The organism is Litorivita sp. NS0012-18 (assembly GCF_040371945.1).
Lineage (GTDB): Bacteria > Pseudomonadota > Alphaproteobacteria > Rhodobacterales > Rhodobacteraceae > Litorivita.
This window is the reverse complement of the sequence record NZ_BAABWS010000002.1, coordinates 1-110,980: the sequence shown is the minus strand read 5'-3', so window position 1 is coordinate 110,980 and position 110,980 is coordinate 1. Positions and strand designations below refer to the sequence as shown.

The following is a 110,980-nucleotide window of genomic DNA, read 5'->3' as shown; positions in this document are numbered from 1 at the left end:
CCGTTCAAAGCCGCCCTTGCGCGCGGCGAGGTGCAGATCGGCGCTTGGGCCGGTTTGGCCAACCCCTATTGCACCGAAATCATGGCGACGGCGGGGTTTGACTGGCTGGTGCTCGACAATGAGCATGCGCCGAACGATTTGCGCTCGACCCTTGCGCAGTTGCAGGTTTTGGAGGGCACGGCGAGCCATCCGGTGGTGCGCATCCCGATTGGCGAGACGTGGATGGTCAAGCAGATGCTCGATGCGGGGGCGCAAACGGTGCTTGTCCCGATGATCGAAAGCGGCGCGCAGGCGGCGCAAATGGCGCGGGCGATGCTTTATCCGCCGCAAGGCGTGCGCGGGGTCGGCGCTGGCATGGCGCGCGCATCGAAATTCGCGGCGATCCCTGATTACCTCGCCACAGCAAATGACCAAACCTGCCTGTTGGTGCAGGTCGAGAGCCGCGCCGGATTGGCGGCTTTGGAGGATATCTTGGCGGTGGAGGGCGTGGACGGGGTGTTTATCGGCCCTGCGGATTTATCGGCGGATATGGGCCATTTGGGCAACCCCGCCGCGCCCGAGGTGGCCGATGCCATCCGTGATGCGATCACGCGCATCCGCGCGACAGGCAAAGCGGCCGGTATCTTGGGCACCGACAATCAATCGCCGCAGCACTATCTTGATTGGGGCGCAAATTTCGTGGCCGTCGGCACGGATGTCAACCTTTTCGCCGCAGCCGCCCGCGCCAAAGCGGCGCAATGGAAACGCTAACGCATTGCGGCGGGCCTTTGCGCGGTGCAATCGGCCACCTGCCCGATCATCACGGCCTAATTGATGTAGCGCGCGACGACTTTCACAAAGGCTTCGGGCACATCATTGACCGAATAGCCCCCCGGTTTTTGCGTGACCGCCCATGCGGCCAAAGCGCCGCCCGCAATCAAGGCAAAAGCCGCGACGCGCGGCGGGCGCCCGTCCGAAAAGGCAGAAATCACTGATGGTATTGAGAAAACTGCCACCACAATGCCAATGACCAAGGCTAAATCTGTGTCCATCTACTCATCCTCGCGTTAATCTTCGCTAACTGGAGGGCAGCCTACTCTGGATCAGAGGCGTAAATCAATCTTTCCGCGCATGGCGCAACCCTGAGGATATTTGTGGTGCCGGGCACATTGAAGGGCACGCCTGCCGTCACCACGATCTGGTCGTCTTCGGTGGCAAACCCTTGGCTGCGCGCGGCGCGGGCGGAATTGATCACGGCCTGTTTGAAACGGTCAAGCTCCGAGGTCATCACACAGTTCACCCCCCACGAAAGAGCCAAGCGCCGCGCCGTGCCGCGCAGGCTGGTCATGGCGATGATCGGCACGCGGGGACGCTCGCGCGCGGTGAGCAAGGCGGTCGTGCCGCTTTGGGTGAAACAACAAATGACTTTGATGTGCGAGGCTTCGGCAATTTCGCGCGCGGCGGCGACGATGCCATCGGCCACAGTGCGGCGTGTCGGCGCGCGCGAGGCCTCGATCACATCGCGGTAGGTCGGATCGCTTTCGACCTCTTTGGCGACATTGTCCATCGTGGTGACTGCTTCGACGGGAAAGGAGCCCGCCGCAGATTCCGCCGAGAGCATGATCGCATCCGTGCCCTCATAGATCGCCGTGGCGACATCGGAGACCTCGGCGCGGGTGGGCATCGGGCTGTCGATCATCGATTCGAGCATCTGCGTGGCCACGATCACCGGCTTGGCCGCCGCGCGGCATTTGCGGATGATGCGTTTTTGGATCGGCGGGACGTTTTGCACTGGAAGCTCCACGCCCAGATCGCCGCGCGCCACCATGATGCCGTCAGACACCGCAAGAATGTCGTCGATGCAGGCCACCGCCGAGGGTTTTTCGATCTTTGACAGGATCGCCGCGCGTCCACCCGCGAGAAGGCGCGCCTCCTCCACGTCTTCGGGGCGCTGCACAAAGCTCAGCGCGAGCCAGTCCACGCCCAATTGGCAAACGAATTCCAAATCCGCGCGATCCTTTTCCGACAGCGCCGCCAGCGGCAGAACCACATCGGGGACATTGACGCCTTTGCGGTTGGAAATCGTACCGCCATTGATCACTTCGCAATCGGCGAAATCGGCGCCGCAGGCGGTGACTTTGAGGCGGATTTTCCCGTCATTGACCAACAGATGCGCGCCCACTTCGAGGGCGGCGAAAATTTCCGGATGGGGCAGGCGCACGCGGGTGGCGGTGCCCTCGGCCTCATCAAGGTCAAGCCGGAACGCCGCGCCGATCTCCAGCTCTTCTTCGCCATTGGCAAAGGTCCCGACGCGCAGTTTTGGCCCCTGCAAATCGGCCAGAATGCCGATGGGGCTATCGAGCTCTTTTTCGATCTGGCGGATAATGCGGTGTTTTTCGCGGATCTCGTCGTGCTGCCCGTGGCTCATGTTGAGCCGGAACACATCCGCCCCCGCCTCGTGCAGCGCGCGGATCATCTCGTAGCTTTCCGAGGCGGGCCCCAATGTGGCGACGATTTTGGTATTGCGGTGGCGTCTCATATCGGGGTCCTTCTGACTTCGTCCGGTCCAGTGGCTTTTGCCATTCCTGCCCACCCTAACAGCGGCACAAGGGGGCGCAAGCGGCCAGCGCAGCGGATCAGGCAAATACCGCCGTTAACGCTAACAGGATCGCGTCCCTTATTGCCCAATTCCAATTTGCGGGCAACTCCCCTATGTGTGGCCCAATATGGAAGACACGGACAGAACATGACATACGCGCCTTACGAAATTATTGGCGAGCACCGCGATAGCCGCTGGCTTGTCACCTGTGATCACGCCGCCAATACGGTGCCCGATTTCGTGGCGGGCGGGGATTTGGGGCTGCCGCCCGAGGATATGGCGCGCCATATTGCCTATGACCCTGGGGCGGCGGGGCTGAGCCGGTATCTGGCCGAGATTTTGGGCGCGCCTGCGATCATGTCGAATTTCTCGCGGCTGGTCATCGACCCCAACCGCGGCGAGGATGATCCCACGCTATTGATGAAGCTTTATGACGGTACGATCATTCCGGCCAACCGTCACGCGGATGCCGATGAGCGCGAGATGCGGCTCAACCGCTGCTATCGCCCCTATCACACCGCCCTGTCCGAATTGGCGGCGCGGCGACCGGATCGGGCGATTATTTCGGTGCATAGCTATACGCGGCAATTGCGCGGGCGCGCGCCGCGCCCTTGGCATATCGGGCTGCTCTATGCGGCGGACGAGCGGCTGTTTCGCCCGCTGATGGCGATGCTGGAGGCCGAGCCGGACATCTGCGTCGGCGCGAACGAACCTTACGCTGGCCACCTTCCGGGGGACAGTATCGCGCGCCATGCCATCGCCTATGAGCGGCCCAATATCTTGCTCGAGCTGCGCAACGACCTGATCGAGACGCAGGCGCAGCAACGCGCATGGGCCGAGCGGCTGGCGCCCATGCTCGGCGCGGCTCTGGACAAGGCGGGATGTTAGGCGATGCCCCATGTCACCATAGAGCTCTCGCCCGCCTGTGCCGCCGATCCGCAAGCGCTGTGTGATCGGATTTTTGAGGCGCTCGCCGCACATCCCGCTACGGGGGACGCGCGCAACCTGAAAATCCGCGCCTATGTGCCCGTGGCCGAGCGCATCGGCAACGGCGCGCCTTTTGCCCATGCGATGCTGGGATTGATCGCGGGGCGCAGCGAGGCGCACTCTGCCGATATGGTGCGCTGCGTTTTGGAGGCGCTTACCGCCGCCCTGCCCGATCGGGCGGCGATCACCGTGGACAGTTACGACTTTTCGCCCGCTCTGGCCCGCCGCGCGCCGCGCCTATAGTATCGGGCAAAAGTATCGGGCAAACCGCCCGTTTTTGGAGACATGCAGATGGATATCGACGACCAGACCCGTATTGAAATCGAAGCCGCCGCGTTTCGCACCCTGCGCGCGCATTTGATGGAAAAGCGCCCCGATGTGCAAAACATCGACCTGATGAACATGGCCGGATTTTGCCGCAATTGCCTGAGCCGCTGGTATCAAGAAGCCGCCAATGCGCGCGGCATCGAGATGGGCAAAGACGAGGCGCGCGAGATTTATTACGGCATGCCCTATGACGATTGGAAGGCCCAAAGCCAGACCGAGGCCAGCCCCGAAAAACAGGCCGCCTTCAAAGAGGCCTTTGCCAAGAATGTCGGCGACGCGGGCTAGGCCTCATCGCTGTTCTGGCGCGCCTTGAATGCCGCCCGATAAAAAACCCGCGTCCTTCTCAGGGAAGGCGCGGGTTTTGTCGTCTTTGGTCTCGGGCTTGCCCCGAACCGGTCAAATCGCCTTTCTCAGGCTCTCTTCGATGTAGATCTCGCGCAGGCGGCTGGCGACCGATCCGACCTTGCCATCGCCGACCGCTTTGCCGTCAATCTCGACCACGGGAAACACGAATGTCGTGGCCGAGGTGACAAAAGCCTCGTCGGCCTCTTGCGCCTCTTCGATGCTAAAGCTGCGCTCTTCCACCACCATCTGCGCTTCTTTGGCGAGGCGCAGAACGGCGGCGCGGGTGATACCGGCAAGGATATCATTGCTCAGCTTGCGCGTAATGATCTTGCCGCCTTTGACGATATAGGCGTTGTTGGACGTGCCTTCGGTGACCAGTCCGTCCTGCACCATCCACGCATCATCGGCGCCCGCTTTGGCCGCCATCATCTTGCCCATCGACGGATACAAAAGCTGCACGGTCTTGATATCGCGGCGCTCCCAACGCAGATCGTCAATCGAGATCACCTTGATGCCCTTGCTCGCCGCAGGCGCGTTCACAAGGTTCTTGACCTGCGTGAACAATACAATGCTCGACGGGGTGGTGTCGGGATCGGGAAAGGCAAAATCGCGATCCGCAGGGGCGCCGCGGGTGATCTGCAAATAGATGCCGCCCTCAACAAGATCGTTTTTGGCGATCAAGGCGCGGTGAATCTCCAGCAACTCATCCATCGTCACGGGGTTTGCCATATCAAGCTCGGCCAGCGAACGCTCCAACCGTTTCGAATGCCCTTCGAAATCCACCAGCTTGCCGCCGATCACCGATGTGACCTCATAGACCCCGTCCGCCATCAAAAATCCGCGATCAAAGATCGAGATTTTCGCCTCATTCTCGGGCAGATACTCTCCGTTGACGTAAACAGTGCGGGTCATGGCGGTCTCCTCAGTAACCGAAGGTTAGCCCCAAAGGCCGCGCGATGGCGGGTGCACTCCGAGGGCGTCGTATTGCAAAGCGTTGTCGCGGTCTTCGGCCAATAACAGCGGCCCGTCAAGGTCCGTGACCCGCGCGCCTTGGGCCAAAAGCGTCGCAGGCGCCATCGCCAAAGACGATCCGACCATGCAACCGACCATGATTTCATAGCCCTGCGCCAGCGCCGCCGCGCGCAAAGCCAGCGCCTCGGTCAACCCGCCGGTCTTGTCCAGCTTGATGTTCACAACGTCATATTTGCCCCGCAACGCCGCCAGACTGGCCCGATCATGGCAACTCTCGTCGGCGCACAAAGGCACAGGGCGCGCCATGCCAATCAAAGCCTCATCCTCGCCCGCAGGCAAGGGCTGTTCCACCAAAGTCACCCCAAGGCGCAGCAAATGCGGCGCCAGATCGGCATAGACCTCGGCGCTCCACCCTTCGTTTGCATCAATGATAATGTCGGATTTCGGCGCGCCCGCGCGCACCGCTTCCAATCGCGGCATATCATCGGGCGTGCCGAGCTTGATTTTGAGCAAAGGCCGGTGACTGTGCTTTTGGGCCTGCGTCCGCATCATATCGGGTTCGGCCAAGGACAGGGTGAATGCCGTGATCTGCGGCGCCGGCGCCGGCACTCCGGCCAATTCCCAAACCCGCTTTCCGGACCGCTTGGCCTCCAGATCCCACAAGGCGCAATCCACCGCATTGCGCGCCGCCCCTGCGGGCAACATCTGCTGCAAGGCAGCCCGATCAAAGGTGGCGGGCAATCCGGCGATTTGCGCCTCGACACTGCCAAGCGTCTCGTCATAGCGCGCATAGGGCACGCATTCGCCGCGCCCCATATGGCCGCCGCCCGTCACCGTCACGGTCAAAACCTGCGCCTCGGTCCGGCTGCCGCGGCTGATGGTGAAGACCTGCGCCAACTGGAACACATCGCGCGTCACGTCTATTTGCATTGCCCACCCTGCCTTTGCTGGTTCTTCAAATATCCCCGCCGGAGGCTCCCTCACCGCGATCAAATGCGCAAGGGGCCTTTCGGCGCGATCCGCTTACTCCAGCGCATCCACCAAACGCGCCGCCCCTTGGCGGAAGGGATCAACCGTGGGCAATCCCATCTCGGCCTCGACCTTGGCCAAATAGGCCTGCGCTTCGGCCTCGCCCATATGCTGGGTGTTCACCGAAATCCCGATGACCCTGCAATCGGCATTGCCGACCTTGGCCAAGGCCAGTGCCGTATCGCGCAGGGCCTCTAGGCTGGGCAATTGGTAATCCGGCAGGCCGCGCATATGGGGCCGCGTCGGCTCGTGGCACAGGACCAAAGCATCCGGCTGCCCGCCATGGATCAAGGCCAAAGTCACCCCCGAGTAGGACACATGGAACAAGCTGCCCTGCCCTTCGATCAAATCCCAATGATCGGCGTCATTGTCCGGCGTCAGCCATTCGATCGACCCCGCCATGAAATCGGCCACAACCGCATCCAGCGGCACGCCGCCGCCGGTGATCAAAATACCGGTTTGCCCCGTTGCGCGAAAATCGCACTTCATCCCGCGCTGGCGCATCTCGGCATCCATCGCAAGGCAGGTATACATTTTGCCAACCGAACAATCGGTCCCCACGGCCAAAAGCCGCTTGCCCGTCCGTTTCACCCCATTGGCAATCGGATAGGCCACCGAGGGCACACGCACATCATGCAAGGCCCGCCCCAGACGCCCCGCCGTTTGCGCAAGCTCGGGATCGTCGCGCAGCAGGTTGTGCAGCCCCGAGGCCAAATCAAACCCTACCTCCAACGCATCGCGCAACACCGCGCGCCAGCTTTCGGAGATATAGCCGCCACGGTTCGCCACCCCGATTACCAAGGTGCGTGCGCCCGCCGCATAGGCTTCGGCCAGATCCATATCCGGCAGACCCATATCGGCCTTGCATCCCTCAAGCCGGAACTGGCCCAGCGCATATTCGGGCCGCCAGTCGCGGATCCCCTGCGCCACTTTGGCCGCCAAGGGATCGACCGCATCGCCGAGGAACAAAAGATAAGGGGTTTCGATCATGATATGCTCCTGACGGATGGGATTGAGGGGCCGCAATTTTGCGCGCCCGTGTCGGGGCCACCTTCCTCCGCCAGAGCATGGATTTCCTGCGAAACTTACCGATCAAGGGCCGATTTTGAGCAATAATTCACCGCATATTTGTCAGTTAGGCGAAGAATCCACCGATTACGCCTCCCCAACTTGCCGCGATGCAGCGCCCATGCCGCAAGCGCAGAATCGCCTTGCACGGCAGCGCGCAATTTAATAACTCTTGCCGCAAGAAATGCGAAACTTCCTTACCCGAAAGGTCCGCCCATGAGCTTCCGTCTTCAACCCACCGCCCCTGCCCGTCCGAACCGCTGCCAACTCTTCGGCCCTGGCTCGAACACCAAGCTTTTCGCGAAAATGGCGGCCTCTGCGGCGGATGTGATCAACCTCGATCTCGAAGACTCGGTCTCTCCGTCGGACAAGGACAGCGCCCGCGCCAATATCATCGCCGCGATCAGCGACTATGATTGGGGCAACAAAACCCTTTCCGTGCGCATCAATGGTCTCGACACGCCCTATTGGTATCGCGATGTGGTTGATTTGATGGAACAAGCGGGCGAGCGCCTCGATCAGATCATGATCCCCAAGGTCGGCTGTGCCGCCGATATCTATGCGGTCGATGCCTTGGTCACCGCGATTGAAACCGCCAAGGGCCGCACCAAGAAAATCAATTTCGAAGTGATCATCGAAAGCGCCGCGGGCATCGCCCATGTCGAGGAAATCGCCGCCTCCTCGCCGCGCCTTGTCGCGATGAGCCTCGGCGCCGCCGATTTCGCCGCCTCGATGGGGATGCAAACCACCGGCATCGGCGGCACGCAGGAAAACTACTACATGCTGCGCGAAGGCGCGAAATACTGGTCCGATCCGTGGCATTGGGCGCAAACCGCGATTGTCGCGGCCTGCCGCACCCATGGCGTTTTGCCGGTTGATGGGCCCTTTGGCGATTTCTCCGACGATGAGGGTTTTCGCGCGCAGGCTTTGCGCTCTGCGACGCTGGGCATGGTTGGCAAATGGGCGATCCATCCCAAACAAATCGCCCTCGCCAACGAGGTCTTTACCCCGTCGGAGGAGGCCGTCGCCGAAGCGCGCGAGATCCTCGCCGCGATGGAAACCGCAAAAGCCAATGGCGAAGGTGCGACCGTCTACAAAGGCCGCCTTGTCGACATCGCGTCGATCAAACAGGCCGAAGTCATCGTGCGCCAATCCGAGATGATCGCGGCCAGCGCCTAAGCCCGCGCCGCGAACCGATCAAAGCCCGTGCGCCGATGCGTGCGGGCTTTTTGCATGCAGGCAGGCGTCTTACCGCAGCCCCGTCGCCTCCAGCATCCCGCGCCGTTTGGCCTCGTAATAATAGCCGCGCGCATACCATTTGACCGCCTCGTCATAGCTGCCGCCGGACAAAAGCCACGCTCCGCGCAGGTATTTCACCGCGAAATGCAGGTTGGTTTGCGCATCAAGCAGCCCCTCGGCGGGCCCCTCATACCCCATGCCGCGCGCCGTAGCGGGCAGGATTTGCATCAACCCGTAATAGGGCCCGTTGCGCGCCCATGGCCGATGGGTGCTTTCGCGCACGATCACCCGCTGCACCAAGGCCACCGGCACATCGTGCTTTTGCGCGGCGGCAATGATCTGCGCGCGCAGCTGTGGCGTCTCGTTGGGATAAAGCGGGGCGCTGTATTGCTGCGACGGGGCCTCACTTTGCGAGGGGGTCGAAGCGGCCCCGCATCCGGCAAGCGCGGCGAGCATCGCGAGGGTCATCAAAGGCTTAGGGAGAAAACGCAATTCAAAAGACTCCAAAGGGGATATGCGCGCAAAGCTACGCGCGCCTTCAAAGGGAAAGCCAGAGATTTTGCCGCCTGAGGTTTGGCCTGCGCGAGGGCTTGCCCATCCACCCCGACCTTCGGCGGCTTTGCGCTCTAGGCGCGCTCGTCTTTGGGCGATCCCATCACCACATAGGAGGTGATCGATTGCACCTGCGGCAAGGTCCCCAAGACATCGGTATGGAACCGTTTATAAGCGGCCAAATCCGCCGCCTCGATGCGCAAAAGATACTCCCAAGCGCCGGTGATATTGTGGCATTCGCGTACCTCTTCGGCGCGGGCAATGGCACGTTCAAAGGCTTCTTGCGCGGCTTTGGTATGGGCGTTCAGCCCCACGGTGACATAGGCGGTAAACCCCACCCCCATCGCGGCGGAGTCGAGCACGGCGCGAAAGCCTTTGATCACGCCCGAACGCTCCAGTTCTTGCACGCGGCGCAAACAGGCTGAAGGCGACAGGCCGATCCGCTCGGCCAGTTCCAGATTGCTGATCCGGCCCTCGCCGCCCAACACGCGCAATATCTTACGGTCAGTTTCATCAATAGAGATCATTTGTTGCAAAACATGCCAAAGAACGCCGCAAATAACAACCCCATTGCGCCATTCCCGCGATAGGGTTGCGCAATGACACAACATTTCTTCCTCGCCCTTGCGGGCTTTGCCCTCGTCTCCTCGATCACTCCGGGGCCGAATAACCTGATGCTGATGGCTTCGGGCGCGAATTTCGGGTTCTTGCGCAGCCTGCGCCACATGATGGGCATCGCCATCGGCTTCACCCTCATGGTCGCGCTGGTCGGCATCGGCTTGATGCGACTGTTTGACCTCGCACCGGTTAGCTATTTGATCCTCAAGGTGTTTTCCGTGCTCTATCTGGCGTGGCTGGCGTGGAAAATCGCCCATGCCAGCGCGCCCGACACCGCCAGCCGCAGCGGCAAACCTTTGGGGTTCTTCCAAGCGGCGGCGTTTCAGTGGGTGAACCCCAAAGCATGGTCCATGGCGCTGTCGGCCATCACGCTCTATGCGCCCGAACGTGATCTGCCGACGGTTCTGGTCGTCGCCGCGGTCTTTGGCCTCGTCAATCTGCCCTCGATCAGCCTTTGGACCTTGATGGGGCTACAGGTGCGCCGTCTGCTCCAAAGCCCTGCGCGGCTGCGCCTGTTCAACTGGACGATGGCGCTGTTGTTGCTGGCCACGCTCTATCCGGTGCTTTATCCTCACGGCGGATGAGCCTGACGTTTTTTCATACCGCCGAGGTGCACCGCGCGACCTTTGCGGCGCTCTGTGCGCAGCATGTTCCGGACCTGCCGCTGGTGCAGATCGTGCGCGAGGACTGGCTTGCACGGGCGCGCAGCGGCGGGATCGACACCGCGCTTGGCACAGAGATTTCTACTGCCGTCAGCACCGCTCAAGGCATGGTGATTTGCACCTGCACCACCCTTGGCCCCACGGCGGAAAAGGCCGGTGCGCTCCGCATCGACCGGCCGATGATGGCGCAGGCCGCGCGCATTGGCGGGCCGGTTGTGATGCTCTATTGCCTTGAAAGCACGGCGCGTCCCTCTCACGCGCTTCTCGCCGAGGAGATGCGCCGCGCCGGCAATGGCGCGCATATCCATCCGCATTTTATTGACGGCGCTTGGCGCTTGTTCGAGGCGGGCGATATGGACGGTTTCGCCGCCGCGATAGGGCGCGGGGCAGCGCAGGCCTTGGCCGATGCCGCCAAAGCTGGCCAATCCCCCGCTGCCCTTGTGCTGGCGCAAGCCTCGATGGCCTGCGCTGCGCCGCTGATCGAGGCCGAAGGCCTAGAGGTGCTCAGCGCGCCTCAATGCCTGATCCGCCAGATCGAAACCCGTCACGCGGCAAGCGCGCCTCCGGCTTGACCCGCACACCCGCGCCGCCCGCGCACAGTGCCTCACATGAGCCGCGATGCAAGGCGTTGCATCCCCCCCCACCAAACGCCTATATCGGTGTCAGACAGGTGGAGTGCGACATGACCAATTATCTCGATTTCGAAAAACCCTTGGCCGAGATTGAAGGCAAGGCAGAGGAATTGCGCGCGCTGGCGCGGGCCAATGACGAAATGGACATCGAGGCCGAGGCGGCGGCGCTCGACAAAAAAGCCAAAGACATGTTGGTCGAGCTTTACAAATCGCTAACCCCTTGGCGCAAATGCCAAGTTGCGCGCCACCCCGCACGCCCCCATTGCAAAGACTATATCGAGGCGCTGTTTACCGAATACACGCCGCTGGCAGGGGATCGCAATTTTGCCGATGATCTGGCGGTGATGGGCGGGCTTGCGCGCCTTGGCGATCGGCCGGTGATGGTGATCGGCCATGAAAAGGGCCATGACACCAAATCGCGCATCGAGCGGAATTTCGGCATGGCGCGCCCCGAAGGCTACCGCAAAGCCGTGCGGTTGATGGAACTGGCGCATAAATTCGGCCTGCCCGTGGTGACCTTGGTGGATACGGCCGGTGCCTATCCGGGCAAAGGCGCCGAAGAGCGCGGGCAATCCGAAGCCATCGCGCGGGCGACAGAAAAATGCCTGCAAATTGGTGTGCCGCTCGTCTCTGTCATCATCGGCGAAGGCGGCTCCGGCGGGGCGGTGGCCTTTGCCACGGCGAACCGCGTCGCGATGCTGGAACATTCGATCTACTCGGTAATCTCGCCCGAGGGCTGTGCGTCGATCCTGTGGAAAGACGGCAGCAAAATGCGCGAGGCCGCCGAAGCGCTGCGCCTGACCGCGCAGGATTTGCAAAAGCTCGGCGTCGCGGACCGTGTGATCAAGGAACCCTTGGGCGGCGCGCACCGCGATCGGGATGCGGCGATGAAGGCCGTGGCCGAGACCATCGAAAGCCTGCTGTCCGAGCTTGACGGCAAATCCGCGAAAAAGCTGATTGAGGACCGCCGCCGCAAATTCCTTGATATCGGCGCAAAAGGCCTCGCCGCCTGATTTTCCGCGCCCTTGCTTGTTCTATAAATATCCCCGCCGGAGGCCTGAAACTCTGTTGCGCTGCGGTGCAATGCTCGGAGCCTCCGGCGGGGATATTTGACGAACCCGCAAACACCGCAGCCCCGTTCAAGCCACCAGCATTTTGAGGCCCTGCGTGACGTCGGAGCGCACGGCGAGGCGCAATCCCGGCTCATCGCCAGCCTTGAGCGCCGCGAGGATCAGGCGGTGAAAATGCGGCGGCTCCTTGCGTTGCAAACGCCCGTAAAGCGCGCGCATCGTCGGGCCGAGCTGCAACCAGACCGTTTCAGCCATGGCCAGCATCGCAGGGGCCTGCGCGCGCAAATAGAGCGTGCGGTGAAATTCGAGATTGCTGCGGATGTAGCCCACCGCATCTTGGCGGTCGATGGCTTCGGCAATGGTCGCATTGATCGCCTGCAGACGCTCGATCAGGGCCATATGGGCGCGCGGCATGGCGCGCGAGGCCAGCTCCACCTCGATCAGCGAGCGCAGGGCGGAAAGCTCCTCGATACGGTCATTGCTCAGCTCCGGCGTCGCCACGCGGCCCGAGGTCGAGAGCGACAGCGCCCCTTCGGCGACAAGGCGGCGGATGGCCTCGCGGGCGGGGGTCATCGAGACGCCGAAATCCGCGCCGATGCCGCGTAGGGTCATCGCCTGTCCCGGCGCGATCTCGCCGTGCATGATACGGGTGCGCAGCCCGCGATAAACGCGGTCATGGGCGGAGGGAGACGGATCGGGACGGGCATGAATGAGCATGGCGAATTTGTGATCACATTATCCGGCGCCGTCAAGCGCGGGCGCGCACGCGATCACGGTTTAAACCGGTAGCGGTGCAATTCTCCGCCGCTTTCGCGCAGCCAGCGGCGCGGGGCGCGGTAATCTCCGTAAAGCGCGGTGACCGTCTCCCAAAAGGCCGCGCTGTGGTTCATTTCGGCCAGATGGGCGACCTCATGCGCCGCGACATAGTCCAGCACCGCGCGCGGCGCCATGATCAGCCGCCACGAATACATAAGCCCGCCGCCCGACGAGCACGACCCCCAACGCGAGCGCGTATCGCGCAGGGTCAGCGAGGTGTAGGGCCGCCCCAAGGCTTTGGCATAGCGGTCGGAGGCGGCGCAAAGTTCGGCGCGCGCGCGCTCTTTGAGGAATGCGGCAAGCCGCGCCGGCACGCGCTCTTGCGCACCTGGAACGAGCAGCGCGCCGCCATCGAAGCGCGGACTGCGCCCGCTCGGGGCAGCCTCGACCAGATGCGGCACGCCCAAAACCGGTATCTGCGCACCGAGGGTGGCCAAGACCTCTTCGGGCCGATCGACCAACTGCGCGCGCAGCCAAGCGGCTTTTTCGCGGGCAAAGGCCAGCCCTTCGCGCTCGCGCACCCCGCGCGGCAAGGTCAAGGTCACGCGCCCGTCCAGCCGCGAGACCCGCAGCGATATCCGCCGCGCCCGCGCCGAGCGACGTAGAGAAATTTCAACGGGCGGGTTGCCCTCGAGAATATGCTGCGCCATATCGGCTCCTGATACGCGCCAAAGGGCGGGAAAGCCTTTGACACCTGCCCTCTCTTATGGCAGTTGGCGCAGACCGTCGACAAGACTCATGTATTTTGAAAGGGATGACCGATGCCCAACGAAGAATGGGGCACAAAACGCGTTTGCCCGACCACCGGTAAACGGTTTTATGACCTGAACAAAAATCCGATCGTCAGCCCCTATACGGGCGAGGTCGTTGAAATCGATCTTGGCAAAAGCCGCATGATCGCCGCCGATGCCGAAGACGCCGCATCGAAGAAAGCCAAAGAGGCCGAATCCGATGATGATGTCGCGGTTCTGGACGACGAAGATGTCGATCTGGACCTTGGTGATGACGTTCTCGAAGATGATGACGACGACGATGATGTCTCGCTTGACGACATCGCCGATGTCGCTGCGGATGACGACGACAGCTAAGCTGTAAAATAATCTGCGACAGGCGGGATTTTGTGCTTGATCCTGCCTGCTGCATTGCCTAATTAGCCGCTCACGAGATCCGATCTTGTAGGGCGCAAACGCCTGGATTTGGGGCCTTAGCTCAGTTGGTAGAGCGCTTGCATGGCATGCAAGAGGTCAGGGGTTCGACTCCCCTAGGCTCCACCAAATCCACTCCTCTTTTTTACCATATTGTTCGGCTACGACGCGCTTGGCGCGGCGTTTACACCGATTCGGCCGCCGCGCGGCATGCGGCGTGGCGACCGCCGGCGCGGGACGGGCGAAAATGTTGCTCTGTCTATGAGCCGTCGGATTTCCTCTCGCCTTCAAGGCTGGGTAACCTAAGGTAAGTCACTTATAGGAAAGGCAATATCCGCGCGCGCCAGATACACCCTGCGCGCTTGCCTGCCGCCTTTGCGGCAAAGCCGCCCAGCGCAAGTTTTCGGCCGCAGATCATTAAAATTGTGTTAAAACTATGGCGGCTGATTATTGGGCCAACCATTTTCAATTAATTTAATGAGGACGAACACATGAATAAATCCATGCTTCTTTCAGCCATTGCGGCTGCAACACTCGCCATCTCAACGCCGGCAACGCAAGCCGCGCCGCTCACCCTCGACGCGGGCTGGACCCAGTTTCAATTCGGCTCCACCGCATGGGACGACAATTTTACGTTTTCCTTGTCGAGCAGCGCCTATCTTTATGTGACCGACGCGTTCACATCCGGTGACATGTTCGAAGTGTTTTCCAGCGGCGCGAGCCTTGGGCAAACATCCTTGGTGCCCGATGGCGCGGGCTTCGAGATCGGCGGCGATTTTGACGCGGCCTTTGCCAGCGCGGACTTCAGCTCGGCGGTCTTCATGCTGGGCGCGGGCGTATATGACATCAGCGGCACCGTGATCCAGAGCGCTGCTGGCACCTCGGGTGGCGGCGCAGGCATCCAGCTCGTGTCTGCACCGGCAGTGCCGGTCCCTGCGGCGGGTTTGCTGCTGCTGTCGGCCTTTGGCGGCGTTGCGGCCCTGCGCCGGCGCAAAAAGGCCTGATCCGGCCTCGCGATCCAAAGATCCGAGATTTGGGGCGCCCTGCACGGGGGTGTCCCTTTTTCTTTGGGCGCAGGCTTCTTTGGGCAAGCGCTAGGATGCCCGCCGCCGCAACGTGCAAACGCCCGCAGGGCGGGCCTGCGGGCGCATCATCGCGGCGAAAAATTCCGGATCAGCTCAGCCCAAGCAGTTTGGCCGCGTTGCCCTTGATGATCCCCTCGCGCAACTCGTCCTTGATGGCGATTTTCTCGAAATCGCTGAGCCAGCGTTCGGGCGTGATCATCGGCCAGTCAGAGCCGAACAGCACTTTTTTCTTCAAGATCGAGTTGCAGTATTTCACCAAAATCTCGGGGAAGTATTTGGGCGACCAACCCGACAGATCGATATAGACGTTGGGCTTGTGCTGCGCGACGGCGAGCGCCTCTTCCTGCCACGGGAAGGAGGGGTGCGCGAGGATGATTTTCATCTCGGGAAAATCCACCGCCACATCATCCATATACATCGGGTTGGAGTATTTCAGCCGCATGCCGTTGCCGCCCGCCATGCCCGATCCGACACCGGTTTGACCGGTATGGAACAGCGCGATCCCGCCCTCTTCGGCGATGGCTTCATAGAGGCCGTAAGCCAAACGGTCATTGGGGTAGAACCCCTGCATGGTCGGATGAAACTTGAAGCCCTTGATGCCGAAATCCTTGATCAATCGGCGCGCTTCGCGGGCGCCCATCTTGCCCTTATGCGGGTCGATCGAGGCAAAGGGGATGAGCACATCATCGTTCTCTGCGGCCAGTTCGGCCACCTCTTCATTCTTGTAGCGCCGGTAGCCGGTTTCGCGTTCGGCATCGACGGGGAAGATCACGGCGGCGATGTTTTGCGCGCGGTAATGGGCGGCGGTTTCCGGCACGGTGGGCGGGTGGCTCCACGGCGCGCCGAAATAGGTCGCCATGGTCGATTGCAAATCGTCATAGCCATCATCGCTATGGCATCCGCACGGCTCTTCGGCGTGGGTGTGAAAATCAATCGCGCGGACTTTGGTAAGATCAACCATCTGTCTGCTCCTGTCTTAAAGTTTCGCAACGCCGGCGGCGTTGTCATCATAGAGGCGGTTCAAAAGTGCGGCGCGGCGCGTCAACACTTTGCGGAAATTCAGATTGCCCTTGGCGGTGATTTCACCCTCGGTCAAAGACGGCGGCTCGGCCAGAACAATCGCACGGGTGACGCGGCTCGACGATCCGCTGACGCGCCCTGCCCGCGCATTCAAACGGTGGTGGATTTCGGCCAAAAGCTTGGGACAGGTCAACGCGCCGTCTTCTTCGCGCATGTCATATCCGGCCGCCTCAAGCGCCTCGATGTTGGGGAAAACCATCACGCCGATCTCGTTTCTGTCGGCCCCCGTGATGACCAGATCGCCCGCAATCGGCGCCAATTCGGCCAAAACATCGACGCGCAGCCCCGCCGCGCGCACCCATGTGCCGGTGAGCAATTTGAAATCTTCGGAAATGCGCCCGTCAAAGCGCATACCCTTGCCAAAATCATCCTTGTCGATAAAGACCATGGCATCGCCGGTGATGAAATACCCCTCCTCATCAAAGGCTTCTGCGGTTTTGACCGCATCCTCGAAATAGGCGCTCATCACGTTTGGCCCCTTGGCGCGTATCTCGCATCGCATCTCGGCGTCGGGGATCAGCTTCAATTCGACGCCCGTCATCGGCACCCCCACCACGCCGGAGCGGTCAATCGGCTCTTGCTGCATCATGCAAGCCGGTGCGGTTTCGGTCAGCCCCCAAGAGGAGGTCATCAACGGCACCTCGCCTTTGACCTCTTCGGCCATACGCTCCAACCCTTGCCAGACCTCTTGCGGCAATGACGCGCCCGCATAAAAGATCAAATCGAGGTTTTCAAAGAACCGCTGGCGCAGGGCAGCGTCCTTTTCCAATGCGGCGACAAGCATCGCATAGCCGACCGGCACGTTGAACGACAGGCTGCCCGTGACCATCGACAGGTTTTCCAGCGTGCGATCAAACAGACCTTTGACCGGTTTGCCATCGTCAATATAGAGACTGCCGCCATTGGCCAGCATCATGTTGAAATTATGCGAGCCGCCAAAGACGTGGTTCCACGGTAGCCAATCCAAGATGACCGGCGCGCGGTCCTTCAAGAACGGCATCGCATCGCTGAGTTGGGCTTGGTTGACGCACATCATCCGCTGGGTGGTCTGCACGCCTTTGGGGTTCGAGGTCGAGCCGCTGGTCATCAAGATTTTGGCGACCGTATCGGGGGTCACGCGGGCAAAGGCCGCGTCCACATCAATCCCGCCGTCCCCTTGAAGCAACTGCGCAAAAGGCGTGACCTTCTGGCCGCCCGTTCGGGAGGCGACGATCTCGACCCCGCCGAGCGCATCCAGCTTGAGCGCCTCGGCGTATTGATCGGCATCCACCACATAGGCCATCTTGGGCCGCACCAGTTCAATCGCATGGCGCAGCCGTCCGTGGGCGCCGTGGATGAGGCTGTATTGTTCGGCCACAGGCACCGTGGGCACACCGGCATATTGCGCGCCCAGCGTCAAAAGCCCGTGATCCACGCCGTTGCCGGACATGATCAGGATCGGCGTGTCCGGCCCCATGCCGCGCGCCAAAAGCGCCGCTGCAATCGCACGCACTTGCTCGAGCGTGGCACCATAGCTTTCCTCGCGCCAGCCCGCGCCGCTGCGCTCTGCTAGGAATGTGCGGTCCGGCGCGGCGCTGGCCCATCGGTGCAACCAGTCGCCGCTGCGCTGCACATAGGCGCCCAGCGGATAGGCCGATCGCAGCAGGATCGTGCCATCAGGGCGCGCCTCGTGGATTACCTTATGCGGCAAAAACTTCGATGTCCGTTTCATGGGGCTTCGCCTCCGGCCAGCCGTTTTTCGATCCCGCGCAGCACCGCAATCACGGTGGCGCGCGTCTGCTCGTCTATGCCTTGGGTCAATTGCGCCTCATGGGCGCGCACCGCTTTGAGCGCATGTTCATAAAGCTGCCGCCCCGCCAATGTCGGTTGCAAGGCATAGGCGCGCCGGTCGGTTGGCACCCGCTCGCGCAGGATCAGATCGCGCCGTTCCAATTCATCGATGATGACCACCAGATTGGGCCGCTCAATGTCCATCGCCGCGGCCAGTTGTGATTGCCGCAAACCGGGGTTGTCGGTGATCAGAACCAAGGCCGTATAGGTCAACATGCGCAACTCGAAGGGTTTGAGCACGCGGGTCAGGTCGGCCTGCACATGGTTGAAGCTGCGCTTCATGTGATAACCGAGCGCCTCGCGCAGCGTGCTATCATCAACATGCGTGGCCGTATGGTTTACCGCGGGTTTGGAAACAGGTGTGCGCATCAGATCACCGGAAACTTGGCTGGCGTTTTTCAAGGAAGGCGGCGAGGCCCTCGATGGCATCGGGGCTGGTTTGCGTGACCGCCGCGCAAAGGCTTTCGGTAAAGAGCCCCCCTGCCTTGTCCATATCCTCGATCCGGCTGAGCGCTTGGATCATGATATAGTTGGACAGCGGCGCGTTGGCGGCGATTTTTCCAGCCAGTTCTTGCGCCATGGCCAAGGCTTCGCCCTCCCCGACGCTGTAATGCGCAAGGCCCAAGGCCTTGCCCTCATCCGCGCCGTATTTGCGGCCCGTCAGCATCATCTCGATCATCCGGTCGGCGCCCAAAATCCGGCCCACCCGCACCGAGGCACCGCCGCCGACAAAAATGCCGCGCCGCCCTTCGGGCAGTTGGAAAATGGTCGAGGCTTCGGCGATGCGCACATGGGTCGAGGTGGCAAGCTCCAACCCGCCGCCCATCACCGCGCCGAACATCGCCGAGACCACAGGCAGCCCGCCGTATTGGATGCGGTCCATCACCTGATGCCAGCCGCGCGAATGGCGCATTGTGCCTTCGGCGTCGCGCGACACATGTTCCGACAGGTCCAGACCCGAGCAAAAATGCCCCGCCGTGCCGGTCAGAACCGCGACTTTCACGCCTTCGGGCGGATGCGCAAAGAAGGCATCAATCGCATGCAAAAGCGCATCGCACATGGCGTTGCGTTTGTCGGGACGGTTCATCGTCAATGTGGCGACGCCGCCGTTGATGTCGATTTTCAAAACGGGTTCGGACATGGTGCTCTCCTCAGCGCGGCGGCAGGCGCACAGCGCCGTCGAGCCGGATGGTGGTGCCGTTCAAAAACGGGTTTGTGACGATCTGTTCGGCCAAAAGCGCATATTCTTGCGGTTGGCCCAAACGGGCGGGAAAGGGGATATTGGCGGTGATCTTGGCAGCCACCTCTTCGGGCAGCCCCTCCATCATCGGGGTGTGAAACAGACCCGGCGCGATGGCCATGACCCGAATGCCGCTTTGGGCGAACTCGCGCGCCGCAGGCAGGCACAGCGCGGCAATCCCGCCTTTGGAGGCGGCATAGGCGGCTTGGCCCAACTGACCGTCCTGATAGGCGACCGAGGAGGTGTTGATCACCACCCCGCGCTCGCCATCGGCCAAAGGCTCAAGCTGCGCCATCTTTGCGGCGGCATGGCTCATCACATTATAGGTGCCAAAGAGATTGACCTTGACGACTTTCTCGAAGGCCTCGATCGACAGTTTGCTTTCGCGGCCGACAATACGTGCAGCGACGCCGATACCGGCGCAATTGATCGCAATGCGCGGCGCGCCGACTGTGTCGCAAATCTGGTCAATCGCGGTGCCCACGGAGCTGGCATCGCTGACATCGACCTTGACGGCCATCCCGCCGATTTCACCGGCGACCGCCTCGGCGCGGGTCATGTCGAAATCAAGGATCGCCACCTTTGCGCCCTTGGCGGCAAGATGGCGCGCGGTGGCCGCGCCAAGCCCGCTTCCCCCGCCGGTGACAACTGCGATCTGTCCGTCAATTTGCATGTGAACTCTCCCTATGCATGCCTTGGCCGGATGCCGGTCGCCGAGGAAAACCTACGGCGGCGTATGGATGGCGCACCGGTGGTCAGTCGCGCCCCTGCGCGCGGCATCCGCAGTGCAGCCTCTTTGGTGCTGCGGATTGGCATGATAGTTATGCTTCATATCTATTACTGTCCATAACTTTTAAGGCGGCAATTTCAACGACTTGCACGAAGCCGCAGAAATCTTGCGCCGACTCGCGGCGCGCCCGCGCCCTATTGGGCGGCAGCAATGGTGAGCGATATCGGATCCAGCCCGTCGATCCCGCCGGTGATCTTATCCCCCGGGGCAACCGGCCCCACACCCTCGGGCGTGCCGGTCATGATCACGTCGCCCGCGTCCAGATGGTAGAACTTGGACAGATAGGCGATCACATCGGGCACCGGATGGATCAACAGATCGAGCGTCGAATCCTGCCGCACCGCGCTGTTCAACTCCAGATGGATGCGCTGGTTCGAGATCGGACCAAAGGCCTCGGCCTTGGTCAGCGGCGCGAAGACGGCGGAATTTTCCACATCCTTGCCAAAGGCCCATGGTCGTTTGACCTCGCGCGATTTGATTTGCCAATCGCGCCGCGTCATATCGAGACCGCAGCCGTAAGCATAGATGGCCTGCGCCGCCTGTTCGGGCGATCCGCAAAACACCGGACCGCCGAGCGCCACGACCAGTTCCATCTCGTAATGGAAATCCTCGGTTTGCGGAGGGTAAGCGATCACCGAGCCGCTGGCGCAGGTCATATGCGCCGATTTGGTAAAGAAGAACGGCGCATCGCGGTCGACCTCATAGCCCATTTCGGCGGCGTGTTTGGCATAGTTGCGCCCGACGCAGAAAATCCGCCGCACGGGATAGGCCGCGCTTTCGCCTTTGACCGCGATGATCGGTTGAACAGGGGCGGGAAAGACGTAATTGCTCATGGGATGGCTCCGGCTGTTGATCCGCGTTGGCGGCGCTGGAGGCCAGACAATCAGTAATCTTTTTCGAAGTAAATCCCGATGCCGGTATTGCCGTCCGACGACAGGCCGCCTTTGACTGTCAGGTTCGGGCTCACGTCGAGATTGAGGTTGATCTCGCTGGTACCGGAGGATCCGACGGTCACATCCGTATAGACGTTATCAGAGAGATAGCGCCCCGCCCGCAGGCTCGCCTCGCCATCTTGCGAGGTGGTCACGTCCAGATCATCCAAACCGAAGTTATCGCGCAGCTTGCCGATCACGCCCGCACCGCCCTTGCCCGCCAATGTGGCCACTGCCGCGGCCAGTTGCGCCGCTTGGACAGGTGAAATTTCGCTGATCGCGCGGCCAAAGAGCAGCCGCGCCAGAACCTCGTCTTGCGGCAACTCGGGGCTGGAGAGGAACGAGATCTGGGGCTGCGCGGCATCGCCTTCGATGACGATGCTGATTTGCGTGTCGCTGGCGCTGGTGCTGGCGACAAGGCGGATATAGGGGGTGAAATTCCCGATCAACTGGGCATAGCCTTCGTCGAGCGAAATGCGCTTGCCCAAAACATCCAGACGTCCGCGCACCAGATCGAAGCGGCCCGAGGGCTGTATATTGGCCGTGGTGCCCGCCAAGCGCAAAACGCCGCCCAGTTCGGCGTCGATCCCGCGCCCGCGCAAGAAAATCCGCCGCGTCGCCCCGATACGCAGATCAAGCGGATAGGCCGCGCCGCCGCCCGATGCACCGGAGGCAGAGCCGCCCGCGTCATCGCTCAACAGACCCGCGCGCGCGCGCGAGGCGCGCGCGGCTGACGGCTCGCCAAGGTGGACCACATCCAGCAATTCGCCCGTGCTGCCGATGCCGCTGTCGGGCACGCGCAGGTTGGTCTCGCCCAAATCCAGCGCACCGCTGATCAACGCCCCGCCCGCAAGGGGGCCTTTGACTTTGACCGTGCCGCCCACCGTGCTGGTATAGAGTTGCGGGTCTTGCAGGCCGATCGCCTCCAGCACGACGGCAAGATCGCCGCGGTAGGGCGCATCCAGATCCACAGGGCCGGACAAGCGCAGCCGCCCGCCCGAACTGACCGCGCCGCTCGCCTCGATCCGTGCCTGCCCACCGCCAAGCGTGACCGTCGCATCAAGGCCGGAAAGCGCCGTGCGCAGGGCGGGCGCCGAGAGCCGCGCGCCGCGCGTGGCGATTTGCCCCGACAGCGACGAGACCGCGAGCGGGCCGTTGAGCGCCAGATCAAGGTTGACCGTCCCGCTGACGGATCGCGGCCGCAAGAACGGATTGGCCAAGGCCAAAGGCCCCGCACCGGAAATGTCGATATTGGCGCTGTCAAAACCTGCCGCCACCGAGCCGCGCGCCGAGGCCTTTGTGCCCGACGGCCCATCCGCGTCAAGCGCAAGTTGCCACGGCCCCTCACCGGTTCGCGCAACCTCGCCGGTCACGCTCAGCGGGCCGCTCAGACCCTCCACGTAGGGGGCGACATCGGCAAGGCGCAGGCGCCCCGCGAGGGCGGTTTGCGTGCTGTTCAAATCACCGCTGGCGGTGAGCGTGACGGCGCGGGTTTCGGCGTTCAGCGCGGTCAAATGCAGACCCGTGCCATCACGTTTGGCAGCGACGCTCAACGTCCCGCGCCCGCGCAGCAAACGGTCGGCATCGGCCTGCCCGATCGCCAGATTGTCGGTCTGCCCCTCAACCGTCATATCGAAGGCGCCCGACAAGGGCTCCAGCGCGCCCTTGATCGCGACCTGCGCCGCGCCGCGCAAATTCTGGCCGCTCAGAGCGGCAAAACGCGACAGGTCTGCAGCTGTCAGATCGAGATCCGTTTTGATGTCGATGGCGGACATATCGCCGATCACACTGATATCGCCGCTCAGCCCGTAATCCGCACCGCTGAGCGTCAGATCTTCGATCAGCAAAGGCTCGCGTTTGACAAAGGTGATCCGCGCACCGCCAAGGATCTCCGCCCCCAAGGCCCGCGCCAGCGCAGGGTTCTTCGGGGCCAGCCCTTCGGCCGCATAATTGAGCAAGGCAAAGGCGCTGCCGACATTGCCGGGGCGGCGTTCGCGAATGTAGCCCGAGGCCGAAAGCGCCAAGCGGCGCGCGGCCAGATCGGGTTGCTCCAAAGCGTCGATGGCAAGGTTGCCTTGCCATTCCTCGCCCGCCGCGCGGTCAAAAGACAGGTCCATCTGCGCGGCCTTCACGCGCGTCTTGACGCCGCTGATCGGCAAAAGCACCGGCGCGCCCGAAGCCTGCTTGATCGAAGCGGTCAGGGCGAATTTCTCCGGCCAGCGCGCCGCATCCAAAGCCGCATTGCCCGACAAGGTCAGCGCCCGCGAAATCAGCGTCAATTGATCAAGCTGCAAACCGCCATCGGCGCGCTCGCCGCCACTCAACGTCAGGGCGATATTCTCGCCGAAAAACGGGCGGTAGTCCGGCAAGAACAGCGCGGCGATATCGCCGCCGAGCTTGGCATCCACCCGCCGCAGGGCCGCAGGCGGCGCGGCGCCCCTATCGGCCTCGGCGGCGCCGCTTGCCGCCTCGGGCGGCACGGTCGACAAGATGACCTGCCCCGCCAGTCGCGGCGCGCCATCGCTGGCCAATTCGATGTCGGCAGTGAAATCGTCAAGCGGCCCCGCCCCCGCGACCGCCAATTTGAGTTCCGGCGCTCCGGGCAATCCGGCCAGCGTCGCCGCCAAGCCCCCCGCCTCTTCTTCGGCCAGCAGATCAAGCGCGAGCCGCTTGTCCGCATTGTCATAGCTGGCCTCAAGCGCAAAGCGGCCCTTGGGCCCTTTGTCCTCACGGATCAGCGCAAGTTTGATCGCCCCCGCGCCTTCGGCCAAAGAGGTGCTGCCCTTGAGCGAAAAGCTGACCGCTTGGCCCAAGAGCGGCGCGCCCAGCGCGATGCGTTTGGCCTCGATCTCGTCGATCCGCACCGAGACTGGCAAATCGGGCAAGGAAAACGGCGTGGCTTCGGGTGCTGGGGCCGCCGTTTCGGGCGCGGCGGGCGCGCGCGCCATGTCGATCAAATCGGCCTTGAGCGCGGTGATCTCGACCCGCCCGCGCAAAATGGCGCTGCGGTTCCAATCCAGCGTCACGCCCTCAAGGCGCAGCCAGACGCCAGTGTCATCGGCGATGGTCAATGTGTCGAGGCTGGCGCGCGAGCTCAGCGAGCCGGAAAAACCGGTGATCCGCACGCTACGCCCCGCGCCCGACAGATTGTCTTCCAAAAACGCAGTCAGGAAGCTGCGGTCTTCCTCGGGTGTGTTATCCGCGCGCAACTGCGGCAGGGGATCGGCCGATTGCGCGAGGGCGGGCGCGGGCATCACCGCCAAGGGCAGTGAGGCGGGCAAGGCCAGCGCCAGTGCCAGAACAGCAGATTTGCCGACGCGACGAAGGGGGACAGCGCGCCGCATCAAAACGCCTGCCCGATGCCGATATAGAGATGCACCCCGTCGCCGCCGCCAGAGGTCGGCGCGGCCAGATCAACGCGGATCGGCCCGATCCCCGTATCATAGCGCAGCCCGAGACCCGCCCCCGAATGCCACGCGCCCGAGCCGTCGAAAAATGCCTCTTCGCCGATATAGCCCGCATCGGCGAAACCGACCACGCTGAGCTTTTTGCCAGTGGCGACCCGCAATTCGCCGGACAGGCCGACAAAGCTGCGCCCGCCGCGGCGGCGGCCATCGGGCAGATCCACGCCAAGAGATTGATAATCCTGACCGCGCACGGTGCCGCCGCCGCCGGAATAAAACAGGTAGTCGGGCGGGGCCGACGCCACATCCGGTCCGAAGAGCGAGCCGAATTGAAGCCGCACGGCGGCCACGGTCTTGCCCTCGGCGCCAAGCGGTTGGTAATAACGCCCGTCCAGCGCTATACGCCCGCCCGAGCGCACGCTGCCTTGGGCGTAGAAGGGGCGCAGGTTGGCTTGCAAATAAGAGCCGTTGCGGGTGTTGAGCACATTGTCGCGCTTGTCCCACGTCAGTTCCAGCGGCAGGCTCAAAAGATCGTATTCGCGCCGCCCGAGGCTGTCTTCGATGCGCGAGCGGCGCCATTCGACGGCCACTTCGCCGGTCAGATGCTCGTTGATGATCCGGCGCATACCGACCGAAAAGCTGAGCTGGTCGGAGGTGTAATCAGGCTCGTCGAGATGTTCGGCCAAAGCTCCCAGCGTCAGCGCCGTATCGGTGCCAAAAGAGGCGGGACGCTCGAAATCGGCCGACAATCGGTAATCCACGCCGCCGGTCTCGCCGGTGATGCCGCTGACCGAAGCCTCAAGGCGCAGCCGCTCTGCCCCGCCCAAAAGGTTGCGATGCATCCAATAGCCGGACAGCGCCGCGCCGTCTTGGGTGGAATATTCCGCGCCAAAGCCGATGCGGCGCGGTTTGGCATCGACCACGACGGCCTCGAGGTCAATTGTATCATTGGGTCCGATCTGCTCGGCCTCTGTGATGCTGACCGAGCGAAAGGCCCCCGTGCGGCGCAAACGCTGCGCGATGGTGTCGAGGACTTCGGGATCAAAGGTCTCGCCGCCGCGCAAACCTGCGATTTTCTGCAGCCGCTCTTCGCGCACCTTGCTGGAGCCGGAAAAGACCAGTTTATGAAAGCGCAGCTTTGGCCCCGTGCGCAGCGTCACGGCGACATCAAGTTGGTTTTTGTTGTGGTTGGCGGTGATCTTTTGCCCCGCAACGGCGGCTTTGGCGTGGCCCTCGGAGCGCCATGCGCCGATCCCCGCGCCGACCGCATCCTTGACCGCCGTGCTGCGCGCGGCGCGGCCGGTTGCAAACCGCGCGGGCAGCTGCGCGCTTTGGGGAAGCGGGGTGATTTCGGCTTTGCCAAAGTTGAACCGATCTCCGGGGTCGACAGAAATGACCACACGCTTCACATCGCGCAATTGGTCCAGAGGCGGCACCGTCGCCGCCTCGCGCCCGTCCACATAGACATGGACCACGCCGGAATAATAACCCTGCGCATAAAGCACGCCGGTCATGCTGGCGTAATCGGCCTGCGCGGCGGCAAGCACGTCTTGGGGTGCGGTGCGCCCGTCGACCTTGGCCGCTTGGGTCAGCGACGCCGCGCGTAGCTCGTCGGCGAGATCATCGGAGACGCCTTTGAATTGGAAATCCACCGCCTCGAGCGCGCGCGCGCTGTCCATGTGCAAACCGCTCAGGCCAAGCGCCACAGACAGGCCAAGGCCAAGCGTCAGTTTGCGAGATAAGGGCGATATGGCCATCTGGGTGCTCGGCTCTGCTTGCTCAAGAATAAATCACAGCGCCGTCGTGACGCAGTGCGGCGCTCTGCTCACAGATAGGGCCCTTGAGGTGCTTCGACCAGCGAAAATCTGCCGCCCGCGCGGAAATCCGCGCGGCGCCAAGCAGAACGCCCGAACGGATCACAGCCTGATCAAATCTAATGCGTAATAACCGCGCCCAAACGCGAGGGTTACCCCATCCGCTCCGAGGCATAGCTGCCGGGGCTGGCGGGGAAAACCACGGTTTTATTGCCGTTGATGAAGACACGGCGATGGATATGGGCATGAACGGCGCGGGCCAGAACCTGACTTTCCACATCGCGCCCCAGCGAGACAAAATCGCCCGCGCTTTGCGAATGAGTGACGCGCACGATGTCTTGCTCGATGATCGGCCCCTCATCGAGATCGGCGGTCACGTAATGCGAGGTCGCCCCGATCAGTTTTACGCCGCGCTCATAGGCCTGTTTATAAGGGTTCGCGCCCTTGAAGGAGGGCAGGAACGAGTGGTGGATATTGATGATCCGCCCCGACATTTTCTGGCACATCTCGTCCGAAAGCACCTGCATATAACGGGCCAGAACGATCAGGTCTGCGCCTGCATCCTCGACGATCTCCATCTGCCGCGCCTCGGCGGCGGGTTTGTTTTCGGGCGTGACCTTGATGTGGTGAAAGGGGATATCGTGATTGACCACAACCTTTTGATACTCGGTATGGTTGGAAATTACGCCGACGATATCAATCGGCAACGCGCCAATGCGCCACCGGTAAAGCAGATCGTTGAGGCAATGACCAAAGCGCGAAACCATGATCACCACCTTCATCTTCACCGCTTCGTCGTGAAACTCGAAATCCATATCGAATTTCTCGCCGATCCCCGCGAAGCCCTTGGTCAGATCCTCAAGCGTTGATCCGGTTTCCGAGCGGAAGGACACGCGCATAAAGAAATGCCCCGTCTCAAGGTCGTCATATTGGGCGGAATCGGTGATATTGCAGCCAAGGTCGGTCAGATAGACCGAGATCGCGGCGACAATTCCGCGTGTCGAGGGGCATTTCACGGTCAGCGCATAGGCTTGCATCGGGGCGTCCTTTTCCCGTTGTCACAATGTTTTACCGGTCAATAGCAGCCCCGCAGCGCCAAGGCCAAGGCCTTGGCGGCTATCCATAGCGATTTGCCGACATGATTGCGTTTTTTGCACCCAAGGCTTGCGACCACCCGAACAAGCCTTTTGGCGCGCGCCGCGCCTCTCGCGGCAGCGGGCAGATGCTCGGGCCGCTCTCAAGGGCAAGTGGCGGAGAGACAGGGATTCGAACCCTGGGAACGCTCACACGCTCAACGGTTTTCAAGACCGCCGCATTCGACCACTCTGCCACCTCTCCGGTGCGCGCTTTGCTACTAAGGAACGTCGCCTGCGTAAAGCCCAAACCGCGCCCGAGCGCGGCTATCGGCTGCGGCGCGCCCTGTGGCGCGATTGCCGCGTCTCGCAGGTTTTGCGGCGAAATCCGCTCACCAAGCGGCGCAGACTTTTCATGTGCATCGCGAACGGTTAAACTGCGCTCGATCGAGACGCGGGTAAACCGCGATTGGACAAGAAAAATGCGCCGCAAAAACCAAGGGCGCAAGAGCAGGCACAGGCGCGGCAAGACCAACAGGCGCCGCGTGTGGATATGACGGGTGAGGGGCAGACCTATGAAATCGCAAAGTAATTCCTTGACGCGCGCGGCGCGGCTTACGGGGGCATCTCTCCTGCTGGGCAGCGTGATGCTGCTTTCGGCATGTGACGAGAACGGCGGGTTTGCATTGAAAAAGCCAAGCAACGCCGCGCAGGGCGAAAGCGCCGCATCGACCTCGGTCAAGCTGGTCGAGCGCGATGTCGAGGCGCCCGATGTGTTCCAAGTCACCGAAGCGGGCCTTTGGGACGGACGTCCGTCGCTGGGCGGCGTATGGGTCGCGCATCCGGACGTCAAAGACCCCGAACGCGTGATCATCCGCAATACGGCCAACGGCAAATTCGTCATCGGCGCCCTGTTCCGCCGCGAGCGCGAGAACCCTGGCCCGCGTTTGCAGGTCTCCTCCGATGCGGCGGCGGCCTTGGGCATGCTCGCCGGTGCGCCGAGCCAATTGAATGTCACCGCCTTGCGCCGCGAGGAAGCGCCCGCCGAGGCCCGCGCACCGTCAGGCGATCTCAAGGAACCTGCCGCCGTCACGGCCAGCCCCCTTGACCCCGTGGCCGCCAGCGCCGGTGCGGCGATTGCCAAGGCAGAAGCCGCCCCCGCGGCCGCGACCACAGCCGCAGGCGCCATCAAACCGCCTGCCAAACCCGCCGCACCCAAACCGGCGGCAAAACCGGCTGCGAGCAAGCTCGACAAACCCTATATCCAGATCGGGATTTTCTCGGTCGAGCAGAACGCCAAAAACACCGCCACCGCCATGCGCCAAGCCGGCATGGTGCCAACGGTGAAAAAGCAAAGCGCTTCCGGCAAAACCTTCTGGCGCGTGCTGGTCGGCCCCGCGACGACAAAAACCGAACGTGCGGCGCTGCTCAAGAAGATCAAAGCCTCGGGATTTGCCGACGCCTACGCCGTCACCAACTAACCTTCGCGCCGCCGCGGGCACGGCGGCGGTGTTTCGCGCGCCGCGCCCGCGCGCCGGATTGCCCCCTTGCGGCGCGGCGCAGAAGATTGCACTTTTGGCACAAGGTCGGGGCCGCTTGGGCTGCGTCCGCTGCTGATCCTTTGACCAAAGAGCACGAAACGCCATGTATCGCCTTGCCCGTCCCACCACATTTCGCCCCCAGTTTGGCACTGCCCTATCGGCGCTGCGCGCGCTGTGCCTGTCGCTGATTGCGGCGCTGGCCTTGGCCCTGCCTGCGCAGGCGTTTGAAACCCGCGCGACCTCGGCCTTTATCCTTGATCAAACGACGGGCACGGTGCTTTTGGCCAAAAACGCTGATACCCCGCTGCCGCCTGCCTCCATGTCCAAACTGATGACGCTTTTGATGGCCTTTGAGGCGATCGAAGACGGGCGGCTCGATTTGTCCGAGCGGCTACCGGTGTCCGAGCATGCGATGAGCTATGGCGGATCGACGATGTTTTTGGACACCACCGACCGCGTGACCGTCGAGGACCTGTTGCGCGGTATTATCGTGCTGTCGGGCAATGACGCTTGTGCGGTGATCGCAGAGGCGCTCTCGCCCGATGGCACCGAAGCCGGATTTGCCCGCGCCATGACCCAGCGCGCGACGGCGCTTGGCATGACCAATTCGACCTTTGCCAATTCCAACGGATGGCCCGCAGCGGGGCACCGCATGTCGATGCGTGATCTGGCGCTTCTGGCCAACCGGCTGATCACCGATTTTCCGCAATTCTACCCGCTCTTTGCCGAAACGCGGTTTGAATTTGATGGCCGCGCGCCGCAAAACACCCGCAACCGCAACCCGCTTTTGACGCTGGGTATCGGCGCGGACGGGCTGAAGACCGGCCATACCAGCGAGGCGGGCTACGGGTTGGTCGGATCGGCCAAACAGGGCGAGCGGCGGGTCATTTTCGTGATCTCGGGCCTTGAGAGCGAGCGCGCGCGCGCCGAAGAGGCCGAAGCCATCGTCAATTGGGCGTTTCGCCAGTTTGCCGAGCGCGATTTGATCAAAGCAGGCACCGTTGTGGCGCGGGCCGATGTGTTTATGGGGGCCGCCGCCGATGTCGGGCTGACCCCCGCCGAGGATGTGCGCGCCCTGATGCCGGTTCTGGCGCAAAGCGCGATGCAAGGCGAAGTGGTGTTTCGCGGTCCGATCCCCGCGCCGGTCACCAAAGGCGCGCCTTTGGGCGAATTGATCGTCTCGCGCGATACCCTGCCCGATGTGCGTATCGCTCTTGTGGCCGATGCCGATGTCGCCAAGGGCGGATTTGCCGAGCGCCTCAAAACCGCCGCGCGCCATATCCTGAGCCGCTTGAATGACGGCCCCGCGCCAAGCGCATCCCCTGCCGCCCCCGCTGCGGAGGCCGCCTCTTGACCGCTGCACATTCTGCTGGCTGTTTCATCTCTTTCGAAGGCATCGACGGCTCTGGCAAATCCACGCAGGCGCGGATGTTGGCTGACAGGCTGCGCGCCGAGGGGCGCGAGGTGGTCCTGACCCGCGAGCCGGGCGGCTCGCCGGGGGCGGAGGAAATCCGCAAACTGGTGCTCGAAGGCGATCCGGACCGCTGGTCCGCCCATAGCGAGATTTTGCTGTTCACCGCCGCGCGGCGCGACCATCTGGAGCGCACCATCGAACCGGCGCTCAAGGCGGGCAAGATCGTGATTTGCGACCGTTTCGCCGACAGCACCCGCATGTATCAAGGCCTGTCGCGCGGCGATCTGCGCGCTCTGGTCGACGAGTTGCACCGGTTGATGATCGGGCGCGAGCCGGACCTGACGCTGCTCATCGACATGGACCCCGCCAAGGGGTTGAGCCGTGCGCTCGGGCGTGGCGGCAGCGAAGAGCGTTTCGAGGGCTTTGGCGAAGGCTTGCAGGCGCAAATGCGCGCAGGGTTTTTGGCCCTTGCCAAGGAATACGCTGCGCGTTTCACCACCATCGACGGCACCCGCTCGATCGAGGCGGTGGCGCGCGACGTCCATGCCGCCGCGCTGGCGCATCTGCCACAGGTTGCCGCCCGATGAGCGACGAGGACCTGCCCGAACCCGACCGCATTGCCGGTGCACCCCACCCGCGCGAGACTGCGCATCTGATCGGACAAAGCCGCGCCGAAGACGAGTTTTTGCGCGTCTATAACGCGGGGCGGCTGCATCATGCGTGGTTGATCAGCGGCCCGCGCGGCACCGGCAAGGCGACGCTGGCATGGCGCATCGCGCGGTTCTTGCTGGCCACGCCTGCGGCGGATGGCGGCCCCTCGCTGTTCGGGGATGCGCCGCCCAAACCGGGCAGTTTGCACATCGATCCCGAGCATCCGGTCGCGCGCCGCATCGCCGCCAAATCCGAACCGGCTCTGTATCATATCACCCGTACGCCCAGCCCGACCACAGGCAAGATGCGCGACCAGATCGCCGTCGATGATGTGCGCAATCTGGCGCATTTCTTGCAACTTTCCGCCGCCGATGGCGGGCGCCGTGTGGTGATCGTCGATGTGGTGGACGAGATGAATACCGCCGCGTCCAACGCGTTGCTCAAGATGCTCGAAGAGCCGCCCGCGCGCACCACGCTGTTGCTCATCGCGCATCAACCCTCGCGGCTTTTGCCGACCATCCGCTCGCGGTGCCGCGAATTGCGGCTTGGCGCCCTGTCGCCCGAAGATCTGACCAAAGCCTTGGCGCAGGCCGAGATCGAATTTGGCGGTGACACCGCCGCCTTGGCCGAATTGGCGGGCGGATCGGTGGGCGAGGCGATCCGGTTGACGCAAAGCGGCGGGCTGGAGCTTTATGGCGATCTGGTCGGCCTCTTCGCCAGCTTGCCCAAAATGGACCGCAGCCGCGCGCTGCGCCTTGCCGATGGCGCGGTACAGCGCGGCTCCAGCGAAAGGCTTGACCTGCTTTTATGGCTGGTGGATCTGGTGATGGCACGGCTGGCGCGCAGCGGCGCGCTTGGCCGCGCGCCTGCGGTCGAGGGCGCAAAGGGCGAGGCCGCGATGTTGATGCGACTGGCGCCAAATGCAGCATCTGCACGCCATTGGGCACAGGCGGCCGAAGAGATCGGCGCGCGGGCGCGGCACGGGCGGGCCGTCAACCTTGACCCCGCCGCGCTCATCCTAGATATGTTTATCAAGATCCAGCAGACCGCCGAAAGCTGACGGGGCCGCCCCGCTTTTTCGTGTCTGCTTGGCCCAATTTCGTTACCTGCCGCGCAAGTGGCACGGCAAACGCCCAATCCGCGAAAGACCCCGATGAGCGCCGCGATTTCCATCACCGACAGCCACTGCCACCTTGATTTTCCCGATTTCGACGGCGAGCACGACGCGCTGATCGAACGCGCGCGCGCGGCGGGCGTGCGGCGGATGGTGACGATCTGCACCAAGCTGGGCAATCTCGACCGCGTGCGCGAGATCGCCGAGACCTATGGGGAGGTGTTTTTCGCCGCAGGCATCCACCCGATGAGCGTCGCCGATGAAGCGCCCGTTTCGGTCGACGATCTGGTGGCGCTGGCCGAACATCCCAAATTCGTCGGCATCGGCGAAACCGGCCTTGATTACCACTACACCGCCGAAAGCGCCGAGGCGCAAAAGGCCTCTTTACGGGTGCATATCGAGGCCGCGCAAGTGACCCGATTGCCGTTGATCATCCATGCGCGCGGCGCCGATGACGATATGGCGCGGATCTTGCGCGAGGGCTATGAGGCCGCGCCCTACTCTTGCGTCATGCATTGCTTTTCCTCGGGGCCGGAACTGGCCAAGGCGGCGCTCGATCTGGGCTTTTACCTGTCGATGTCGGGCATCGCCACCTTCCCCAAGAGCCAAGAGGTGCGCGATATTTTTGCCGCCGCGCCGGTGGACCGCATATTGGTCGAGACCGACGCGCCCTATCTGGCCCCGCCGCCGCACCGCGGGCGGCGCAACGAGCCGTCCTATGTGGCGCTGACGGCGCAAAAGGGCGCCGAAGTGTTCGGCATGGATTACGCCGATTTCGCCGCCGCGACAGAGGCGAATTTCGACAGGCTCTTTGCCAAGGCCGCAGCCTTTGAGGGGCGCGGATAATGGGCGAGCTGCGCTTTACCATCCTCGGGTGCGGATCGTCGGGCGGGGTGCCGCGCCTTGGCGGGCATTGGGGCGAATGCGACCCCAGCAATCCCAAGAACCGCCGCCGCCGCTGCGCGCTTTTGGTCGAGCGTGAAGGGCCCGATGGCGTGACCTCGGTTTTGATCGACACGGGGCCGGATATGCGCAGCCAGCTTTTGGATGCGGGGGTCGGGCGGCTTGACGCGGTGGTCTATACCCACGGGCATGCCGACCATGTGCACGGCATCGATGATCTGCGCATGATCGTCTTTAACATGCGCAAACGCCTGCCCGTCTGGGCCGATGGCGACACGCAAAACGATCTGTTCTCGCGCTTTGGCTATGCGTTCATCCAACCCGAAGACAGCCCCTATCCGCCGATCCTCGAGATGCACACCATCAAGGAGGCGATACGCATCGAGGGGCGCGGCGGCGAGATCACCATGACGCCTTTCAAGGTCGGGCACGGATCCATTGATGCGCTCGGGTTTCGCATCGGCGATCTGGCCTATCTGCCCGATGTGGCGGAAATCTACGACGAGGCGTGGCCGGTGCTCGAGGGGCTGGACTGCTGGATCGTGGATGCGCTGCGCCGTGCGCCGCACCCGACCCATTCGCATCTGGCGCAAAGCCTTGAATGGATCGAGAAAGTCGCCCCCAAACGCGCGGTTTTGACAAATATGCATATCGATCTGGACTATGAGGCCGTGGCCGCAGAGACCCCCGATCACATCACCCCCGCCTATGACGGCATGGTGATCCGCTACCCGCTGGGCGATTGACGCGACATGCAAGAGCTTTTGAACGTCATCTTGCCGGTGTTCTTGGTCATCGGCTTCGGATATTTTGCGGTTTTCAAGGGGTATTTCACCGAAAACCATGTCGAAGGCTTGATGAAATATACCCAGAATTTCGCCATCCCCTGCCTGCTCTTCAATGCGATTTCGACCCTAGATTTGAGCCAAAGCTTCAACTGGCGGCTCTTGGCGAGCTTTTACTCCGGTGCGAGTTTGGGGTTTTTCGCGGGGCTTTTGGGCGCGCGCTACCTCTTTGGCCGTGATTGGGAGGAAAGCGTGGCCGTGGGCTTTGTGGGGCTGTTTTCCAATTCGCTGATGCTGGGCCTGCCGATCACCGAGCGCGCCTTTGGCTCTGATGCCTTGACGGCCAATTACGCGATTATCGCGGTGCATTCGCCGTTTTGCTACGGGCTGGGTATCACCGCGATGGAGATCGCGCGCGCGCATAGCAACGGCACATCGGCGCGCGCGCTGGTTCCGAATGTTTTGCGCGCCATGTTTCGCAATGCGCTGATCCTCGGGATTTTGCTGGGCTTTGCGGTCAATCTGTCGGGCGTCACCTTGCCCGCGCCGGTCACCGATGCGGTGGGGCTTATGGTGAAATCCGCATTGCCTGCCGCGCTCTTCGGGCTTGGCGGGGTATTGGTGCAATACCGCCCCGAGGGGGATATCAAGGTCATCGCCTATATCGTCGGGGTATCTTTGCTGTTGCATCCGGCGGTGGTGTGGATGATGGGGCAAGTCTTTGCGCTTGATCGCGGCGAGTTCCGCTCGGCGGTGCTGACCTCTTCGGTTGCGCCGGGGATCAATTCCTATGTCTTCGCCAATATGTATGGCAAGGGGCGCAGGGTCGCCGCCTCGGCGGTTCTGATCGGCACGGCGATATGCCTGTTCACCGTCTGGGTCTGGCTGATGATCCTGCCCTAGCGCGCAAACCGGCCCAGCGCCGCGGCCCTTTGCGGCCTGCGCAGCGCCAGCCGTCCCAAAAGATCGGCGGGCACAGGGCGCGGCCCGTGGGGCGGCAAATCGGGCATACGGTGTCGGGAGAAAATCCCGCCTTGCGCGGCTGCCTCGCGGCGCAGCGCCGCGCCCTTGGCAAAGGGCAAAGCGGGCGGTCCGTACACTTTGCCCAGATCGGCGCCGCGCATCACAAATCCCAGTTGCGGGAAAAGCGCGATCAATTCGGATTTCGCGGCCACGTCAAAGCCGGCCAGCCCGAACCGCCCCGGGTAGAGGCTTTCGGTCGGTGCGCCATTAGCGAAAATGATCTCGTGGCGCGGCAGCAAAAGATGCACATAGGTCACCCCGCGTTTGCCATAGGCGCGCCGGATGCGCCCGCCGCCGTGATCGGCCAGATGCGCCGCGCGGCACAGTTTCCCGCCCAGTTTCATCGCATGTTGCGGCGATACCAACAGATCGCCGCGGTTGCCCAAAGCCCCGTCGCGGATGCGGATCGGCGCGAGCTTGGGATTGGCTTGCAAATCGGCGCGGCTGAGCGTGCGGTGCCCCGTCCATCGCACCGGTTGCGGCCCGTGGTGCAATGTGCAGACCAGATCCCCCGCGACCAGATCCTCTACCTTGCGCTCGCCCGTCGGGGTCAGGATGCGGGTGCCGGAGGCAAAACAGGGCACGCCGATTTTGGCCAGTTGTTGCTTGGTCGTGACCTGCGCCGGTGCCACGCCCAAAAGCGTCATTTGTTCACCGTTGGGGAAAGAAAGCACCGCATTGCCCGACCCGTCATCGCTGACCGTGACATCTTGCCAATCGACCGGATTATTGCCCAGATCGCGCAGCTGCGAGACATCCAGTTGGTCATTGGTGCGCCCGTCGGCGTCATCGTCACCCATGTCGAAATCGTTGATCGTATCCGCGCCGCTATTGGCCCAGAACCCGAAGGTGTCATCGCCCGCACCGCCGGTCAGCACATCATTGCCGCCTTCGCCGTAGATCACATCGTCGCCATCCCCCCCGAGGATGGTATCGACGCCGCCGCCCGCCCAGATCGTGTCATTGCCGGTGCCGCCGTCATAGTAGCTGTTATAGATGGCGGTCATTTCTCCGACCTGATCATCGATGCTGTCGTTCCCATCGCCGCCATAGACGGTGTCATGGCCCGAGATGGTCCAGATCGTATCGTTGCCCGCATCGCCGTAAAGTTCATCGTCGCCCGCATCGCCCGAGACATAGTCGTCGCCATCACCGCCGTGCAGCGTATCGTTGCCGGTGCCGCCGAGCACAAAATCGTTGCCCGTGCCGCCATCGATGTAATCATCGCCCGCATCGCCATGGATTGTATCGGCGCCGTCTTCCCCGAAGAGCATGTCATTGTCATTGCCGCCGTGGATGCTGTCGTCGCCGCCACCCGCCCAGATGGTGTCGTTGCCTGCATCCCCGTAGAGCGTATCGTCATAGACGTAGGAGGTGCCACCGACGTCATCCATCACATCGTTGCCGTCACCGCCGGAGACGTAATTGCCCTCGGCCTGCGTCGCGCCGCCCTCGCCATAAAGGATGGTGTCATTTCCGGTGCCGCCCGAGATGCTGTCTTGGCCCGCGCCGGACACGATGGTGTCGTCGCCGCCATCGCCCGAGATGGTATCCGAACCGTCGCCGCTTTCGATGCTATCGGCGTAGGCGCCGCCGTCATAGGATTGCGAACTGGCGGACTCGTATGTGGGCGCGCTCATGCTCGAATAATTCGGATCGCTCGAACCATCGACGTTGGTTATGGCGCTGATCTCATAGGTCACCCCGGGAACCATCGGCGCATCAGTCACATAGGCGCGATAGGCACCGGCAATCTCGACCGTGTAAAGGTTGATCGTATTGCCATCCCCGTCGATGAAAACGAATTTGCTCTCCAGATAGACCCGCCCGCTGTCGATGGTCGCGCCATAGGCATCCGTGATCACCGCCGTCTGGTTGCTGTCATCGCCGATCTCGTCTTGGCTCGCATCGCCGCCAAAAGCCCCGTCATTATCGGTTACGGTGATGTTGATCATATCCTCGGAGGCGGTCCACGTCGGATCAAGCCGCACACGGTCACCCACGGATCCGCCGGTTCCGGACACAACGGTAAATGTGCCCTGTGCATAGCCTTGTAGCGCATAGGTCGCCATCGATCTTCCGCTTCCAAAAGGGCGCAATTGCCCGATCATCAGCGTCAACACATGGCATGTCCGGTCTGAAAACACGGTTAAACCGCGCCTCTCGGCACCGTCGAATTTACCTAGAATTTGACGTGTATTGAACGAGATAGCGGGCGATTAGCCCTTGAGCAAAGAGCCCATTCGCCGCATCGCCAAACCATAGCCTTCGATGCCGAACCCCGCGATCACCCCGTCGGCGCGCAGCGACACATAGGAATGATGGCGGAAGGCTTCGCGTTTGTGCACATTGGAAATATGCACCTCCAGAACAGGGCCTTCAAACGCGTTCAGCGCGTCGAGAATGGCCACCGATGTATGGGTATAAGCCGCAGGATTGATGATGATCCCCGCCGCTTTTTCGCGCGCCTCGTGGATCCAGTCAATGAGCTGCCCCTCGACGTTGGATTGCAGCAAGATACAGTCCAGCCCGAAGCTGCCCGCAATTTCGAGGCAATTCGATTGCACATCGCCCAAAGTGTCATAGCCGTAAATCTCCGGCTGCCGCTGCCCCAAAAGGTTCAGGTTCGGGCCGTTGAGGATGTAGATTTTGCGCGGCGCTGTGGGGCTCATGATTTCGGTCTTTCGCTATGTCGCTGTGCCGTGCGGCAGGTCCGCGCGGATGGGGGAATACTGCACAGGGCGCGGGCCGATCTGCAAGCGCCACATAGGAATATTGGCGCGGCGCATGCGGCCTTGGCGCGGCAATGTGGCCGCTGCAACACGTTTAAACGCCCGCGCCTGCGCGAATCAGATCAGGGCAGAGCGGCGAGCGCGCGGGAAAACCCTTGGGCTGCTGCGCATTGCGACACAAAGGCGAAACAATAACGGCCCGCTTGCACGAATTGTTCTCAAAACCTTGGTTAATCAACACTTTACGCGTCATATTCCCGCCCCAATCACAGGGTAGAAATAGAGCATCAATCTGTTCGGGCGGGGGCCAAACGGAACACGAGGAGCATCCCGATGCTGCGTAATATTATTGCTATTTCCACGGTTGCCGCCTTCGCGTTGACCGCACCTGCCTTCGCTGAGTACAGCTCTGCCGAAGAGACTGTTTCGCAATCGGTCATCATGACCGGCGACGGCTTCTTCCCCGAAGTCACCTATTCCCACCCCGGCCGCTCCTTGGTTTTCCACAACGAGTCCGAGAGCACGATTATCATCAAAGCCAGCGATGAGTCGTGGGAAACCGACGAAATTCCGGCCCAGACAAGCAAGACCCTGCGCCTGACCGGCGAGATGCAAAAATCATTCGTTGTGGATGGCAATGCATCCGTCATGGGCGCCTTCAGCTTTGAACCGGCCCCGACCCACGAATAAACCTGTGATGCGCGCCCTGCGCCGATGCCCTGAGGGGTGTTGACGCCGCGCGCCCAAGGCTTCCCGACCTTCCCTCGTGTGGCCCCCTCCCGTCAAGGCAGGGGGCCAAGAGGCGTTGTTCGGCGCGCTGCGCCGAAGATAAAGCGCCGCCTCGAAACATCAAAGCGGCGCCGTAAGGTTCAACGGATCGCTCCGGCGCCTATTTGGCCGCGATCCGCCCGTCAAGATAGGGCATGAAGGGCGCGTTAGCGGCCAGATAATCGGCCGTCACATCGGCCAGATCGGGGCCGAAATCATAGACATTCATCGCATCGGCCGCGAACATCTTGTAGCCGTCGCCGCCGCCGCGCACATAGTTGTTGGTCACGACTTTATAGACTTTGTCAGGATCAATCGGCACCATCGCGCCGGCGTCCATCACCATCACGTCGCTGACGCGGCTGCCCGCTGCGGCGGATGTGTCGAATTTGAACGTCAGCCCCGCAACTTGCGGGAAGCGCCCTGCCCCGTCCTCATATTGGCTCAGCCCGTTTTCGAGCGCCTCCAAGATGGTTTTGCCGTGGGTTTCAAAGGTCGAGAGCGTGTTCTGGAACGGCAGCACGGTCAAAACCTCGCCCATGGTCACCGGCCCCGCATCGATCGAGGCGCGCAAACCGCCGCCGTTCTGGATCGCGATGGTGACGCCTTGGTCCTTCACGCGGTCGAGCATCGCATCGGCCACCAGATTGCCCATGGTGCATTCGCCCGCACGGCAATTGCCTTTGTCTCCGTCGATCGCCTCGGCGGTTTCGGCGACGATCTTGCTGCGGATTTCTTCGAGCGGCTTGGCCAGTTCGGCAATCCGCTCTTTGGTTGCGCCGTCTTCGGCAACCGCGCCATCCATGATCAGCGGCTCGCCCTTGGCCTCAAGGATTTCGCCCGCATCGTTGAAGGTCACGTTCAATTCGCCCAAAAACTTGCCGTAAGCATAGGCGGAAACAATCGCCGTGCCGCCCACCATGGTCGGATAGGGGCCTTCGGCGCGCTCGTTGGTGTTGGACAGCAAAGTGTTGGTATGGCCGCCGACGATCACATCGACGCCGGTGGTTTCGGCGGCAACCCGCTTGTCCACGCCATAACCCGAATGCGACAGCACGATGATCTTGTTCACGCCCTCGGCGGTCAGCTTGTCGACCTCGGCCTGCACCGCGCCCACCGGATCGGTGAAGATGATGTTCTTGCCGGGGCTGGCCAATTCATCCGTGTCATGCGGGGTCAGCCCGATAAAGCCCAGCTTCTCGCCGCCGCGCTCCAAAATCGTGGATTTCGCCAGCTTGCCCGCCAGCGCAGGTTCGCCCGACACATCGGCGTTGGACATCAGAACCGGAAATTCGACCGCATCCATAAATCCGGCCAGAACCTCAGGACCGTCGTCAAATTCGTGGTTGCCCACGGTCATCGCGTCATAGCCCAGCTTGTTCATGAACTCGGCGGCCATTTTGCCTTTGTAATAGGTGTAGAACAACGTGCCTTGAAACTGGTCGCCGCCGTCCACGAGGATCGCATTATTCGTGCGCGCCCGCGCCTCATTGATCGCAGAGACAAGCCGCGCAGTGCCGCCAAAGCATTTGCCTTCGGCATTGTCTTCGGCCGAACAGGGCGAATCATATTTGCTGATCGGCTCGAAACGGGCGTGAAAATCATTGGTGTGCAAAATCGTCAGCGAATACTCCGCCGCCGCAGCACCGGCGCCCAGTGTCAGCGCAGCCGCGCCGCCCAAGAGCCGCAGTTTCAAACGAGACATATCCATGGAAAATCCCCCAGATTGGATTGTGATGGAAGGATGCTGCACCCCGCCGCGCGCTCTGTCAAAGGACAATAGGCGGCGCGGCGCGGTTTCGCCCACTTGACCGCCGGTCATGCGCAAGGCATTTGGGCACTATGCTGATTTACAAGATATTCCGCGCCGATGAATGGGCGCAGCTTCAAGCCAAGGGCGAAACCCGCGGCGCACCGATCGACGTGGCGGACGGCTATGTGCATTTCTCCACCGCCGCGCAGGTGGCCGAAACGGCGGCCAAACATTTCGCGCGCGAGGAGGGGTTGATGCTTTTGGCCCTCGACAGCGACGAACTGGCCGCAGACCTCAAATGGGAGGTCTCGCGCGGCGGGGCCGAATTCCCGCATCTCTACCGCCTGCTGCGCATCGAGGATGTGCTTTGGGCGCGGCCCCTGCCCCTTGTGGGCGGCGCGCATGAATTTCCGGATGACATGCAATGAAGATGATCGAAGCCCTCGGCCTCAAGGCCCTTATGCAGATCGACCCCGAGCGCGCGCATGGGCTGGCTCTGCGCGCCCTGCGCATGGGGCTTGCCCCCCTCGCGGGCGAGGTCACCTCGCCGCGCCTTCGGTGCAATGTGGCAGGGATGGAGATGGCCAATCCGGTCGGACTGGCGGCGGGGTTCGACAAGAACGCCGAGGCGCTTGGCCCGCTGACGCGCGCGGGCTTTGGATTTATCGAAGTGGGCGCCGCCACGCCGCGCCCGCAAGGCGGCAATCCCAAACCGCGGCTGTTCCGGCTCAAGGACGAGCGCGCGGTGATCAACCGCTTTGGCTTTAACAATGACGGGATGGAGGTCATCGCCCGCCGCCTAGAGGCCCGTCCCGACGGCGGCATCATCGGCCTCAACCTTGGCGCCAACAAAGACAGCGCCGACCGCGCCGATGATTTCGCCCGCGTGCTGTCGCGCTGCGGCGCGCATCTCGATTTTGCCACGGTCAATGTGTCGTCGCCCAACACCGAAAAGCTGCGCGATCTGCAAGGCGCGGCGGCGCTTTCGGCGCTTTTGGACGGGGTGATGGAAGCGCGCCAATGGCTCCCCAAACCGATCCCCGTCTTCCTCAAGATCGCGCCGGATTTGAACGGCGATGAATTGGCCGAAATCGCTGGCGTGGCGATGACCTCGGGCCTGTCGGGGATCATTGCGACCAATACGACGCTGTCGCGCGAGGGGCTGAGTTCGGTCCACAAAGGCGAGGCGGGCGGGCTGTCGGGCGCGCCACTGTTTGAAAAATCCACCCGCGTTTTGGCGCAATTGTCCAAGTTGACCGAGGGCAAAATCCCTCTCATCGGCGTCGGCGGGATCAGCAATGCCGAAGAGGCCTACGCCAAAATCCGCGCGGGCGCGAGCGCGGTGCAGCTTTATTCGGCGCTGGTTTACGGCGGCTTGAGCTTGGCCGCAGAGATCGCGCGCGGGCTGGACGGGCTTTTGCAAAAAGACGGTTTTTCCTCGGTGGCCGAGGCCGTGGGCACGGGCCGCGAGGCATGGCTATGAGCGTGATCTACTGGCACAATTCGCGCTGTAGCAAATCGCGCGCGGGGCTGGAATTTTTGGCCGAGCGCGGCGCCCATGTCACCGAGCGGCGCTATCTCGATGATGCGCCGGACGTGGCGGAGATCCGCGCCGTTTTGGCCAAACTCGGCCTGCCTGCGATCGAGATGATGCGGCGCGGCGAGAGAGTTTTCAAAGCGCTTGGACTTGGCCGCGACAGCGCCGAGGATGCGTTGATCGCCGCCATGGCCGCCCATCCGATTTTGATCGAGCGCCCCATCGCCATCAAAGGCGCGCGCGCCGTGATCGGCCGCCCGACCGAAGCCTTGGGCGCGCTGCTCTAGGCCTGTGCCTCGGCCTCCAGCGCGGGGTATTTCCACCCCAAAGTGATCCCGCGCGCGATGAAAGAGATCAGCAGGCTCGACCATAGCCCGTGATTGCCAAAGCTGGGCACCAAGACCGCGACCGAAATCACATAGATCACAAAGCTGATCGCCATCATATTGCGCATGTCGCGGGTGCGGGTGGCGCCGATGAATATCCCGTCCAACAGCCAGCTTGCCGCGCCCAACAGCGGCGCGATGATCATATAGATAAGATAGACCCGCGCCTCGGCGCGCACCGGCTCGGAGGTGGTCATCACATCGATCAGCGCCGCGCCGAACACCACAAAGACCAAGGCCAATGCCGCCCCCGTGGACCAGCCCCACAGGCTGCACATCCATGCGCTACGGCGCAGGCGGGCGCGGTCACGCGCGCCCAAGGCCTGACCGACCAAGGCTTCGACCGCAAAGGCAAACCCGTCGAGCCCGTAGGCCGTGATCATCAAAAACTGCAGCAACACCTGATTGGCGGCCAAGGGCACATCGCCAAAATCGGCGCCAAGGAAGATGAAGGAGCTGAAGATCGCCTGTAGCATGAGCGAGCGCAGCATGATGTCGCGGTTCACCATCGCCATATTGCGCAGCGCCGCGCGGTCGAACACCCGCGCCCAATCGCGCCACGCAGGCACGCGAAAGGCCGCGCGGCACAGGTAAAGCCCCATGGCCAGCCCGCTCCATTCGGCCAAAAAGGTCGCCAAGGCCACGCCTTCGACACCCCAACCAAGGCCAAGCACAAACCAAAAATCGAGCCCGATGTTGAGCCCGTTCATCCAAAGCTGGATCACCAGAACGCCGCGGGTGCGCTCTTGAGCGATGAGCCATCCGGTAACGCCGTAAATCGCAATGGCCGCAGGGGCGGAAAACACGCGGATGCGCATATAGCTGCGCGCAAGTTCCTCGACCTCGGGCGTTGCGGGCGAGAGGCGAAAGGCCGCGAGAAACAGCAAGGATTGCAGCGCAATGATCACCGCTCCCGCCAGCGCCGCGAGCATCAAGGCGCGGGTCAACAAGGCGGCAACCTCGCCGTCCTCTCCCGCGCCGATGGCCCGCGCGGTCAAACCCGTGGTCCCCATCCGCAAAAACCCGAACACCCAATAGAGAGAGGTCAGCACAATCGCCCCGAGCCCCACCGCCCCGATGGGTGCGGCCAATCCCATTTGCCCGATCACGCCGGTGTCCACCGCGCCCAAAATCGGCACCGTGGCATTGGACAGAACAATCGGCACGGCAATGTGCAAAATCCGCCGGTGGGTGACCTCGGGCGCGGCGGCGCGCGCGGCACAGGCGGGGGCGCTCATGGCCTAGCGATCACGATCAGGCATCAAGAAATGCCCCGTGGCTTGGGCAAAGGCGCGGTCGCGGTTGTCTTGCCACGCTTCGACACGCACCGAAGCATAGCGCCGCCCCGAGCGGTTGATCTGCGCGCGCGCATAGGCATCGCGCGGCAGGCCCGAGCGCAGGTAGTCGACGGTGAAATCAATGGTTTTCGGCAGGCGCGGCATCTGGCCTTGGGCCAGAGCCTCGGCGTCAAAACGCCCGTCCTCAATCTCGTCCCACAGCATCGCCCAGCTCAACCCGATGATCGCCGTGACCTCCAAAAACGCCGCTGTGACCCCGCCATGGATCGCGGGCAAAAACGGGTTGCCGATCAATTTGTCGGCAAAGGGCAAAATGGCGGTCAACTCGTCCCCGCGGCGGTCGAATTCGATGCCGAGCCATTTGATATAGGGCACGCCATGCACCAAGGAAGCCAAAGCATCATCGCGGCGCTGTTTGACGATCTGGACGGGTTCGGGCGGCTTGCGGATCATTTGCTGCGCCTCGCTTCGACGGTAAAGGCGCCGGTGGCCGTGGCCACAGGGCGGTCGGTGTCATTGTCGGTCGCAGTGGCGCGCACGAAGGCGACCGAACGGGTGATGTGATAGCAATGGGCGGTGGTGGTGATCGCCTCTCCGGGGGTGGCGGCGCGCATGTAATCAATGCGCAGATCAATCGTCGCCGTGCCTCCAGGGCTGGAGGGGTGGCTCATCACCGCCGCCCCGCAACAGGTGTCCATCAAGGCCGAAACCGCCCCGCCATGGATCACGCCGGTTTGCGGATCGCCGATGAATTGCTCGTTATACTCCATCTTGATCGTGGCTTGCCCCTGCCCGATTGCGGTGAGCTTCATGCCCAGCGCCTTCGCATGCGGGATATTAGAGATGAACTGCTCCGCCATTTTGGCGTGTCGGTCGGTCATTGTGGCTATTGCCCTGCTCTGAATAGAGGATACCGCACAATAAGAGCGGCAATTTCACCCAAGGGCAAGAGCAGCGGTTGCTCTCCCCCAAACTTCGACTTAACTTTGGCACAAGGGAGATACGCATGTCTGAAACACGGCTTTCGTTCAAAGAAATGTGCGCGAAGTTCGACGTGACCCCGCGCACGTTACGCTATTACGAGTATATCGAGTTATTGCAGCCAGAGCGCGAAGGCCGCTCGCGCTTTTACGGCGCGCGCGAATGTGCGCGTATGGTTCTGATCTTGCGCGGCCGAAAATGGGGGTTTTCGCTCGAAGGCATCCGCCAGTGGTTGCAGATGTATGACCACGAAGGCACCGAGATGCAGATGCGCCAATGGGTCGAGAACGCCACCAACCAGCTTGCCGAGCTCGAAGACCAGCGCGCGCAGCTTGATGAGGCCATCGCAGAGCTGCGCAAATCGCGCGACGAGACCTCCGAGGCCCTCTCGAAGCTGTAACGCGCACCTCAAGACGGGTCCCCTCTTTGCCCAAAAAAGGAGAATCAGCCGGCCCCATAGGCCCGCATTGCTCCGTGTCCCTACTCCAACGGATAGGACGACATCGGATGCGGGGTCTGGAATACCATACTGTGTTTCTCTTCGCGTTTTTTTCCCCGCGAAAGGTTATTACCAGTGACTTAGGGTTACCTTGGCTGTTCTTACGTAAGCCTGAAAGTGACGTGGCGTATGACTTACGTCAATCTCACGAGTCGTTGTATCGACGTATCAGGACGTTCATTTGACCAGTCAATTCGGCAATCACGCTTGTGAGGATAAAATGAACGATCAAACGATGACCATCCGCGAGATGTGCGACGCCTTCGAGGTGACCCCGCGCACATTGCGGTTCTACGAAGCAAAGGAGCTTCTGTTCCCCATTCGTGAGGGGCAAAAGCGCCTGTTTACCCGCCGTGATCGTGCACGGCTCAAATTGATCTTGAGGGGCAAACGCTTCGGCTTCAGCCTTGAAGAGATCCGTCAACTTCTCGACCTATATGAGGTCGGGGATCAGCAGCAAACGCAGCTGACCAAAACCTATGAGGTGGCGCAAACCCGCCTTGAAGACCTGATGAAGCAACGCGATGAGCTCAACACCGCCATCGAAGAGCTTCAAGAGCAAATGAAATGGGGCGAGAAAATGATCGCCTCGCTGCGCCAACCAAAACGGGCGGCGGAGTAAACACCACCAAGGGAGAGAGATCTCAATGCCCAGCTATACCGCACCGATCAAAGACATGCAGTTCATCCTGCACGACGTTTTGAAGGCCTCGCAGGCCGATATCCCCGGATATGACGAGCTTGAACCGGATTTCACCGGCGCGGTATTGGAGGAAGCGGGCAAGATCTCTTCCGAAGTTCTGGCCCCTCTCAATGTGGTGGGCGACAAGGAAGGCTGCCGTTTGGAAAACGGCAAGGTCTTTACCCCCACAGGCTTCAAAGAGGCCTTTGAGCAACTCAAAGAGGGCGGTTGGACCGGTCTGGATTGCGACCCCGAATATGGCGGTCAGGGCATGGCCTATGTGCTGGCCATCGCGGTTGGCGAGATGATGCAATCGGCGAACCAGGCGTTCATGATGTATCCGGGCCTGACCCACGGGGCATATTCGGCGATCCACGCCCACGGATCGGACGAGCAAAAGGCAACCTACCTGCCCAAGATGGTCTCCTGCGAATGGACCGGCACGATGAACCTGACCGAGCCGCATTGCGGCACCGATCTGGGTCTCATGCGCACCAAGGCAGAGCCGCAAGACGACGGCACCTATGCCATCTCCGGCCAGAAGATTTTCATTTCGGCCGGTGATCACGACATGTCCGAGAACGTCATCCACCTCGTGCTGGCGAAAATCCCTGGCGGTCCCGAGGGCATCAAGGGCGTGTCGCTCTTTATCGTGCCCAAGTTCATCGTCAACGACGACGGCACGCTTGGCGCGCGCAATGGCGTGTCGGTCGGTTCAATCGAAGAAAAGATGGGCATCCACGGCAATTCGACCTGCGTGCTGAACTATGACGGCGCGACCGGTTACCTGATCGGCGAGGCCCATAAGGGCATGCGCGCGATGTTCACCATGATGAACGAAGCCCGTATTGGCGTTGGTATGCAAGGGCTTAGCCAAGCCGAGGCCGCCTACCAAAACGCCGTGATCTACGCCAAAGACCGTTTGCAGGGCCGCGCCGTGACCGGCGCGCAGTTCCCCGACAAACCCGCCGACCCCCTGATCGTGCACCCCGATATCCGCCGTTCCTTGATGGATCAGAAAAGCTTTTGCGAGGGCGCGCGGATGCTGTGCCTTTGGGGCGCCGAGCTTATCGACCGCTCGCACCGCAAGAATGACAGCACGGCTCTGGGCCTGATTTCGCTGCTCACTCCGGTGATCAAGGGCTTCCTCACCGATGAGGGCTACGACATGACCGTCAAGGCGCAGCAAATCTACGGCGGCCACGGTTACATCGAAGAATGGGGCATGTCGCAATTCACCCGCGATGCGCGGATCGCCATGATCTATGAGGGCGCCAACGGTGTTCAGGCGCTCGATCTGGTGGGTCGCAAGCTGGCCGCAGATGGCGGCAAACCGATGATGGCCTTCATCGAACTGGTCAAAACCTTCTGCAAGGAAAACGCCGATGACGAGGCCATGGCGCCCTTCACCGAGCCTTTGAAAGAAGCCTCCAAAGCGCTTCAGGCGGCGGCGATGTATTTCATGCAAAACGGTATGAAGAACCCCAACCACGCTTTGGCGGGATCGAATGATTTCATGCATCTTTTCGGGCATGTCACATTGGGTTTGATGTGGGGTTACATGGGAAAAGCGGCCTCGGAGGCGCTCAAGGGCGATCCTGCGGACAAGGCCTTCTATGAGACCAAACTGGCGACGGGCCGCTATTACATGGCGCGCCGTTTGCCCGCCGTGGCCACCCATCTGGCGCGCATCCAATCGGGTGCCGACACGGTGATGGCGCTGGACGCCGAGAGCTTCTGAGCGCGGGGATAAACCTGCGCCGCAAGGCCGCAACAGGGGGCGAAAGCCCACTCACGGGAAGGGAGCCGGCGGGGATGCCGGCTCCCGACAAACCTTTGAAAAATATCGCTATTCCATTTTCCGACCGGCAACGCAAACACCGGCAGACCAAACGAAGGGAGCCTTAATGCCCAAACGTTTTCGCCTGACCCGCCGCTTCAATGCCTCGATGACCGAAGACGGTTACCGGCGGCTGAAAAAATTCGCGGCAGAGGCCGGAATGGACGAGGGAGAGGCGCTGTCTTTCGTGTTTGAAAACTTTGACAGCATCCTCAACGAAGACACCTTCGGGCACCGTTTGCGCCTCTTCACATCCGAACTGGAGACCCGCAAAAAATGACGCCACGAGCCGCTCTGGACCCGCGCCGCGATGCGGGGCAGCATCGGCCAAATGATCAAAAAACCCGTGTCGGTATTGCGTCGGTATAACGTCGGTATCACATCGGTATCAAATCGCTTTGGCACGAGGCCCGCGCGCCGCGCCGCCAAAGCACAAGGGAGAGAGACAGATGACCATCAAATTGCATTGCTTTGGAGAGAGCGGGCATTCGTATAAGGCCGCGCTGACGCTGGCCGTGGCGGGCGCCGATTGGGAGCCGGTTTTCGTGGATTTCTTCCACGGCGCGAACCGCAGCGACGACTACCGCGCGATGAATGTCATGGCCGAGGCCCCCGTGATGGTGGACGGCGATGTGACGCTGAGCCAATCAGGCGTGATCCAACATTACATCGTCGAGAAAACCGGCAAATTGGGCGGCAAAACCAAAGCGGACGAGCGCGAGGTGTTGCGCTGGATTTTGTGGGACAATCACAAATTGTCGTCGCAAGCAGGGATGCAGCGGTTCTTGATGAATTTCTTGCCCGAAGACAAACGCCCCGCCGAGGTCATCGCCTTTACCGCAGGGCGGCTCAAGGCGGCGTTTCAAACGCTGAACACCGCGCTGGAGGGCCGCGACTGGCTTGTCGGCGATGCGGCGACGATCGCCGATCTGACCTGCTGCGGCTATCTTTATTATCCCGAGCCGTTCGGATTTGACCGCGCCGATTACCCGAACATCGACAAATGGCTCACCCGAATTAGCGACTTGCCAAACTGGCAACATCCCTACGATCTTATGCCCCGTAAGGCCGGTTAACCACCGGCCCCGACGGGCCCGAACATCCTCAGTTTCAAGGAGACCTGACGAATGACCGAAGCCTATATTTATGACGCTGTGCGCACCCCGCGCGGCAAAGGCCGCAAGGACGGCGCATTGCATGAGGTGACCGCCGTCGCGCTCAGCGCCAATGTCCTCAACGCGCTCAAGACCCGTAACAATCTCGAAGGCCACGCGGTCGAAGACGTGATCTGGGGCAATGTGACCCAAGTGATGGAGCAAGGCGCCTGCCTTGCCCGCACCGCGGTTCTGGCCTCGGACCTCGACGAGAGCATCCCCGGTCTTGCGATCAACCGGTTTTGCGCCTCGGGCATGGAGGCGGTGAACCTTGCCGCCAACCAAGTCAAAGGCGGGGCCGGCATGGCCTATATCGCGGGCGGCGTGGAAATGATGGGCCGCGTGCCGATGGGATCGGACGGCGCGGCCGTTGCGGTCGATCCGACCGTGGCGATGGACAATTATTTCGTCCCGCAGGGCATCTCGGCCGATATCATCGCCACCGAATACGGGTTTACCCGTGATCAGGCCGATGCTTTGGGCGTTGAATCGCAGCGCCGCGCGGCGGCAGCATGGGCCGACAAACGGTTTGCCAAATCGGTGATCACCGTGCGCGATGTGAACGGTTTGCCGATCCTTGATCATGACGAATACATGCGTCCGGGCACCGATATGCAATCGCTCGGCGCGCTCAAACCCGCCTTTAAGGATATGGGCGAAGTCATGCCCGGTTTCGACAAGGTCGCCTTGATGAAATATCCGCATCTGGAGGCGATCAACCACATCCACCACGCGGGCAATTCCTCCGGCATCGTGGACGGGTCGGCGGGCGTGCTCATCGGCAACAAAGAGTTTGGCGAGAAATACGGGCTCAAGCCGCGCGCGCGCATCCGTGCCACGGCGAAAATCGGCACCGATCCGACCATCATGCTCACCGGTCCGGTCCCCGCGACGCAAAAAATTCTGGCCGACAGCGGCATGTCGATTTCCGACATTGACCTGTTTGAGGTCAACGAGGCCTTTGCCTCGGTGGTCTTGCGCTTCCAGCAGGCCTTTGATGTCGATCCGGCCTTGGTCAATGTCAACGGCGGCTCGATTGCCATGGGGCACCCGTTGGGCGCGACCGGCGCGATCATCATCGGCACGCTTCTGGACGAGCTGGAGCGCTCGGGCAAAGAGGTCGGGCTTGCCACGCTGTGCATCGCGTCGGGCATGGGCGCGGCGACGATCATCGAGCGGGTCTAAGGCCATGCGCGCGCCCTCATATCAGCCCAGAGCCTTGCGGCCCTGCGCCACTGTGCGGGGGCGCGCATGAACAGCCTGTCCGATCTTCAAAACTGGCTCGACGAGGTGACCCGCGCCTATGCGACCGCGGATCGTGAGGTCATCCGGCCCTATGTTTTGGTGCCTTTGACCATTGTGAACCCGCGCGGCACGGTGGTCCATGAGGATGAGGCCGGCATTGACCGCTATCTCGATTACTATCTGGACAGCGGCAAATTGCATGGCGTCACCGATGCCATCCGTCTGGCCAAGGATCTGGTGCCGCTGGGCGAGGGCCGCGTTCTGGCAACCTACGAGAGCCATTACCTGCGCGGCGCAACCTATGTCACGCAGCCCTATATGTCCTCGGCCGAACTGGTGCTCGACGGCGGGCGGTGGAAGATCGCGAAAATCAACACAGAGGTGGAGCCGGTGCAATGGCGCTCCATCGACACATTGCGCGCCCGCGGCTAGCGGCGACTTTGACATCAACCCACCCTTTGGGAGAGAGTTACATGACTGACTTTACAATGAAAAAAGAGAGCGACGGCGTCGCGATCATCACTTGGGATTGCCCAGGAAAATCGATGAACGTGATGTCCACCGAGGCGCTGATGCACCTTGACGGATTGATCGATGAGGCGCTGGCCGATGAGGCGGTCAAAGGCATCGTCATCACCTCGGGCAAAAAGGATTTTGCCGGCGGGATGGATTTGAACGCTCTGGCCGATATGAAAACATCGGCGGGCGACAATCCGGCCGAGGGTCTGTTCAACGGCATCATGCAAATGCACGGCGCGCTGCGCAAAATCGAACGTGCGGGCATGGACCCCAAAACCAACAAAGGCGGCAAGCCGATTGCGGCGGCGCTTCCGGGCACGGCGGCGGGCATCGGGCTTGAACTGCCTTTGGCCACGCACCGCATTTTTGTGGCCGACAACCCCAAGGCCAAGCTCGGCCTGCCCGAAATCCTTGTCGGCATCTTCCCCGGTGCGGGCGGGACCACGCGTCTGGTGCGCAAATTGGGCGTCATGGGCGCCTCGCAATATCTGCTCCAAGGCCAGATGGTCGCCCCCGCGAAAGCCAAAGCCGCAGGCATCATCGACGAGGTTGTCGCCGATCCCGTTGCCGCCGCGCGCGCATGGGTCTTGTCGGCCACCGATGCCGATATCCTCAAACCGTGGGACGCCAAGGGCTATAAAATGCCGGGCGGTGCGCCCTATCACCCCGCAGGTTTCCAAACCATGGTTGGCGCAAACGCCATGGTCAACGGCCAGACCCAAGGCGCGTTCCCTGCCGCCAAGGCGCTGCTTTCGGCGGTCTATGAAGGCGCATTGGTGCCCTTCGACACCGCCCTCAAAATCGAGGCGCGCTGGTTCACCCATGTGCTGATGAACCCCTCCTCGGCGGCGATGATCCGCTCGCTCTTCCTCAACAAGGAAGCCTTGGAAAAAGGCGCGAACCGCCCTGAGGCCCCCGACCAGCGGGTCAAGAAACTGGGCGTGATGGGCGCGGGCATGATGGGCGCGGGCATTGCGCTTGTCTCGGCTTTGGCCGGTATCGAGGTGGTCTTGATCGACCAAAAGCAAGAGGCCGCCGACAAGGGCAAATCCTATTCCGAGGCCTATCTCGACAAGGGGATTTCGCGCAAGAAAATCACCGCCGAGAAGAAAGAGGCGGTGCTTGGCCTGATCACGGCGACCACCGATTATGACGCGCTCAAGGATGCGGATTTGATCATCGAGGCGGTGTTCGAAGACCCCGCGATCAAGGCCGAAGTGACCAAAAACGTCGAAGCGGTGATCCCCGCCGATTGCATCTATGCCTCCAACACATCGACCTTGCCGATCACGGCTTTGGCGGGGGCCTCGTCGCGCCCCGAGCAATTCATCGGCATCCACTTCTTCTCGCCCGTCGAGAAAATGGCCTTGGTCGAGATCATCAAAGGCAAGGACACAGGCCCGCGCGCCGTGGCCAAGGCGCTCGATTATGTGCGCCAGATCCGCAAAACCCCGATTGTCGTCAATGACGAGCGTTTCTTCTACGCCAACCGCTGCATCATCCCCTACCTCAACGAGGGCGCGCGGATGGTCACCGAAGGCGTGGCGCCCGCATTGGTCGACAATGCCGCGCGGCTCTTGGGCATGCCGGTCGGTCCGCTGCAATTGATGGACGAGACCTCGCTCGATCTGGGTGTGAAAATCGCCAAGGCGACCAAAGCGGCGATGGGCGATGCCTATCCCGCCGATGCCAAACCTGTTGACGATCTGATGTTTGCCATGGTGGATGCGGGCCGTTTGGGCCGCAAATCCAAGGCCGGTTTCTTCAACTATGACGAAAAGGGCAAGCGGCTGAACTATTGGGAAGGTCTGGCCGACCATTGCCCGCGTCTGGACGAGCAACCCGATCTGATCGAGGTGCAGCACCGTTTGATGTTTGCGCAGGTTCTGGAGGCCGTGCGCGCCCTCGAAGAAGGTGTTCTCGAAGACATCCGCGAAGGCGATGTCGGCGCGATCCTCGGCTGGGGCTTTGCGCCTTGGTCCGGCGGTCCCTTCTCGTGGCTCGACATCATCGGCACGCCCTATGCGGCCGAACGCTGTGACGCCTTGGCCGAGAAATTCGGCCCGCGCTTCACCTGCCCCGACCTCTTGCGCGAAATGGCGGGTAAGGCACAAAGCTTCTACGGTCGCTTCGGTTCCAACGTTGCTGCGGCGTAAGCACAGGCTCAAAATTACGGCAAAAGGCGCGTCCCTTCGGGCGCGCCTTTTTCATTTGAACCGCGCTTTTTCGCGGATCACAGCACCTCGAACACCTCATATTCCACCGCCGTGGCGGTGCGTTTGCCGACCCCCACCGCAATCATCCGGTTCATCCATGCGTAGTGCGGCGCGGCGGTTTCAAAAAACGGCGCGGTGCGGAAATAATAGTCTGACGCGGGCACGTCCTCGCCGCTGGCCAGCCGCGTTTTGATCGCATCGGTGATCGTATGCACGCCGCGATAGGCCATCGCGATCAGCGCCCCGTCATCGGTTTCAAGCACGATGCGCACATCGACTTTGGCGTGGTCCGCTTCGGCGCGGATCCAATCCGCCCCGTCCGGCAGGACCGTGCCGCGCAGCCGCGCGCCCTCGAACCGCCCGCCGGTGACCGGCACGATGATCGTGCCCCTGCCCGAGGGCGCGCGCAAATCCTGCGCGGCGGCGATATCGAGAGAGAGGCGAAACAGCGGGGCGGTTTGCAAAGGGGGGATCGGGTCGGTCATCGGGCGGCTCCTGCGCTATTGGCACTCTACCATAGGGGCCTTGCGGCAAATGAAAAGGCGCGCCCCGATGAAGGAGGGCGCGCCTTTGGCGTTGCTGGAACTGGTTACGCGGACAAACCGGATGCGGGCGCGGCGGCCCCTTTGGCGTCTCAGGCGGCGCTGGTTGCGGCGCGGCGGATATTGCGGCCGGATTCGGCGGCTTTGATTTCGGCCTCGATAAAGGTCGCGAGGGCCAAGGCCTCTTCCATCGGCAGAACCTGATAGGCGGCCTCGACGGGCGTGTCGAAGACATCGTTCAAAAGATCGCGCTCGGCGGGGCAATGGAACAGGGCGCCGGAATTGGCGAAGACCACATGGTCCTCTTCGAAATGCAGGCAGATGATCTCCATCTCGCCGCGCGGGGCGACGGGGGCAATCTCGCGCAGCCCTTCAAGCGCTTTGGCGGGGATCAAGGCAAAGGGATCGCCAAGCATTTCCTCGGCGGCGTCGCTTTCGACCATCACGCCTTGGCTGGGCAAAAGATACATGGTTTCGAGGTTGCCCAAAGCATGGGCGGGCACTTCGAGCGGCCAAAAGCGCGTCGGACAAGGGGTCTCGCCGTTCCACAATTTGCGGCGGGTGACGCCGGTGACCACTTGCAAACCGCCGTCAAAGGTGAGGACCTTGTCGCCCTTGGCAACCGCTTCGATCGGGCGCCATCCCAGCGAGGTGGCGACTTTGGTGCCCGCCACGATGCCCGATTGCACACCGATCGCGCCGCCGTCATAGGCGCCGGTGGTCTCTGTCATACGTTTGTTGGTTCCCCCCAGAACCGCAGCTTTCCATCCAAACATTCTGTTCATCCCTTATCCTACCGATCTTCGCCGGTGGTTTTCCAATCTGGGCCAGTGGCAGCCGACCCGTTTTCAGCAACACCCCCATTTGCAGTGATTCCAAAGGCTCTGCTGGGCCGAGAAAGGGGCGTGATTGGGGCATTTTTGCGAATTCGTCACCAAAAGCGGCATCGCGCAGTGATTGTCGCCGAAAACGGCGGTAAAAAACCGCGATTCTCTGCCCTCAGGTAAAGGAATAGTTAAATCGCGCGATGTCTTTGGCGCAGATTTTAGCCAAATGCGCCGCATCCGATTCGGAGTAATAGCTGCGGTAATCGCGGGCGCGGTTTGAGGCGTTGGCGCGCGGCAGGGCCAGATCAAAACCCAGGTGCGCGGAAAGCTGGGCGGCGTCGCTCTCGAAATGCTCCAGCCGGATATAGGCATCGCAGCGCTCGGTCCCGTCCGCCGCACGCATATAAGAGCCGTAATCGGATGCGCCGATGCTGGCGGCGGTTTGCGGATGGGTCAAAAAGCCCGAGAAATCATGAGCCTTGGCCAGATGCACCGCCGGATGGTCGAAGCCCTGCGCGCGCAGCCAGTGGTAATAGCTCACCATCCGGTCCCACGGATTGCGCACCAAGGTGAAGGTGAAAAACGCCTCTGCCTCCTCGGCGGTGATCAGCCCGTCCAGATCGGCCAAGGTGGAATGTTTCCAGATCCGCCCCGCCGCCGTCATCTCCTTGAGCTTGCCGCGCCGCTTGCGCGCCTTGGGCGTGTCGCCCGCCATCAGATCATCCTTCATCGCCCGCGCCTCCAGCGCCAAGGCCATCGCCGTGCCGCCGGTTTTCGGGATATGGATAAAGATATAGCGGCGCCCGCGCGAAATGATCATGGGCGCAGAGTAACGCCAGATCGCGCAGGCGCAATATGGCGCGAGACGGCGCAGCATCGCGCAGAGTGCGCCAAGCCTGCGCCCGAGCGGGCATGCGGGCGATAGCGCCCTGCCCTTGAGGGCGCTTGCGCGCTTCGGGCGCAGCTTGGGCGCGGCCAGCAGGACGGGCAACAGGAGAGAGCAATAGGGCAGCCCAAGCGGGCGGGCCAGCGCGGCAGTTTGGCGCAAGAATTCGCCCCCGCGCCCCTTTTCAATCGCGCCATTCGCGCGCATTCTGCCAAGCGGAATTTGCGGGAGGAGAGACGCGATGGGATGGCTGCGCGACGAGACGGGGCTTGAGAAAACCAAAGCCAATTACACGGCGCTGACGCCGCTGTCGTTCTTGCAGCGGGCGAAATTGGTCTATCCCACCCGCGAGGCGGTGGTTTACGGCCGATTTCGCAAGACTTACGCCGAATATCATGACCGCGTGACGCGGCTGGCCTCGGCGCTGGTCAAATTGGGCGTTGCATCGGGCGATGTGGTGGCGACGGTCCTGCCCAACCTGCCCGCGCAATGCGAGGCGCATTTTGCCGTGCCCGCCTGCGGTGCGGTGCTCAACGCGATCAACACGCGACTGGAGCAGGACACGATCACCTATATCCTGACGCACGGCGAGGCCAAGGTGGTGCTGTGCGATCCGCAATTCCTGCCCGTGGTCGCCGCGGCCATCGAGGCGATGGAGGGCGCCAAACCCACGCTGATCGAAGTGGCCGACCCGCAGGCGGGCATGCAGGCCCATGGGCATTACATGGAATACGAGGATTTGATCGCGACGGGTGATGCGGATTTCGAATGGATCATGCCCGAGGACGAATGGGAGAGCATCGCGCTCAATTATACCTCCGGCACCACGGGGCGGCCCAAGGGCGTGGTCTATCATCACCGCGGTGCCTATCTGAACGCCATGGGGCAAATCCTCAGTTGGCAAATGGTGCTTTACCCGCGCTATCTGACCATCGTGCCGCTGTTTCATTGCAACGGCTGGTGCCACACATGGATGATGCCCGCGCTTGGCGGCACGGTGATCTGTTGCCGCGACATCACCGCGCCCGCGATTTTCAACGCCATTGCCGATGAGGGCGCGACCCATTTCGGCGGCGCGCCGATTGTGCTCAATATGCTGATCAACGCGCCGGAGGCGCAAAAACGCAGCTTCGATCATAGGGTCGAGGTCTTTACCGCAGGCGCGCCCCCTGCCCCCGCCACATTGGGCGCGATTGAAACCATGGGCTTCAATATCACCCATGTTTACGGGCTGACCGAAACCTACGGCCCCGCCACCGAATGCACATGGGACGAGGACCGGATGGGCCATTTGCAAGGGGCCTCGCGCGCCGAGGCCAAATCGCGCCAAGGCGTGCCGATGCCGGTGCATGAGGCGATCACGGTTCTGGACGAGAGCGGCGCGCAGGTGCCGATGGATGGCGCCACGCAGGGGCAGATTTCCTTTCGCGGCAACGGGGTGATGAAGGGCTATTTCAAAAACCCTCAGGCCACCGCCGAAGCCTTTGCGGGCGGCTGGTTCCATTCGGGCGATATCGCCGTGCAACATCCCGACAGCTACATGCAAATCTCGGACCGCGCCAAGGACATCATCATTTCGGGCGGCGAGAATATCTCCTCGGTCGAGGTCGAGGCGGCGTTGATGAACCACCCTTCGGTGCTTTTGTGCGCCGTGGTCGCCAAACCCGACGAGAAATGGGGCGAGGTGCCTTGCGCCTTTGTCGAACTCAAAGAGGGCGCGGCGGGCGATGAGGCGGCATTGATCGCCTTTGCGCGCGAGCGGCTGGCAGGGTTCAAATGCCCCAAACGCGTGGTGTTCCAAGAGCTTCCCAAAACCTCCACCGGCAAAATCCAGAAATTCGAATTGCGCGGGCTGGCCAAAACCCTGTGAACCGCGCGCATCGCGGCGCGTCTTTGGGGTCGGTTTGCGGCGCGGGTTTCGGGGCGGTTTTCGGGCGGGTGTCGAAGCGGACGGTTGATCAATTGCCGCCGCCCGCCCCCGCGTGCTAGGCTGCTGCCCAAGAGGCCACAGCACCGATAAGGCCAGAGCAGATTTAACGATGACCGCACTTAAGAAATTTGACCGGATCGAAGCGGCGGGCCTGTGGCGCGAGCGCCCCGATGCGCAGCGCGTCGAGGTGATTGTCTCGGTGGGCGATGCGACTTTGGTGATCACCAATATGCGCGATATGGCCTTGGCACATTGGTCTTTGCCCGCGGTCGAACGCGCCAATCCCGGACAGGTTCCTGCGATTTTCCATCCCGACGGGGTGCCCGAAGAGACGCTGGAACTGGGCGAGGATGCGGCCGAGATGATCGAGGCCATCGAAACCCTGCGCAGCGCCATCGCGCGGCGGCGTCCGCGCCCGGGGCGGCTGCGGCTGATGGCGACGGTCTCGCTGTTTGCCGCCATTGGCGCGCTGGGGGTATTCTGGCTGCCCGAGGCCAGCTTGCAACACGCGCTCAAAGTGGTCCCGCAAGTCAAACGCGCCGAAATCGGGGGCGGGCTGCTCCAAAACATCCGCCGCGTCGCGGGGGCGCCGTGCAGCGCGCCGCAAAGCGTCGAGGCCTTGGCACGGCTGGGCGCGCGGCTGCCTGCGCCCCATGGCGGCGGGCGGCTTGTGGTGGTGCGCTCGGGCATCGAGGTCAGCACCCATTTGCCTGGCGGCACGGTGATCTTGGGCCGCGCCTTGGTCGAGGATTATGAGGAACCCGATGTGGTCGCGGGCTATATCATCGCCGAGCGGCTGCGCGCGCAGATCACCGACCCGTTGGAGCCCTTGCTGCGCGAGGCGGGGTTGGTGGCGACCTTCCGGCTGCTCCTGACCGGCGCGTTGAGCGAGGGAACCTTGCAAGACTATGCCGAAACGCTGCTGCGCCGCGCGCCTGCGCCTTTGCCCGACAGCGCGCTTTTGGCGGGGTTTGATGCATGGGCCGTGCGCGCCACGCCCTATGCGTTGGCCGTGGATATCACCGGCGACAGCACCGCCGCCTTGATCGAAAACGACCCCTACCGCAGCGCCGCCCCCGCACCCGTCATCACCGATGGCGACTGGCTGCGCCTGCAGGTGATCTGCAGCGGCTAAGGGGCCATCCTTGCCATCCGCCAAGAAAAAGCCCCGCGCGCGGCGCAGGGCTTTAATGGGCGATCTCGCTATAATCGGGGCTGACCTATCGCCACCCCCGATGCGCGGGTTTCCTAGCGCGAAAAGGCGTCGGCAAAACCGGCTTTGCGCAGCGCAAGCAGCGCGCCTTGCAGATGCGAGGCGCTGGCGAAGGGGCCGGCCATGACCTCGGTGAGCGCATTGGCCTTGCCCATCCGCACCGGCAGGCCCATGGCCTTGAGCTTGGCGGCGGTGCGCGCGGCGTTGCCCGATTGGCCAAAGCTGCCGACCTGCACATATTGATGCGCGCTGGCCACGGCGCGCGGGGCGACAGGCGCGGCGGCCGAGCTGCGGCGGGTCGACAGACGCGCGCCCGATTGCGGGGCCGAATGATCGGCGCGGGCCACGACGGTCGCGCTTGCGGCCTGTTGCTGTGCCATCGAGGTGAAAGGATAGCGCAGGTTGGGGAACAGCTTGTTCACCACGCGCCCGTCGCGCGCATCATAAAGCTTGCGCGGCACGGTTTTGGTCCAACGCAGGTCCATCGCCTGCACACCGGCAACGGTTTGCTCGGCGCGGCGCGGGTTCAAACGCCCGTCGTCCCATGCGCGGCGGTAGCCTTTGGGCGCTTTGATCTCTTCATTGCCCGCCGCTTTGCGCGCCTCATAGACATGGCGCGGAATGATGCGGGTGTTTGGCGCGAGTTGCTGCACCGGCACAGCGGCCATTTGCGGCGCGGCGGCTTGCGGCGCGCGGTAGGCGGGGGCGGCCATAGCCATCGCACCCGCATTGCGGCTCACGCCGGAGCCGCCTTGCTGCGGGCCGCAGCGCACCGGAAGACCGGCGCTTGAGGAGCCGATATACTGGCTGCTGATCGCCGAGGCCCCTTGGCAGGCGGGCGCGGCACGCGCGATTTGCACGGGGCGCGGCGCGGCTTGCGGTTTGGCCAAGGCCACGGGCGCGGGGCGCACCACTTGCGGCGCGGGGGCCAGAGGGCGCGGCATGGTCGAGATCGACGCCACCGTGCGCATCGGCGCGCTCACACGTTTCATGGGCGCGGATTTAACGGGCGCGGGTTTGATTTGAACCGGCTGCGGGGCAGCGGCGGGTTTGGCCTTGCGCGCAAACAACGGACGCGGCGCGGATTTTTGCGCGGCGGCGGCGGATTTCACCGCGCCATCCGATGTGGCTTTGACCGAAGCGGCGTCATCTGGAACGATCTGCACCGGCGCGGGGCCGGTGTTTTCCACAATCGCCGTGCCTTGGCCCTTGGGCAGGCTGGGCTTGAAGCCGCAGATCACCGTGCGCGCACGCGACACGCGCGGCACCCAAGTGGTCGCCCCGTCGATCCCCGCACGGATAAACACGCAGCCGCGGCTGTCGATATACTGGCTGCCTTTATAACTGGCGGGCGGAAATTCCGCCGGAAGGATTTCATCCTTCAATGCCAGTGATTTAGCAAAACTGCCGCTCGGTGCAGCCATCATTGCGGCCACAAGGGCGGCGGTTACATATTTCGAAATCATAAGAGTGCCCCCACACGTATAAAGGGCAGTTTGACGCAAAATATAGCCGTAGTAAAGCGCAGATGTGGCTTATTTGGTGCCAAACATGCGATCGCCCGCATCCCCCAGACCTGGCACGATATAGCCTTGATCGTTGAGTTTTTCGTCCAGCGCCGCGGTGACGATGGGCACATCGGGATGGGCCTCTTTCATCCGCGCCACGCCCTCGGGCGCGGCCAGCAGGCACAAGAAGCGGATGTTGGTGGCCCCTGCCTCCTTGAGCTTGTCGATGGCCGCGGCCGAGGAATTGCCCGTCGCCAGCATCGGATCGACCGCAATGACCAGACGCTCGTCCAGATTGTCGGGCACTTTGAAGTAATATTCGACCGGCTGCAGGGTCTCTTCGTCGCGGTAAAGCCCGACAAATCCGACCCGCGCCGAGGGGATCAATTCGAGCATGCCGTCGAGCAACCCGTTGCCCGCCCGCAAGATCGAGATCAGCGCCAGTTTGCGCCCGTCCAGAACCGGCGCATCCATCGGCTGGATCGGGGTTTCGATGCGTTTGGTGGTCATCTCCAACTGGCCGGTGATCTCATAGGCCAAAAGCTGGCTGATCTCGCGCAAGAGCTGGCGAAAGACGGCGGTCGAGGTTTCCTTTTCGCGCATCAAGGTGAGCTTATGTTGCACCAATGGATGTGTGACGATGGTCAGATGGTCCATGTTTAAAAGGCCTCCAGTCGTTTGATCAGGCGCGCGCGCAGCGCTTCGTTGCAAAATGCCGCCGCGGCGGCGCTTTGGCCAAGGGCGGTGAAATCCGCCAGCCCCCAGCCAAAGGCGTTGTGCAGATGGATGAATTCGGATGTCATATCGGTGTGGAAAAACGGCGGGTCATCGGTGCTGATGGTGACGCGCACCCCCGCATCGGCCAAGCGTTTGACCGGATGGGCGGCGACATCGGCGTAAAGGCCCAGCGCCACATTCGATCCGGGGCAGACCTCAAGCACGATGCCGCGCGCGGCGATCTCCTCGACCAAGGCCATATCCTCGATGGCGCGCACCCCGTGGCCGATGCGCGCGACGCGCAGATCGCGGATCGCCTCGCGGATGCTTTGCGGCCCGCCAAATTCGCCCGCATGGGTGGTCAGCTTGAGATGCGCCTCGCGGGCCATGTCGAAGGCGTAGGCGAAATCGCCCTGATGGCCCTTGGTCTCGTCGCCGCCCATACCGAAACCGGTGATGAAATCGCCTGCCGTTTCGGCGGCGCACAGGGCGCTGCGTTTGGCCATATCGGGACCGAAATGGCGCACGGCGGTGACGATGCCGCGCAGGGTGATGCCATGGGCGCGCTCGGCCATGCCCGCCGCATCCTCGATCGCGGCAAGGTAATCGCGCCACGCGGGCAAATCGCCGCCGCCGCAAAAATCGGGCGACAAGAAGCTCTCGCAATAGATCACCCCGTGCTGGGCCGATTGCTCCAGCACCGCAAGGGTCAGGCGGTGGTAATCCTCGGGGGTTTTGAGCACCTGCGTCGCGGCCTCGTAAACGCGCAGGAAATCGGGGAAATCCGTGTAGCGATAGCTGCCGCTGCGGTCGAAAATCCCGCTCAGATTGACCGATTTTTCGGCGGCCAACTGGCGGATAAACTCGGGCGGGGCCGCGCCTTCGTGGTGCAAATGCAGCTCCAGCTTGGGCATGCGGCGCAGCGCATCCTCGAACTCGAACCGCGTCTCTTCATCCATCGGCGCCTCGGGGTCGCGCCCTGCCAAAGGATCGCGTTGTTTTGGTGCGGCGGCGGTATCACCACCGGGTTTGTGCGCGGCGGTAACGCCGCGGGGCGCGCCTCGGGCTGGATCACTCATAGGAAGGACACTCCTTTGGCGGCATCGGGCCGCGTGAGCCCCAGATGCGCCGCAACGCTGGCGGCGACGTCTTGGAAGGCGATATTGCCGATGGGATGCGCGCCGCCCTGCCCGATGATGCGCGCCAGAACCGGCACGCGTTCGCGGGTGTGATCGGTGCCCGCCCATGTGGGATCATTGCCATGATCGGCGGTAAAGATAAACAGGTCTCCATCGCGCGCGCGCTCAAAAATGCGCCCGATTTGCGCGTCGAACCATTCAAGCGCCCCCGCATAGCCCGCCACATCGCGGCGGTGGCCGAAACGGCTGTCGAATTCGACGAAATTGGCAAAGGTCAGGCTGCCCTCCTCGGCCTCGCGCGTCAGGTCCACCAGATGCTCCATCAACTCGGCGTCGCTGCCTTTGCGGTTCTCGTCAATGCCGCGCATCGAGAAGATATCGCCAATCTTTCCAACGGCATAGACGCGCCGCCCCGCATCATGCGCCCAATCGCACAGGGTCGGCGCGGGCGGGGCGATGGCATAGTCATGGCGGTTTTTGGTGCGGGTAAATCCGGTCTCAACGCTGCCGACAAAGGGGCGCGCGATGACACGGCCCACGCGCATCTCGTGCAAGATCGGGGCCATATGGGCGCAAAGATCATAAAGCCGCTCCAGCCCGAAGCTCTCTTCGTGGGCGGCGATCTGGAACACGGAATCGGCGGAGGTATAAAGGATCGGCCAGCCGGTTTTCATATGCCGCGCGCCCTCGGCGGCAATCACATCGGTGCCCGAGCCGTGGCGGTTATAAAGCGTGCCGCCCGCCCCAGCCGCGATGGCCGCTTCGACCATCAGATCATCGGAAAATGCGGGGTCGGTATCGGGAAAATAATGCCACTCCCACGGCACCGGCACGCCCGCCAATTCCCAATGGCCCGAGGGGGTGTCCTTGCCCTGCGAAACTTCGGTCGCCGCGCCGAAATAGCCCTGCGCCGCGGCGGTCAGTTCGGGCCGCTGCGCGCCGCTGGCCGCCTCGATCGCCTGCCCCAATCCCATCGCCGCGAGGCTGGGCAGAGCCAGCGCCCCGCGCCCCGCCGTGCCATCGGCGCAGGCCTGCGCGATATGGGCCAGCGTATTGGCGCCGCTGTCGGGCAGATCGCCGTTGAAAAACCGCTCCGCATCCGGCGCGCCGCCGATGCCGAGGCTGTCCATCACAATCAAAAAGGCGCGCGCCATCATCCGACCCTTTCATGGATCAGAGGCGGCAGGTCGGGCGCGCTCTCCCCGAGCGAGACCGCCCCGCGCAGCGCTGCCTCGGCAGCTTCGGCCGCGCCGGTGCGCGCGGCGTGGATGCGCATGATCACTTGCCCCGCCTCGACCCGCGTGCCCAAGGGCAAAATATCGGACAGGCCGACGGCGGGATCGACCACGTCGGATTCGACTTGCCGCCCGCCGCCCAAGGCGACGACCGCCAATCCCATTGCCTCGCCATCCATCGCCGCCAGATATCCGGCGCGCGGGGCTTTGACTTCGCGGATCACGGGGGCTTCGGGCAAGAACCTCCGCCAGCTATCGGTAAATCCGCGCGGCCCGCCCATGGCGGCGACCATGCGGCCCCAATGTTCGGCGGCGCGCCCCGAGGTCAGCGCGCCCGCCACCGCATCGGTGCCCGCCTCGACATCTGCCGCCAATCCACAATCGGCCAACGCCACGCCGCCCAAGAGGCAGGTCAATTCGCGCAGCGGCCCGCCCGCCCCGTCGCATAGCACCTCCATGCTGGCCGCCACTTCGAGCGCATTGCCGCAGGCGGGGGCCAAGGGTTGGCTCATATCCGAGATCAGCGCCGAGGTTTTGCACCCCGCCGCATTGGCGGTTTCGACCAAAGCCGCCGCAAGCGCGCGGGAATCTTCGGCGGTTTTCATAAAGGCGCCCGATCCGGTTTTCACATCCAGAACAAGCCCTTGCAATCCGGCGGCCAGTTTTTTGGACAAGATCGACGCGGTGATCAGATCAAGGCTTTCGACCGTGCCCGTGACATCGCGCACCGCATAAAGCCGCTTGTCCGCAGGGGCGATATCGCCGCTGGCCGAGACGATGGCGCATCCCGCCTCTTGGACCACGGCGCGAAACTGCGCCTCGGCCAGATCGCTGCGCAATCCGGGGATGGATTCGATTTTGTCGAGCGTGCCGCCGGTATGGCCCAGCCCGCGCCCCGAAATCATCGGCACATAGGCCCCGCAAGCGGCCAAAGCGGGGGCGAGGATCAGGCTGACGCAATCTCCGACACCGCCGGTGGAATGTTTGTCGATCACCGGCGCGTCCATGTCCCATGCGAGCACATCGCCGCTGTCGCGCATCGCCAGCGTCAGCGCCGTGCGCCCCGCCTCGCCCAATCCGTTGAGCAGCGCCGCCATGGCAAAGGCCCCCGCCTGCGCATCGCTGACCGCGCCCGTGGCGAGGCCATGGGCGAACCACGTCAGCTCCTCTTGCGACAGGGTCTCGCCGCCGCGCAGGCGCACAAGGATCGCGCGCGCATCCATCGGCTCAGGTCCGCTCCAGATGGGTGGTGTTAAAGGCACCGGGGAGCAATTCGGCCATGGTCATCACCAATTCGCGCCCCTCCAGCGTGCTCATCACGATACGCGCCTCGGCGCGGGTAAATTCGGCCAGCTTCTGGCGGCACCCGCCGCAGGGCGTGACCGGATGGGGGGCATCGGCGATGACGAAAATCTCGGCCACTTCGCGCCCGCCGGTGGCAACCATAGCGGCAATCGCCCCCGCCTCGGCGCAGGTGCCTTCGGGGTAGGCGACATTTTCGACGTTGCAGCCGGTGAACACCTCGCCCTCGGGCGTGCGCAGCGCCGCGCCGACCGGAAAATTCGAATAGGGCGCATAGGCGTTTTCGCGCACGGCAAGCGCGGCTTTTTTCAGGTCGGCATGGGCGGCATGGTCGGGCATGGGGATTCTCCAAACTGTCTGAGCGGGACCTGTGCGGGACGGGTCGGTTTCGAGCCTGTCGCCTCGCGCGCCGATTTGCAAGCGCCGCCCTTGGCACGGGCGGCCCGCCCGCAAGCGCGCGCCGCCCACACCAAGGGCCCGCCTGCCCCATTTGCGCCCGCGCCGAACCGCCCGCCCGCCTGCGCCGCGGGCCAGAGCACGCAGCGGCGCAGGCGCGTTTTTGCCGATGTCGCGCGGGCCGGTTAACAATTAGTTTAATATTAAACTACATATGTGCAGACCCGTGCTCTATGTGTATAAGAGCGCCAAATGCGCCCCGCGCGCCAGCGCCAGATCGGGCCAGAGCGGAGCAGACCGCGCCGGACCGCCCCAAGGGAGAGAGACCATGACGTCAGCAACCAACGACGGATTGCGCCAAGCGGCGCTGGATTATCACGAGTTTCCCAAGCCGGGGAAATTGGAAATCCGCGCCACCAAACCCTTGGCCAATGGGCGCGATCTGGCCCGCGCCTATTCGCCGGGGGTGGCCGAAGCCTGCCTTGAGATCAAGGAGGACGCCGCCCATGCCAGCCGTTTTACCGCGCGCGGCAATCTGGTGGCGGTGGTGACCAATGGCACGGCCGTTCTCGGCCTTGGCAACATCGGCGCGCTGGCCTCCAAACCGGTGATGGAGGGCAAGGCGGTCCTGTTCAAGAAATTCGCCAATATCGATTGTTTTGACATTGAACTAAACGAGCCGGACCCTGAAAAGCTGGCCGAGATCGTTTGCGCGATGGAGCCGACATTCGGCGCGATCAACCTCGAAGACATCAAGGCCCCCGATTGTTTCATCGTCGAGAAAATCTGCCGCGAGCGGATGAACATCCCCGTGTTTCATGACGATCAGCACGGCACCGCCATCGTCGTCGGCGCGGCGGCGAAAAACGCGCTGCATGTGGCGGGCAAGGCCTTCGAGGAGATCAAGATCGTCTCGACGGGCGGCGGGGCGGCGGGGATTGCCTGTCTCAATATGCTGCTCAAACTGGGGGTAAAGCGCGAAAACGTCTGGCTGTGCGATGTGCATGGCCTCGTCTACGAGGGGCGCGAGGTCGATATGAACCCGCAAAAAGCCGCCTTTGCGCAAAAAAGCGATCTGCGCACATTGGAGGATGTGATCGGCGGGGCGGATATGTTCCTTGGCCTGTCGGGGCCTCGGGTTCTGACCCAAGAGATGGTGGCCAAAATGACGCCGCGCCCGATCATTTTCGCGCTGGCCAATCCGACGCCGGAGATTTTGCCCGATGAGGCCCGCGCGGTGCATCCGGACGCGATCATCGCCACGGGGCGCAGCGATTTTCCCAATCAGGTCAATAACGTATTGTGTTTCCCCTTCATCTTTCGCGGGGCGCTCGACGTGGGCGCGACCGAGATCAACGATGCGATGCAACTGGCCTGTATCGACGGGATTGCCGATCTGGCGCGCGCCACGACATCGGCCGAAGCCGCCGCTGCCTATCATGGCGAGCAACTGACTTTTGGCGCCGATTACCTGATCCCCAAACCCTTTGATCCGCGCCTTGTCGGCATCGTGTCATCGGCCGTGGCCAAGGCCGCAATGGAGAGCGGGGTGGCCACGCGCCCGATCGAGGATTTGCAGGCCTATCGCGCCAAGCTGAACCAATCGGTGTTCAAATCGGCGCTACTCATGCGTCCGGTCTTCGAGGCCGCCGCCACCGCCTCGCGGCGGATCGTATTTGCCGAGGGCGAGGACGAGCGGGTGCTGCGCACGGCGCAGGCGGTTTTGGAGGAAACCACCGAGCAACCGATCCTCATCGGCCGCCCCGAGGTGATCCAGCACCGCTGTGAACAGGCGGGGCTTTCGATCCGTCCGGGGCGCGATTTTTCCATCGTGAACCCCGAAAAAGACGACCGTTACCGCGATTATTGGGGCAGCTATCATGCGATCATGGCGCGGCGCGGCGTGACGCCCGATCTGGCCAAGGCGATCATGCGCACCAATTCCACCGCCATTGCCGCCGTCATGGTGCAGCGCGAGGAGGCCGACAGCATGATCTGCGGCACCTTCGGGCAATATTTGTGGCATATGAATTATATCACACAGGTTCTGGGCACCTCCGAGTTGCGCCCCGTCGGCGCGCTGTCCTTGATGATTTTGGAGGATGGGCCGCTGTTCATCGCCGATACCCATGTGCATGCCGAACCCACTCCGCAGCAAATTGCCGATACGGTGATCGGGGCCGCGCGCCATGTGCGCCGCTTTGGCCGCAAACCGCAAATCGCGCTGTGTTCGCACAGCCAGTTCGGCAATCTCGATTGCGACACCGGCCAACGGATGCGCGGGGCGCTGGAGATTTTGGACAGCGCGCCGCGCAGCTTTGCCTATGAGGGCGAGATGCATATCGATGCGGCGCTTGACCCCGAATTGCGCGAGCGGATTTTCCCCGACGGGCGGCTGGACGGGCCGGCGAATGTGTTGGTGTTCGCCAATACCGATGCGGCCTCGGGCGTGCGCAACATCCTCAAGATGAAGGGCGGCGGTTTGGAGGTCGGGCCGATCTTGATGGGCATGGGCAACCGCGCCCATATCGTCACGCCCTCGATCACGCCGCGCGGGCTTCTCAATATGGCCGCCATCGCGGGCACGCCGGTCGCCCATTACGGATAGGATGCCAAAGCGGCGGGCCGAATGGACCGGCCCAGTGGACGCGCCGTGCAAAGGGTCGCCCTAAGGGTCGTGCAAAGTGGCCGCCCCGCCGCGTAAAGCTGCACCGCGTAAGAATATTCTAACGCGGGCGGCTTTGACGTATGATTGTATCAAGGCCGATTCCGCATTGCGGAATGTTAGCGCTCATTGTGTCAATCGGGCGCAGGGGCGGCGCTTGCTCTGCGGCACCAGAGGCGCTTAACAGATGCCATTGTATGCAAGTGAATACCGTGACGGAGGAGACACGCGAGATGAGCTACGCACAGGTTTATGAGGGTTGGAAAAAGGATCCCGAAGGGTTCTGGATGCAGGCCGCCGAGGCGATCGACTGGATCAAAAAACCGACCAAGGCGCTGTTTGACGAAAACGCCCCCTTGTATGAGTGGTTCTGCGACGGCGAGGTGAACACCTGCTATAACGCGGTGGACCGCCATGTCGACGCGGGCAACGGCGCGCGCACCGCGATCATCTATGACAGCCCCGTCACCCAGACCAAGCACAAGATTTCCTATGCCGAGTTGCAAACCCGCGTGGCCTCTTTGGCCGGAGCTTTGCGCGCCAAGGGCGTCGAAAAAGGCGACCGCGTGATCATCTATATGCCGATGGTGCCCGAAGCCTTGGAGGCGATGCTGGCCTGTGCGCGCATCGGCGCGGTGCATTCGGTGGTCTTTGGCGGGTTTGCCGCCTCGGAATTGGCGGTGCGGATCGATGATTGCACGCCCAAAGCCATCATCGCGGCGTCCTGCGGGATCGAACCGGGGCGGGTGGTGCATTACAAACCGCTTTTGGACGGGGCCATCGAGATGGCCGATCACAAGCCCGAGTTTTGCGTGATTTTCCAACGTGAACAAGAGGTTGCGCAGCTTACCGAGGGGCGCGATGTGGATTGGCACGCTTTTCAATATGGCGTGGAGCCTGCCGAATGTGTCGCCCTGAAGGGCAATGATCCGGCCTATATTCTTTATACTTCCGGCACCACCGGCGCGCCCAAAGGCGTGTTGCGCCCCACCGGCGGGCATCTGGTGGCGCTCAACTGGTCGATGAAAAACATCTATAACGTCGATGCGGGCGATGTGTTTTGGGCCGCCTCCGATGTGGGCTGGGTCGTCGGGCACAGCTATATCACCTACGGGCCGTTGATCCACGGCAACACCACGATTGTCTTCGAGGGCAAGCCCGTCGGCACCCCCGATGCGGGCACCTTCTGGCGGGTGATTTCCGAGCATGGGGTGAAGAGCTTTTTCACCGCCCCCACGGCCTTTCGCGCGGTCAAACGCGAAGACCCCAAGGGCGAGTGCGTCAAGAAATACGACCTGAGCTGCCTCAAGGCGGTCTATCTGGCGGGCGAACGCGCCGATCCCGATACGATTGTCTGGGCGCAAGAGCAGCTTGGCGTGCCGGTCATCGACCATTGGTGGCAGACCGAAACAGGTTGGGCGATTGCCGCCAACCCGATGGGGATCGAAGCCCTGCCCGTCAAGCTCGGCTCGCCCGCCGTTCCGATGCCCGGATATGACGTGCAAATCCTCGACGAGGCGGGTCATCCGATGCCTGCGGGCGAATTGGGCGCGATTGCGGTGAAACTGCCGCTGCCGCCGGGCACTTTGCCGGGGCTTTGGAACGCCGAAGAGCGGTTCCGCAAAAGCTATCTCAACACCTTCCCAGGGTTTTACGAGACCGGTGATGCGGGGATGATCGACGAGGACGGATACCTTTATATCATGGCGCGCACCGATGACGTGATCAACGTGGCGGGTCACCGGCTTTCGACCGGCGCGATGGAGGAGGTTCTGGCCTCGCATCCCGATGTGGCCGAATGCGCGGTGATTGGTGTGTCGGACGACCTCAAAGGGCAGATGCCCGTGGGGTTCTTGTGCCTGACCAACGGGGTGAACCGCCCGCATGCCGAGATCAACGCCGAGGTGGTCAAATTGGTGCGCGAGAAAATCGGCCCCGTGGCGGCGTTCAAATTGTCGGTCGTTGTGGACCGTTTGCCCAAAACCCGTTCGGGCAAAATCCTGCGCGCCACGATGGTGTCGATTGCCGATGGCAAGGCCTTCAAAATGCCCGCGACCATCGACGATCCGGCGATTCTGGACGAAATCAAAGCTGCGCTGCAAACCATCGGCTACGCCAAATAGGTTTTTGGTTGGCGAACACAATAAAGGGCAGCGGATCACTCCGCTGCCCTTTTGTTTTTGCCTGATCCAAGGCGCCGCCGCGTGACGAGGTTTTGCACGCGCCCGCGCTCTTGGAGCACGGCTCGGCCTCAGTATTTGGCGGCGAATGCGTCCACCTGTTTTTCGGCCTCGTCTTTGGCGATGCCGTATTTCTCTTGGATTTTGCCGATCAACTGCTCGCGGTTACCGGCGGCTTCATCCAATTCGTCATCGGTCAATTTGCCCCAGTTTTCCAAAGCCTTACCTTTGATCTGCTTCCAATTGCCTTCGATGATATTCCAGTCCATCTCTTGCCTCCAATCTAGGTGCGGCGCGTTGGCGCCGCTTCACCTAAACAACGGACCAAGCCGCAAAAGGTTCCAAGGATCAGACGAATTGTTCGCGTAGCAGCCGCTCGTCCAGCCCATGCCCCGGATCAAAGAGGATGCGATGGGTGATCTGCGGCGCCGAGCGGATTTCGACCGAGACCACATCCGAGACAGAGCGGCTGTCGGCATCGGCCATCACGGGGCGTTTTTCCGGATCGGTCACATCGAACCGCACCAAAGCGCCCTTCGGCAAGAGCGCGCCGCGCCAACGGCGGGGCCGGAAGGGCGCGATGGCGGTCAGGGCCAAAACATCCGCCCCGATGGGCAGGATCGGGCCATGGGCCGAATAATTATAGGCCGTCGATCCGGCGGGCGTGGCGACCAAGGCCCCGTCGCAGACCAGTTCCTCCATCCGCAGCCGCCCGTCGATGGTGATGCGCAGCTTTGCCGCCTGCGGCCCCGCGCGCAGCAGCGAGACCTCGTTGATCGCCAGCGCCTCATGCACCGTGCCATCCACCGCCGTGGCCTTCATCGACAAGGGATTGATCACCGCCTCTTCGGCGGCGGCAAGGCGCGTTTGCAGATCGCTTTCGCGGTAGGCGTTCATCAAAAACCCGACCGTGCCGCGGTTCATGCCGTAAACCGGCGCGGGCAAATCTTGGGTGCGGTGCAGCGTATGGAGCATGAACCCGTCCCCGCCCAAGGCGACGATGACATCGGCCTGCGCTTCGGGGGTGTCGCCATAGCGGGTCACCAAAACCGCCCGCGCGGTTTGCGCCGTCGGCGCGTCGGAGGCCGCGAATGCGATTTTCATCGGCGATTTTTGCTCTGCCATCGGGGGCCTTGTCCTTCCTGATCGGCAAAATCCGCCGCTCTTGGCGCGGTTTACCATTCCTGACCGGTGATTTCACGCAGCTTTCGCCGCTTTTGGTGATTTCATAATGATTATGTCGCAAAGCACACTTTTTTCTCCAAGGGCAATTGGATAAACAGCGGGCAACGTTTCTGCGCCCCGCTCCGCTCGGCGCGCTATCTGGGAGAGACCTGATGACTGCCACAACCCGCGATGCCGGATTTTTCACCGAGAGCCTATCGACCCGCGATCCGGAGCTTTTTGCCTCGATCACCGACGAGCTTGGCCGTCAGCGCCACGAGATCGAATTGATCGCCTCGGAAAACATCGTCTCTGCCGCCGTGATGGAAGCGCAAGGCTCCGTCATGACCAACAAATACGCCGAAGGCTATCCGGGGCGCCGCTATTACGGCGGGTGCCAATATGTGGATGTGGCCGAAAACCTCGCCATTGACCGCGCCAAGCAATTGTTCGGTTGCGATTTTGTCAACGTGCAGCCCAATTCGGGATCGCAGGCCAACCAAGGCGTCTTTACCGCGCTGCTGCAACCCGGCGATACGATCCTCGGCATGTCCTTGGACGCGGGCGGGCATTTGACCCATGGCGCGAAACCGAACCAGTCGGGCAAATGGTTCAACGCCGTGCAATACGGCGTGCGCAAGCAAGACAGCCTGATCGACTATGACCAGATCCAAGAACTGGCCACCGAGCATAAGCCCAAAATGCTCATCGCGGGCGGCTCGGCGATTCCGCGTCAGGTGGATTTCAAGAAGATGCGCGAGATTGCCGATTCCGTCGGGGCATACCTGATGGTCGATATGGCCCATTTTGCGGGCCTCGTCGCGGCGGGCGAGCATCCCTCGCCCTTCCCCTATGCCGATGTGGCGACCACCACGACCCATAAAACCCTGCGCGGCCCGCGCGGCGGCATGATCCTGACCAATGACGAGGCGATTGCCAAAAAGATCAATTCGGCCATCTTCCCCGGCATTCAGGGCGGCCCCTTGATGCATGTGATCGCGGCCAAGGCCGTGGCTTTTGGCGAGGCGCTGCGCCCCGAATTCAAAAGCTACCAAAAGCAGGTGCGCGCCAATGCGGTCGCCCTTGCGGACCAGTTGATGAAAGGCGGATTGGACATCGTCACCGGCGGCACCGACACCCATGTGATGCTGGTCGATCTGCGCCCCAAAGGCGTCAAGGGCAATGCCACCGAAAACGCTTTGGGCCGCGCCCATATCACTTGCAACAAAAACGGCATTCCCTTTGACCCCGAAAAGCCGATGGTCACCTCGGGCGTGCGTTTGGGCACCCCTGCGGGCACGACGCGCGGCTTTGGCGAGGAAGAATTCCGCCTGATCGGCGATTGGATTGTCGAGGTTGTCGACGGGCTTGCCGCCAATGGCGAGGATGGCAACGCCGAGGTCGAGGCGGCGGTCAAAGCCAAGGTCGAGGCGCTTTGCGAGAAATTCCCGCTCTATCCGAACCTGTGATCGCGGCGCAGCCGTAAAGACCAGAGGCGTGCGGCGCGATATACGTGCCGCACGCCTTTTTCATGGGTGCGCGCGCCGCGCTGCGCCAAAACATGCCGATCTGCGCCTTGGCATTTGGCGTTTACGATCTGTTAAGATTTGCGGCGCACACTTGCTCTTGCGATACCAAAGCCGCTTCAACGCCGCACTGTCTCACACCCTGATCACCTTATGCATCGGGCAGGTCGCGAAAGAACGCTTTGGCATCGCCGCCGCTTGGGCGGGCCAAGATGCCCCGCCTTTGCGGCTTGCTGTTCTGCCCCCGTTGTTATGCACGCAGTGCCGCCCGTGATCCTTACGGCGCGAAGCGCTCACAAGAGCCCGCGCCAGCGCAGCAGCGCGACCAGCGCGGCGATGATCACAAACAGATTGACCATATTCGACGTGGCCCAGCCGAGCAAAGCATGGATACGCCGCGCCCGCCGGTCATAGGCCAGCAGCGCCGCGCGAAGCTGCGCCATGTCCTTGCCCGCGCGGGGCTGGTCGACTTGCATCCAAAGCTTGGGATTGTCCAAAAGCGGCTCGATCTGGGCCAGCCGCCGACCCGCATGGCGCGCGGCTTTGGGCAAACGGCGCCCCGCGCGCGCCACGGCGCGGCCAAGCGGGCGCGCATCGATATGCATCTGCGCCTCGAAGAGCGCGTAAATCCGCGCCAGCCCGTCCTTGATCTGTTGTTGCTCTGTCACGTCGCGCGCCCCCACGCACCAAGCCTAACGCGCAGACAAGCGCGCCTCAATAGCTCTGGCACGCGGCGCGGCCAGCCGATATGACAGGCCCCATGTTGAACCTCATCGAACATGCGCCCGCCAGCGCCGCCGCCAAAACCGCAACCGAATTGATGATCGTGCACGGGCTATACGGCTCGGCGCGCAATTGGGGGGTGATCGCCAAACGCCTGTCCGATACGCGGTGCGTCGTGGCGGTGGACCAACGCAACCACGGCGACAGCCCGTGGCACGACAGCCATTCCTATGAGGATATGGCCGAGGATCTGGCCGAGGTAATCCGCGCGCGCGGTGCCCCGATGGATGTTTTGGGCCACTCCATGGGCGGCAAGGCGGCGATGGTTCTGGCGCTCAAATATCCCGATTTGGTGAACCGTTTGATCATCGCCGATATCGCGCCCGTGACCTATGCCCATAGCCAGATCCAATATATCGAGGCGATGCGCGGGCTGGACCTCGGCGCGATCGAAAAACGCTCGGATGCCAAGGCGCCGCTGGAGGCTCTGGTCGATGATCCGGCCTTGGTGCCGTTCTTTTTGCAATCCTTGGACGTGGCCGAAAAACGCTGGCGGCTCAATCTCGACGTGCTGGCGCGCGAGATGCCGAAAATCCTGTCTTTCCCTACGGTTGAGGGGCAATTTGGCGGGCCGGTTTTGTTTTTGTCGGGGGCCAAGTCGCATTATGTGGCGCGCGAATACCGCCCGCAGATCAAGGCGCTTTTCCCCGCCGCGCGTTTTGCCAAAATACCGGATGCGGGCCATTGGCTGCATGCGGAAAAACCGCGCGAATTCGAGGCGGCGGTGCGGGCCTATCTGGATATGGCCGCATAGCGCCGCGCTTGGGGTGAATTTCTGGCGGCAGCAGCCCCAACAGGACCCCTCCCTAGCACCGCTGCCGCCTCTCCCGCCAAGACGGGAAACCTTGGACCTAGGCGTTGTTCATGATGGCCTTGGCGACCAGATAGGTCACCGGCACCGCCGCCACAAACCCCACCACCACAGCCGTCACAATCGGTTGCAACGTGTCATAACCCATGGTCAGCGCAGCAACCATCAAGATGCCCGCAACCGAGGTGCCGATCAAAGAATAGAGAATAGATGCCAATCGTAGCATGGCGAGCCTCATCATGTTGACGCGTGTCCTGAGGCAGACATTAGAGGATTCGAATATTTCGCGCTTTGATCTGGGTCAGGTGGGGGGATGACGTTCGCGTGATTTACAACACAAAAGCCTCGGCTCCGACGCGCAGCTTGGACCGCTGCGGGGGCGGTTTCGCAAAGGATTAGGTGTATCGGCAAGGATGCGGGGCGCGGGATCGCGCGCCTTAACCTTGGTGTGGGCACGCGATTGGCTGTGCCATTCGCTTTCGCCCACCGGCTCTTAAATTGGACCTCAATTGTCCAATTTAAGAGCGGAAATAAACGCCTCTTGGGGGATGTCGACTTTGCCGAACTGGCGCATCTTTTTCTTACCGGCTTTTTGTTTTTCCAGCAGCTTCTTCTTACGCGTCATATCCCCGCCGTAGCATTTGGCGGTCACGTCCTTGCGCATCGCGGACAGGGTCTCGCGGGCGATGACCTTGCCGCCGATGGCCGCCTGGATCGGGATTTTGAACATATGGCGCGGGATCAGGTCCTTGAGCTTTTCCACCATCGCCCGTCCGCGCATTTCGGCGCGGTCGCGGTGCACCATGGTGGAAAGCGCATCGACCGGTTCGTCATTCACAAGGATCGACATTTTCACAAGGTAATCCTGACGATAGCCGATCATCTGGTAATCAAAGGAGGCATAGCCTTTGGTCACCGATTTGAGCCGGTCGTAGAAATCGAACACCACCTCGTTGAGCGGCAAGTCATAGACCACCATCGCGCGCGTGCCGGCGTAGGTCAGGTCCTCTTGGATCCCGCGGCGGTCTTGGCACAGTTTGAGCACATCGCCGAGGTATTCGTCGGGCACCAGAATTGTCGCCTTGATCCGCGGCTCTTCGAGGTGGTCCACATGGGTCAGGTCGGGCATGTCGGCGGGGTTGTGCAGCTCGATCATCGACCCGTCGCGCATATAGATGTGATAGATCACCGAAGGCGCGGTGGTGATCAGTTCGATGTTATATTCGCGCTCGATCCGGTCGCGGATGACCTCGAGGTGCAACAGCCCCAAAAAACCGCAGCGAAAGCCAAAGCCCAGCGCCGCAGAGGTTTCCATTTCAAAGCTGAAGGAGGCGTCATTGAGCGCCAGTTTCTCGATCGCATCGCGCAGGTCTTCGAATTCGGCGCTATCGACGGGGAAGAGGCCGCAAAACACCACGGGCTGCGAGGGTTTGAAGCCCGCCAGCGGTTTTTCGCAGGGGTTTTTCTCGTGGGTGATGGTATCGCCGACGCGGGTGTCGCGCACCTGTTTGATCGAGGCGGTCAGAAATCCGATCTCGCCAGGCACCAATTCGCCGATCATCTCCATCTGCGGGCGGAAGACGCCGATGCGGTCGACATGGTGGATCGACCCGTTTTGCATCATGCGGATCCGGTCGCCCTTCTTGAGCTTACCGTCCATAATCCGCACCAGAACGATCACCCCAAGATAGCTGTCATACCAGCTATCGACCAGCATCGCCTTGAGCGGCGCATTGATGTCGCCCTTGGGCGCGGGCAGAAGGTTCACAATCGATTCGAGCGTCTCGTGGATGCCCTGCCCCGTTTTGGCCGAGACCTGAATCGCGCCCGAGGCGTCGATGCCGATGACATCTTCGATCTGTTCGGCGACGCGGTCGCAATCAGAGGCGGGCAGGTCGATCTTGTTGAGGACCGGCACGATCTCGTGGTCGGCGTCCAGCGCGTGATAGACGTTGGCCAAGGTCTGCGCCTCGACGCCTTGGGTGCTGTCCACCACCAAAAGCGAGCCTTCGACCGCGCGCATGGAGCGCGAGACCTCATAGGCGAAATCAACGTGACCGGGGGTGTCGATGAGGTTGAGCACATAGGTCTCGCCATCATCGGCCTTGTAATCGATGCGCACGGTGTTGGCCTTGATGGTGATGCCGCGCTCGCGCTCGATATCCATACTGTCGAGCATTTGCTCTTTCATATCGCGCCCCGCGACCGTGCCCGTCTCTTGGATGAGGCGGTCAGCAAGGGTGGATTTACCGTGGTCGATATGCGCCACGATGGAGAAATTGCGGATTTTGTTCAGATCGGTCATGCGCCGGATATGATGCGGAATCGCGGACCGGTCAAGATGGCATCGTATATGCCCGTGCGGCGTAGATAAAAAAGGGGCGCGCGCGGGCGGTTTGCCCTGCCGCGCGCCCCTGATTTTGGGCGCGGATCAGGCGCGGTTTGCCTTGCGGCGGCGCAGGGCAGCGAAACCGCCAAAGGCCCCCAGCAAGAGCGGCAAGGAGGCAGGCACCGGCACGGCGGGCGCGGCGCCGTCAAAAGTGACCTCGCTGACCATGATCCAAGGTCCGAATCCCGAAAGCGTGAGGGTGACATAGTCGGTCAGACCGCCGCTGAAGCTGATCGTGTGGGACAGCGGGCCGCCACCCGACGGATCGGAGAGGGCCGTGCCGAAGCTTTCGGTCGCGGTGCTCGCGGTGATGTAATTGAGCGGATAGACCCCGCCCCAGCCGTTGGAATCGTCATAATAGACCGTCGCCTCGAACACTTCGACGGGACCGGCGAAATGAAACGTCAGGGTCGGGCTGACATTGAGCCAGCCGACATAGGGGCTGGGCGTATTGCCCCAATTGTCGGTGGCGATCACCCCGTCGGTCAAATCGCCGGTGCCGCCGGTCAATGTGCCGCCGCTGGAGGTCTGGCCATAACCATCGTCATAATAGGTAAAGGTGCCTGAGTTGCCGCCAGGGGTGTCATAGCTGTCCACCGTGAGGGTCGCCGCCGAAGCCGTGCTGCCGATCGCAAAAAGCGCCGCAGCGCCGATAAGAGAAGTAAATTTCATGTCATCAATCCTAAAACAAATTGTCCATTGCCCTTATTTACAGGGCCAATTGGCGATTCTGTCAAGCTGGGCCGCGCGCGGGCGCCCCGCGCGCGCCGATTGAAACAGCCGCCAAAATGCGCCATAACGGCGGTGAGGATATGAATTGCGGGTGAGACATCGGGCACAAAGCCCGCGCCGCCGCAATCAACGGAGCGATGTGATATGATGAAACGCCTGTTGCAAGTGGCGCTATTGGCGGTGTTTTTGACGCCGACGCTGGCGCAGATGGCCGAGGCCGGACCCATGGGCCGCGCCTGCCTGGCCAGCCCGCGCAAGGCCAAATCCATGCGCCTGTGCGCCTGTATCGACAGCGTGGCGCGCCAAAGCCTGAGCCGCGGCGATCAACGCCTCGCGGCCAAGTTTTTCCGCAAGCCCCAGCGCGCCCAAGACATCCGCCAATCGGATGCGCGCCATCACGAGACCTTTTGGCAAAAATACAAAGCCTTCGGTCAAAGGGTCGAGGCCTCCTGCGGCTGAGCCATGCGGTGCGGATCTGCGGGCGGTTTGCAGCGACCTTAAGGGCGGCGCGGCTTGCCGCGCTTTGCCCATCTCAAAGCGCCCTAGCCCCTAGATGCGCCCCTCTTGCAGTGCGCCCAGCAGCCCGCGCGCGGCCTCTTCAATCAGGTCCAGCGCCCCGTCAAAATCGCGCGTGTAATAGGGATCGGGCACATGGGCGACGCCCAATCGGGGGGCAAAATCCATCATCAAATGGACCGGCCTGTCGTTGCCCTCGGGGCGCAGGCGCTCCATATCGGCGCGGTTCTTGTCATCCATCGCGACGAGCAGATCAAAGGCGTCGAAATCACGCGCTGTGAACTGCCGTGCCCTGAGCGCGGACAGATCGACGCCGCGCGCAAGGGCCGCCGCCTGCATCGGCCCGTAGGGCGGCGCGCCCACATGCCAATCGCCGGTGCCGGCGCTGTCGATGCGCAGGGGCGCGGGCGCAAGGGCGCGAAACACCCCTTCGGCGGCGGGCGAGCGGCAGATATTGCCAAGGCAGACAAATAAAATATCGCGTTGCATCAACATGGTCCTTGAGATCGTATAGGCGCGAAAAATACCCATGCCCGCCCCCGCCGCAATGCAAAACAGGGCGGCCATCGTAAAACAGGAGCCGTCATGCGCAAAATCGTGATCCTCACCGGCGCAGGTATCTCTGCCGAAAGCGGGCTTGGCACCTTTCGCGACGAAGGCGGGCTTTGGGCGCGCCACCGCATCGAAGACGTGGCCACGCCCGAAGGCTTTGCCCGCGATCCGGCCTTGGTGCAGGGGTTTTACAATGCGCGGCGCATGCAGGCGGCCAAGGCCGCGCCCAATGCGGCGCATCACGCCTTGGCGCGGCTGGAGGCGGAATTTGCCGGCGCGGTGGTGATCGTGACGCAAAATGTCGACGGTCTGCACGAGGCCGCCGGAAGCCGCGCGGTGATCCATATGCACGGCACTTTGGCGGGGGCGCTTTGCGCGGATTGCGGGCATCGATGGGATGCGCCGCCGGAAATGTCGCCCGCCCATGCCTGCCCCGCCTGCGCCATGCCTGCCGCGCGGCCCGATGTGGTGTGGTTCGGCGAAATGCCCTATTTCATGGAGGAGATCTGGACCCATCTTGAAGAGGCCGATCTGTTCGTCTCGATCGGCACCTCGGGCAATGTCTACCCTGCCGCCGCCTTTGCCCAGCATGCGATGCGCGCGGGGGCCGATACGCTGGAACTCAATCTCGAACCGTCGGTCAATGCGCGCGATTTTGCGCAGGCCCGCCATGGCAAGGCCAGCGAGATCGTGCCGCAATGGGTGCAAGAGATATTGGCGCGCGCCTGAACGCCGAGCCAAGCGCGGCGCGGTCAGCCAGACGTAAAGTCCAAGGGCGTCCGTGCCCCGCGCGCCATAGGACCAGCGCGCAGGGCGGCAGGATCAGTTGGACATTTTGGAGTGGTCCATTTTGGAGTGATCCATCTTACCGTGATCCATCTTACCGTGATCCATCTTGCCGTGTTTCATCCCGTGCACCGGTTTGCGCTCCAGATCGACAGGCACCTCGACGGCCACTTCGCCCGCCTTTTCAAACACCAATGTGAGCGGGATCATCTCGCCTTGCACCATCGGCGCGGTCAGCCCCAAGAACATCACATGATGCCCGCCGCGTGCCAAAGGCAGGGTGGTATCGGCGGGGATCGCGAAGCCCTCGTTCACATGGATCATCCGCATCACGCCATTGGCGTCCTCGCTATGGGTGTGCAATTCGGTGCGCTCGGCGGCGCCTGATCGCACATCGATCAAACGGTCATCGGAGCCGCCGGTGTTTTCGATCATCATGAAGGCCGCGCCGGAGGTCGACATGCGGGCCGAGGCGCGCGCATAGGGATCATGCACCATCATGCCCTCGGCAAAAGCAGGCGACGAGAGGGCCGACAGGGACAGCGCAGACAGGGACAAGGCAAGCGCGCCCGCGAAAAGGGTAGGTTTGAAAGACATCACGTCTCTCCTTTGTCAAAATATAGCAATAACAGAGGTCTTGCGGCCATCGGGCCGCAGGCGTGCCCGCAGGGGGCGATGCGACTTGGGGCGGTCAAACAAACGCGCCCCGCGCGCGGCACCTAGGCGCGCAGGGGCGGCCCGCGGGCATGAAGGAGCGGCGCGGCGCGCGCATGCACAGCGCGGCGCACCCGCAGCGGTTCGATCTGTGCGCTGCCCTCAGGCGGGCGCGGCAGAGCCTGCACATCGGCCAGCCCTGCAAAGACCGCCATCGCGCAATCGGGACAAATATGCGGATGCGCCATGGGCTGCCCGTCGGCATCCGTCAAAACCGTGATCGGCCCCGTGCCGGTGCAAAGGATGATCTGCCCCGCAGGGCCGGAGGCCGCGCGCGCCGAGGCCATGCTATGCCCCGTCAGGGCAAGCACCAAGGCCATCAGCCCCGCCAGAATCGGTCCTTTGATCACACGCATCATGGCAACATTCTAGCGCAGGACCCTTGCCGCGTCATCGGGGCAAAATGCCTCCCCCCGCCGCGCCCAGCGCCGCCGCTGCGCCGCGCGTGGCAGGCCCGCGCAAGAGCGATCCGCGCCATGGGTGGTGCCGCGCAGCGCGCCGCGGCCCAAAGGCCCCTGCGCCGCGCGCTGCCTTCGCCTCCGGTCTGATCCTCCGGCTGCTCATAGAGTCTGCTTATACGGTCAGCTCCTACAGTCTGCCCATACGGTCTGATCATCCAGCCTGCGGATATGGCCTTCACATCCAACCCGCTGATTCGCCGATCAAATCCCGCCCAGATCCGGCGCGACCCCGTAACGCAAGAAACCCGTAACGCAAAAACCCCGAAGCGACAAAAACCCCGCCACATCGAGAGGCGGGGTTTTCAAATTGTCGGTCAAGGCCTGCGCCCCGAACCCGTCCAAGGCTTAGGCGTTTGCGGCCTGTGCTTTGGCGATCTCTTTTTTGACTTTCAAAGCCGTTGTCGAAAGCTCGACGTCTTTGGCTTTTGCAAGGAAGGCGTCCAAGCCGCCACGGTGGTCCACCGAGCGCAGCGCGGAGGCCGAGATGCGCAGCTTGACGCCACGACCCAGTGTTTCCGATTGCAAAGTCACGTCGTTCAGGTTCGGCAAGAACCGGCGACGGGTTTTGTTGTTGGCGTGGCTGACATTGTTGCCAGTCATCGGGCCTTTTCCGGTCAATTCGCAGCGGCGCGACATGTCATCATCCTCGTCATTTCAGCCGGGCGCGGAACGCCCCGATAAACATAAACGGGCACAGCCAGCGGCCGCGCCCAGAAATCCATTGGGGGCTAATAGGCCAGCATCAACGCGCCGTCAAGCGCCCTGCCCGCTCTTTACGCGGAAAAAATGGGTTTTCACGGATGGGCGCGCGGCGGACCTTCGCGGCGGGTTTGCACGCGGCGGTGCGCGCCGCGCCCGCCCCCTTGCGGCTCGGCGGGCGGGCGCGGGCGGATCGCCATGCCTGCGCCGGCGCAGGGCGCGCGGGTTTTGGGCACTGGACAAGGGCGCAAGATCTCCCCTAACCTTCTTATTCATAAGGGTTTGCCGCGCTGCGCTGCGATCTGGCGGCACGCGTGCCCTGCCCGCCTGTTGCGGCGCGACATGCGCCCCGCTTCCCGCCCCAAATGCCAAAGGTTTGCCCGCCCCATGCCGCATGATCACCCCGACCACCACCAACGCCACCACCGCCACGGCGCGCAAGACGCGCAGCCCAGCGCGAGCGGCGCCCCCGCCCATAGCCATCTGCCCTCCGATCCGGCGCTGCGGGTCAAAACGCTCGAGACGATTCTCGTTCAAAAAGGCCTGATCGATCCGGCGGCGATCGACACGTTGATCGAGACCTATTCCTCGCGCGTCGGCCCGCAAAACGGAGCCAAAGTCGTGGCGCGCGCGTGGTGCGAGCCTGCCTTTCGCGCCGCACTGCTCACGGATGCCACGCCGCTTTTGGCCGATATGGGATTGATCGGGCGGCAGGGCGAGCACGTGGTCGTGGTCGAGAACACGCCGCAGGTCCACAATATGGTCGTCTGCACCCTATGCAGCTGCTACCCGTGGAGCCTTCTGGGCATTCCGCCGACATGGTATAAATCCGATGCCTACCGCGCCCGCGCCGTGCGCGAGCCGCGCGGGGTTCTGGCCGAATTCGGCCTTTGCTTGCCCGAAGGCCAATCGGTGCGCGTGTGGGACAGCACCGCCGAGATGCGCTATCTGGTGCTGCCGATGCGACCCGAAGCCAGCGCGGGTCTGGACGAAGCCGCGCTGGCCGCATGGGTGACGCGCAACAGCATGATCGGCACGGGGTTGCCGCATCCCCCCGCCCCGACGCAGGCCCAGCCATGAGCCGCATTCACGATATGGGCGGGCGGCTGGGCACCGGCGCGGTCTCCCCCGAGGCGCGCGAGCCGGTGTTCAAACGCCCGTGGCATGCGCGCGCCATGGCCATCACGGTTCTGGCCGCCCGTCCGGGGGGATGGACCATCGACACCTCGCGCCATGCGCGCGAGACGCTGGCCCCCGCCGAATATATGCAGATGGGCTATTACGAAAAATGGCTCGCCGCGCTGACCGATCTTTTGGCCGCGCGCGAGATGATCAGCACCGAGGAGTTGGACGCAGGGCGCGCCTTGGCCCCCGCCGCGCCCGAGCGCGCGGAAAAATGCGTCGCCCCCGCCGAGGTGGCGCAGATGCCTGCCGGATCGCCCTATATCCGCGCGGATGGCCCCGCGCCTTTGTTTGCCATCGGCGCGCGGGTGCGGGCCTTGCGCCCTGCGGTCAACCGCTGCGGCGTGGCGGGCGGGCATACGCGGCTGCCCTCCTATGCGGCGGGGCATATCGGGCGGGTGGTGATGCGCCACGGCAATCACGTCTTGCCGGACGCCAATGCGCATGGATTGGGCGAGGCCCCCGAGCCGCTTTATACCGTGGTATTTTGCGCGCGTGACCTTTGGGGGGACGAGGCACAGGCGGGCGACGAGGTGACGCTGGACCTGTGGCAAAGCTATCTGGAGGCGGCCGATGCGTGAGCCGATAGAAAGCCCCACGGATGCGCCGTCATCCGCGCAGCCTGCCTTTGCCGAACCTTCCTTTGCAGAGCCTGCCTTTGCCGAACCTCCCTTTGCAGAGCCATGGCATGCGCAACTCTTCGCCCTGACGCTGGGGCTGAGCGAGGCGGGGCTGTTCACATGGGCGGCATGGACCGAAGGGTTTGGCGCAACGCTCAAACGCAACGGCGCCGCGCGCGTCTTGGACGGCAGCGGCGATTACTACGCCGCGTGGCTGGAGACGCTGGAGGCGATGTTGGAGCAAAGCGGCAAGGTCAGCGCCGCCGAGCGCGCGCAGATCAAAGCGGCGTGGGAAGCGGCCTATCGCGCAACGCCCCATGGCGCGCCGGTGCATTTGCCGCGCTAGGCGCCCCGCGTCCGGTTTTCGGGCAGCCCGCGCAAGGAGATCTCGCACCGCAAGCAGGCGCGATCAGGCTTTGTGCAATTGCGCCAGCACCTCTTTGGCGGCGAGGCTCGGCGTGATCTCGCCCTTGGCAACCCGCGCACCGATGAGGGACATGGTGCCTTTGAGCGGCTCGCGCTCCAGCGCGGCCAAAAGCCCTTGGCGCACCTCTTGGTCGAACCAATATTCGGCCTGCGCGGCGCGGCGGGCGTCGAAATGGCCTTGGGCCTTGCGCCATTCGGTGAGGCTTTGCATATCCTCCCACGCCCCCGCGAGACCGTCCTCTTGCAACGCCGAAACGGTCATCGCCTTGGGAAATCCTTCGGGGTCTTGCGCCCGTTTGCGCAAGAGGCGCAGCGCGCCGGAATAATCCGAACAGGTGCGCATGGCGGCGGCTTTGAGATCGCCATCGGCCTTGTTCACGAGGATCATATCGGCCATTTCCATGATGCCGCGTTTGACCCCTTGCAACTCGTCGCCCCCCGCAGGGGCGAGCAACAAGATAAACAGGTCCGAGATTTCCGCGACCACGGTTTCCGATTGCCCGACGCCCACGGTTTCGATCAACACCACGTCGAACCCCGCCGCCTCGCAAAGCGCCACCGCCTCGCGGGTGCGGCGCGCCACGCCGCCAAGGTGGCTTTGGCTCGGCGAGGGACGGATAAAGGCGCGCGGCTCGCGGCTGAGCCGGTCCATGCGGGTCTTGTCGCCCAAGATCGAGCCGCCCGAGCGCGCCGAGGAGGGATCGACCGCCAGAACCGCCACGCGCAGGCCGTCTTTGGCGCTGGTTTGCAGGTCCTGCATCGCCATTTTGCCGCCCGTCAGCATCATGCCGAAGCTTTCGATAAAAGTGGATTTGCCCACCCCTGGCGTGCCCGACAGGCCGATGCGGATCGCGCGGTGATCGCTGCGTTCGCGCAAGAGATCGACCAGTTCGGCCGCCTGCGCGCGGTGGTCCGCGCGCCCGCTTTCGACCAAAGTGATGGCGCGGGCCAAGGCGCGGCGGTCCTGCGCGATGATCTTTGTGGCCAGATCAGTGATATCCATCGGATGCGTCCCCTCTTGCCGCCCGCCTTTGCGGGGCGCCCTGCGGCCCCTCTTGAGTGTCATGCCGCCGTTTGCGCGCCTTTTTGCCCTTGGCGGCGGGCAAATGTCCAGAGCCGCCCTGCTCGCAGGGCGCGCCGCCGCTAGACCTTGGCACGCGGATGGCGGATAAAGCGCGCATGAGTGCCGCGCCCCTGCCCGATATCCGCCTGCCCGACCTGCCGATTGCGCAGGCTTTGCCGCCGCTGATCGACGCGCTGCGCTCCCGCGGGCGCGCGGTGCTGCAAGCGCCGCCCGGAGCGGGTAAAACCACCGTGGTGCCTTTGGCCTTGCTCAAGGCGGGGATCACCGAGGGCCGCATCTTGATGCTGGAGCCGCGCCGTTTGGCCGCGCGCGCCGCCGCCGAACGCATGGCCAGCAGCCTTGGCGAGGCGGCGGGCGAGACGGTCGGATACCGCGTGCGCGGCGCGGCCAAAGTGGGCGCGAACACGCGGATCGAGGTGGTGACCGAAGGCATCCTGACGCGGATGATCCAAAGCGATCCCGAATTGGCGGGCATCGGCGCGGTGCTCTTTGACGAATTTCACGAACGCTCGCTCAATGCCGATCTGGGCCTTGCGCTGTGCCTCGAAATCGCCGGTGCGCTGCGCGAGGATTTGATGATCGTGGTGATGTCGGCAACGCTCGACGCCGCGCCGGTGGCCGAATTGATGGCGCAGGGCGGGGCCGAGGTGCCGATGGTCACCTCGCAGGGGCGCAGCTTCGCGGTCGAGACGCGCTGGCTTGAGCGGCCCCTGCCCAAAACCCGCCGCTTCGAGGAGGCGATGTCCGATCTGATCGTCGACGCCGCACAGGCCGAGACGGGCAGCCTTTTGGCCTTCCTCCCCGGCGAAGGCGAAATCCGCCGCGTCGAGGCTTTGGTCAAATCCCGCCTGCCTGCAGATGTTGCGGTGCGGCCTCTCTTTGGCGCGATGGAATTTGCAGCCCAGCGCGCCGCGATTGCGCCTTGCGAAAGCGGGCGCAAACTGGTGCTGGCGACCTCGATTGCCGAAACCTCGCTGACCATCGAGGACATCCGCGTGGTGGTGGACGGCGGGCGGGCGCGGCGGGCGCGGTTTGATCCGGCCTCGGGCATGTCACGGCTGGTGACCGAGCGGGTGACGCGCGCCGAAGCGGTGCAGCGCGCGGGCCGTGCGGGGCGCGTGGCCGAAGGCGTGTGCTACCGCTTGTGGACGCGCGGCGAAGAGGGGGCGCTGGCGCCCTTCGCCCCCGCCGAGATCGAGGCGGCGGATTTGGCGGGGCTGGTTTTGGAACTGGCGCTCTGGGGCGCGCGGCCCGACGAATTGGCGTTTTTGACCCCGCCCAATGCGGGCGCTTATGCCGAGGCGCAGGCGCTGTTGCAGATGCTCGGCGCGCTCGATCATGCGGGGCGGATCACGGCGCATGGGCGGGCCTTGGCGCGGCTGCCGCTGCATCCGCGATTGGCGCATATGCTGGTGCTGGCCGGCCCCGACGCCGCGCCCTTGGCCGCGCTATTGGCCGACCGCGATCCTTTGGGCCGCGGCGCGCCTGTGGATCTGGCGCTGCGCCTCGAGGCGCTGCGCGATCCGCGCCGCTTTGCCGCCGAGCGCCCCTATCCGGCCCATCGCGGCGCCATCGAACGCATCCGCCAAGAGGCCAAGCGATTGGCGCGTATGGTCAAAACCGCCACGCTCCAAGGGCTCGGCCCCGCGCAAATGGCGGCTCTGGCCTATCCCGACCGCATCGGGCAAAGGCGCAAGGGCGATGCGCCGCGCTATGTGCTCTCGGGCGGCAAGGGCGCGATTTTGGATGAGGGCGATGTCACCGGCACCGCGCCCTTCATCGTCGCCACCGATCTGGACGGCAACCCGCGCGAGGCCCGCATCCGCCAAGCCATCGCCATCTCGCAAAGCGCGCTGCGCGGGCTCTTCGCCGATCAGATCGCATGGCAGGACGCCTGCGCATGGTCACGGCGCGAGCGCCGCGTGGTGGCGCGCCAGCAAGAGCGTTTGGGCGCGGCGGTTCTGGACGACCGGATATGGAAGGACGTGCCGCCCGAGGCGGTGGCCGAGGCGATGCTGGACGGGGTGCGCGAGCTTGGCCTTGCCCCCTCCGAGGCCGCGCGGCGGTTTTTGGCGCGGGTGCGCATCGCGCACGCGGGCGGCGCGGATGTGCCCGATATGAGCCTTGAGGCGCTGATGGAGCGGCTGGAAATATGGCTTCTGCCTTACCTCGCGGGGGTGAAAACCGCCGATCACTGGAAACGCTTTGACCTGCTGGAGCCTTTGCGCCAGAGCCTTGATTATGCGCAGATGCAAGCGGTGGACCGCGCCGCACCGGCGAGTTTCACCACGCCTTTGGGGCGCAAAATTGCGATCGATTATGACGCCGAGCCGCCGGAAATCTCGCTGCGTTTGCAAGAGATGTTCGGGCAAACCACCCATCCCACCGTGGGGGGCACGGCGCTGCGGGTGACGCTTTTGTCGCCTGCGGGGCGGCCGGTGCAAACCACCACCGATATCGTCGGGTTCTGGGACAGTTCCTACGCCGATGTGCGCCGCGACATGCGCGGGCGCTATCCGCGCCATCCATGGCCTGAAAACCCGCGCGAAGCCGACCCGACGCTGCGCGCCAAACCGCGCGGCACCTAAAGCGTGCGCCGTTAGATCCATGACAGCCCTTGCAAATTCGATCCGCACCTGAAAGTTTACCTAAGGTGATGCAGCGTGAGGGTTTTTCCCCTTTCGCGCCGTAATTTAAGGCCTAAGATGTCACCAGCGAGGAAGCATTATGTCGGTATATCTAGTCTTGTCTTACCAGGTCTTTGACCAAAAACGCTTTGCACAATATCGCGCGGCGGCGGCTTTGCTTGTTCCGCAATTCAACGGAAAAATATTGGCCTCACAGGCAAATCCGGAGCAACCGCAAAGCGAAGGCAGCATTTCCCATATGTCATTGGTGCAATTCGACACCGTCGAGGACATGAACGAGATGACCCATAGCGCGATGAGCGGATCGGTGATGGCGCTGCGGATCAGTTCGGCCGAGACCCGCGCGCATGTGCTCTATGGCGACGAGCACCTGCACGTCAATTGACATAGGCGACTGGAATCTCTGTGTAAAACTTGAACATTAACCTAAAATACACTATCTTGAGGCAATCAGAGGGTGAACCCCCGCATGTGGGCATGTTTTTCGTCCGCAGTTTTCGAGAGCAGAGTTTAGGTACGTAAAATGACAAATGCATTACGCAAGGCTTGGCGCGAGGTCGTCGCGCCGATGTGGCGCCGCCCGCAAGAGCAGCAGGTCGCAGCGCTATGTTATCGTGAAGACGACGAGGGCGACAAAAAGGTGCTATTGGTCACCAGCCGCACCAACAAACGCTGGATCTTGCCCAAGGGCTGGCCGATTGACGGGATGAATGATTCCGAGGCTGCCATGCAAGAGGCATGGGAAGAGGCCGGCGTCAAAAAAGCCACCGCAGAGCCAGAAGCCTTTGCCCGTTTTCGCACCAAGAAACTGCGCGACGGCGGCGTGCCCGCGCCGGTGGAGATGAAAGTCTTTAAGGTCGCCGTGGCGAAAACCAAATCCGATTATCCCGAAGCCTCCGAGCGCAAACGCAAATGGGTCAGCCCGGAAAAAGCCGCGCAGATGGTCGACGAGCCTGCGTTGCAAAACATCTTGCGCACGCTGTGAACCCGCAAGGGCCGCGCGCCCTTTCGCATCCCTCGCGCCGTCCCTCATAACACCGCATTCCACCCGCTTTGCGTTCATCACATTACCGTGAGTCCCCCCGGGCCAATGGCTTTGTCCCGCACGACCCGCTAGGCTCGTGGATCATTTAATGTGTTTCGGGTGCCTGCCATGTCGGTCTATTTCGTTGTCGAGTTTCATATCGTGGACAAACGACGCTTCCGGCAATTTCGCGAAGCCTTCGCAGGTCATTTGATCGCGGCGGGCGGCACATTGCTCGCGACGGATGATGCGCCTGCCGCACTTTTGGGCGCCTCAACGGATACGACGATGGGTATTGTGCATTTTGACGATGCGCAGGCCGCCATGACCTTTGTGCGCTCCGAGGATATGCAACAGCTTTCGGTGTTGCGCGAGGCGGCCTGTAGCGACACGCGGGTGGTCATGATCAAGGGTTTCTCAGGCCCGCTGCCGCCCGCAACGCCCCTATGATCCTCCAATGCCCCCAATGCCCCCCGCGCGTGCGCCCTGCGCGCCTGATCCGTGATGGTGGGGTCGGGCGCGGCCCTGCCGCCCGCGCCGCCTTTTCACCCCGAGCGGCAAAAAAACCTTGATCGAGTTGGTCACACCCCCTAGCCCAAGCTAAACCAATCCGCGCCGGAGGATCGCATGGCAGACAATAACGGCCAGCAATGGAAAACGCTCGACAAGGATCTGGGCCGGATCAGCCGTGTGGAGCTGGCGACGATCTATGTCGCGCGGCCCATGGTCGGCACGGGCATTGCCTTGGCCTTTATCGTTCTGGCGGCGCTGACGGCGGCGGTGACCTTGGGCGGCACACCCAACGATCTGATCGTCGTCGCGGCGGCGGGCTTTGGCGCCTATATGGCGATCAATATCGGTGCCAATGATGTGGCCAATAATATGGGGCCTGCGGTGGGGGCCAATGCGCTCACCATGGGCGGGGCGATTGCGATTGCCGCCCTGTTCGAGAGCGCCGGTGCGCTTTTGGCGGGGGGCGATGTGGTCTCGACCATCTCCAAGGGGATCATCGATCCGGCGGGGATTGCCAGCGCGCAATTGTTCATCTGGGCGATGATGGCGGCGCTGATTTCCTCGGCGCTTTGGGTGAACCTTGCCACATGGGTCGGCGCGCCGGTCTCGACCACCCATTCGGTGGTGGGCGGCGTCATGGGCGCGGGCATCGCGGCGGCGGGATTTGGCGCGGTGGATTGGCCGACCATGGGCACGATTGCCGCCTCTTGGGTGATCTCGCCGGTTCTGGGCGGGGCGATTGCCGCCGCGTTTTTGGCCTTTATCAAGGCCTATATCATCTATCAGGACGACAAGATCGCCGCCGCGCGGCGCTGGGTTCCGGTGCTGATCGCGGTGATGGCGGGGGTGTTTTCGACCTATCTGGCGCTCAAGGGCCTCAAGAAAATCGTCAAGATCGACATGCAGACCGCTTTGATGATCGGCGCCGCAATCGGCGTGCTCAGCTATGCCATCGCCGCGCCATTGATCCGCAAACAATCGCAAGGCATGGAGAACCGCAACAAATCGGTCAAGGCGCTGTTTGGCCTGCCTTTGGTGTTTTCCGCCGCCCTGCTCAGCTTTGCCCATGGGGCCAATGACGTGGCCAATGCGGTCGGGCCATTGGCGGCCATCGTCCATGTCACCGAATTTGGCGATTTCGCCGCCAAAGTGTCGATCCCCTCGTGGGTGATGATCATCGGGGCCTTTGGCATCTCTTTCGGCCTGTTCCTGTTCGGCCCCAAACTGATCCGTATGGTCGGCAGCCAGATCACCAAGCTCAACCCGATGCGCGCCTATTGCGTGGCACTGTCGGCGGCGATCACGGTGATTGTCGCAAGCTGGCTGGGCCTGCCGGTCAGCTCGACCCATATCGCCGTGGGCGGGGTGTTCGGTGTCGGGTTCTTCCGCGAGTGGCATGCCGAGCGGCGGTTTCGCAAAAAGGCAGGGGCCAAGGCCGCCGCGCAGCGCCTCGCCCCCGAAGAGCGCCGCCGCCGCAAATTGGTCCGGCGCAGCCATTTCATGACCATCATCGCCGCATGGGTGATCACGGTGCCCGCCGCTGCGGTGATGTCGGCAGTGATCTTTTTGCTGCTCAACACGGTGATCGGCGCGGGGTGATCGGCAGCCCCGCCCCACCCCGCCCGCACGGCCGGTTTTGACTCAAAGGCGCGGCTGCTCTAGGCTCCTGATACAATAGCCAAGATCGGACAGCCTATGCCCGTCTATTTGATCAGCCAGTTGAAAATCTTTGATCGCAAACGGTTTCGCCAGATGCAGATGTCCTTCATGGCCATCAAACCCGAAGGCGCGATCATCCTTGCGGGCGACAGCGCGCCCAAGCTGACAGTGGGCGAGGACTGCCCCGATCACGTCGGCATTTTGGCCTTTTGCGACCACGCCGCCGCCGAAGCCTTCCTCGGCAGCCCCGAATATCAAACCGTTGCGGTGATGCGCGAGGCCTGCGCCGAGGTGCAAACCCTGCTCATTGACGGCGCGGCGATTGATCTGGAGCTTCTGGCGCAGCAAAAATGCTAGGCCCTGCGCCGCGTTAAGGCGGCGCCGTCGCGGCGATAGGCGCGCGAAGGCTCCGCACGCACGCAGGTCACCGCGCCCCTCTCGCGCCTTGGCTTAGACGCCAAGGCACCAGCGCATCACCGCCTTTTGCGCGTGCAGCCGGTTTTCCGCCTCGTCAAAGACCACGGAATGCGGGCCGTCCATCACGTTGTTGGTGACTTCCTCGCCGCGGTGCGCAGGCAGGCAATGCATGAACAAGGCATCCTCCTTGGCCTGCGACATCAATTTGCGATCCACGCGGTAGGGGCGCAAAAGGTTGTGCCGCCGCTCGCGCGCCGATTGCGCGTCATGCATCGACACCCAAGTGTCCGCAACAACCAGATCGGCCCCCGCCACCGCCGTTTCCGCGTCGCGCTCGATCGAGAATTTCACCCCCGCCGCGCGGGCCTCGGCGACGAACTCCTTGTCGGGGTCGAGCCGCTCGGGACCGGAGAAAACCAGTTCGAAATCGAATTTTTCCGCCGCGTGCAAGAAGCTGGCAAAGACGTTGTTGCCATCGCCGGTCCAGACGACCTTCTTACCTTTGATCGGGCCGCGGTGCTCCTCATAGGTGAGGATATCGGCCATGATCTGGCACGGATGGGTGCGGTCGGTCAGCCCGTTGATCACCGAAACAGAGGCATATTCGGCCATCTCGTGCAGCACGCTTTCGTCGAAGGTGCGGATCATGATCATATCGACGTAGCGCGACAAGACGCGGGCGGTATCGGCGATGGTTTCGCCATGGCCCAATTGCATGTCGCTGCCCGACAGAACCATGGTCTGCCCGCCCATCTGGCGCACGCCCACGTCAAAGGAGACGCGGGTGCGGGTCGAGGGTTTTTCAAAGATCAGCGCGACCATATGGCCTGCCAGCGGCTGGGCGTCATCTGCCGCGCCTTTGGGACGGCCCGCGCGGGCGTCTTTCATGGTTTTGGCATGGTCGATCATCGCCCGCAAATCGCCGGCGTCGGTCGTATTGATATCAAGGAAGTGGTTCATATCGTTTCGCTTTTTTGTCGTCCGCGCCGCGGCGCGGGGCATTTTCTATAGGGCGGCTTCGACCAATGTCGCGGCGGCGTCAAGCCGCGCGGCGGCCTCGCCGATCTCGGCGTCCGTCAGGTTCAGCGGCGGCAAAAGGCGCAGCACATTGTCGGCGGCGGGCACGGTGAGCAGGTCGGATTTATATCCCGCCTGCACCACATCCACGTTGGGCGCGACGCATTTGAGGCCGAGCATCAAACCCGATCCGCGCACGCCCTCAAACACTTTGGGATGGGCCGCGACCAGACCTTCGAGCTTTTGGCGCAAAAGTCCCGCGCGGCGGTTCACATCGGCCAGAAATTCGGGGTCCGAGACGATCTCCATCACCGCGCAGCCAACGGCGCAGCCCAAAGGATTGCCGCCATAGGTCGACCCATGGGTGCCCGCCGTCATCCCCGAGGCCGCCTCTTCGGTGGCCAGAACCGCGCCAAGCGGGAAGCCGCCGCCGATGCCTTTGGCGACCATCATGATGTCCGGCTCGATCCCCGCCCATTCATGGGCAAAGAGTTTACCCGTGCGGCCGACGCCGCATTGCACCTCGTCGAGGATGAGCAAAATGCCCTTCTCGTCGCATAGATCGCGCAGCCCCTTGAGGCATTGATCGGGCAGCGGGCGAATGCCGCCCTCGCCTTGCACCGGCTCGATCAGGATGGCGCCGGTGGTGTCGGTGATCGCGCCATTGAGCGCCTCGTGATCGCCCCAAGGCAGATGCACAAAACCGGGGAGCAGCGGGCCAAAACCTTTGACCATCTTCTCGCTGCCCGCCGCCGCGATGCCCGCGGAAGAGCGGCCGTGGAAGCTGCCGGAGAAGGTGATGATATCGGTCTTCTCGGGATGGCCTTTGTCATACCAGTATTTGCGCGCCATTTTCACCGCCAACTCGCAGGCCTCGGTGCCCGAATTGGTGAAAAACACCGTATCGGCGAAAGACGCTTCGGTCAGCTTGTCGGCCAGCGCCTGTTGCTGCGGGATCTCGTAGAGGTTCGAGACATGCCACAGGTTTTGCGCCTGATCGGTGAGCGCCTTGACCAAGGCCGGATGGGCATGGCCCAAAGCATTGACCGCGATCCCCGCGCCCAGATCCAGAAATCGGCGCCCGTCTTGCTCGATCAGCCAAGCGCCTTCGCCCTTGGTGAAATGCAAAGGCGCGCGGTTATAGGTCGGCAAAACAGTCGGGATCATCGCGATCATCCTTATGAAGTGAAGCCTGAGAAGTGCCTCAGCCGCTTCGGTTGGTCAATATTTTTCGGATATTTTCAAGGGGGCGTGCGGATATGGCACGCAAGAACAACAGGCGGCGTCAGGCGCGTCGGCGCGTGCGTCGGTCTTTGGCCGTGGCGGCGAAAAGGCTCTGTGCGGTGTTCATAGGGCAGCAATTAGCAGCTTCGCAGCGATCAGGGAAGCCCAATTGCGCAAAGGGCATCGCCCGAACCGAGGGGTGGGCGATATCGCCCGCCCCGTGGGGGCGGTTCGGGCGATGCCCGACCTGTCGGTCGGGCGCTGCGCGTGCTTCCTCAGGCCTTGAGCCGGTAGCCCGTGCGAAACATCGCCCAAGCCGCGCCCGCGATGGCCAAAGTCGCCAAGCTGCACACCGCCAGACCGAGCTGCGGATCGCTGTCCGAGACGCCCAAAACCCCGTAGCGCACCCCGTCGATCAGATAGAAAATCGGGTTAAAATGGGTGATGCGCTGCATCACTTCGGGCATGGCCTCGACCGAATAAAACGTGCCCGACAAAAACGCCAAAGGCGTGACGATGAAATTGGTAATCGCCGCCATCTGGTCGAATTTATTGGCGAAAATCCCCGCGATCATGCCCACGGCGCTCATGAAGGCCGAGCCGAGCAGCACGAAAACCAGCGCCCAAAGCGGATGGGCGATCTGCACCCCCAAGAAGAGCAGAACCCCCAAACCGATGGCCAGCGCCACGATCAAACCGCGCGCCACGCCCCCCGCCGTATAGCCCAGCACCAATTCCAGCGCCGACAGGGGCGGCATGAGCGTGTCGACGATATTGCCCTGCACCTTGGAGATCACAATCGAGGAGGAGACATTGGCAAAGGCGTTCTGGATCACCGTCATCATCAAGATGCCCGGCGCGATGAAATGCACGAAGGGCCGCCCCATGACCTCGCCGCGCGAGGGGCCGATGGCGAGGTTGAAGATAAGCAAGAACAGGGCCGCCGTGATCAGCGGCGCCAGCAAGGTTTGCGTCCAGACGGCGACAAAGCGCATGATCTCGCGGCGCGCCAATGTGTATAGGCCCAGCCAGTTGACCCGCCCGAACCGGCGCTCGCGCATCGCGCCTGCGCCCATCTCCACCTGATTGCTCATGCCAAAACCTCTGCCATTTGATTCGATGCCTTGTAACTCGGATGCGAGTGTTTAAAATAGGGGACCATTGGGAATTTCTAGAGCGGCCCGCGCCAAAGGTGCATTCGGGGCCGCTTTTCAGGTAAGGAAGACAGATGTCCTGGACCGACGATCGCGTTGAGCTTTTGAAAAAGATGTGGGGCGAGGGCCAATCGGCCAGCCAGATCGCCAAGGAGCTTGGCGGTGTGACCCGCAACGCGGTGATCGGCAAGGTGCACCGCCTTGGCCTGTCCAACCGCTCGGGCGGGGGAAGCGCGGCCAAGGCCGATACCGCCAAAGCCGCCCCCGAAACCAAAGCGGCCAAACCGGCGGCCAAGGCCAAACCGTCCAAACCCGCCGCCGCGCCCAAGGCCGAGCCGGCCAAAGCGCAAAAGGCCGACGAGCCGGTGATCGTGCCCCATACCCGCAAGGCGATCATCCCCGCAGGCCAGCCGTTGCCGCCGCAACCCTCGGCCAATGAGATCAGCCCCGAAGCCTTGGCCAAAGTCTCGGCCATCGAGAAAAAGGCCAAAAAGCTGACGCTGATGGAATTGACCGAGCGGACCTGCAAATGGCCCGTGGGCGATCCCGCGACCCCCGATTTTTGGTTCTGCGGCCTGCCGGTGCAGGCGGGCAAACCCTATTGCGAGGCCCATGTCGGCGTCGCCTTCCAACCGATGTCGAGCCGCCGCGACCGCAAACGCTAAGCGCCAAGACAGGTAAGACAGGCAAGACGCAAAGGGCCGGACGTGACGTTCGGCCTTTTTCTTTGGCCGATCTGCGCGGCCGCCCTTGCCTTGCCCGCCATCCGCCCGCCGTAGTCTTCCCCCCTTGTCATTGCCGCCGCCGCCCCCAAGATTAAAGGCAACAGGCGCAAAGGACGGCTTATGACCCCCTTCTCTCTTCTCGATCTGTCTCCGGTTCCGGCGGGCTTCACCCCTGCGGATGCTTTGGCCAATACCGTCGATCTGGCCCGCCATGCCGAAACCCTCGGCTTTACGCGCTACTGGCTGGCCGAACATCACAACATGCGCGGCATCGCCAGCGCCGCAACGGCGGTTTTGATCGGTCAGGTCGCCGCCCATACCAAAACCATCCGCGTCGGGGCGGGGGGCATCATGTTGCCCAATCACGCGCCTTTGATGGTGGCCGAAGCCTTTGGCACGCTGGCGACGATGTATCCGGACCGCATCGATCTGGGCCTTGGCCGCGCGCCAGGGACCGATATGCTGACCGCGCGGGCGCTGCGCCATGCCCATGACGACGGGTCGGGCTTTCCGCGCGATGTGGCCGAACTCATCGGCTATCTGGGCGATCCCAATGAGGCGGCCAAGGTGCGCGCCGTGCCGGGCGAAGGGACCCATGTGCCGGTCTGGATCCTCGGCTCTTCGCTGTTTGGCGCGCAGCTGGCCGCAGCGCTTGGCCTGCCCTATGCCTTTGCCTCGCATTTCGCCCCTGCGGCTCTGGAGGAGGCGTTATATGTCTACCGGCGCGATTTTCGCCCCTCGAAGCAGCTCGATGCGCCCCATGCGATGATGGCGCTCAATGTCTTTGGCGCGCAGAGCGAGGCCGAGGCGCAATTGCTGCGCACCTCGATGCAGCAAGCCTTTATCAACCTGCGCAGCGGCCGCCCTGGCCCCTTGCCGCGCCCCGATGCGGATTTTGCCAAAGGCACCGATCCGCGCATTCTGGCGGGGGTCGAACAGGCGCTGGCCTGCACCGCTTGCGGCACGCCCGAGATGGTGCAAGAGCAACTGGCGCAACTGATCGATACATTCCGCCCCGACGAAGTAATCATCACCGGCCAGATCCACGACCACGCGGCGCGCAAAGCCTCCTTTGCCATCGCCGCGCAGGCGATGCGGGCGCTTGGCTAACATCTCGGGCCGGCGTAGGTTTTCGAAGTGCCAAAAGCAGGCCGCCGGTTTCACAGCGCCAGCCTTGCTCCGGCTTTCTTCGCCCGCCGTCTTCGCGCCCGCGTCTCAGGCCCGCGCCTCAGGCCCGCGTCGGTGGCGCCTGTCTTCGGCCCCCTGTCTTGCGCCCCTGTCTCGCGCCTCTGTCTCACTCCCCTGTCTTCGGCCCCCTGCCCCCCCGTCTTGCGCGCCGCGCGCCTTGGCCAAAACCGCACCGACGCGATACCGACAAAATACCGACGTGATACCGACAGGCCAAAACGCCCGTCCGCGCCCCCTTCCCAGACCCCGCACATCGGTCTATATCCGCGCCATGAGCAGCAACCCGCCAAACCTCCGCCCCGACCTTGCGCCGCGCGCCAAGATCTCCGATGCCCCCCGCAGCGGCCAGCCGACCATCGGCATGGTCTCGCTCGGCTGTCCCAAGGCTTTGGTCGATAGCGAGCGGATTTTGACCCGCCTGCGCGCCGAAGGTTACGGGATCAGCGCCGATTACGCGGGCGCCGATGCAGTGGTGGTCAACACCTGCGGGTTTCTCGACAGCGCCAAGGCCGAAAGCCTCGAAGCCATCGGCGAGGCGCTCAATGAAAACGGCAAGGTCATCGTCACCGGATGCCTCGGCGCCGAGGAAGATTACATTCGCGGCACCCATCCGCGCGTGCTCGCCGTCACCGGCCCGCACCAATATGAACAGGTGCTCGATGCGGTGCATGCCGCCGTGCCGCCCGACCCCGATCCCTTTGTCGACCTGATGCCCGCCAGCGGCGTCAAACTCACCCCGCGCCACTATAGTTACCTAAAAATTTCAGAGGGTTGCAACCACAAGTGCAAATTCTGCATCATCCCCGACATGCGCGGGAAACTGGCCTCGCGACCGGTGCATGCGGTGCTGCGCGAGGCGGAAAAGCTGGTGCAAAGCGGGGTGCGCGAACTCTTGGTGATCTCGCAAGACACCTCGGCCTACGGGCTGGACCGCAAGTATTCGGCCCATGAGTGGCAGGGCCGCGAGGTGCGCAGCCATATCACCGATCTGGCCCGCGAATTGGGCGCTCTTGGCCCGCAATCGGACCTTTGGGTGCGGCTGCATTATGTCTATCCCTACCCGCATGTGCGCGAGTTGATCCCGCTGATGGCCGATCCGGCCAATGCGCTTTTGCCCTATCTCGACATCCCCTTCCAGCACAGCCACCCTGATGTTCTCAAACGCATGGCGCGCCCTGCGGCGGGGTCGAAAACCCTCACCGAGATCAAAGCATGGCGCGACATTTGCCCCGATATCACCCTGCGCTCGACCTTTATCGTCGGCTATCCCGGTGAGACGGAGGCCGAATTCCAGCACCTTCTCGATTGGATGGACGAGGCCCAACTCGACCGAGTGGGTTGTTTTCAATACGAAAATGTCGCCGGAGCACGGTCCAACGATCTGCCCGATCATGTGCCCGCCGAACTTAAGCAAGAGCGCTGGGACCGTTTTATGGAAAAGGCGCAGGCGATTTCCGAAGCCAAGCTGGCGGCCAAAGTGGGCCGCGTGATGGAGGTCATCGTCGACGACATCGACGCCGACGGCATCGCCACCTGCCGCACCAAATCCGACGCGCCCGAGATCGACGGCAACCTGTTTATCGACGAGGGCACCGAAGGGTTGCAGGTCGGGCAAATCGTCACCGTCGAGGTCGATGAGGCGGGCGAATATGATCTTTGGGGGGCGCTGCGTTAGGGGCGCGGCCCTGCCCCCTGCTCTGCTCCAGCCCTGCCCCAGCGCCCTCAATGGCCGCCCTCCCGCAAGCCGCAGCCACGCAGCACGCGCCAAATGCGGCGCAGGGGCAAATCCTTGCGCAAAACCCCTTGAAGCGCGGCGCGCCAGCGTGTAATTCGGGGCCAGCACATGCGAGGCGCCCCGCCTCGCTTGCCCTGAGCGGGCGTTGTGTAATGGTAAGACCTTAGCCTTCCAAGCTAATGACGCGGGTTCGATTCCCGCCGCCCGCTCCATCCCTCCCCTGCGGCACTACTGGCACCCCGTTTTCATGCGCCATTGCGCTTGATTTGGGCGGCTTTGCCGCGCTTCAATCCCTATCCGCGAAAACGCATAAAGGCCGCCGAAGCGACCTTTATGACCTTATTTATAAGGGGCTTATTTGCTGCGGCGCGGGACCGCGTTGCCGCCTTTGGCGGGCGGTTTACCCTTGCCTTTCCCCGCGGGTTTTCCGCCCGTTTTACCGGCGAATTTCGATCCGGCGCGGGGCTTGGCGGGTTTGCCGTCGGGGCTAAAGCGTTTGGAGGCATCGCTGGCATCAGCGCGCGGTTTGCCCGCAGCCTTGCCCGTTGGTTTACCCGCCGGTTTGCCATCGGGCTTGCCGCCGAATTTCCCCGCAGGTTTGGCGCCATATTTCGCCGCCCCCTTGCCGCTGCCCGCCGGTTTGCCGCCCGATTTACCGCCCGCAGGCTTGTCCGCCCCGCGCGGTTTTGCATCGCCCTTGGGCGTGGGATAGGGCGCGGCCTCGGCGTTCCAGACGCGTTTCGTCTTGCCAGGTGTATTGCCTTCTTTGTCTTTGACGTGGCGCGGTTTGCGCTCTTGCGCGCCGCTGTCCAGCGGGTCGTAACCCTTGGCGGGCTTGTCGCCGCGCGGCTTGTCAGCATAGGGCTTTTTGTCAGCGTAAGGCTTTTTGTCGCCAAAGGATTTTTTGTCGCCGTAAGGCTTTTTATCGCCCCGCGGCTTATCCCCGTAGGGTTTATCGCCGCGCGGTTTGTCAAAGCGTTTGCCGCCCGCAGGTTTGTCGCCAAACCGTTTGGGACCGCGCTCTTGCGGCGCGAATTCCGGCGTCCCGTCAATACGTTTGACCTTGCCGCCTTCTTCAAGCTCCATCGGATCGCCCAAGGAGGCGACAAACCCGTCGGCGCTGCTTTCCAAGATTTCGAAATAGGTCTCGGTCGGCTGGATGCGGATCGCGCCGATGTCGTCCTTGGTCAATCCGCCCATGCGGCAAATCAGCGGCAAGAGCCAGCGCGGCTCGGCGTTCTTGTTGCGCCCGATCGAGACCGAAAACCACACGCCAGGGCCGAATTGCGTGGCGGGGCGGCGCTCGGGGCGGCTGTCGGGATCGGCCAGTTCTTCGGGCGCCGATTGGCGGGTGCGATAGAGGCGCAAATAGGCGGCGGCGATCTCTTGCGGCTCGTGCATGGCGAGCAATTTATCGGCAAAGGCGCTTTCTTCGGGGGTCACCGCTTCGGCCCAGACCGGATCGGAGAGCAAGCGCGCTTCGTCCTTTTCGGCCACTTCGGCGGCCGAGGGCGGCGCGGCCCATGTGGCCTCCAGCTTGGCGAAATGCAAAAGGCGCTCGGCCTTTTTGCGCACTTTGGGCGGCACGATCAGGGCGGAGACGCCCTTGCGCCCCGCGCGGCCCGTGCGGCCCGAACGGTGCAGCAAGGTTTCGTGGTTCGATGGCAATTCGGCGTGGACCACCAATTCGAGGTTGGGCAAATCGATGCCGCGCGCCGCCACATCAGTGGCCACGCAAACGCGGGCGCGCCCGTCGCGCATGGCCTGAAGCGCGTTGCTGCGCTCGGTCTGGGTCAATTCGCCCGACAGGGCCACAACGGAAAAGCCGCGGTTGGACAGGCGCGAGGTCATCCGCGCGACCATAGCGCGGGTGTTGCAGAACACGATGGCATTGGGCGCCTCGAAAAAGCGCAGCACGTTGATGATGGCGTTTTCGGCGTCTTGCGGCGCGACTTGCAGCGCGCGGTATTCGATATCGGAGTGCTGGCGCGCCTCGCCTGCGGTGGTGATGCGCTGCGCGTCTTTTTGATAGGATTTCGCCAGTTGCGCGATGGTTTTGGGCACGGTGGCCGAGAACATCAATGTGCGGCGGCTGTCGGGCGATTCCGACAAGATAAACTCCAGATCCTCGCGAAAGCCCAGATCGAGCATCTCGTCGGCCTCGTCCAGAACCACGGCGCGGATATCATCCAGATCAATCGTGCCGCGTTTGACGTGATCGACCAAACGGCCTGGCGTGGCGACGACGATATGCGCGCCGCGCTCGAGGGCGCGGCGTTCGTCGCGCATGTCCATACCGCCCACGCAAGAGGCGACAACCGCCCCCGCCTGACCATAAAGCCAGAGCAATTCGCGTTTCACCTGCATGGCCAATTCGCGGGTCGGCGCGATGACCAGCGCCAAAGGCGCGGCGGCGCGGCCAAAACGGCCATCCTCTTGCAAGATCGTCGGCGCAATGGCGAGGCCGAAGCCCACGGTTTTGCCCGATCCGGTTTGCGCCGAGACCAGAAGGTCGGCCTCGGCAAGCGCGGGGTCGAGCACCGCTTCTTGCACCGGTGTAAGGCTTTCGTAGCCTTGGGCAGCCAGAGCGGCGGCAAGGGTCGGGATCACGGCGGCTTCGATCACGGGCAGAACTCTCTTTTCAGGATGGGCGGTCGGTTTGGGGCGGGCATGGGTCGGCGCTTTTGCGCGGCGGGCGGCGCATATGGCACCAAGCGCCCGCTCATACGCGCCCTTTGGGGGCTTGTATAGCCTTATTTACTCGCAAATTCCATGGAGTTTGGCGATTGCGGCGGCGGCGGCGCCTGCCCCTAGGTCACATAGGAGTTACGCGGTTTGGGTTGATATTCATGCCCAGCTATGGTGTCATGCTGCCGTGCTTCAGAGGCGGGAACACCAAAGATTTGTCCCCGCGATCAGAAGAAATCGCCCGTGAGGGGTGGTGACCTGAGACGTTCAAGGGAGGGCGTTTTAGGCTAAACTCACGAGAGATGAGAGATTACATGAAAATCAACTATACACTCGCGGCCTCCGCGCTTGGACTTTTTGCATCTATGGGTGCTGCTGCGGCCGAAGACTGCGGCCGCGTCACCATGGCGGAAATGAACTGGGCCTCGGCCGAGATGATGGCCAATGTCGACAAAATCATTCTGGAAGAGGGCTATGGCTGTGATGTCGAGCTGATCCCAGGTGCGACGACCACGACCTTTGCCTCGATGAACGAAAAGGGCGAGCCCGATGTCGCAGGCGAGCTTTGGATCAACGCGGTGCGTGATCCGCTCATGGCGGCGATCGGCGAAGGCCGTTTGCATGCGGTCAACGACGGTCCGATCACCGAACTTGGCGAAGGCTGGTGGGTGACACCGAAATTTGCCGCCGATCACCCCGAATTGGACACGGTTGAAAAGCTGCTCGCGCGGCCTGACCTCTTCCCCTATGCCGAAGATGCCTCCAAGGGCGCCTTCGTCGGCTGCCCCGCCGGTTGGGGCTGCCAGTTGGTGAATGCCAACCTCTACCGCGCCTTTGGCATGGAAGACAAAGGCTGGGTTCTGGTTGATCCGGGTTCTGCTGCGGGTCTGGACGGATCGATGGCCAAGGCTGTCGAGCGCGACGAGAACTGGTTCGGCTACTACTGGTCGCCCACGGCGATCATCGGCAAATACGGCATGAAAATGCTGCCCTTCGAGGCGGAATTTGCGGGCCGCGAAAACTGGGACGGCTGCGTTGCCTTGGCCGAACAGGATTGCGCCGATCCCAAGCCGACCGCATGGACCGTTTCGGAAGTGAACTCGGTGATCACCGACCGCTTTAAAGAAGCTGGCGGCCCTGCGGTGGATTACCTTGGCACACGCGTCTTCCCCGGCCCGATCATGAACGAAATGCTCGTTTACATGGCCGACAACCAAGCCGGCGGTGAAGATGCGGCTTTCGAATTCCTCGAAAAGCATCAAGACATCTGGACCAAATGGGTCCCCGCCGATGTGGCAGAAAAGATCAAATCGGCGCTCTAAGCGTTTGAGATGAGACATACCGCCCGCGCCGGAGCTTCTCCGGCGCGGGTTTTTTGCAAGCAAAACAACAATAATACGGGGGGCCAGCCATGAGTTGGACCGAATTTCCCGAGATGGGGCGCACCGATCTGCGCGACCTGAAAAAGGGTATCGACGCGAGCTTTCGCGAATTTTCACGCGCCTATGGCGAGAGCCTCGAGGCGTTCTTCAATCCGCTTTTGCAATTCATGATCTGGTTCGAGCGGCTGCTTCTTGCCACGCCTTGGCCGATCATTCTGGCCGTGGTTGCGGGTTTTTCCTACCTCGGCTCGCGCAGCTGGAAGATCACCGTTGGTGCGGTTTTGGCCTTTTTGGCCATTGGATATCTGGGCATGTGGGAAGACACGATGGCAACGCTGGCCATTGTTCTGGTCGCCACGATGGTCTGTATCGCGGTGGGCATTCCCATCGGCATCTTGATGGCGCGCTATAACCGTGCGCAATCGCTGATCACGCCGGTTCTGGACATCATGCAAACCATTCCGTCTTTTGTCTATCTGATCCCTGTTGTCATGCTTTTGGGCATTGGCAAGGTTCCGGGGCTTTTGGCCGTGTGCATCTATGCGGTGCCGCCGATTGTGCGCCTGACCAACCTTGGCATCCGCCTTGTGGACCGCGAGGTTCTGGAGGCCGCCGATGCCTTTGGCGCCAACTACCGACAAAAGCTCTTCGGGGTGCAAATCCCGCTGGCCCTGCCCAATATTTTCGCAGGTGTTAACCAGACGATCATGATGGCGCTGTCGATGGTGGTGATTGCCTCGATGATCGGCGTCAAAGGTTTGGGCGTGCCGGTTTTGCGCGCGATTTCAAACCAATATCTGGCGCTTGGCCTGATGAACGGGCTGGCGATTGTGGTGCTGGCGATCATCATCGACCGCGTCACGCAAAGCTATGGCCGCCGCTTGCAGGCCCACCGCAATGGAGGCGATCATGGCTGATCAAGAGAACATCAAAGTTAAAATCAAGAACCTCTACAAGGTCTTTGGCGATGACCCGCAAAGCGTCATCGGCGAGGTCCAAGAAGGCATGGGCAAGCCGGAGCTTTTGGAAAAGCACGGTCATGTTTTGGGCCTTAACAACATCTCGCTGGAAATCCCCGAGCGTAAGATTCAGGTCATCATGGGCCTGTCTGGGTCGGGCAAATCGACGCTGATCCGCCATATCAACCGTTTGATCGAGCCCACTGCGGGCGAAATCTGGATCGACGGGGCGGATGTTTTGTCGATGGACGAGGCGGCGCTGCGCGATTTGCGGCGGTTCAAAACCTCGATGGTGTTCCAGAAATTCGCGCTTTTGCCGCACCGCACGGTGCAGCAGAACGTCGAATACGGGCTGAAAATCCAAGGCGTGGCCGATGGCGAGGCGCATGAGCGTTCGGCCCGCTGGATCGAACGTGTGGGATTGGCGGGGTTCGAGGACCACTATCCGGGGCAGCTTTCGGGCGGGATGCAGCAACGCGTCGGCCTTGCCCGCGCCTTGGCGACGGATGCGGAAATCCTGCTGATGGACGAGGCGTTTTCGGCGCTTGATCCGCTCATCCGCACCGATATGCAAAACATCCTTCTCGACCTGCAAGAGGAGCTGCATAAGACCATCATCTTCATCACCCACGATCTTGATGAAGCTTTGCGCATTGGTGACAACATCGCGATTTTGCGCGATGGCGCGGTGATCCAAGAGGGCGATCCGCAGCAGATCATCATGAAACCGGCGGATGATTACATCACGGATTTCATCCGCGACATCAACCGCTCCAAGGTGATCAAGGTGCGCTCGATCATGAAGCGCGGCGTGCCCTCGGGCACGGGAGCGCAGATCGCGGCCGACACCTCGCTGGAGGCGGCTTTGGCCCCGCTCAATGCCGCCGAGGGCAACACCTGCACCGTGGTGGACAAGAGCGGCGCGCCGGTGGGCACCGTCTCTTTGAGCAGCGCCATTGCCGCGCTGACCCCGCCCAAAAGCGAAGAGCCTGCAGCGATGCAATATTGATCCGCAGCGCATATCCAACAAAGGGCCGTCCGGATCAGGGCGGCCCTTTGCAATTGCGCGCACCGGTTTCAAACGGCTTTTCCCTTGGCGCGCGGGGGCGCGTTGCTATGGTATCGGGGACGGCAACGCAGAGGAGCGCAAGATGACAGGGCTGGCCTTTTGGGCGCATATCCTCAAAAACACATGGCTGCAGATCGACGAGCGCAACCTCGGCCTGATCGCCGCAGGGGTCGGGTTTTTCGCCATGCTGGCGATATTTCCGGGCATCGCGGCAGTGATCGCGCTTTGGGGTTTTGTGTCTGACCCCTCGGTGGTGGCGGGGCAAATGGAATTGCTGCGCCCGCTCCTGCCGCCCGATGTGTTCGATTTGATCAACGGGCAGGTCGAGGGCGTGATCGGTCAAGGGCGCGGCACTTTGGGCTGGGCGAGCCTCCTGTCCGTCGGGTTCGCGCTCTGGTCGGCGCGCGCGGGCGTGGGGGCAATGATGCGCGGGATGAACGAGATTTACCGCAAGCGCAACCGCTCCAGCTTGCGCCACTATTTTGCGGCCAGCGTGATGACCTTGGGGCTTGTGGGCGTGTCTTTGGTGGCGCTGGCGGCGATTGTCGTGGTGCCCGTGGCGATGAATTTCGTCCCGCTCAAGCTGGAAACCGCCAGCTATATCAACATCCTGCGCTGGATGGCCGCGCTTGGCGCGCTTTTGGCGGGGATCGGGATGATCTACCGCTATGGCCCGAACCGGCGCGGCGCGCGTCCGACGATGATCTTGCCTGGTGTGGTCTTGGCGGTGCTGCTCTGGGGGGCGGTATCGGCGGCGTTTTCCACCTATCTGACCAATTTTGGCAATTATAACGAGGTTTACGGCTCGATCGGGGCGGTGATTGCGCTGCTGGTCTGGCTCTATCTGAGCGCCTTTCTGGTGCTGCTGGGCGCGGTGCTCAATGCCGAGATCGAACGGCAATTGATCGCCCGCGAGATGGGCAAGGCGCGCAGGGCCTGACGGGAGCAAAGCGCCACGACCTCAAGACGGCGATGCGCCCACGACCTGCGGGCGATGCGCGCGCTCTAGACGCCGTGATAGTCCCGATACCATTCGACGAAACGCGCCACGCCCTCGGCCACGGGAGTTTGCGGCGCATAGCCCGTCAGGGATTTGATCAAATCGGCATTGGCCCAAGTGGCCGGCACATCGCCCGCCTGCATCGGCATCATGTTCTTGATCGCCTCGCGCCCCGTGGCGGCCTCGATGGCCTCGATAAACTCCATCAAAGGCACGGCGGTGGAATTGCCGATATTGACCACACGAAAGGGGGCGACGGGCGAGAGGCTGTCGCCGTTTGGCACAGGCGCATCGGGGCCCTCGGGGCGCTGGGGCGCGGCCTGCATCAACAGGCGAATGCCTTCGACCAGATCGGTGACATAGGTGAAATCGCGCTGCATTTGCCCGTGGTTATACACGTCGATGGCCTCGCCCGCCAAAATCGCGCGGGTGAATTTGAACAGCGCCATATCGGGCCGCCCCCACGGGCCATAAACCGTGAAAAACCGGAACATCGTCGTCGGCAGCGCGTAAAGATGCGCGTAGGAATGGGCCATCGCCTCGTTCGATTTCTTGGTCGCGGCGTAAAAGGACATCTGTGTGTCGGCCTTGTCGGTCTCGGCATATGGCATCTGCGTATTGGCGCCGTAGGCCGAGGAGGTCGAGGCCAAAAGCATATGCGCGGGCGGATGGGCGCGCGCGGCCTCCAGCAATTCGAAGGTGCCGATCAGGTTGGCCTCCAGATAGGCGCGCGGGTTGTCGATGGAATAGCGCACCCCCGCCTGCGCCGCGAGATGGACGACGAAATCGGGTTTGGCTTCGGCAAATATCTCCATCAGCAGGCCGGGCGCCTCGACCTTGCCGCGCCGGAAGGTAAACCCCGCCTGCGGCTCCAGCTGCGCCAGACGCGCCTCTTTGAGGGCCACGTCATAGTAGTCGTTCATGCTGTCGAGACCCACCACCCGCATCCCTTGGCCAAGCAAGGCCGTTGCGAGGTGAAAGCCGATAAACCCCGCCGCCCCTGTGATCAGGACGGTCGGCGCGGGCGAGGAGGAAGAAGAGGTCATCGAAAAAGCCTTTTGGCACTGCGGTCAGAACGGGCCTTTTTTGCGCGCGCTGCGCCGCCTTGGCAAGGCGCAAGGCGGCGCGGGGGGATGAATCGCGCCGACCTGCGACAAAAGCGCGGCATGTGCGCGCTTGACCCCAATGGCGCGCGTTGCGATGTAGCGTGACGCATTCGCAAGGAACCCAATATGGCACGCACCCCGACCCCCACAGGCACCGAGGCCGAGCGCGAAAAATCAAAACGCGTTGGCGCCTTGTCGCAACTGCGCCCGTTTCTGGCCCCCTACCGGTGGATGGTCGCCTTTGCGGGGCTGGCTTTGGTGCTCACGGCGGGGGTGTCTTTGACATTGCCGCTCGCGGTGCGCCGCGTGATCGACAGTTTCGGCTCGGACAGCGTGGCGATTTTGGATCAGTATTTCGGCGCGGCTTTGGGGTTGGCGGCGCTTTTGGCGGTGGGCACGGGGCTGCGCTATGCTTTGGTGACGCGTCTGGGCGAGCGGGTCGTGGCCGATATCCGCAAGGCGGTGTTCGACCGCATCATCGGCATGAGCCCCGTGTTCTTCGAGCGCATCATGACCGGCGAGGTCCTGTCGCGCATCACCACCGACACGACGCTGATCCTGTCGGTGATCGGCTCGTCGATCTCGGTGGCGCTGCGCAATGTGTTGATCTTGTTCGGCGGCATTGTGTTCATGCTGTTTACCTCGGCCAAGCTGACCGGATTGGTCTTGCTGATCGTGCCTGCGGTGATCATTCCGATCCTGACCTTGGGGCGCAAGCTGCGCGCGCAAAGCCGCGAGAACCAAGACTGGATCGCGGCCTCGTCGGGGTCGGCCTCCGAGGCGCTGTTGAGCGTGCAAACCGTGCAGGCCTTCACCCACGAGCGCCAGACCCGCAAGGAGTTCTCGGAGGTGACCGAGAAATCCTATGACGTGGCGCGCCGCCGGATCACCACCCGCGCGGCCATGACAGTGATCGTGATTTTCCTCGTCTTTGCGGGGGTTGTGGGCGTTTTGTGGATCGGCGCGCGCGATGTGCGCGGCGGCGATATGAGCGCGGGCGCCTTGGTGCAATTTGTGTTCTACGCCGTCATGGTCGCCGGATCGGTCGCCGCCCTGTCGGAAATCTGGGGCGAATTGCAACGCGCCGCGGGGGCGACCGAGCGTTTGGTCGAATTGCTGCGCGCCGAGGATGCGGTGCAAGACCCCGCCGATCCCGCCCCCCTGCCCGATGCGGTCCAAGGCGAGATCCGGTTCGAAAAGGTCGGGTTCAATTACCCCTCGCGCCCCGATATTCCCGCGCTCAAAGACGTGGACCTTGTCATCCATCCGGGCGAGACGGTGGCCTTGGTCGGTCCCTCGGGCGCGGGCAAAACCACCATTATCCAGATGATCCAACGCTTCTATGATCCGCAATCGGGGCGCGTGTGCCTTGACGGGGTGGACCTGCGCGATATGCGCCGCGACGGGTTTCGCCGTGTCATGGCCTTGGTGCCGCAAGACCCTGTGATCTTTGCCGCCTCGGCGCGCGACAATATCCGCTTTGGCTGGCCCGAGGCCTCGGACGCCGAGGTGGAATCGGCCGCGCGCGCCGCCAATGCGCATGAGTTCATCAGCGCCCTGCCCGAAGGATATGGCACATATGTGGGCGAACGCGGCGTGATGCTGTCGGGTGGACAAAAGCAGCGCATCGCCATTGCGCGGGCGATCTTGCGCGATGCGCCGGTGCTGTTGCTCGACGAGGCGACCAGCGCCTTGGACGCCGAAAGCGAGCGCGCGGTGCAATTGGCCGTCGACGAATTGGCGCAAAACCGCACCACGGTGATCGTCGCGCACCGTCTGGCCACGGTCAAAAAGGCCGACCGGATTGTGGTCATGGAAGGCGGGCGCATTGTCGCCACGGGCACCCATGACGCCTTGGTCGCCGAAGGCGGGCTTTATGCGCGTTTGGCCAAATTGCAATTCACCGACGGGTCGGGCACGGCCTAAATTCCCCGCACGAATGGTTAAAATTGTCTTGCGCCTGTCATGAGCCGGCGCAAAGATAAGCCTGTCTAGTAAAGGGAGATACCTATGGGACTTTTCAGTTTTTTCAAACGGTCCGGCAAGAAGATCAAGAGCGCAGATGAGACGCCCAGCGCCGAGGACCTGAAAAAGGAAGTCGCCGATCTGGGTCTGGATGCCGAGGGCGTGGAGATCACGGTCGAAGGCGATAAGGTCAAGGTTAGTGGCAGCGCCGTGAGCCAAGAAGCCAAAGAGAAGATCATTCTTGCGGTGGGCAACGTCGAAGGTGTCGCCGAAGTCGAGGATGACGCGGGCGGCGAGGAGCCGAAATTCCACACGGTTGAAAAGGGCGATACGCTTTGGGCGATTGCCGCGAAAACCATGGGCAATGGCGCGAAATACGAAGAGATTTTCGAGGCCAACAAGCCGATGCTCACCCATCCCGATAAGATCTATCCCGGTCAGGTGCTGCGCATTCCGTCGTAAGCGCGCGCAAGACGACAAACGCCAAGGACCGCCCCGCCGCCGCGTTGGGCGGTCCTTTTTGTGATCGCGCGGGCCAAAAGGGCGCGCCGCGCGCGCCAAAGCGGCACCATTGCACCGCGCAATCGCCCGTTCAGCCACCTAACGTGACGTCCCTGACCTGCTCAACTCTTGCGTAACGCGATCAACCCTACCATGCTGCGACGAAGGTCTTGTGCGACACTTTGCGCAGGCCACAGGTTTGGCGCGTGGGGTCGCGCTGTTTAGGGGAGGACACTATGACAAACACATTCGCTAATTATGCCGACGGGCTGCGCATCCAGAACGAGATGCCCTATACCAGCCGCGATTTGCCGCGCTCGGTTTATGAAATCCTGACCCGCACGCGCGACAAGTTCCCCAATCAAGAAGCGATCTCTTTCCAGTTGCTCTCCGGTGCGACCGACAAGGCCGAAACGCTGAGCTATACCCAGCTGCATGAAAAAGTCTGCCAAGCGGCGAACCTGTTTCGCAAATTGGGCGTGGGCGAGACAGATGTCGTCGCGCTGATCCTGCCCAACTCGAACGAGACGGTGATTGCCACGCTGGCGGGCTGTGTTGCGGGGATCGTCAATCCGATCAACCCGATGCTCGAACCCGAGCAGATCGCCGCGATTTTGCGCGAAACCAATGCCAAGGTTGTGGTGACGCTGAAGACCTTCCCGAAAACCGATCTGGCCGAGAAAGCCGCCGAAGCGGTGCGCCATGCGCCCAATGTGCATACGGTGCTTGAGGTGGATTTGAACCGCTATCTGACCCCGCCGAAAAGCTGGATCGTGCCGCTGATCCGTCCGAAAAATCCCGGCGGTCACCATGCCGATGTCAAAAGCTTTATCGGCGAGGCACGCAAGATGCCCAAGACGTTGAGCTTTGAGGACAATGTCACCGACGACCGCGTTGCGGCCTATTTCCACACCGGCGGCACCACGGGCATGCCCAAGGTCGCACAGCACAAGAACTCCGGCATCGTTTACAACGGCTGGGTCGGATCGACGCTGCTTTATACCGAAGTGGACAACATCATCTGCCCGCTGCCGATGTTCCACGTCTTTGCCTGCCATGTGATTTTGATGTCGGCCTTGTCCGCTGGCGCGCATGTGGTGTTCCCGACCCCTGCGGGGTATCGCGGCGACGGGGTGTTCGACAATTTCTGGAAGCTGTGCGAGCGGTGGAAAATCACCTTTGCGATCACCGTTCCGACGGCGATTTCGGCGCTGATGCAGCGCCCCGTGGATGCGGATCTTTCGGCGTTGAAAACCGCGTTCTCCGGCTCGGCCCCCTTGCCTCAAGAGCTGTTCAACCGCTTCGAGAAGGCGACCGGCGTCGGCATCGTCGAGGGCTATGGTTTGACCGAGGCGACCTGCCTTGTGTCGTGCAACCCTGTGGACGGCGAAAAGCGCATCGGCTCGGTCGGCCATCCCTTCCCCTATACGGATGTGAAAATCTTCCGCGACACGCCGGACGGGCCGGTCGAATGCGCCACCGACGAGGTCGGCGAGATTTGCGTCTCCAACCCCGGCGTGTTTGCGGGCAATACCTATACCGAGGAGGCCAAGAACAAGGACCTCTACCACCACGGCGAATATCTGCGCACCGGTGATCTGGGCCGGATGGATGCGGATATGTATCTGTGGATCACCGGACGGGCCAAGGATCTGATCATCCGCGGCGGTCACAACATCGACCCCGCCGAGATCGAAGAGGCGCTTTTGGCCCATGAGGCCGTCGGTTTTGCCGGTGCCATCGGCCAGCCCGACCAACACGCGGGCGAAGTGCCTTGCGCCTATGTCGAATTGGTCGGCGGCGCGAGCGTGACGCCCGAAGAGTTGATCAAACATTGCAAGGTGCACATCCACGAACGCGCGGCGATGCCCAAATATATCGAGGTGATGCCCGAATTGCCCAAAACCGCCGTGGGCAAGGTCTTCAAACCCGACCTGCGCAAATCCGCGATCAAACGCATCTTTGACGCTGCGCTCAAAGAGGCCGGTCACGACGCCGAGGTCGCCTCGGTCACCGAAGACAAAAAACGCGGCCTCGTGGCACATATCAAAGCCGCAAACGGCGCCGACCGCGACGCCATCGGCCAGCTGCTTGGCGAATTCGTCTATGCCCATGATTGGGCCGAATAGGCCTCGATCCAAATAGAAGACACCGCAGGCGGCGCAAAATGCGCCGCCTGTTTTTGTTTGTGGGAGGGTGCGCGGCGCATAACGGGCGGGCGGGCGCAGATTTTCAAACCTTCACGATATCGCCTCGAAAGCCGGCACCTTTTGCGTCAGCGCCCTTGGCCCCCACCAAGGCTAGCACCTGAGCGCATCCACCATTTTCTGAAGGCAATAGCCGCCCATACGCCTTCGGCCAACATGAACGGGTAGGAGCCGATCACAAAAGCGTAGACTGCCGCGACCGCGCAAGAGATCGCGAAGGCCAGCGTAAACACCGGCCCGCGCTCTTCCAGCGCATAGCAGGTCACCATCGAGATGACGGCCAAAAGACCAATAAGTTCAATCATCGCGTTTGCATCGGGCTGCTGTCACGTCACAGTCGGCAAAGCTGTCACAGCGGCATGTTTCAAGTGCCGCGAGGATTTTGTCGATCCGCTCTAGCGTTGCAATCCGCTCGCGAATGGTTTGGCGGTGCTTTGCCGCGACCTCGGCCATCTCCGCGTTGCCCCACCGATCGCGTAACAACGTGGATATCTCCGCCAACTTCAACCCAAGCGCCTGCGCGTCACGGACAAACTCGACTGCGCGCAAATCCCTTTGAGAATACACCCGATCGCGTCCAATTCGCTTTGGCTTGGGGATAATGCCACGTTTTTCATAGTAACGGATCGTCGATATCGGGAGTCCGGTTCTATTGGCCACGCCTGATATTCTCATGAAGCAATCCTTAGCAGTTCTTCTTGACGTATTTAATCAACAGATAGCCAAGCGCCAGTATCGCCGCGACAATTAAAGCCGCTTCTATGCCGGCGCTCAGAAGCGCCCCCGTTGTAACCCCGACAAGGCCAAAAGCAATGAGCACGGGGGGAACGGCACAACACATGGCGCAAAACGCGATAAACCCCGCGCCATATTTTGCACGCTTTGCACGGCGCGATGCCTTGCCCGCCGAGCACCCGCATGACGGCCCAGAGGCCCCGTCAAGCGAACAGGTATCGCCACAATCAGAGTTGGAAGATTTTGCGGTCATGTTGATCTCCTTTGCATGATCAACACGGCCCTAACCTATGAACCTTGGTTCATAGCAAGTCAAAAATCCGCAGCGCGGAGCGCGGCGATGGGCGTGTATTTATCACATTTTCGATGGTCAAACCGCCGCGGGTCAGGTGTTTTGAACTGGCCTGCGCATTTCGCGCTCAAAGAGGCCGGTCACAAGGCCGAGGTCGCCTCGGTCACCGAAGACAAGAAACGCGGCCTCGTGGCACATATCAAAGCCGCAAACGGCGCCGACCGCGACGCCATCGGCCAGCGGCTTGGCGAATTCGTCTATGCCCATGATTGGGCCGAATAGGCCTCGATCCACGTAGAAGACACCGCAGGCGGCGCAAAATGCGCCGCCTGTTTTCGTTTGTGGGAGGGTGCGAATACCAAGAGGTGAAGGGGGGGTATGGGGGACTTTGCGGTCGTTGATCAAATTGAGTGAAGCGCGGAGATGACTGCGTTTTGAGTAGTCTCGCGGGAGAGCTT

The 110,980-nt window shown here is 62.6% G+C and carries 108 protein-coding genes and 3 tRNA genes (1 of these 111 cut by a window edge); 59 read left to right on the top strand and 52 right to left on the bottom strand.

Annotated elements, in window-relative coordinates; translation table 11 throughout:
• Positions 1–750: the 3' portion of an aldolase/citrate lyase family protein gene (locus ABWV64_RS10115; RefSeq protein WP_353344810.1), read on the top strand. The gene continues 18 nt to the left of window position 1, outside the view; the window shows 750 of its 768 coding nt (coding positions 19–768); its start codon lies off the left edge, out of view; its stop codon occupies positions 748–750.
• Between the two features lie 56 nt (positions 751–806).
• On the opposite strand, the gene ABWV64_RS10110 is transcribed toward ABWV64_RS10115, so the two are convergent.
• On the bottom strand, positions 807–1,031 hold the full coding sequence (locus tag ABWV64_RS10110) for a hypothetical protein (protein ID WP_353344808.1): 225 nt from the start codon (positions 1,029–1,031) through the stop codon (positions 807–809).
• A gap of 41 nt (positions 1,032–1,072) precedes the next feature.
• Complete coding sequence (gene pyk, locus ABWV64_RS10105) at positions 1,073–2,518, bottom strand: pyruvate kinase (protein ID WP_353344806.1); 1,446 nt, start codon at positions 2,516–2,518, stop codon at positions 1,073–1,075.
• Positions 2,519–2,725: 207 nt separating this feature from the next.
• Here pyk and ABWV64_RS10100 point away from each other — a divergent pair, with 207 nt between their 5' ends.
• Genes ABWV64_RS10100 through ABWV64_RS10090 form a run of 3 tightly spaced genes read left to right on the top strand, consistent with a single transcriptional unit; the run spans position 2,726 to position 4,177 of the window.
• On the top strand, positions 2,726–3,466 hold the full coding sequence (locus ABWV64_RS10100; protein ID WP_353344804.1) for an N-formylglutamate amidohydrolase: 741 nt from the start codon (positions 2,726–2,728) through the stop codon (positions 3,464–3,466).
• 3 nt (positions 3,467–3,469) lie between these two features.
• Entirely contained in the window at positions 3,470–3,808 is a 339-nt protein-coding gene (locus tag ABWV64_RS10095; RefSeq protein ID WP_353344802.1) for a 5-carboxymethyl-2-hydroxymuconate isomerase, read from the top strand.
• Positions 3,809–3,862: 54 nt separating this feature from the next.
• Positions 3,863–4,177, top strand: coding sequence for a DUF1244 domain-containing protein (locus tag ABWV64_RS10090; RefSeq protein ID WP_353345905.1), 315 nt, complete (start codon positions 3,863–3,865; stop codon positions 4,175–4,177).
• A 111-nt stretch (positions 4,178–4,288) separates the two neighbouring features.
• On the opposite strand, the gene ABWV64_RS10085 is transcribed toward ABWV64_RS10090, so the two are convergent.
• The 3 genes from ABWV64_RS10085 to dgcN all read right to left on the bottom strand — a co-directional run bounded on the left by ABWV64_RS10085 (position 4,289) and on the right by dgcN (position 7,228).
• On the bottom strand, positions 4,289–5,149 hold the full coding sequence (locus tag ABWV64_RS10085) for a D-amino-acid transaminase (RefSeq protein ID WP_353344800.1): 861 nt from the start codon (positions 5,147–5,149) through the stop codon (positions 4,289–4,291).
• Positions 5,150–5,173: 24 nt separating this feature from the next.
• The gene (dgcA, locus tag ABWV64_RS10080) at positions 5,174–6,139 is read right to left on the bottom strand and encodes an N-acetyl-D-Glu racemase DgcA (RefSeq protein ID WP_353344798.1); all 966 of its coding nucleotides are present in this window, start codon (positions 6,137–6,139) and stop codon (positions 5,174–5,176) included.
• Between the two features lie 93 nt (positions 6,140–6,232).
• On the bottom strand, positions 6,233–7,228 hold the full coding sequence (dgcN, locus tag ABWV64_RS10075) for an N-acetyltransferase DgcN (protein WP_353344796.1): 996 nt from the start codon (positions 7,226–7,228) through the stop codon (positions 6,233–6,235).
• A 294-nt stretch (positions 7,229–7,522) separates the two neighbouring features.
• Here dgcN and ABWV64_RS10070 point away from each other — a divergent pair, with 294 nt between their 5' ends.
• Positions 7,523–8,485 (top strand): L-malyl-CoA/beta-methylmalyl-CoA lyase, encoded by a 963-nt coding sequence (locus ABWV64_RS10070; RefSeq protein WP_353344794.1) that lies wholly within the window; start codon positions 7,523–7,525, stop codon positions 8,483–8,485.
• 69 nt (positions 8,486–8,554) lie between these two features.
• Here ABWV64_RS10070 and ABWV64_RS10065 read toward each other — a convergent pair whose 3' ends face one another.
• On the bottom strand, positions 8,555–9,013 hold the full coding sequence (locus tag ABWV64_RS10065) for a transglycosylase SLT domain-containing protein (protein WP_353345903.1): 459 nt from the start codon (positions 9,011–9,013) through the stop codon (positions 8,555–8,557).
• A 158-nt stretch (positions 9,014–9,171) separates the two neighbouring features.
• Entirely contained in the window at positions 9,172–9,624 is a 453-nt protein-coding gene (locus tag ABWV64_RS10060; RefSeq protein WP_353344792.1) for an Lrp/AsnC family transcriptional regulator, read from the bottom strand.
• A gap of 72 nt (positions 9,625–9,696) precedes the next feature.
• On the opposite strand from ABWV64_RS10060, the gene ABWV64_RS10055 reads away from it, so the two are divergent.
• From ABWV64_RS10055 to ABWV64_RS10045, 3 genes are all read left to right on the top strand, one after another.
• Entirely contained in the window at positions 9,697–10,299 is a 603-nt protein-coding gene (locus tag ABWV64_RS10055) for a LysE family translocator (protein ID WP_353344790.1), read from the top strand.
• Positions 10,296–10,949 (top strand): hypothetical protein, encoded by a 654-nt coding sequence (locus ABWV64_RS10050; RefSeq protein WP_353344788.1) that lies wholly within the window; start codon positions 10,296–10,298, stop codon positions 10,947–10,949. The genes ABWV64_RS10055 and ABWV64_RS10050 overlap by 4 nt, the downstream gene beginning before the upstream one ends.
• A 110-nt stretch (positions 10,950–11,059) precedes the next feature.
• Entirely contained in the window at positions 11,060–12,022 is a 963-nt protein-coding gene (locus tag ABWV64_RS10045; RefSeq protein WP_353344786.1) for an acetyl-CoA carboxylase carboxyltransferase subunit alpha, read from the top strand.
• A 126-nt stretch (positions 12,023–12,148) separates the two neighbouring features.
• Here ABWV64_RS10045 and ABWV64_RS10040 read toward each other — a convergent pair whose 3' ends face one another.
• Both ABWV64_RS10040 and ABWV64_RS10035 read right to left on the bottom strand, forming a co-directional pair.
• Positions 12,149–12,796, bottom strand: a complete 648-nt coding sequence (locus tag ABWV64_RS10040) for a GntR family transcriptional regulator (RefSeq protein WP_353344784.1) — start codon at positions 12,794–12,796, stop codon at positions 12,149–12,151.
• A 53-nt stretch (positions 12,797–12,849) separates the two neighbouring features.
• The gene (locus ABWV64_RS10035) at positions 12,850–13,545 is read right to left on the bottom strand and encodes a M48 family metallopeptidase (protein WP_353344782.1); all 696 of its coding nucleotides are present in this window, start codon (positions 13,543–13,545) and stop codon (positions 12,850–12,852) included.
• A gap of 111 nt (positions 13,546–13,656) precedes the next feature.
• Here ABWV64_RS10035 and ABWV64_RS10030 point away from each other — a divergent pair, with 111 nt between their 5' ends.
• The 3 genes from ABWV64_RS10030 to ABWV64_RS10020 all read left to right on the top strand — a co-directional run bounded on the left by ABWV64_RS10030 (position 13,657) and on the right by ABWV64_RS10020 (position 15,044).
• Positions 13,657–13,983: a TIGR02300 family protein gene (locus ABWV64_RS10030; RefSeq protein ID WP_353344780.1), complete on the top strand. Its 327-nt coding sequence runs from the start codon at positions 13,657–13,659 to the stop codon at positions 13,981–13,983.
• A 110-nt stretch (positions 13,984–14,093) separates the two neighbouring features.
• Positions 14,094–14,169: transfer RNA gene (locus ABWV64_RS10025), tRNA-Ala, on the top strand.
• Positions 14,170–14,531: 362 nt separating this feature from the next.
• Complete coding sequence (locus ABWV64_RS10020; RefSeq protein WP_353344778.1) at positions 14,532–15,044, top strand: VPLPA-CTERM sorting domain-containing protein; 513 nt, start codon at positions 14,532–14,534, stop codon at positions 15,042–15,044.
• A gap of 169 nt (positions 15,045–15,213) precedes the next feature.
• On the opposite strand, the gene ABWV64_RS10015 is transcribed toward ABWV64_RS10020, so the two are convergent.
• The 10 genes from ABWV64_RS10015 to ABWV64_RS09970 all read right to left on the bottom strand — a co-directional run bounded on the left by ABWV64_RS10015 (position 15,214) and on the right by ABWV64_RS09970 (position 27,553).
• Positions 15,214–16,086 (bottom strand): amidohydrolase family protein, encoded by an 873-nt coding sequence (locus ABWV64_RS10015; RefSeq protein ID WP_353344776.1) that lies wholly within the window; start codon positions 16,084–16,086, stop codon positions 15,214–15,216.
• Between the two features lie 15 nt (positions 16,087–16,101).
• Positions 16,102–17,916, bottom strand: coding sequence for a feruloyl-CoA synthase (locus ABWV64_RS10010; RefSeq protein ID WP_353344774.1), 1,815 nt, complete (start codon positions 17,914–17,916; stop codon positions 16,102–16,104).
• The gene (locus tag ABWV64_RS10005; protein ID WP_353344772.1) at positions 17,913–18,404 is read right to left on the bottom strand and encodes a MarR family winged helix-turn-helix transcriptional regulator; all 492 of its coding nucleotides are present in this window, start codon (positions 18,402–18,404) and stop codon (positions 17,913–17,915) included. The genes ABWV64_RS10010 and ABWV64_RS10005 overlap by 4 nt, the downstream gene beginning before the upstream one ends.
• 4 nt (positions 18,405–18,408) lie before the next feature.
• Complete coding sequence (locus ABWV64_RS10000) at positions 18,409–19,176, bottom strand: crotonase/enoyl-CoA hydratase family protein (protein WP_353344770.1); 768 nt, start codon at positions 19,174–19,176, stop codon at positions 18,409–18,411.
• Between the two features lie 10 nt (positions 19,177–19,186).
• Positions 19,187–19,948, bottom strand: coding sequence for an SDR family NAD(P)-dependent oxidoreductase (locus tag ABWV64_RS09995; RefSeq protein ID WP_353344768.1), 762 nt, complete (start codon positions 19,946–19,948; stop codon positions 19,187–19,189).
• A gap of 251 nt (positions 19,949–20,199) precedes the next feature.
• Complete coding sequence (locus tag ABWV64_RS09990; protein WP_353344766.1) at positions 20,200–20,898, bottom strand: fumarylacetoacetate hydrolase family protein; 699 nt, start codon at positions 20,896–20,898, stop codon at positions 20,200–20,202.
• A gap of 50 nt (positions 20,899–20,948) precedes the next feature.
• Positions 20,949–24,341 carry a translocation/assembly module TamB domain-containing protein gene (locus ABWV64_RS09985; protein ID WP_353344764.1) on the bottom strand — a complete coding sequence of 1,131 codons (3,393 nt, stop codon included), beginning with the start codon at positions 24,339–24,341 and terminating at the stop codon, positions 20,949–20,951.
• Positions 24,341–26,158, bottom strand: coding sequence for an autotransporter assembly complex protein TamA (locus ABWV64_RS09980; RefSeq protein ID WP_353344762.1), 1,818 nt, complete (start codon positions 26,156–26,158; stop codon positions 24,341–24,343). The genes ABWV64_RS09985 and ABWV64_RS09980 overlap by 1 nt, the downstream gene beginning before the upstream one ends.
• A gap of 209 nt (positions 26,159–26,367) precedes the next feature.
• Complete coding sequence (gene purU, locus ABWV64_RS09975) at positions 26,368–27,252, bottom strand: formyltetrahydrofolate deformylase (RefSeq protein WP_353344760.1); 885 nt, start codon at positions 27,250–27,252, stop codon at positions 26,368–26,370.
• 211 nt (positions 27,253–27,463) lie between these two features.
• Positions 27,464–27,553 (bottom strand) — tRNA-Ser (locus ABWV64_RS09970).
• A 310-nt stretch (positions 27,554–27,863) separates the two neighbouring features.
• Between ABWV64_RS09970 and ABWV64_RS09965 the strand changes: the two genes are divergently transcribed.
• The 7 genes from ABWV64_RS09965 (at position 27,864) to ABWV64_RS09935 (ending at position 34,599) form a co-directional block, all read left to right on the top strand.
• Complete coding sequence (locus ABWV64_RS09965; protein ID WP_353344758.1) at positions 27,864–28,769, top strand: SPOR domain-containing protein; 906 nt, start codon at positions 27,864–27,866, stop codon at positions 28,767–28,769.
• A 163-nt stretch (positions 28,770–28,932) separates the two neighbouring features.
• Complete coding sequence (locus tag ABWV64_RS09960) at positions 28,933–30,183, top strand: D-alanyl-D-alanine carboxypeptidase family protein (RefSeq protein WP_353344756.1); 1,251 nt, start codon at positions 28,933–28,935, stop codon at positions 30,181–30,183.
• A complete protein-coding gene (tmk, locus tag ABWV64_RS09955; RefSeq protein ID WP_353344754.1) occupies positions 30,180–30,830 on the top strand; it encodes a dTMP kinase in 651 nt (216 codons plus the stop codon). Before ABWV64_RS09960 ends, tmk begins: the two co-directional genes overlap by 4 nt.
• Positions 30,827–31,954, top strand: a complete 1,128-nt coding sequence (locus ABWV64_RS09950) for a DNA polymerase III subunit delta' (RefSeq protein WP_353344752.1) — start codon at positions 30,827–30,829, stop codon at positions 31,952–31,954. The genes tmk and ABWV64_RS09950 overlap by 4 nt, the downstream gene beginning before the upstream one ends.
• A 93-nt stretch (positions 31,955–32,047) precedes the next feature.
• Positions 32,048–32,854 (top strand): TatD family hydrolase, encoded by an 807-nt coding sequence (locus ABWV64_RS09945; protein WP_353344750.1) that lies wholly within the window; start codon positions 32,048–32,050, stop codon positions 32,852–32,854.
• A complete protein-coding gene (locus ABWV64_RS09940; protein WP_353344748.1) occupies positions 32,854–33,657 on the top strand; it encodes an MBL fold metallo-hydrolase in 804 nt (267 codons plus the stop codon). The genes ABWV64_RS09945 and ABWV64_RS09940 overlap by 1 nt, the downstream gene beginning before the upstream one ends.
• A gap of 6 nt (positions 33,658–33,663) precedes the next feature.
• Positions 33,664–34,599 carry an AEC family transporter gene (locus tag ABWV64_RS09935; RefSeq protein ID WP_353344746.1) on the top strand — a complete coding sequence of 312 codons (936 nt, stop codon included), beginning with the start codon at positions 33,664–33,666 and terminating at the stop codon, positions 34,597–34,599.
• Here the strand turns inward: ABWV64_RS09935 and ABWV64_RS09930 are convergent.
• Both ABWV64_RS09930 and aroQ read right to left on the bottom strand, forming a co-directional pair.
• Positions 34,596–36,791: a Hint domain-containing protein gene (locus ABWV64_RS09930; protein WP_353344744.1), complete on the bottom strand. Its 2,196-nt coding sequence runs from the start codon at positions 36,789–36,791 to the stop codon at positions 34,596–34,598. The genes ABWV64_RS09935 and ABWV64_RS09930 overlap by 4 nt on opposite strands.
• Positions 36,792–36,938: 147 nt before the next feature.
• A complete protein-coding gene (aroQ, locus tag ABWV64_RS09925) occupies positions 36,939–37,391 on the bottom strand; it encodes a type II 3-dehydroquinate dehydratase (protein WP_353344742.1) in 453 nt (150 codons plus the stop codon).
• Between the two features lie 393 nt (positions 37,392–37,784).
• On the opposite strand from aroQ, the gene ABWV64_RS09920 reads away from it, so the two are divergent.
• Positions 37,785–38,141, top strand: coding sequence for a hypothetical protein (locus tag ABWV64_RS09920; protein ID WP_353344740.1), 357 nt, complete (start codon positions 37,785–37,787; stop codon positions 38,139–38,141).
• A gap of 199 nt (positions 38,142–38,340) precedes the next feature.
• On the opposite strand, the gene ABWV64_RS09915 is transcribed toward ABWV64_RS09920, so the two are convergent.
• Positions 38,341–39,930, bottom strand: coding sequence for a bifunctional metallophosphatase/5'-nucleotidase (locus ABWV64_RS09915; protein WP_353344738.1), 1,590 nt, complete (start codon positions 39,928–39,930; stop codon positions 38,341–38,343).
• A gap of 131 nt (positions 39,931–40,061) precedes the next feature.
• Between ABWV64_RS09915 and ABWV64_RS09910 the strand changes: the two genes are divergently transcribed.
• The 3 genes from ABWV64_RS09910 to arsC are packed head-to-tail and all read left to right on the top strand — an operon-like array spanning position 40,062 to position 41,796.
• Positions 40,062–40,400, top strand: a complete 339-nt coding sequence (locus ABWV64_RS09910; protein ID WP_353344736.1) for a DUF952 domain-containing protein — start codon at positions 40,062–40,064, stop codon at positions 40,398–40,400.
• Positions 40,397–41,455, top strand: a complete 1,059-nt coding sequence (locus tag ABWV64_RS09905) for a quinone-dependent dihydroorotate dehydrogenase (RefSeq protein WP_353344734.1) — start codon at positions 40,397–40,399, stop codon at positions 41,453–41,455. Before ABWV64_RS09910 ends, ABWV64_RS09905 begins: the two co-directional genes overlap by 4 nt.
• Positions 41,452–41,796, top strand: a complete 345-nt coding sequence (gene arsC / locus ABWV64_RS09900) for an arsenate reductase (glutaredoxin) (RefSeq protein WP_353344732.1) — start codon at positions 41,452–41,454, stop codon at positions 41,794–41,796. Before ABWV64_RS09905 ends, arsC begins: the two co-directional genes overlap by 4 nt.
• Here the strand turns inward: arsC and ABWV64_RS09895 are convergent.
• From ABWV64_RS09895 to ABWV64_RS09885, 3 genes are read right to left on the bottom strand one after another with little or no spacing between them, the layout of a single operon-like run.
• Positions 41,793–43,133: an MATE family efflux transporter gene (locus tag ABWV64_RS09895; protein ID WP_353344730.1), complete on the bottom strand. Its 1,341-nt coding sequence runs from the start codon at positions 43,131–43,133 to the stop codon at positions 41,793–41,795. The two genes, arsC and ABWV64_RS09895, sit on opposite strands and share 4 nt — an antisense overlap.
• A gap of 3 nt (positions 43,134–43,136) precedes the next feature.
• Positions 43,137–43,646: a PaaI family thioesterase gene (locus ABWV64_RS09890; RefSeq protein WP_353344728.1), complete on the bottom strand. Its 510-nt coding sequence runs from the start codon at positions 43,644–43,646 to the stop codon at positions 43,137–43,139.
• Entirely contained in the window at positions 43,643–44,074 is a 432-nt protein-coding gene (locus tag ABWV64_RS09885; protein ID WP_353344726.1) for a PaaI family thioesterase, read from the bottom strand. Before ABWV64_RS09885 ends, ABWV64_RS09890 begins: the two co-directional genes overlap by 4 nt.
• Positions 44,075–44,199: 125 nt before the next feature.
• Here ABWV64_RS09885 and ABWV64_RS09880 point away from each other — a divergent pair, with 125 nt between their 5' ends.
• From ABWV64_RS09880 to ABWV64_RS09845, 8 genes are all read left to right on the top strand, one after another.
• Positions 44,200–44,574 (top strand): MerR family transcriptional regulator, encoded by a 375-nt coding sequence (locus ABWV64_RS09880; RefSeq protein WP_353344724.1) that lies wholly within the window; start codon positions 44,200–44,202, stop codon positions 44,572–44,574.
• Positions 44,575–44,893: 319 nt separating this feature from the next.
• On the top strand, positions 44,894–45,295 hold the full coding sequence (locus tag ABWV64_RS09875; protein WP_353344722.1) for a MerR family transcriptional regulator: 402 nt from the start codon (positions 44,894–44,896) through the stop codon (positions 45,293–45,295).
• 25 nt (positions 45,296–45,320) lie between these two features.
• Complete coding sequence (locus ABWV64_RS09870) at positions 45,321–47,096, top strand: acyl-CoA dehydrogenase C-terminal domain-containing protein (protein WP_353344720.1); 1,776 nt, start codon at positions 45,321–45,323, stop codon at positions 47,094–47,096.
• 166 nt (positions 47,097–47,262) lie between these two features.
• Complete coding sequence (locus ABWV64_RS09865; protein ID WP_353344718.1) at positions 47,263–47,475, top strand: hypothetical protein; 213 nt, start codon at positions 47,263–47,265, stop codon at positions 47,473–47,475.
• 169 nt (positions 47,476–47,644) lie between these two features.
• Complete coding sequence (locus tag ABWV64_RS09860) at positions 47,645–48,271, top strand: glutathione S-transferase family protein (RefSeq protein WP_353344716.1); 627 nt, start codon at positions 47,645–47,647, stop codon at positions 48,269–48,271.
• Between the two features lie 51 nt (positions 48,272–48,322).
• Positions 48,323–49,534 (top strand): acetyl-CoA C-acetyltransferase, encoded by a 1,212-nt coding sequence (locus tag ABWV64_RS09855; protein ID WP_353344714.1) that lies wholly within the window; start codon positions 48,323–48,325, stop codon positions 49,532–49,534.
• Between the two features lie 66 nt (positions 49,535–49,600).
• Entirely contained in the window at positions 49,601–50,026 is a 426-nt protein-coding gene (locus ABWV64_RS09850; RefSeq protein ID WP_353344712.1) for a hypothetical protein, read from the top strand.
• A gap of 41 nt (positions 50,027–50,067) precedes the next feature.
• Positions 50,068–52,269: a 3-hydroxyacyl-CoA dehydrogenase NAD-binding domain-containing protein gene (locus ABWV64_RS09845; RefSeq protein WP_353344710.1), complete on the top strand. Its 2,202-nt coding sequence runs from the start codon at positions 50,068–50,070 to the stop codon at positions 52,267–52,269.
• 77 nt (positions 52,270–52,346) lie between these two features.
• Here ABWV64_RS09845 and ABWV64_RS09840 read toward each other — a convergent pair whose 3' ends face one another.
• The 3 genes from ABWV64_RS09840 to ABWV64_RS09830 all read right to left on the bottom strand — a co-directional run bounded on the left by ABWV64_RS09840 (position 52,347) and on the right by ABWV64_RS09830 (position 54,518).
• Positions 52,347–52,814 carry a DUF3237 domain-containing protein gene (locus ABWV64_RS09840; RefSeq protein ID WP_353344708.1) on the bottom strand — a complete coding sequence of 156 codons (468 nt, stop codon included), beginning with the start codon at positions 52,812–52,814 and terminating at the stop codon, positions 52,347–52,349.
• 149 nt (positions 52,815–52,963) lie between these two features.
• Positions 52,964–53,647 carry a Hint domain-containing protein gene (locus ABWV64_RS09835; protein WP_353344706.1) on the bottom strand — a complete coding sequence of 228 codons (684 nt, stop codon included), beginning with the start codon at positions 53,645–53,647 and terminating at the stop codon, positions 52,964–52,966.
• 223 nt (positions 53,648–53,870) lie between these two features.
• Positions 53,871–54,518, bottom strand: coding sequence for a sulfotransferase family 2 domain-containing protein (locus tag ABWV64_RS09830; protein ID WP_353344704.1), 648 nt, complete (start codon positions 54,516–54,518; stop codon positions 53,871–53,873).
• Between the two features lie 307 nt (positions 54,519–54,825).
• Between ABWV64_RS09830 and ABWV64_RS09825 the strand changes: the two genes are divergently transcribed.
• Positions 54,826–56,454 carry an AMP-binding protein gene (locus tag ABWV64_RS09825; protein ID WP_353344702.1) on the top strand — a complete coding sequence of 543 codons (1,629 nt, stop codon included), beginning with the start codon at positions 54,826–54,828 and terminating at the stop codon, positions 56,452–56,454.
• Between the two features lie 169 nt (positions 56,455–56,623).
• Positions 56,624–57,649, top strand: coding sequence for a hypothetical protein (locus ABWV64_RS09820; protein ID WP_353344700.1), 1,026 nt, complete (start codon positions 56,624–56,626; stop codon positions 57,647–57,649).
• Between the two features lie 113 nt (positions 57,650–57,762).
• Here the strand turns inward: ABWV64_RS09820 and ABWV64_RS09815 are convergent, their stop codons facing one another.
• From ABWV64_RS09815 to ABWV64_RS09790, 6 genes are all read right to left on the bottom strand, one after another.
• Positions 57,763–59,193 (bottom strand): SPOR domain-containing protein, encoded by a 1,431-nt coding sequence (locus ABWV64_RS09815; protein WP_353344698.1) that lies wholly within the window; start codon positions 59,191–59,193, stop codon positions 57,763–57,765.
• Positions 59,194–59,262: 69 nt separating this feature from the next.
• On the bottom strand, positions 59,263–59,892 hold the full coding sequence (gene upp, locus ABWV64_RS09810; RefSeq protein WP_353344696.1) for a uracil phosphoribosyltransferase: 630 nt from the start codon (positions 59,890–59,892) through the stop codon (positions 59,263–59,265).
• A 2-nt stretch (positions 59,893–59,894) separates the two neighbouring features.
• A complete protein-coding gene (locus ABWV64_RS09805; protein ID WP_353345901.1) occupies positions 59,895–60,911 on the bottom strand; it encodes an adenosine deaminase in 1,017 nt (338 codons plus the stop codon).
• Positions 60,912–61,027: 116 nt separating this feature from the next.
• Positions 61,028–62,245: a phosphopentomutase gene (locus ABWV64_RS09800; RefSeq protein ID WP_353344694.1), complete on the bottom strand. Its 1,218-nt coding sequence runs from the start codon at positions 62,243–62,245 to the stop codon at positions 61,028–61,030.
• Complete coding sequence (locus ABWV64_RS09795) at positions 62,245–63,549, bottom strand: thymidine phosphorylase (RefSeq protein WP_353344692.1); 1,305 nt, start codon at positions 63,547–63,549, stop codon at positions 62,245–62,247. The genes ABWV64_RS09800 and ABWV64_RS09795 overlap by 1 nt, the downstream gene beginning before the upstream one ends.
• Before the next feature lie 4 nt (positions 63,550–63,553).
• Positions 63,554–63,967, bottom strand: coding sequence for a cytidine deaminase (locus ABWV64_RS09790; RefSeq protein ID WP_353344690.1), 414 nt, complete (start codon positions 63,965–63,967; stop codon positions 63,554–63,556).
• Between the two features lie 385 nt (positions 63,968–64,352).
• On the opposite strand from ABWV64_RS09790, the gene ABWV64_RS09785 reads away from it, so the two are divergent.
• On the top strand, positions 64,353–66,632 hold the full coding sequence (locus ABWV64_RS09785; protein WP_353344688.1) for an NADP-dependent malic enzyme: 2,280 nt from the start codon (positions 64,353–64,355) through the stop codon (positions 66,630–66,632).
• 290 nt (positions 66,633–66,922) lie between these two features.
• Complete coding sequence (gene prpE / locus ABWV64_RS09780) at positions 66,923–68,812, top strand: propionate-CoA ligase PrpE (RefSeq protein WP_353344686.1); 1,890 nt, start codon at positions 66,923–66,925, stop codon at positions 68,810–68,812.
• A gap of 128 nt (positions 68,813–68,940) precedes the next feature.
• On the opposite strand, the gene ABWV64_RS09775 is transcribed toward prpE, so the two are convergent.
• Both ABWV64_RS09775 and ABWV64_RS09770 read right to left on the bottom strand, forming a co-directional pair.
• Complete coding sequence (locus ABWV64_RS09775) at positions 68,941–69,138, bottom strand: CsbD family protein (RefSeq protein ID WP_353344684.1); 198 nt, start codon at positions 69,136–69,138, stop codon at positions 68,941–68,943.
• 79 nt (positions 69,139–69,217) lie between these two features.
• Positions 69,218–69,994: an NAD kinase gene (locus ABWV64_RS09770; RefSeq protein WP_353344682.1), complete on the bottom strand. Its 777-nt coding sequence runs from the start codon at positions 69,992–69,994 to the stop codon at positions 69,218–69,220.
• A 212-nt stretch (positions 69,995–70,206) separates the two neighbouring features.
• Here ABWV64_RS09770 and glyA point away from each other — a divergent pair, with 212 nt between their 5' ends.
• The gene (gene glyA / locus ABWV64_RS09765) at positions 70,207–71,502 is read left to right on the top strand and encodes a serine hydroxymethyltransferase (RefSeq protein ID WP_353344680.1); all 1,296 of its coding nucleotides are present in this window, start codon (positions 70,207–70,209) and stop codon (positions 71,500–71,502) included.
• Between the two features lie 350 nt (positions 71,503–71,852).
• On the opposite strand, the gene ABWV64_RS09760 is transcribed toward glyA, so the two are convergent.
• Entirely contained in the window at positions 71,853–72,227 is a 375-nt protein-coding gene (locus ABWV64_RS09760) for a hypothetical protein (RefSeq protein WP_353344678.1), read from the bottom strand.
• Positions 72,228–72,319: 92 nt separating this feature from the next.
• On the opposite strand from ABWV64_RS09760, the gene ABWV64_RS09755 reads away from it, so the two are divergent.
• A complete protein-coding gene (locus tag ABWV64_RS09755; RefSeq protein WP_353345899.1) occupies positions 72,320–73,096 on the top strand; it encodes an alpha/beta fold hydrolase in 777 nt (258 codons plus the stop codon).
• Between the two features lie 97 nt (positions 73,097–73,193).
• Here the strand turns inward: ABWV64_RS09755 and ABWV64_RS09750 are convergent, their stop codons facing one another.
• From ABWV64_RS09750 to ABWV64_RS09740, 3 genes are all read right to left on the bottom strand, one after another.
• Positions 73,194–73,379, bottom strand: a complete 186-nt coding sequence (locus tag ABWV64_RS09750; protein ID WP_353344676.1) for a CTP synthetase — start codon at positions 73,377–73,379, stop codon at positions 73,194–73,196.
• A gap of 279 nt (positions 73,380–73,658) precedes the next feature.
• Positions 73,659–75,458, bottom strand: a complete 1,800-nt coding sequence (lepA, locus tag ABWV64_RS09745; RefSeq protein WP_353344674.1) for a translation elongation factor 4 — start codon at positions 75,456–75,458, stop codon at positions 73,659–73,661.
• Between the two features lie 126 nt (positions 75,459–75,584).
• Positions 75,585–76,214 (bottom strand): VPLPA-CTERM sorting domain-containing protein, encoded by a 630-nt coding sequence (locus tag ABWV64_RS09740; RefSeq protein ID WP_353344673.1) that lies wholly within the window; start codon positions 76,212–76,214, stop codon positions 75,585–75,587.
• A gap of 204 nt (positions 76,215–76,418) precedes the next feature.
• Between ABWV64_RS09740 and ABWV64_RS09735 the strand changes: the two genes are divergently transcribed.
• Complete coding sequence (locus ABWV64_RS09735; RefSeq protein ID WP_353344672.1) at positions 76,419–76,733, top strand: hypothetical protein; 315 nt, start codon at positions 76,419–76,421, stop codon at positions 76,731–76,733.
• A gap of 90 nt (positions 76,734–76,823) precedes the next feature.
• Here ABWV64_RS09735 and ABWV64_RS09730 read toward each other — a convergent pair whose 3' ends face one another.
• Complete coding sequence (locus ABWV64_RS09730; protein ID WP_353344671.1) at positions 76,824–77,279, bottom strand: low molecular weight protein-tyrosine-phosphatase; 456 nt, start codon at positions 77,277–77,279, stop codon at positions 76,824–76,826.
• A gap of 96 nt (positions 77,280–77,375) precedes the next feature.
• On the opposite strand from ABWV64_RS09730, the gene ABWV64_RS09725 reads away from it, so the two are divergent.
• Entirely contained in the window at positions 77,376–78,071 is a 696-nt protein-coding gene (locus ABWV64_RS09725) for an NAD-dependent deacylase (protein ID WP_353344670.1), read from the top strand.
• Positions 78,072–78,164: 93 nt separating this feature from the next.
• On the opposite strand, the gene ABWV64_RS09720 is transcribed toward ABWV64_RS09725, so the two are convergent.
• From ABWV64_RS09720 to rpmB, 3 genes are all read right to left on the bottom strand, one after another.
• Entirely contained in the window at positions 78,165–78,725 is a 561-nt protein-coding gene (locus ABWV64_RS09720) for a copper chaperone PCu(A)C (protein ID WP_353344669.1), read from the bottom strand.
• Between the two features lie 122 nt (positions 78,726–78,847).
• The gene (locus ABWV64_RS09715; protein WP_353344668.1) at positions 78,848–79,201 is read right to left on the bottom strand and encodes a hypothetical protein; all 354 of its coding nucleotides are present in this window, start codon (positions 79,199–79,201) and stop codon (positions 78,848–78,850) included.
• A gap of 447 nt (positions 79,202–79,648) precedes the next feature.
• On the bottom strand, positions 79,649–79,939 hold the full coding sequence (gene rpmB, locus ABWV64_RS09710; RefSeq protein WP_353344667.1) for a 50S ribosomal protein L28: 291 nt from the start codon (positions 79,937–79,939) through the stop codon (positions 79,649–79,651).
• Positions 79,940–80,389: 450 nt separating this feature from the next.
• Between rpmB and nthA the strand changes: the two genes are divergently transcribed.
• The 3 genes from nthA to ABWV64_RS09695 are packed head-to-tail and all read left to right on the top strand — an operon-like array spanning position 80,390 to position 82,150.
• Positions 80,390–81,082, top strand: a complete 693-nt coding sequence (nthA, locus tag ABWV64_RS09705; protein WP_353344665.1) for a nitrile hydratase subunit alpha — start codon at positions 80,390–80,392, stop codon at positions 81,080–81,082.
• Positions 81,079–81,765 (top strand): nitrile hydratase subunit beta, encoded by a 687-nt coding sequence (nthB, locus tag ABWV64_RS09700; RefSeq protein WP_353344663.1) that lies wholly within the window; start codon positions 81,079–81,081, stop codon positions 81,763–81,765. Before nthA ends, nthB begins: the two co-directional genes overlap by 4 nt.
• Positions 81,758–82,150, top strand: a complete 393-nt coding sequence (locus ABWV64_RS09695) for a nitrile hydratase accessory protein (protein ID WP_353344661.1) — start codon at positions 81,758–81,760, stop codon at positions 82,148–82,150. Before nthB ends, ABWV64_RS09695 begins: the two co-directional genes overlap by 8 nt.
• A 63-nt stretch (positions 82,151–82,213) precedes the next feature.
• Here ABWV64_RS09695 and meaB read toward each other — a convergent pair whose 3' ends face one another.
• On the bottom strand, positions 82,214–83,233 hold the full coding sequence (meaB, locus tag ABWV64_RS09690; RefSeq protein ID WP_353344659.1) for a methylmalonyl Co-A mutase-associated GTPase MeaB: 1,020 nt from the start codon (positions 83,231–83,233) through the stop codon (positions 82,214–82,216).
• A 176-nt stretch (positions 83,234–83,409) separates the two neighbouring features.
• On the opposite strand from meaB, the gene hrpB reads away from it, so the two are divergent.
• From hrpB to ABWV64_RS09660, 6 genes are all read left to right on the top strand, one after another.
• On the top strand, positions 83,410–85,902 hold the full coding sequence (hrpB, locus tag ABWV64_RS09685) for an ATP-dependent helicase HrpB (RefSeq protein WP_353344657.1): 2,493 nt from the start codon (positions 83,410–83,412) through the stop codon (positions 85,900–85,902).
• A gap of 139 nt (positions 85,903–86,041) precedes the next feature.
• The gene (locus ABWV64_RS09680) at positions 86,042–86,347 is read left to right on the top strand and encodes a DUF1330 domain-containing protein (RefSeq protein ID WP_353344655.1); all 306 of its coding nucleotides are present in this window, start codon (positions 86,042–86,044) and stop codon (positions 86,345–86,347) included.
• Between the two features lie 138 nt (positions 86,348–86,485).
• Positions 86,486–86,947: an NUDIX hydrolase gene (locus tag ABWV64_RS09675; protein ID WP_353344653.1), complete on the top strand. Its 462-nt coding sequence runs from the start codon at positions 86,486–86,488 to the stop codon at positions 86,945–86,947.
• Between the two features lie 168 nt (positions 86,948–87,115).
• Positions 87,116–87,436: a DUF1330 domain-containing protein gene (locus ABWV64_RS09670; protein WP_353344651.1), complete on the top strand. Its 321-nt coding sequence runs from the start codon at positions 87,116–87,118 to the stop codon at positions 87,434–87,436.
• A 177-nt stretch (positions 87,437–87,613) separates the two neighbouring features.
• Positions 87,614–89,098, top strand: coding sequence for an inorganic phosphate transporter (locus tag ABWV64_RS09665; protein WP_353344649.1), 1,485 nt, complete (start codon positions 87,614–87,616; stop codon positions 89,096–89,098).
• Positions 89,099–89,194: 96 nt separating this feature from the next.
• Complete coding sequence (locus tag ABWV64_RS09660; RefSeq protein WP_353344647.1) at positions 89,195–89,515, top strand: DUF1330 domain-containing protein; 321 nt, start codon at positions 89,195–89,197, stop codon at positions 89,513–89,515.
• A 93-nt stretch (positions 89,516–89,608) separates the two neighbouring features.
• On the opposite strand, the gene argF is transcribed toward ABWV64_RS09660, so the two are convergent.
• The 3 genes from argF to ABWV64_RS09645 all read right to left on the bottom strand — a co-directional run bounded on the left by argF (position 89,609) and on the right by ABWV64_RS09645 (position 92,910).
• Entirely contained in the window at positions 89,609–90,535 is a 927-nt protein-coding gene (gene argF, locus ABWV64_RS09655) for an ornithine carbamoyltransferase (RefSeq protein ID WP_353344645.1), read from the bottom strand.
• Positions 90,536–90,580: 45 nt separating this feature from the next.
• Positions 90,581–91,759 (bottom strand): aspartate aminotransferase family protein, encoded by a 1,179-nt coding sequence (locus ABWV64_RS09650; protein WP_353344642.1) that lies wholly within the window; start codon positions 91,757–91,759, stop codon positions 90,581–90,583.
• Positions 91,760–92,091: 332 nt separating this feature from the next.
• The gene (locus ABWV64_RS09645; protein ID WP_353344640.1) at positions 92,092–92,910 is read right to left on the bottom strand and encodes an ABC transporter permease; all 819 of its coding nucleotides are present in this window, start codon (positions 92,908–92,910) and stop codon (positions 92,092–92,094) included.
• Between the two features lie 134 nt (positions 92,911–93,044).
• Here ABWV64_RS09645 and ABWV64_RS09640 point away from each other — a divergent pair, with 134 nt between their 5' ends.
• The 4 genes from ABWV64_RS09640 (at position 93,045) to ABWV64_RS09625 (ending at position 96,830) form a co-directional block, all read left to right on the top strand.
• A complete protein-coding gene (locus ABWV64_RS09640; protein ID WP_353344638.1) occupies positions 93,045–93,635 on the top strand; it encodes a GcrA family cell cycle regulator in 591 nt (196 codons plus the stop codon).
• A 180-nt stretch (positions 93,636–93,815) separates the two neighbouring features.
• Complete coding sequence (locus tag ABWV64_RS09635; RefSeq protein WP_353344636.1) at positions 93,816–94,805, top strand: LLM class flavin-dependent oxidoreductase; 990 nt, start codon at positions 93,816–93,818, stop codon at positions 94,803–94,805.
• 349 nt (positions 94,806–95,154) lie between these two features.
• Positions 95,155–96,558, top strand: a complete 1,404-nt coding sequence (gene rimO / locus ABWV64_RS09630) for a 30S ribosomal protein S12 methylthiotransferase RimO (RefSeq protein WP_353344634.1) — start codon at positions 95,155–95,157, stop codon at positions 96,556–96,558.
• A gap of 198 nt (positions 96,559–96,756) precedes the next feature.
• A tRNA-Gly gene (locus ABWV64_RS09625) sits at positions 96,757–96,830 on the top strand.
• 142 nt (positions 96,831–96,972) lie between these two features.
• On the opposite strand, the gene ABWV64_RS09620 is transcribed toward ABWV64_RS09625, so the two are convergent.
• Positions 96,973–99,228, bottom strand: coding sequence for a DEAD/DEAH box helicase (locus ABWV64_RS09620; protein WP_353345897.1), 2,256 nt, complete (start codon positions 99,226–99,228; stop codon positions 96,973–96,975).
• 392 nt (positions 99,229–99,620) lie between these two features.
• Between ABWV64_RS09620 and ABWV64_RS09615 the strand changes: the two genes are divergently transcribed.
• From ABWV64_RS09615 to ABWV64_RS09600, 4 genes are all read left to right on the top strand, one after another.
• On the top strand, positions 99,621–100,628 hold the full coding sequence (locus ABWV64_RS09615) for an ABC transporter substrate-binding protein (RefSeq protein ID WP_353344632.1): 1,008 nt from the start codon (positions 99,621–99,623) through the stop codon (positions 100,626–100,628).
• 89 nt (positions 100,629–100,717) lie between these two features.
• A complete protein-coding gene (locus tag ABWV64_RS09610; protein ID WP_353344630.1) occupies positions 100,718–101,605 on the top strand; it encodes an ABC transporter permease in 888 nt (295 codons plus the stop codon).
• Positions 101,598–102,656, top strand: coding sequence for a quaternary amine ABC transporter ATP-binding protein (locus ABWV64_RS09605; RefSeq protein ID WP_353344628.1), 1,059 nt, complete (start codon positions 101,598–101,600; stop codon positions 102,654–102,656). The genes ABWV64_RS09610 and ABWV64_RS09605 overlap by 8 nt, the downstream gene beginning before the upstream one ends.
• Positions 102,657–102,798: 142 nt before the next feature.
• Entirely contained in the window at positions 102,799–103,656 is an 858-nt protein-coding gene (locus ABWV64_RS09600; RefSeq protein WP_353344626.1) for a YihY/virulence factor BrkB family protein, read from the top strand.
• A gap of 65 nt (positions 103,657–103,721) precedes the next feature.
• Here the strand turns inward: ABWV64_RS09600 and ABWV64_RS09595 are convergent, their stop codons facing one another.
• A complete protein-coding gene (locus ABWV64_RS09595; RefSeq protein WP_353344624.1) occupies positions 103,722–104,762 on the bottom strand; it encodes an NAD-dependent epimerase/dehydratase family protein in 1,041 nt (346 codons plus the stop codon).
• A gap of 186 nt (positions 104,763–104,948) precedes the next feature.
• On the opposite strand from ABWV64_RS09595, the gene ABWV64_RS09590 reads away from it, so the two are divergent.
• From ABWV64_RS09590 to ABWV64_RS09580, 3 genes are all read left to right on the top strand, one after another.
• Positions 104,949–106,748 carry an ABC transporter transmembrane domain-containing protein gene (locus ABWV64_RS09590; protein ID WP_353344622.1) on the top strand — a complete coding sequence of 600 codons (1,800 nt, stop codon included), beginning with the start codon at positions 104,949–104,951 and terminating at the stop codon, positions 106,746–106,748.
• Between the two features lie 84 nt (positions 106,749–106,832).
• Positions 106,833–107,249: a peptidoglycan-binding protein LysM gene (gene lysM / locus ABWV64_RS09585; protein WP_353344620.1), complete on the top strand. Its 417-nt coding sequence runs from the start codon at positions 106,833–106,835 to the stop codon at positions 107,247–107,249.
• A 275-nt stretch (positions 107,250–107,524) separates the two neighbouring features.
• Positions 107,525–109,417, top strand: coding sequence for an acyl-CoA synthetase (locus ABWV64_RS09580; RefSeq protein WP_353344618.1), 1,893 nt, complete (start codon positions 107,525–107,527; stop codon positions 109,415–109,417).
• Positions 109,418–109,563: 146 nt separating this feature from the next.
• Here ABWV64_RS09580 and ABWV64_RS09575 read toward each other — a convergent pair whose 3' ends face one another.
• Both ABWV64_RS09575 and ABWV64_RS09570 read right to left on the bottom strand, forming a co-directional pair.
• Positions 109,564–109,800 carry a hypothetical protein gene (locus tag ABWV64_RS09575; RefSeq protein ID WP_353344616.1) on the bottom strand — a complete coding sequence of 79 codons (237 nt, stop codon included), beginning with the start codon at positions 109,798–109,800 and terminating at the stop codon, positions 109,564–109,566.
• On the bottom strand, positions 109,793–110,170 hold the full coding sequence (locus tag ABWV64_RS09570; protein ID WP_353344614.1) for a MerR family transcriptional regulator: 378 nt from the start codon (positions 110,168–110,170) through the stop codon (positions 109,793–109,795). The genes ABWV64_RS09575 and ABWV64_RS09570 overlap by 8 nt, the downstream gene beginning before the upstream one ends.
• A gap of 454 nt (positions 110,171–110,624) precedes the next feature.
• Here ABWV64_RS09570 and ABWV64_RS09565 point away from each other — a divergent pair, with 454 nt between their 5' ends.
• Positions 110,625–110,804 (top strand): hypothetical protein, encoded by a 180-nt coding sequence (locus tag ABWV64_RS09565; protein ID WP_353344612.1) that lies wholly within the window; start codon positions 110,625–110,627, stop codon positions 110,802–110,804.
• Positions 110,805–110,980: the final 176 nt, after the last annotated feature.

Excerpts from the sequence above, each read along its gene's own strand:
- ABWV64_RS10050 (WP_353344788.1), top strand. The coding sequence starts at position 10,296 with ATGAGCCTGACGTTTTTTCATACCGCCGAGGTGCACCGCGCGACCTTT.
- arsC (WP_353344732.1), top strand. The coding sequence starts at position 41,452 with ATGAGCGTGATCTACTGGCACAATTCGCGCTGTAGCAAATCGCGCGCG.
- ABWV64_RS09815 (WP_353344698.1), bottom strand. The coding sequence starts at position 59,193 with ATGATTTCGAAATATGTAACCGCCGCCCTTGTGGCCGCAATGATGGCT.
- ABWV64_RS09790 (WP_353344690.1), bottom strand. The coding sequence starts at position 63,967 with ATGCCCGACCATGCCGCCCATGCCGACCTGAAAAAAGCCGCGCTTGCC.
- ABWV64_RS09600 (WP_353344626.1), top strand. The coding sequence starts at position 102,799 with ATGACAGGGCTGGCCTTTTGGGCGCATATCCTCAAAAACACATGGCTG.
- ABWV64_RS09945 (WP_353344750.1), top strand. The coding sequence starts at position 32,048 with ATGAGCGCCGCGATTTCCATCACCGACAGCCACTGCCACCTTGATTTT.
- ABWV64_RS09800 (WP_353344694.1), bottom strand. The coding sequence starts at position 62,245 with ATGGCGCGCGCCTTTTTGATTGTGATGGACAGCCTCGGCATCGGCGGC.
- ABWV64_RS10045 (WP_353344786.1), top strand. The coding sequence starts at position 11,060 with ATGACCAATTATCTCGATTTCGAAAAACCCTTGGCCGAGATTGAAGGC.
- ABWV64_RS10015 (WP_353344776.1), bottom strand. The coding sequence starts at position 16,086 with ATGGTTGATCTTACCAAAGTCCGCGCGATTGATTTTCACACCCACGCC.
- ABWV64_RS09965 (WP_353344758.1), top strand. The coding sequence starts at position 27,864 with ATGAAATCGCAAAGTAATTCCTTGACGCGCGCGGCGCGGCTTACGGGG.
- nthA (WP_353344665.1), top strand. The coding sequence starts at position 80,390 with ATGCCGCATGATCACCCCGACCACCACCAACGCCACCACCGCCACGGC.
- ABWV64_RS09755 (WP_353345899.1), top strand. The coding sequence starts at position 72,320 with ATGTTGAACCTCATCGAACATGCGCCCGCCAGCGCCGCCGCCAAAACC.
- ABWV64_RS09660 (WP_353344647.1), top strand. The coding sequence starts at position 89,195 with ATGCCCGTCTATTTGATCAGCCAGTTGAAAATCTTTGATCGCAAACGG.
- ABWV64_RS09980 (WP_353344762.1), bottom strand. The coding sequence starts at position 26,158 with ATGGCCATATCGCCCTTATCTCGCAAACTGACGCTTGGCCTTGGCCTG.
- ABWV64_RS09875 (WP_353344722.1), top strand. The coding sequence starts at position 44,894 with ATGAACGATCAAACGATGACCATCCGCGAGATGTGCGACGCCTTCGAG.
- ABWV64_RS09860 (WP_353344716.1), top strand. The coding sequence starts at position 47,645 with ATGACCATCAAATTGCATTGCTTTGGAGAGAGCGGGCATTCGTATAAG.
- ABWV64_RS09850 (WP_353344712.1), top strand. The coding sequence starts at position 49,601 with ATGAACAGCCTGTCCGATCTTCAAAACTGGCTCGACGAGGTGACCCGC.
- rimO (WP_353344634.1), top strand. The coding sequence starts at position 95,155 with ATGAGCAGCAACCCGCCAAACCTCCGCCCCGACCTTGCGCCGCGCGCC.
- ABWV64_RS10070 (WP_353344794.1), top strand. The coding sequence starts at position 7,523 with ATGAGCTTCCGTCTTCAACCCACCGCCCCTGCCCGTCCGAACCGCTGC.
- ABWV64_RS09995 (WP_353344768.1), bottom strand. The coding sequence starts at position 19,948 with ATGCAAATTGACGGACAGATCGCAGTTGTCACCGGCGGGGGAAGCGGG.
- ABWV64_RS09715 (WP_353344668.1), bottom strand. The coding sequence starts at position 79,201 with ATGATGCGTGTGATCAAAGGACCGATTCTGGCGGGGCTGATGGCCTTG.
- ABWV64_RS10035 (WP_353344782.1), bottom strand. The coding sequence starts at position 13,545 with ATGGCGCAGCATATTCTCGAGGGCAACCCGCCCGTTGAAATTTCTCTA.
- ABWV64_RS09725 (WP_353344670.1), top strand. The coding sequence starts at position 77,376 with ATGCGCAAAATCGTGATCCTCACCGGCGCAGGTATCTCTGCCGAAAGC.
- ABWV64_RS09935 (WP_353344746.1), top strand. The coding sequence starts at position 33,664 with ATGCAAGAGCTTTTGAACGTCATCTTGCCGGTGTTCTTGGTCATCGGC.
- purU (WP_353344760.1), bottom strand. The coding sequence starts at position 27,252 with ATGCAAGCCTATGCGCTGACCGTGAAATGCCCCTCGACACGCGGAATT.
- rpmB (WP_353344667.1), bottom strand. The coding sequence starts at position 79,939 with ATGTCGCGCCGCTGCGAATTGACCGGAAAAGGCCCGATGACTGGCAAC.
- ABWV64_RS09885 (WP_353344726.1), bottom strand. The coding sequence starts at position 44,074 with ATGACCGACCGACACGCCAAAATGGCGGAGCAGTTCATCTCTAATATC.
- ABWV64_RS09940 (WP_353344748.1), top strand. The coding sequence starts at position 32,854 with ATGGGCGAGCTGCGCTTTACCATCCTCGGGTGCGGATCGTCGGGCGGG.
- meaB (WP_353344659.1), bottom strand. The coding sequence starts at position 83,233 with ATGGATATCACTGATCTGGCCACAAAGATCATCGCGCAGGACCGCCGC.
- ABWV64_RS09915 (WP_353344738.1), bottom strand. The coding sequence starts at position 39,930 with ATGGATATGTCTCGTTTGAAACTGCGGCTCTTGGGCGGCGCGGCTGCG.
- ABWV64_RS10020 (WP_353344778.1), top strand. The coding sequence starts at position 14,532 with ATGAATAAATCCATGCTTCTTTCAGCCATTGCGGCTGCAACACTCGCC.
- ABWV64_RS09795 (WP_353344692.1), bottom strand. The coding sequence starts at position 63,549 with ATGGATGCGCGCGCGATCCTTGTGCGCCTGCGCGGCGGCGAGACCCTG.
- ABWV64_RS09785 (WP_353344688.1), top strand. The coding sequence starts at position 64,353 with ATGACGTCAGCAACCAACGACGGATTGCGCCAAGCGGCGCTGGATTAT.
- ABWV64_RS09960 (WP_353344756.1), top strand. The coding sequence starts at position 28,933 with ATGTATCGCCTTGCCCGTCCCACCACATTTCGCCCCCAGTTTGGCACT.
- ABWV64_RS09720 (WP_353344669.1), bottom strand. The coding sequence starts at position 78,725 with ATGTCTTTCAAACCTACCCTTTTCGCGGGCGCGCTTGCCTTGTCCCTG.
- dgcN (WP_353344796.1), bottom strand. The coding sequence starts at position 7,228 with ATGATCGAAACCCCTTATCTTTTGTTCCTCGGCGATGCGGTCGATCCC.
- ABWV64_RS09605 (WP_353344628.1), top strand. The coding sequence starts at position 101,598 with ATGGCTGATCAAGAGAACATCAAAGTTAAAATCAAGAACCTCTACAAG.
- ABWV64_RS09775 (WP_353344684.1), bottom strand. The coding sequence starts at position 69,138 with ATGGACTGGAATATCATCGAAGGCAATTGGAAGCAGATCAAAGGTAAG.
- ABWV64_RS10060 (WP_353344792.1), bottom strand. The coding sequence starts at position 9,624 with ATGATCTCTATTGATGAAACTGACCGTAAGATATTGCGCGTGTTGGGC.
- ABWV64_RS09880 (WP_353344724.1), top strand. The coding sequence starts at position 44,200 with ATGTCTGAAACACGGCTTTCGTTCAAAGAAATGTGCGCGAAGTTCGAC.
- ABWV64_RS09610 (WP_353344630.1), top strand. The coding sequence starts at position 100,718 with ATGAGTTGGACCGAATTTCCCGAGATGGGGCGCACCGATCTGCGCGAC.
- ABWV64_RS09640 (WP_353344638.1), top strand. The coding sequence starts at position 93,045 with ATGTCCTGGACCGACGATCGCGTTGAGCTTTTGAAAAAGATGTGGGGC.
- ABWV64_RS09650 (WP_353344642.1), bottom strand. The coding sequence starts at position 91,759 with ATGATCCCGACTGTTTTGCCGACCTATAACCGCGCGCCTTTGCATTTC.
- ABWV64_RS09825 (WP_353344702.1), top strand. The coding sequence starts at position 54,826 with ATGGGATGGCTGCGCGACGAGACGGGGCTTGAGAAAACCAAAGCCAAT.
- ABWV64_RS09735 (WP_353344672.1), top strand. The coding sequence starts at position 76,419 with ATGATGAAACGCCTGTTGCAAGTGGCGCTATTGGCGGTGTTTTTGACG.
- ABWV64_RS09905 (WP_353344734.1), top strand. The coding sequence starts at position 40,397 with ATGAAGATGATCGAAGCCCTCGGCCTCAAGGCCCTTATGCAGATCGAC.
- ABWV64_RS09680 (WP_353344655.1), top strand. The coding sequence starts at position 86,042 with ATGTCGGTATATCTAGTCTTGTCTTACCAGGTCTTTGACCAAAAACGC.
- ABWV64_RS09675 (WP_353344653.1), top strand. The coding sequence starts at position 86,486 with ATGACAAATGCATTACGCAAGGCTTGGCGCGAGGTCGTCGCGCCGATG.
- ABWV64_RS09855 (WP_353344714.1), top strand. The coding sequence starts at position 48,323 with ATGACCGAAGCCTATATTTATGACGCTGTGCGCACCCCGCGCGGCAAA.
- ABWV64_RS09985 (WP_353344764.1), bottom strand. The coding sequence starts at position 24,341 with ATGCGGCGCGCTGTCCCCCTTCGTCGCGTCGGCAAATCTGCTGTTCTG.
- ABWV64_RS09750 (WP_353344676.1), bottom strand. The coding sequence starts at position 73,379 with ATGCTACGATTGGCATCTATTCTCTATTCTTTGATCGGCACCTCGGTT.
- ABWV64_RS10030 (WP_353344780.1), top strand. The coding sequence starts at position 13,657 with ATGCCCAACGAAGAATGGGGCACAAAACGCGTTTGCCCGACCACCGGT.
- ABWV64_RS09930 (WP_353344744.1), bottom strand. The coding sequence starts at position 36,791 with ATGGCGACCTATGCGCTACAAGGCTATGCACAGGGCACATTTACCGTT.
- ABWV64_RS10085 (WP_353344800.1), bottom strand. The coding sequence starts at position 5,149 with ATGACCCGCACTGTTTACGTCAACGGAGAGTATCTGCCCGAGAATGAG.
- ABWV64_RS09730 (WP_353344671.1), bottom strand. The coding sequence starts at position 77,279 with ATGCAACGCGATATTTTATTTGTCTGCCTTGGCAATATCTGCCGCTCG.
- ABWV64_RS10055 (WP_353344790.1), top strand. The coding sequence starts at position 9,697 with ATGACACAACATTTCTTCCTCGCCCTTGCGGGCTTTGCCCTCGTCTCC.
- ABWV64_RS09865 (WP_353344718.1), top strand. The coding sequence starts at position 47,263 with ATGCCCAAACGTTTTCGCCTGACCCGCCGCTTCAATGCCTCGATGACC.
- ABWV64_RS09770 (WP_353344682.1), bottom strand. The coding sequence starts at position 69,994 with ATGGCAGAGCAAAAATCGCCGATGAAAATCGCATTCGCGGCCTCCGAC.
- upp (WP_353344696.1), bottom strand. The coding sequence starts at position 59,892 with ATGGACCATCTGACCATCGTCACACATCCATTGGTGCAACATAAGCTC.
- ABWV64_RS10100 (WP_353344804.1), top strand. The coding sequence starts at position 2,726 with ATGACATACGCGCCTTACGAAATTATTGGCGAGCACCGCGATAGCCGC.
- ABWV64_RS09890 (WP_353344728.1), bottom strand. The coding sequence starts at position 43,646 with ATGATCCGCAAGCCGCCCGAACCCGTCCAGATCGTCAAACAGCGCCGC.
- ABWV64_RS09920 (WP_353344740.1), top strand. The coding sequence starts at position 37,785 with ATGCTGCGTAATATTATTGCTATTTCCACGGTTGCCGCCTTCGCGTTG.
- lysM (WP_353344620.1), top strand. The coding sequence starts at position 106,833 with ATGGGACTTTTCAGTTTTTTCAAACGGTCCGGCAAGAAGATCAAGAGC.
- glyA (WP_353344680.1), top strand. The coding sequence starts at position 70,207 with ATGACTGCCACAACCCGCGATGCCGGATTTTTCACCGAGAGCCTATCG.
- ABWV64_RS10095 (WP_353344802.1), top strand. The coding sequence starts at position 3,470 with ATGCCCCATGTCACCATAGAGCTCTCGCCCGCCTGTGCCGCCGATCCG.
- ABWV64_RS09950 (WP_353344752.1), top strand. The coding sequence starts at position 30,827 with ATGAGCGACGAGGACCTGCCCGAACCCGACCGCATTGCCGGTGCACCC.
- ABWV64_RS09570 (WP_353344614.1), bottom strand. The coding sequence starts at position 110,170 with ATGAGAATATCAGGCGTGGCCAATAGAACCGGACTCCCGATATCGACG.
- ABWV64_RS10040 (WP_353344784.1), bottom strand. The coding sequence starts at position 12,796 with ATGCTCATTCATGCCCGTCCCGATCCGTCTCCCTCCGCCCATGACCGC.
- ABWV64_RS09695 (WP_353344661.1), top strand. The coding sequence starts at position 81,758 with ATGCGTGAGCCGATAGAAAGCCCCACGGATGCGCCGTCATCCGCGCAG.
- ABWV64_RS09870 (WP_353344720.1), top strand. The coding sequence starts at position 45,321 with ATGCCCAGCTATACCGCACCGATCAAAGACATGCAGTTCATCCTGCAC.
- ABWV64_RS09840 (WP_353344708.1), bottom strand. The coding sequence starts at position 52,814 with ATGACCGACCCGATCCCCCCTTTGCAAACCGCCCCGCTGTTTCGCCTC.
- hrpB (WP_353344657.1), top strand. The coding sequence starts at position 83,410 with ATGAGTGCCGCGCCCCTGCCCGATATCCGCCTGCCCGACCTGCCGATT.
- ABWV64_RS09665 (WP_353344649.1), top strand. The coding sequence starts at position 87,614 with ATGGCAGACAATAACGGCCAGCAATGGAAAACGCTCGACAAGGATCTG.
- ABWV64_RS10065 (WP_353345903.1), bottom strand. The coding sequence starts at position 9,013 with ATGACCCTCGCGATGCTCGCCGCGCTTGCCGGATGCGGGGCCGCTTCG.
- ABWV64_RS09835 (WP_353344706.1), bottom strand. The coding sequence starts at position 53,647 with ATGTTTGGATGGAAAGCTGCGGTTCTGGGGGGAACCAACAAACGTATG.
- dgcA (WP_353344798.1), bottom strand. The coding sequence starts at position 6,139 with ATGCAAATAGACGTGACGCGCGATGTGTTCCAGTTGGCGCAGGTCTTC.
- ABWV64_RS09590 (WP_353344622.1), top strand. The coding sequence starts at position 104,949 with ATGGCACGCACCCCGACCCCCACAGGCACCGAGGCCGAGCGCGAAAAA.
- aroQ (WP_353344742.1), bottom strand. The coding sequence starts at position 37,391 with ATGAGCCCCACAGCGCCGCGCAAAATCTACATCCTCAACGGCCCGAAC.
- ABWV64_RS09575 (WP_353344616.1), bottom strand. The coding sequence starts at position 109,800 with ATGATTGAACTTATTGGTCTTTTGGCCGTCATCTCGATGGTGACCTGC.
- pyk (WP_353344806.1), bottom strand. The coding sequence starts at position 2,518 with ATGAGACGCCACCGCAATACCAAAATCGTCGCCACATTGGGGCCCGCC.
- ABWV64_RS09805 (WP_353345901.1), bottom strand. The coding sequence starts at position 60,911 with ATGGATGAAGAGACGCGGTTCGAGTTCGAGGATGCGCTGCGCCGCATG.
- lepA (WP_353344674.1), bottom strand. The coding sequence starts at position 75,458 with ATGACCGATCTGAACAAAATCCGCAATTTCTCCATCGTGGCGCATATC.
- ABWV64_RS09845 (WP_353344710.1), top strand. The coding sequence starts at position 50,068 with ATGACTGACTTTACAATGAAAAAAGAGAGCGACGGCGTCGCGATCATC.
- ABWV64_RS09580 (WP_353344618.1), top strand. The coding sequence starts at position 107,525 with ATGACAAACACATTCGCTAATTATGCCGACGGGCTGCGCATCCAGAAC.
- ABWV64_RS09990 (WP_353344766.1), bottom strand. The coding sequence starts at position 20,898 with ATGAGCAATTACGTCTTTCCCGCCCCTGTTCAACCGATCATCGCGGTC.
- prpE (WP_353344686.1), top strand. The coding sequence starts at position 66,923 with ATGAGCTACGCACAGGTTTATGAGGGTTGGAAAAAGGATCCCGAAGGG.
- ABWV64_RS10005 (WP_353344772.1), bottom strand. The coding sequence starts at position 18,404 with ATGCGCACACCTGTTTCCAAACCCGCGGTAAACCATACGGCCACGCAT.
- ABWV64_RS09670 (WP_353344651.1), top strand. The coding sequence starts at position 87,116 with ATGTCGGTCTATTTCGTTGTCGAGTTTCATATCGTGGACAAACGACGC.
- ABWV64_RS09895 (WP_353344730.1), bottom strand. The coding sequence starts at position 43,133 with ATGAGCGCCCCCGCCTGTGCCGCGCGCGCCGCCGCGCCCGAGGTCACC.
- ABWV64_RS09645 (WP_353344640.1), bottom strand. The coding sequence starts at position 92,910 with ATGAGCAATCAGGTGGAGATGGGCGCAGGCGCGATGCGCGAGCGCCGG.
- nthB (WP_353344663.1), top strand. The coding sequence starts at position 81,079 with ATGAGCCGCATTCACGATATGGGCGGGCGGCTGGGCACCGGCGCGGTC.
- ABWV64_RS10110 (WP_353344808.1), bottom strand. The coding sequence starts at position 1,031 with ATGGACACAGATTTAGCCTTGGTCATTGGCATTGTGGTGGCAGTTTTC.
- ABWV64_RS09830 (WP_353344704.1), bottom strand. The coding sequence starts at position 54,518 with ATGATCATTTCGCGCGGGCGCCGCTATATCTTTATCCATATCCCGAAA.
- argF (WP_353344645.1), bottom strand. The coding sequence starts at position 90,535 with ATGAACCACTTCCTTGATATCAATACGACCGACGCCGGCGATTTGCGG.
- ABWV64_RS09740 (WP_353344673.1), bottom strand. The coding sequence starts at position 76,214 with ATGAAATTTACTTCTCTTATCGGCGCTGCGGCGCTTTTTGCGATCGGC.
- ABWV64_RS10010 (WP_353344774.1), bottom strand. The coding sequence starts at position 17,916 with ATGAAACGGACATCGAAGTTTTTGCCGCATAAGGTAATCCACGAGGCG.
- ABWV64_RS09910 (WP_353344736.1), top strand. The coding sequence starts at position 40,062 with ATGCTGATTTACAAGATATTCCGCGCCGATGAATGGGCGCAGCTTCAA.
- ABWV64_RS09615 (WP_353344632.1), top strand. The coding sequence starts at position 99,621 with ATGAAAATCAACTATACACTCGCGGCCTCCGCGCTTGGACTTTTTGCA.
- ABWV64_RS09635 (WP_353344636.1), top strand. The coding sequence starts at position 93,816 with ATGACCCCCTTCTCTCTTCTCGATCTGTCTCCGGTTCCGGCGGGCTTC.
- ABWV64_RS09595 (WP_353344624.1), bottom strand. The coding sequence starts at position 104,762 with ATGACCTCTTCTTCCTCCTCGCCCGCGCCGACCGTCCTGATCACAGGG.
- ABWV64_RS09820 (WP_353344700.1), top strand. The coding sequence starts at position 56,624 with ATGACCGCACTTAAGAAATTTGACCGGATCGAAGCGGCGGGCCTGTGG.
- ABWV64_RS10000 (WP_353344770.1), bottom strand. The coding sequence starts at position 19,176 with ATGTCCGAACCCGTTTTGAAAATCGACATCAACGGCGGCGTCGCCACA.